The sequence below is a fragment of the Nocardia abscessus genome (assembly GCF_015477775.1).
Taxonomy (GTDB): domain Bacteria; phylum Actinomycetota; class Actinomycetes; order Mycobacteriales; family Mycobacteriaceae; genus Nocardia; species Nocardia abscessus_A.
In genome coordinates, this window is sequence record NZ_JADLQO010000008.1 from 57,672 (window position 1) to 173,014 (window position 115,343).

The 115,343-nt window shown below is 69.8% G+C and carries 100 protein-coding genes and 1 pseudogene (1 of these 101 only partly in view); 57 read left to right on the forward strand and 44 right to left on the reverse strand.

Going from position 1 to position 115,343, the window contains the following annotated elements; genetic code table 11:
• Positions 1–3 carry the beginning of a TetR/AcrR family transcriptional regulator gene (locus IU450_RS20860; protein WP_195151434.1) on the reverse strand. The gene continues 618 nt to the left of window position 1, outside the view, so only the first 3 of its 621 coding nucleotides appear in the window; its start codon is at positions 1–3; its stop codon lies beyond the left edge, outside the window.
• Between the two features lie 67 nt (positions 4–70).
• On the reverse strand, positions 71–2,539 hold the full coding sequence (locus IU450_RS20865) for a phosphoketolase (protein WP_195151435.1): 2,469 nt from the start codon (positions 2,537–2,539) through the stop codon (positions 71–73).
• Positions 2,540–2,760: 221 nt separating this feature from the next.
• On the opposite strand from IU450_RS20865, the gene IU450_RS20870 reads away from it, so the two are divergent.
• The 7 genes from IU450_RS20870 to IU450_RS20900 all read left to right on the forward strand — a co-directional run bounded on the left by IU450_RS20870 (position 2,761) and on the right by IU450_RS20900 (position 9,139).
• The gene (locus IU450_RS20870) at positions 2,761–3,342 is read left to right on the forward strand and encodes an FKBP-type peptidyl-prolyl cis-trans isomerase (protein ID WP_195151436.1); all 582 of its coding nucleotides are present in this window, start codon (positions 2,761–2,763) and stop codon (positions 3,340–3,342) included.
• A gap of 260 nt (positions 3,343–3,602) precedes the next feature.
• Entirely contained in the window at positions 3,603–4,979 is a 1,377-nt protein-coding gene (gene tig, locus IU450_RS20875; RefSeq protein ID WP_416382889.1) for a trigger factor, read from the forward strand.
• Between the two features lie 236 nt (positions 4,980–5,215).
• Complete coding sequence (locus tag IU450_RS20880) at positions 5,216–5,803, forward strand: ATP-dependent Clp protease proteolytic subunit (RefSeq protein ID WP_228819805.1); 588 nt, start codon at positions 5,216–5,218, stop codon at positions 5,801–5,803.
• Positions 5,804–5,876: 73 nt separating this feature from the next.
• Positions 5,877–6,545: an ATP-dependent Clp protease proteolytic subunit gene (locus tag IU450_RS20885; protein ID WP_043721507.1), complete on the forward strand. Its 669-nt coding sequence runs from the start codon at positions 5,877–5,879 to the stop codon at positions 6,543–6,545.
• A 460-nt stretch (positions 6,546–7,005) separates the two neighbouring features.
• A complete protein-coding gene (clpX, locus tag IU450_RS20890) occupies positions 7,006–8,286 on the forward strand; it encodes an ATP-dependent Clp protease ATP-binding subunit ClpX (RefSeq protein WP_043688668.1) in 1,281 nt (426 codons plus the stop codon).
• 147 nt (positions 8,287–8,433) lie between these two features.
• Positions 8,434–8,844, forward strand: a complete 411-nt coding sequence (locus IU450_RS20895; RefSeq protein WP_195151438.1) for an STAS domain-containing protein — start codon at positions 8,434–8,436, stop codon at positions 8,842–8,844.
• Between the two features lie 28 nt (positions 8,845–8,872).
• Positions 8,873–9,139: a ribosomal protein bL12 gene (locus IU450_RS20900; protein WP_195151439.1), complete on the forward strand. Its 267-nt coding sequence runs from the start codon at positions 8,873–8,875 to the stop codon at positions 9,137–9,139.
• Positions 9,140–9,176: 37 nt separating this feature from the next.
• Here the strand turns inward: IU450_RS20900 and IU450_RS20905 are convergent, their stop codons facing one another.
• The 5 genes from IU450_RS20905 to IU450_RS20925 all read right to left on the reverse strand — a co-directional run bounded on the left by IU450_RS20905 (position 9,177) and on the right by IU450_RS20925 (position 12,975).
• Positions 9,177–10,058 (reverse strand): hypothetical protein, encoded by an 882-nt coding sequence (locus tag IU450_RS20905; protein ID WP_228834893.1) that lies wholly within the window; start codon positions 10,056–10,058, stop codon positions 9,177–9,179.
• 226 nt (positions 10,059–10,284) lie between these two features.
• Positions 10,285–10,854 carry a carboxymuconolactone decarboxylase family protein gene (locus tag IU450_RS20910; protein WP_195151440.1) on the reverse strand — a complete coding sequence of 190 codons (570 nt, stop codon included), beginning with the start codon at positions 10,852–10,854 and terminating at the stop codon, positions 10,285–10,287.
• Positions 10,855–10,962: 108 nt separating this feature from the next.
• Entirely contained in the window at positions 10,963–11,340 is a 378-nt protein-coding gene (locus IU450_RS20915; RefSeq protein WP_181724709.1) for a nuclear transport factor 2 family protein, read from the reverse strand.
• A 38-nt stretch (positions 11,341–11,378) separates the two neighbouring features.
• Entirely contained in the window at positions 11,379–12,167 is a 789-nt protein-coding gene (locus tag IU450_RS20920) for an AraC family transcriptional regulator (protein WP_195151441.1), read from the reverse strand.
• A gap of 187 nt (positions 12,168–12,354) precedes the next feature.
• Positions 12,355–12,975: a dihydrofolate reductase family protein gene (locus IU450_RS20925; protein WP_228834894.1), complete on the reverse strand. Its 621-nt coding sequence runs from the start codon at positions 12,973–12,975 to the stop codon at positions 12,355–12,357.
• Positions 12,976–13,169: 194 nt separating this feature from the next.
• Between IU450_RS20925 and mihF the strand changes: the two genes are divergently transcribed.
• Entirely contained in the window at positions 13,170–13,484 is a 315-nt protein-coding gene (gene mihF, locus IU450_RS20930; protein WP_029895202.1) for an integration host factor, actinobacterial type, read from the forward strand.
• Positions 13,485–13,577: 93 nt separating this feature from the next.
• Here mihF and IU450_RS20935 read toward each other — a convergent pair whose 3' ends face one another.
• The 4 genes from IU450_RS20935 to IU450_RS20950 all read right to left on the reverse strand — a co-directional run bounded on the left by IU450_RS20935 (position 13,578) and on the right by IU450_RS20950 (position 18,991).
• Positions 13,578–14,117 carry a hypothetical protein gene (locus IU450_RS20935; protein WP_195151443.1) on the reverse strand — a complete coding sequence of 180 codons (540 nt, stop codon included), beginning with the start codon at positions 14,115–14,117 and terminating at the stop codon, positions 13,578–13,580.
• 80 nt (positions 14,118–14,197) lie between these two features.
• Positions 14,198–15,037 (reverse strand): formate dehydrogenase accessory sulfurtransferase FdhD, encoded by an 840-nt coding sequence (gene fdhD / locus IU450_RS20940; RefSeq protein WP_195151444.1) that lies wholly within the window; start codon positions 15,035–15,037, stop codon positions 14,198–14,200.
• Positions 15,034–17,325: an FdhF/YdeP family oxidoreductase gene (locus tag IU450_RS20945; RefSeq protein ID WP_195151445.1), complete on the reverse strand. Its 2,292-nt coding sequence runs from the start codon at positions 17,323–17,325 to the stop codon at positions 15,034–15,036. The genes fdhD and IU450_RS20945 overlap by 4 nt, the downstream gene beginning before the upstream one ends.
• A 496-nt stretch (positions 17,326–17,821) precedes the next feature.
• Entirely contained in the window at positions 17,822–18,991 is a 1,170-nt protein-coding gene (locus tag IU450_RS20950) for an FHA domain-containing protein (RefSeq protein WP_195151446.1), read from the reverse strand.
• 456 nt (positions 18,992–19,447) lie between these two features.
• Between IU450_RS20950 and IU450_RS20955 the strand changes: the two genes are divergently transcribed.
• Together IU450_RS20955 and IU450_RS20960 are read left to right on the forward strand one after the other, a co-directional pair.
• Positions 19,448–20,119, forward strand: a complete 672-nt coding sequence (locus IU450_RS20955; protein WP_195151447.1) for a TetR/AcrR family transcriptional regulator — start codon at positions 19,448–19,450, stop codon at positions 20,117–20,119.
• 43 nt (positions 20,120–20,162) lie between these two features.
• Positions 20,163–20,681, forward strand: coding sequence for a GNAT family N-acetyltransferase (locus tag IU450_RS20960; RefSeq protein ID WP_324197751.1), 519 nt, complete (start codon positions 20,163–20,165; stop codon positions 20,679–20,681).
• A 37-nt stretch (positions 20,682–20,718) separates the two neighbouring features.
• Here the strand turns inward: IU450_RS20960 and IU450_RS20965 are convergent, their stop codons facing one another.
• A complete protein-coding gene (locus IU450_RS20965; protein ID WP_195151449.1) occupies positions 20,719–22,260 on the reverse strand; it encodes a glycerol-3-phosphate dehydrogenase/oxidase in 1,542 nt (513 codons plus the stop codon).
• Between the two features lie 87 nt (positions 22,261–22,347).
• Positions 22,348–22,974 carry a TetR/AcrR family transcriptional regulator gene (locus IU450_RS20970; protein WP_195151450.1) on the reverse strand — a complete coding sequence of 209 codons (627 nt, stop codon included), beginning with the start codon at positions 22,972–22,974 and terminating at the stop codon, positions 22,348–22,350.
• A gap of 177 nt (positions 22,975–23,151) precedes the next feature.
• Between IU450_RS20970 and IU450_RS20975 the strand changes: the two genes are divergently transcribed.
• Complete coding sequence (locus IU450_RS20975; RefSeq protein WP_195151633.1) at positions 23,152–24,729, forward strand: FAD-binding oxidoreductase; 1,578 nt, start codon at positions 23,152–23,154, stop codon at positions 24,727–24,729.
• Positions 24,726–25,661, forward strand: coding sequence for a YegS/Rv2252/BmrU family lipid kinase (locus IU450_RS20980; protein WP_416382890.1), 936 nt, complete (start codon positions 24,726–24,728; stop codon positions 25,659–25,661). Before IU450_RS20975 ends, IU450_RS20980 begins: the two co-directional genes overlap by 4 nt.
• Before the next feature lie 25 nt (positions 25,662–25,686).
• On the opposite strand, the gene IU450_RS20985 is transcribed toward IU450_RS20980, so the two are convergent.
• Together IU450_RS20985 and IU450_RS20990 are read right to left on the reverse strand one after the other, a co-directional pair.
• A complete protein-coding gene (locus tag IU450_RS20985) occupies positions 25,687–26,355 on the reverse strand; it encodes an AAA family ATPase (protein ID WP_324197752.1) in 669 nt (222 codons plus the stop codon).
• Between the two features lie 157 nt (positions 26,356–26,512).
• Positions 26,513–27,106 (reverse strand): helix-turn-helix domain-containing protein, encoded by a 594-nt coding sequence (locus IU450_RS20990; RefSeq protein WP_195151451.1) that lies wholly within the window; start codon positions 27,104–27,106, stop codon positions 26,513–26,515.
• 92 nt (positions 27,107–27,198) lie between these two features.
• On the opposite strand from IU450_RS20990, the gene IU450_RS20995 reads away from it, so the two are divergent.
• The 10 genes from IU450_RS20995 (at position 27,199) to proB (ending at position 41,194) form a co-directional block, all read left to right on the forward strand.
• On the forward strand, positions 27,199–28,125 hold the full coding sequence (locus IU450_RS20995) for an NAD(P)/FAD-dependent oxidoreductase (RefSeq protein ID WP_195151452.1): 927 nt from the start codon (positions 27,199–27,201) through the stop codon (positions 28,123–28,125).
• 393 nt (positions 28,126–28,518) lie between these two features.
• Positions 28,519–31,215, forward strand: coding sequence for a valine--tRNA ligase (locus IU450_RS21000; RefSeq protein WP_195151453.1), 2,697 nt, complete (start codon positions 28,519–28,521; stop codon positions 31,213–31,215).
• Positions 31,216–31,292: 77 nt separating this feature from the next.
• Positions 31,293–32,678 carry a bifunctional tetrahydrofolate synthase/dihydrofolate synthase gene (gene folC, locus IU450_RS21005; protein ID WP_416382894.1) on the forward strand — a complete coding sequence of 462 codons (1,386 nt, stop codon included), beginning with the start codon at positions 31,293–31,295 and terminating at the stop codon, positions 32,676–32,678.
• Positions 32,679–32,814: 136 nt separating this feature from the next.
• Positions 32,815–33,231 carry a DUF4233 domain-containing protein gene (locus tag IU450_RS21010; protein ID WP_195151454.1) on the forward strand — a complete coding sequence of 139 codons (417 nt, stop codon included), beginning with the start codon at positions 32,815–32,817 and terminating at the stop codon, positions 33,229–33,231.
• Between the two features lie 153 nt (positions 33,232–33,384).
• Positions 33,385–33,801 carry a nucleoside-diphosphate kinase gene (gene ndk, locus IU450_RS21015; RefSeq protein ID WP_195151455.1) on the forward strand — a complete coding sequence of 139 codons (417 nt, stop codon included), beginning with the start codon at positions 33,385–33,387 and terminating at the stop codon, positions 33,799–33,801.
• Between the two features lie 470 nt (positions 33,802–34,271).
• Positions 34,272–37,478 carry a translation initiation factor IF-2 N-terminal domain-containing protein gene (locus tag IU450_RS21020; RefSeq protein ID WP_195151456.1) on the forward strand — a complete coding sequence of 1,069 codons (3,207 nt, stop codon included), beginning with the start codon at positions 34,272–34,274 and terminating at the stop codon, positions 37,476–37,478.
• Positions 37,479–37,820: 342 nt separating this feature from the next.
• Positions 37,821–38,132, forward strand: coding sequence for a 50S ribosomal protein L21 (rplU, locus tag IU450_RS21025; RefSeq protein ID WP_040775804.1), 312 nt, complete (start codon positions 37,821–37,823; stop codon positions 38,130–38,132).
• Positions 38,133–38,154: 22 nt separating this feature from the next.
• A complete protein-coding gene (gene rpmA / locus IU450_RS21030; protein ID WP_195151457.1) occupies positions 38,155–38,421 on the forward strand; it encodes a 50S ribosomal protein L27 in 267 nt (88 codons plus the stop codon).
• Positions 38,422–38,542: 121 nt separating this feature from the next.
• Positions 38,543–39,997 (forward strand): GTPase ObgE, encoded by a 1,455-nt coding sequence (gene obgE, locus IU450_RS21035; protein ID WP_195151458.1) that lies wholly within the window; start codon positions 38,543–38,545, stop codon positions 39,995–39,997.
• Positions 39,998–40,051: 54 nt separating this feature from the next.
• Positions 40,052–41,194 carry a glutamate 5-kinase gene (gene proB, locus IU450_RS21040; protein ID WP_228834921.1) on the forward strand — a complete coding sequence of 381 codons (1,143 nt, stop codon included), beginning with the start codon at positions 40,052–40,054 and terminating at the stop codon, positions 41,192–41,194.
• Between the two features lie 723 nt (positions 41,195–41,917).
• Here proB and IU450_RS21045 read toward each other — a convergent pair.
• The 3 genes from IU450_RS21045 to IU450_RS21055 all read right to left on the reverse strand — a co-directional run bounded on the left by IU450_RS21045 (position 41,918) and on the right by IU450_RS21055 (position 44,439).
• The gene (locus tag IU450_RS21045) at positions 41,918–43,270 is read right to left on the reverse strand and encodes a hypothetical protein (RefSeq protein WP_195151459.1); all 1,353 of its coding nucleotides are present in this window, start codon (positions 43,268–43,270) and stop codon (positions 41,918–41,920) included.
• Complete coding sequence (locus tag IU450_RS21050) at positions 43,267–43,641, reverse strand: hypothetical protein (RefSeq protein ID WP_181721350.1); 375 nt, start codon at positions 43,639–43,641, stop codon at positions 43,267–43,269. Before IU450_RS21050 ends, IU450_RS21045 begins: the two co-directional genes overlap by 4 nt.
• A 93-nt stretch (positions 43,642–43,734) precedes the next feature.
• Complete coding sequence (locus tag IU450_RS21055; RefSeq protein ID WP_195151460.1) at positions 43,735–44,439, reverse strand: ESX secretion-associated protein EspG; 705 nt, start codon at positions 44,437–44,439, stop codon at positions 43,735–43,737.
• A gap of 275 nt (positions 44,440–44,714) precedes the next feature.
• On the opposite strand from IU450_RS21055, the gene IU450_RS21060 reads away from it, so the two are divergent.
• Positions 44,715–45,071: a hypothetical protein gene (locus IU450_RS21060; RefSeq protein WP_195151461.1), complete on the forward strand. Its 357-nt coding sequence runs from the start codon at positions 44,715–44,717 to the stop codon at positions 45,069–45,071.
• A 42-nt stretch (positions 45,072–45,113) separates the two neighbouring features.
• Here IU450_RS21060 and IU450_RS21065 read toward each other — a convergent pair whose 3' ends face one another.
• The 6 genes from IU450_RS21065 to IU450_RS21090 all read right to left on the reverse strand — a co-directional run bounded on the left by IU450_RS21065 (position 45,114) and on the right by IU450_RS21090 (position 51,452).
• The gene (locus tag IU450_RS21065) at positions 45,114–46,208 is read right to left on the reverse strand and encodes a methyltransferase (RefSeq protein WP_195151462.1); all 1,095 of its coding nucleotides are present in this window, start codon (positions 46,206–46,208) and stop codon (positions 45,114–45,116) included.
• A 40-nt stretch (positions 46,209–46,248) separates the two neighbouring features.
• The gene (locus tag IU450_RS21070; RefSeq protein WP_195151463.1) at positions 46,249–47,028 is read right to left on the reverse strand and encodes a MerR family transcriptional regulator; all 780 of its coding nucleotides are present in this window, start codon (positions 47,026–47,028) and stop codon (positions 46,249–46,251) included.
• A gap of 94 nt (positions 47,029–47,122) precedes the next feature.
• A complete protein-coding gene (locus IU450_RS21075) occupies positions 47,123–48,628 on the reverse strand; it encodes a flavin-containing monooxygenase (RefSeq protein ID WP_195151464.1) in 1,506 nt (501 codons plus the stop codon).
• A gap of 11 nt (positions 48,629–48,639) precedes the next feature.
• On the reverse strand, positions 48,640–49,560 hold the full coding sequence (locus IU450_RS21080) for a ferritin-like domain-containing protein (RefSeq protein WP_195151638.1): 921 nt from the start codon (positions 49,558–49,560) through the stop codon (positions 48,640–48,642).
• A 7-nt stretch (positions 49,561–49,567) separates the two neighbouring features.
• Positions 49,568–50,464 carry an SDR family NAD(P)-dependent oxidoreductase gene (locus IU450_RS21085; RefSeq protein ID WP_195151465.1) on the reverse strand — a complete coding sequence of 299 codons (897 nt, stop codon included), beginning with the start codon at positions 50,462–50,464 and terminating at the stop codon, positions 49,568–49,570.
• A 1-nt stretch (position 50,465) separates the two neighbouring features.
• On the reverse strand, positions 50,466–51,452 hold the full coding sequence (locus tag IU450_RS21090; RefSeq protein ID WP_195151466.1) for an alpha/beta hydrolase: 987 nt from the start codon (positions 51,450–51,452) through the stop codon (positions 50,466–50,468).
• Between the two features lie 127 nt (positions 51,453–51,579).
• On the opposite strand from IU450_RS21090, the gene IU450_RS21095 reads away from it, so the two are divergent.
• Positions 51,580–52,161, forward strand: a complete 582-nt coding sequence (locus tag IU450_RS21095) for a GrpB family protein (RefSeq protein WP_195151467.1) — start codon at positions 51,580–51,582, stop codon at positions 52,159–52,161.
• Positions 52,162–52,218: 57 nt separating this feature from the next.
• Here the strand turns inward: IU450_RS21095 and IU450_RS21100 are convergent, their stop codons facing one another.
• Positions 52,219–53,169, reverse strand: coding sequence for a D-isomer specific 2-hydroxyacid dehydrogenase family protein (locus tag IU450_RS21100; RefSeq protein WP_195151468.1), 951 nt, complete (start codon positions 53,167–53,169; stop codon positions 52,219–52,221).
• A gap of 112 nt (positions 53,170–53,281) precedes the next feature.
• The gene (ligD, locus tag IU450_RS21105; RefSeq protein ID WP_195151469.1) at positions 53,282–54,259 is read right to left on the reverse strand and encodes a non-homologous end-joining DNA ligase; all 978 of its coding nucleotides are present in this window, start codon (positions 54,257–54,259) and stop codon (positions 53,282–53,284) included.
• Between the two features lie 138 nt (positions 54,260–54,397).
• On the opposite strand from ligD, the gene IU450_RS21110 reads away from it, so the two are divergent.
• The gene (locus IU450_RS21110) at positions 54,398–54,637 is read left to right on the forward strand and encodes a hypothetical protein (protein ID WP_195151470.1); all 240 of its coding nucleotides are present in this window, start codon (positions 54,398–54,400) and stop codon (positions 54,635–54,637) included.
• Complete coding sequence (locus IU450_RS21115) at positions 54,634–54,942, forward strand: hypothetical protein (protein WP_228819801.1); 309 nt, start codon at positions 54,634–54,636, stop codon at positions 54,940–54,942. The genes IU450_RS21110 and IU450_RS21115 overlap by 4 nt, the downstream gene beginning before the upstream one ends.
• A gap of 373 nt (positions 54,943–55,315) precedes the next feature.
• Here IU450_RS21115 and IU450_RS21120 read toward each other — a convergent pair whose 3' ends face one another.
• The 6 genes from IU450_RS21120 to IU450_RS21145 all read right to left on the reverse strand — a co-directional run bounded on the left by IU450_RS21120 (position 55,316) and on the right by IU450_RS21145 (position 63,489).
• Positions 55,316–57,448 (reverse strand): RecQ family ATP-dependent DNA helicase, encoded by a 2,133-nt coding sequence (locus IU450_RS21120; RefSeq protein ID WP_195151471.1) that lies wholly within the window; start codon positions 57,446–57,448, stop codon positions 55,316–55,318.
• A 268-nt stretch (positions 57,449–57,716) separates the two neighbouring features.
• A complete protein-coding gene (locus IU450_RS21125; protein WP_195151472.1) occupies positions 57,717–58,649 on the reverse strand; it encodes an alpha/beta fold hydrolase in 933 nt (310 codons plus the stop codon).
• Between the two features lie 123 nt (positions 58,650–58,772).
• Positions 58,773–59,996, reverse strand: a complete 1,224-nt coding sequence (locus tag IU450_RS21130; RefSeq protein WP_195151473.1) for an RtcB family protein — start codon at positions 59,994–59,996, stop codon at positions 58,773–58,775.
• A 93-nt stretch (positions 59,997–60,089) separates the two neighbouring features.
• Positions 60,090–61,184 (reverse strand): amidohydrolase family protein, encoded by a 1,095-nt coding sequence (locus IU450_RS21135; RefSeq protein WP_228834896.1) that lies wholly within the window; start codon positions 61,182–61,184, stop codon positions 60,090–60,092.
• The gene (locus IU450_RS21140) at positions 61,172–62,542 is read right to left on the reverse strand and encodes a glutamine synthetase family protein (protein WP_195151474.1); all 1,371 of its coding nucleotides are present in this window, start codon (positions 62,540–62,542) and stop codon (positions 61,172–61,174) included. The genes IU450_RS21135 and IU450_RS21140 overlap by 13 nt, the downstream gene beginning before the upstream one ends.
• Before the next feature lie 68 nt (positions 62,543–62,610).
• Positions 62,611–63,489, reverse strand: coding sequence for a ribokinase (locus tag IU450_RS21145; RefSeq protein WP_195151475.1), 879 nt, complete (start codon positions 63,487–63,489; stop codon positions 62,611–62,613).
• 110 nt (positions 63,490–63,599) lie between these two features.
• On the opposite strand from IU450_RS21145, the gene IU450_RS21150 reads away from it, so the two are divergent.
• The 14 genes from IU450_RS21150 (at position 63,600) to holA (ending at position 81,803) form a co-directional block, all read left to right on the forward strand.
• The gene (locus tag IU450_RS21150) at positions 63,600–64,865 is read left to right on the forward strand and encodes a glutamate-5-semialdehyde dehydrogenase (RefSeq protein WP_195151476.1); all 1,266 of its coding nucleotides are present in this window, start codon (positions 63,600–63,602) and stop codon (positions 64,863–64,865) included.
• A gap of 90 nt (positions 64,866–64,955) precedes the next feature.
• Positions 64,956–65,837 (forward strand): AAA family ATPase, encoded by an 882-nt coding sequence (locus tag IU450_RS21155; protein ID WP_195151477.1) that lies wholly within the window; start codon positions 64,956–64,958, stop codon positions 65,835–65,837.
• A 3-nt stretch (positions 65,838–65,840) separates the two neighbouring features.
• The gene (locus IU450_RS21160) at positions 65,841–67,268 is read left to right on the forward strand and encodes a vWA domain-containing protein (RefSeq protein WP_195151478.1); all 1,428 of its coding nucleotides are present in this window, start codon (positions 65,841–65,843) and stop codon (positions 67,266–67,268) included.
• Positions 67,269–67,446: 178 nt separating this feature from the next.
• On the forward strand, positions 67,447–69,297 hold the full coding sequence (locus tag IU450_RS21165; RefSeq protein ID WP_195151479.1) for an HSP90 family protein: 1,851 nt from the start codon (positions 67,447–67,449) through the stop codon (positions 69,295–69,297).
• Between the two features lie 2 nt (positions 69,298–69,299).
• Positions 69,300–71,345, forward strand: coding sequence for a hypothetical protein (locus tag IU450_RS21170; protein ID WP_195151480.1), 2,046 nt, complete (start codon positions 69,300–69,302; stop codon positions 71,343–71,345).
• A gap of 97 nt (positions 71,346–71,442) precedes the next feature.
• Positions 71,443–72,084 carry a nicotinate-nucleotide adenylyltransferase gene (nadD, locus tag IU450_RS21175; protein WP_195151481.1) on the forward strand — a complete coding sequence of 214 codons (642 nt, stop codon included), beginning with the start codon at positions 71,443–71,445 and terminating at the stop codon, positions 72,082–72,084.
• Between the two features lie 28 nt (positions 72,085–72,112).
• A complete protein-coding gene (gene rsfS, locus IU450_RS21180) occupies positions 72,113–72,526 on the forward strand; it encodes a ribosome silencing factor (RefSeq protein WP_195151482.1) in 414 nt (137 codons plus the stop codon).
• Positions 72,520–73,182 (forward strand): histidine phosphatase family protein, encoded by a 663-nt coding sequence (locus IU450_RS21185; RefSeq protein ID WP_195151640.1) that lies wholly within the window; start codon positions 72,520–72,522, stop codon positions 73,180–73,182. The genes rsfS and IU450_RS21185 overlap by 7 nt, the downstream gene beginning before the upstream one ends.
• Positions 73,183–73,921: 739 nt before the next feature.
• Positions 73,922–74,659, forward strand: coding sequence for a diglucosylglycerate octanoyltransferase (gene octT / locus IU450_RS40970; protein ID WP_195151641.1), 738 nt, complete (start codon positions 73,922–73,924; stop codon positions 74,657–74,659).
• Positions 74,660–74,662: 3 nt separating this feature from the next.
• Positions 74,663–75,505 (forward strand): DegV family protein, encoded by an 843-nt coding sequence (locus tag IU450_RS21195; protein ID WP_195151483.1) that lies wholly within the window; start codon positions 74,663–74,665, stop codon positions 75,503–75,505.
• A gap of 82 nt (positions 75,506–75,587) precedes the next feature.
• Complete coding sequence (locus IU450_RS21200) at positions 75,588–76,073, forward strand: GNAT family N-acetyltransferase (protein WP_195151484.1); 486 nt, start codon at positions 75,588–75,590, stop codon at positions 76,071–76,073.
• 842 nt (positions 76,074–76,915) lie between these two features.
• A complete protein-coding gene (locus tag IU450_RS21205; RefSeq protein WP_324197753.1) occupies positions 76,916–77,806 on the forward strand; it encodes a ComEA family DNA-binding protein in 891 nt (296 codons plus the stop codon).
• Positions 77,803–80,571 carry a ComEC/Rec2 family competence protein gene (locus IU450_RS21210; protein ID WP_195151485.1) on the forward strand — a complete coding sequence of 923 codons (2,769 nt, stop codon included), beginning with the start codon at positions 77,803–77,805 and terminating at the stop codon, positions 80,569–80,571. Before IU450_RS21205 ends, IU450_RS21210 begins: the two co-directional genes overlap by 4 nt.
• Positions 80,572–80,831: 260 nt before the next feature.
• Positions 80,832–81,803: a DNA polymerase III subunit delta gene (gene holA, locus IU450_RS21215; protein ID WP_195151486.1), complete on the forward strand. Its 972-nt coding sequence runs from the start codon at positions 80,832–80,834 to the stop codon at positions 81,801–81,803.
• A 587-nt stretch (positions 81,804–82,390) separates the two neighbouring features.
• Here holA and IU450_RS21220 read toward each other — a convergent pair.
• Positions 82,391–82,852, reverse strand: coding sequence for a VOC family protein (locus IU450_RS21220; RefSeq protein ID WP_195151487.1), 462 nt, complete (start codon positions 82,850–82,852; stop codon positions 82,391–82,393).
• On the reverse strand, positions 82,849–83,439 hold the full coding sequence (locus IU450_RS21225; RefSeq protein ID WP_195151488.1) for a DinB family protein: 591 nt from the start codon (positions 83,437–83,439) through the stop codon (positions 82,849–82,851). The genes IU450_RS21220 and IU450_RS21225 overlap by 4 nt, the downstream gene beginning before the upstream one ends.
• A 68-nt stretch (positions 83,440–83,507) precedes the next feature.
• Here IU450_RS21225 and IU450_RS21230 point away from each other — a divergent pair, with 68 nt between their 5' ends.
• Positions 83,508–84,503 carry a helix-turn-helix transcriptional regulator gene (locus tag IU450_RS21230; RefSeq protein ID WP_228834931.1) on the forward strand — a complete coding sequence of 332 codons (996 nt, stop codon included), beginning with the start codon at positions 83,508–83,510 and terminating at the stop codon, positions 84,501–84,503.
• 170 nt (positions 84,504–84,673) lie between these two features.
• Here the strand turns inward: IU450_RS21230 and IU450_RS21235 are convergent, their stop codons facing one another.
• Positions 84,674–85,306, reverse strand: a complete 633-nt coding sequence (locus IU450_RS21235; protein ID WP_195151490.1) for a maleylpyruvate isomerase family mycothiol-dependent enzyme — start codon at positions 85,304–85,306, stop codon at positions 84,674–84,676.
• A 171-nt stretch (positions 85,307–85,477) separates the two neighbouring features.
• Complete coding sequence (locus IU450_RS21240) at positions 85,478–86,548, reverse strand: aldo/keto reductase (protein ID WP_195151491.1); 1,071 nt, start codon at positions 86,546–86,548, stop codon at positions 85,478–85,480.
• A gap of 124 nt (positions 86,549–86,672) precedes the next feature.
• Between IU450_RS21240 and IU450_RS21245 the strand changes: the two genes are divergently transcribed.
• Positions 86,673–87,590 carry a helix-turn-helix transcriptional regulator gene (locus tag IU450_RS21245; protein WP_324197754.1) on the forward strand — a complete coding sequence of 306 codons (918 nt, stop codon included), beginning with the start codon at positions 86,673–86,675 and terminating at the stop codon, positions 87,588–87,590.
• 6 nt (positions 87,591–87,596) lie between these two features.
• Here IU450_RS21245 and IU450_RS21250 read toward each other — a convergent pair whose 3' ends face one another.
• Positions 87,597–87,842 carry a hypothetical protein gene (locus IU450_RS21250; RefSeq protein ID WP_043688708.1) on the reverse strand — a complete coding sequence of 82 codons (246 nt, stop codon included), beginning with the start codon at positions 87,840–87,842 and terminating at the stop codon, positions 87,597–87,599.
• A gap of 156 nt (positions 87,843–87,998) precedes the next feature.
• On the reverse strand, positions 87,999–88,259 hold the full coding sequence (gene rpsT, locus IU450_RS21255) for a 30S ribosomal protein S20 (protein WP_195151492.1): 261 nt from the start codon (positions 88,257–88,259) through the stop codon (positions 87,999–88,001).
• A gap of 293 nt (positions 88,260–88,552) precedes the next feature.
• On the opposite strand from rpsT, the gene IU450_RS21260 reads away from it, so the two are divergent.
• A complete protein-coding gene (locus IU450_RS21260; protein WP_195151493.1) occupies positions 88,553–89,341 on the forward strand; it encodes an aquaporin in 789 nt (262 codons plus the stop codon).
• Positions 89,342–89,492: 151 nt separating this feature from the next.
• Here the strand turns inward: IU450_RS21260 and IU450_RS21265 are convergent, their stop codons facing one another.
• Complete coding sequence (locus tag IU450_RS21265) at positions 89,493–90,047, reverse strand: type II toxin-antitoxin system PemK/MazF family toxin (RefSeq protein WP_195151494.1); 555 nt, start codon at positions 90,045–90,047, stop codon at positions 89,493–89,495.
• Positions 90,048–90,449: 402 nt separating this feature from the next.
• On the opposite strand from IU450_RS21265, the gene lepA reads away from it, so the two are divergent.
• A complete protein-coding gene (gene lepA / locus IU450_RS21270) occupies positions 90,450–92,351 on the forward strand; it encodes a translation elongation factor 4 (RefSeq protein ID WP_324197755.1) in 1,902 nt (633 codons plus the stop codon).
• Positions 92,352–92,355: 4 nt separating this feature from the next.
• On the opposite strand, the gene IU450_RS21275 is transcribed toward lepA, so the two are convergent.
• Together IU450_RS21275 and IU450_RS21280 are read right to left on the reverse strand one after the other, a co-directional pair.
• On the reverse strand, positions 92,356–93,621 hold the full coding sequence (locus tag IU450_RS21275; RefSeq protein WP_195151495.1) for a sensor histidine kinase: 1,266 nt from the start codon (positions 93,619–93,621) through the stop codon (positions 92,356–92,358).
• A complete protein-coding gene (locus tag IU450_RS21280; protein WP_228834899.1) occupies positions 93,618–94,310 on the reverse strand; it encodes a response regulator transcription factor in 693 nt (230 codons plus the stop codon). The genes IU450_RS21275 and IU450_RS21280 overlap by 4 nt, the downstream gene beginning before the upstream one ends.
• 491 nt (positions 94,311–94,801) lie before the next feature.
• On the opposite strand from IU450_RS21280, the gene IU450_RS21285 reads away from it, so the two are divergent.
• Together IU450_RS21285 and IU450_RS21290 are read left to right on the forward strand one after the other, a co-directional pair.
• Positions 94,802–96,994: a hypothetical protein gene (locus tag IU450_RS21285; RefSeq protein ID WP_195151496.1), complete on the forward strand. Its 2,193-nt coding sequence runs from the start codon at positions 94,802–94,804 to the stop codon at positions 96,992–96,994.
• A gap of 81 nt (positions 96,995–97,075) precedes the next feature.
• Positions 97,076–98,881, forward strand: a complete 1,806-nt coding sequence (locus tag IU450_RS21290) for a dynamin family protein (RefSeq protein WP_195151497.1) — start codon at positions 97,076–97,078, stop codon at positions 98,879–98,881.
• A gap of 13 nt (positions 98,882–98,894) precedes the next feature.
• On the opposite strand, the gene IU450_RS21295 is transcribed toward IU450_RS21290, so the two are convergent.
• On the reverse strand, positions 98,895–100,895 hold the full coding sequence (locus tag IU450_RS21295; RefSeq protein WP_195151498.1) for a glycoside hydrolase family 15 protein: 2,001 nt from the start codon (positions 100,893–100,895) through the stop codon (positions 98,895–98,897).
• 111 nt (positions 100,896–101,006) lie between these two features.
• Here IU450_RS21295 and IU450_RS21300 point away from each other — a divergent pair, with 111 nt between their 5' ends.
• Positions 101,007–101,285: a hypothetical protein gene (locus IU450_RS21300; protein ID WP_195151499.1), complete on the forward strand. Its 279-nt coding sequence runs from the start codon at positions 101,007–101,009 to the stop codon at positions 101,283–101,285.
• 71 nt (positions 101,286–101,356) lie between these two features.
• Here IU450_RS21300 and IU450_RS41330 read toward each other — a convergent pair.
• Positions 101,357–101,990 (reverse strand): annotated as a pseudogene (locus IU450_RS41330) (Zn-dependent protease); the annotation flags it as partial.
• Positions 101,991–102,060: 70 nt separating this feature from the next.
• On the opposite strand from IU450_RS41330, the gene IU450_RS40975 reads away from it, so the two are divergent.
• The 8 genes from IU450_RS40975 (at position 102,061) to IU450_RS21335 (ending at position 110,656) form a co-directional block, all read left to right on the forward strand.
• Positions 102,061–102,150 carry an Ms4533A family Cys-rich leader peptide gene (locus IU450_RS40975; RefSeq protein WP_312038717.1) on the forward strand — a complete coding sequence of 30 codons (90 nt, stop codon included), beginning with the start codon at positions 102,061–102,063 and terminating at the stop codon, positions 102,148–102,150.
• A gap of 206 nt (positions 102,151–102,356) precedes the next feature.
• Complete coding sequence (locus IU450_RS21305) at positions 102,357–103,403, forward strand: sulfate ABC transporter substrate-binding protein (protein WP_195151500.1); 1,047 nt, start codon at positions 102,357–102,359, stop codon at positions 103,401–103,403.
• A gap of 129 nt (positions 103,404–103,532) precedes the next feature.
• A complete protein-coding gene (gene cysT, locus IU450_RS21310) occupies positions 103,533–104,333 on the forward strand; it encodes a sulfate ABC transporter permease subunit CysT (RefSeq protein ID WP_195151646.1) in 801 nt (266 codons plus the stop codon).
• Between the two features lie 67 nt (positions 104,334–104,400).
• The gene (gene cysW, locus IU450_RS21315) at positions 104,401–105,207 is read left to right on the forward strand and encodes a sulfate ABC transporter permease subunit CysW (protein ID WP_195151501.1); all 807 of its coding nucleotides are present in this window, start codon (positions 104,401–104,403) and stop codon (positions 105,205–105,207) included.
• On the forward strand, positions 105,204–106,199 hold the full coding sequence (locus IU450_RS21320; RefSeq protein ID WP_195151502.1) for a sulfate/molybdate ABC transporter ATP-binding protein: 996 nt from the start codon (positions 105,204–105,206) through the stop codon (positions 106,197–106,199). The genes cysW and IU450_RS21320 overlap by 4 nt, the downstream gene beginning before the upstream one ends.
• Before the next feature lie 586 nt (positions 106,200–106,785).
• On the forward strand, positions 106,786–107,892 hold the full coding sequence (locus tag IU450_RS21325) for an Hsp70 family protein (protein WP_324197756.1): 1,107 nt from the start codon (positions 106,786–106,788) through the stop codon (positions 107,890–107,892).
• A 151-nt stretch (positions 107,893–108,043) separates the two neighbouring features.
• Positions 108,044–109,060, forward strand: coding sequence for an AurF N-oxygenase family protein (locus IU450_RS21330; protein WP_416382891.1), 1,017 nt, complete (start codon positions 108,044–108,046; stop codon positions 109,058–109,060).
• A 6-nt stretch (positions 109,061–109,066) separates the two neighbouring features.
• Positions 109,067–110,656, forward strand: a complete 1,590-nt coding sequence (locus IU450_RS21335) for an FAD-dependent oxidoreductase (protein WP_195151504.1) — start codon at positions 109,067–109,069, stop codon at positions 110,654–110,656.
• Between the two features lie 63 nt (positions 110,657–110,719).
• Here the strand turns inward: IU450_RS21335 and IU450_RS21340 are convergent, their stop codons facing one another.
• On the reverse strand, positions 110,720–111,481 hold the full coding sequence (locus tag IU450_RS21340) for an SDR family NAD(P)-dependent oxidoreductase (RefSeq protein WP_195151505.1): 762 nt from the start codon (positions 111,479–111,481) through the stop codon (positions 110,720–110,722).
• Between the two features lie 539 nt (positions 111,482–112,020).
• On the opposite strand from IU450_RS21340, the gene IU450_RS21345 reads away from it, so the two are divergent.
• Complete coding sequence (locus IU450_RS21345; RefSeq protein WP_195151506.1) at positions 112,021–114,255, forward strand: Hsp70 family protein; 2,235 nt, start codon at positions 112,021–112,023, stop codon at positions 114,253–114,255.
• Positions 114,227–115,150 carry an HAD family hydrolase gene (locus IU450_RS21350; protein ID WP_324197757.1) on the forward strand — a complete coding sequence of 308 codons (924 nt, stop codon included), beginning with the start codon at positions 114,227–114,229 and terminating at the stop codon, positions 115,148–115,150. Before IU450_RS21345 ends, IU450_RS21350 begins: the two co-directional genes overlap by 29 nt.
• Positions 115,151–115,343 lie beyond the last annotated feature (193 nt).

Consider the following 115,343-nt stretch of genomic DNA (forward strand, 5'->3'; position numbering starts at 1 on the left):
CATACGGTCGATCGTACATTCCAGCACGGTTTCGGGCCCGCCGAGGGTAGCTGTGAATTCCGGCGCGGGCTCAGGCACCCTGGTAGGGCCAGCTCCAGTCCGCGACCTCCGGGATGTCCTCGCCGTGTTCCCTGGTCCACGCGCGTGCCGTCCACCGCGCGTCGACCATCTCCTGCCGCAGCCCCGCGGCCCGCTCGCGCAGGCTCGGCACGCGATCGATCACGTCCATCACCAAGTGGTAGCGGTCCAGGTCGTTGAGCATCACCATGTCGAACGGAGTGGTCGTGGTGCCGCGCTCCTTGTAGCCGCGCACGTGGAGTCCGCCGTGGTTGGCGCGCCGATAGGTCAGCCGGTGGACCAGCCACGGGTAGCCGTGGAAAGCGAAGATCACCGGCCGGTCCCGGGTGAACAGCGTGTCGAACTCGCTGTCGGGCAGCCCGTGCGGATGCTCGCTTCGCGGCTGCAACCGCATCAGGTCGACCACGTTGATCACCCGGACGCGCAGGTCGGGCAGTCGTTCGCGGAGGATCGCGGCCGCGGCCAGGGTCTCCGACGTGGGTACGTCGCCCGCACAGGCGAGCACCACGTCCGGCGTGCTGCCCGCCTCGTCCCGGTGACAGGCCCACGGCCAGATGCCGATCCCGCGGGCGCAGTGCTCGGCGGCTTCGGTCACCGACAGCCAGTCGGCCTGCGGCTGCTTGCCCGCGACCACCACGTTCACGTAGTGCCGCGACCGCAGGCAGTGGTCGTAGGTGGACAGCAAGGTGTTGGCGTCCGGCGGCAGGTACACCCGCACGATCGAGGCCTTCTTGTTCATGACCACGTCCAGGAAGCCGGGGTCCTGATGGGTGAAGCCGTTGTGGTCCTGGCGCCAGACGTGGGAGGACAGCAGATAATTCAGACTGGGAATCGGGCGCCGCCACGGCACCGCCGCACTGGCGTCGAGCCATTTGGCGTGCTGGTTGAACATGGCGTCCACGATGTGGATGAACGCTTCGTAACAGGTGAACACGCCGTGCCTGCCGGTCAGCAGATAGCCCTCGAGCAGCCCCTGGCACATGTGTTCGGACAGCACCTCGATCACCCGGCCCGCGCGGTCGAGTTTCTCGTCTCGGGCGTCGATCTCGGCCTGCCAGTTCCGGCCGGTGACGTCGAGGATGTCCTGGAGCCGGTTGCTGGCCAGTTCGTCGGGCGCGAAGGTGAGGAAGTTTTCCGGATTGTTCCTGGTGACCTCGCGCAACCAGGTACCGAGCACTCTGGTGGCCTCGTGCCGGGTCGCGCCCGGCGCGGTCACCTCGACGCCGAAATCGCGCCAGTCCGGCAAGCGCAGGTCGCGCAGCAGCGTGCCGCCGTTGGCCACCGGATTGGCGCTCATCCGCTGATCGCCGTGGGGTACCTGATCGACCAGCTCCGGCACCGGTCCGCCGCTCTCGTCGAACAGTTCCTCCGGGCGGTAGGACCGCAGCCACTGCTCCAGCACCGCGCGGTGTTCCGCGTCGCCGCGGGCGCCGGGCAGCGGGACCTGATGTGCGCGGAAGGTGCCCTCGACCTGGTCACCGTCCACCGTCGGCGGACAAGTCCAGCCCTTGGGCGTGCGCAGCACGATCATGGGCCAGGTGGTCGGCGCCCCGTCGGCGTCGCCGCGCGCGGCGCGCTGGATCCGGGCGATGCGCTCCATGCTCGTGTCCACGGCCGCGGCCATCGCCTGGTGGACCGCCGCGGGGTCGTCGCCCGCGACGATGATCGGCTCGTAGCCGTATCCGCGCAGCAGGGCGAGCAGTTCCGTTTCCGGGATGCGCGCCAGGATGGTCGGGTTGGCGATCTTGTACTCGTTCAGCGCCAGGATCGGCAACACCGCGCCGTCGCGGGCCGGGTTGAGGAACTTGTTCGCATGCCAACTCGTAGCCAGCGGTCCGGTCTCCGCCTCGCCGTCGCCGATCACGCAGAAGACGGTGAGATCGGGGTTGTCCAAGGCGGCGCCGAACGCGTGCAGCAGCGAATAGCCGAGCTCGCCGCCCTCGTGGAAGGAGCCGGGCGTCTCCGGCGCGCAGTGACTCGGCACCCCGCCGGGGAAGGAGAACTGGTGGAACAGCGCCTCCATGCCCGCGGCGTCCCGGGGGATGTGGCTGTAGTACTCGGAGTAGGTGCCCTCCAGCCACGCGCACGCGTTCGGGCCGGGCCCGCCGTGCCCGGGACCCGCGACGAAGACGGCGTTCAGACCGCGCTGACGGATCGCACGATTGGCGTGCGCCCAGACCAGATTCAGACCGGGCACCGTGCCGAAGTGTCCGAGCAGCCGTGGCTTGATGTGCTCGGGTCGCAGCGGTTCGCGCAGCAACGCATTGGCCATCAGGTAGATCTGGCCGACGGCCAGATAGTTGGCCGCGCGCCACCACGCGTCGATCGAAGTCAACTCGTCGCGTGCCAGTGGGCCCGGCACGTCCGCCAGCCGGTAGGGACGCGGGGCGACGGTACGGCCACCGGTACTGCCGACGTTGTCGGCCGAAGTATCGCCGCCTGCACTTGCCGTATGGGTCATGCGCCGACTCTCCTCACACTCGGGGCATCGGGGACAGCGGCGCCTCGAGGGACCACTGTCCCGGGGTCGTGCACGGTCGCCGATCGGAATCGGCAACGCCGGATGGAGAATTCACCGCCAGCCTAGCGAGCTTCGCCGCGTCGGGCGCGTCACACGCGCGTCGCGGGAGGGTCCCGCGCCCGGCCGAGCCGACGGTGCGCACGTGGTCTAGGGTCCGCGGCATGCACATTCTGGGAAGGATCATCGGGATCGGCGCTCTCGCCGCGACGACCATCGCGTTGGCGGCTTGCGGCTCGGACGACGAACCGACCGCGGCGAGCGTCTCCCCGACGAACACCACCGCGGCGGTGGGGCCTTCCGCCGCGCAGCGCCCGGCCACCCCGAGCAAGGGCCGGGAGTGCACCGCCGACGACATCCGCGTCACCGGCGACTTCGGCGCCGCGCCGACCGTCACCATTCCGGACGACTGCGACCCGCCGAAGCAACTGATCGTCAAGGACCTGCTCGAGGGCGGCGGGCCCGGCGCCGCGGCAGGCCAGGCACTGACCATGAACTACGCGCTGGTGACCTGGTCGGACAAGAAGACGCTGGACAGCTCGTTCAATCGCGGCAAGCCGTTCCAGCTCACCCTCGGCGCGGGCCAGGTCATCGACGGCTGGGACCAGGGGCTCGTCGGCGTCCGGGAAGGCTCGCGCAGGCTGTTGATCGTGCCGCCCGAGCTGGGCTACGGCGCGGGCGGGCGCGGCATCGCGCCGTACGAGACGCTGGTCTTCGTCACCGACGCGGTCTCGGTGGGGAAGTAGCCCCGGCCCGCGCGGCCCGCCGAGCCACCGCCGGATGCAGGCCCGCTCGACCGGTCAACTAACCTGGTCGGGATGCGTGGCGTACGCCGCACCCCTCGTCGTCTCGGCCGAGGCCGGGACTCCGGTTCGGATCGGCGCCGGTGGGGGAGCGCGGCAGCCAGCGTAGGGCCGCCTCGTCCGCCATTCCGACCCCGGAGTGCGGGGTGGCGCGCCGCACACCGAACGTCAACCAGTACGAACAACGAACAAGGAGCATGTCCGTGAAGAGCACCGTCGAGCAGCTGAGCCCGACCCGGGTCCGGATCAATGTCGAGGTGCCCTTCGATGAGCTGAAGCCCGATTTCGACCGTGCGTACAAGGCGCTGGCCAAGCAGGTCCGCATCCCCGGTTTCCGTCCCGGCAAGGCGCCCGCGAAGCTGCTCGAGGCCCGCCTCGGCCGTGGCGCGATCCTGGAGCAGGTCGTCAACGACGCCCTGCCCGGTCGCTACAGCGAGGCCGTCACCACCTCCGAGGTGAAGGTCATCGGGCAGCCCGAGATCGAGATCACCAAGATCGAGGACGGCCAGGAGCTCGCCTTCACCGCCGAGGTCGACGTGCGTCCGGAGATCGCCCTGCCGGACTACGAGAGCATCGCGGTCACCGTCGACTCGTTCACCGTCGGCGACGAGGACATCGAGGAGCAGTTGCAGTCGCTGCGCCAGCGCTTCGGCACCCTGGCCGGCGTCGAGCGTCCGGTGCAGGACGGCGACTTCGTCTCCATCGACCTCTCCGCGACCGTGGACGGCGAGGAGGTGGCCGAGGCCGCCACCACCGGCCTGTCCCACGAGGTCGGCTCCGGTCAGCTCATCGAGGGCCTGGACGAGGCGCTGGTCGGATTGTCGGCGGGCGAGTCGAAGGAGTTCACCTCGAAGCTGGTCGCGGGCGAGCACGCGGGCAAGGAGGCGGTCATCACCGTCACCGTGCAGACCGTCAAGGAGCGTGAGCTGCCCGAGGCCGACGACGAGTTCGCCCAGCTGGCCAGCGAATTCGACACCCTCGAGGAGCTGAAGGCCGACCTGCGCAGCCGCGTCGAGCGGGTCAAGAAGGTGCAGCAGGCGGGCGAGATCCGCGACAAGGTGCTGGAGACCTTGCTCGAGCAGGTCGAGGTACCGCTGCCCGAGGCCGTGGTGCAGGCCGAGATCGACGCCGTGACCCACGACGCGGTGCACGGCTTCGATCACGACGAGGCCAAGTTCGCCGAGGCGCTCGAGTCGCAGGGCAGCACCCGCGAGGAGTTCGACGCCGACACCAAGGAGGCCGCCGAGAAGTCGGTGAAGACCCAGTTGCTGCTGGACGCGATCGCCGAGGCGGAGGGCACCCAGGTCGGCCAGGAGGAGCTCACCGAGCGGATCCTGTTCCAGTCGCAGCGCTACGGCATGTCGCCGGAACAGTTCATCCAGCAGGTGCAGCAGGCCGGCCAGCTCGGCGCGGTGTTCGCGGACGTGCGCCGCGGCAAGGCGCTGGCGGGCGTGGTCGGCAAGGTGACCGTCACCGACTCCGCGGGCAACCCGGTGGACACCGCCGAAATGTTCGGCGCGCCCACCGATTCCGCGGACGAGGACAACGCCGGCGAGACCGCCGCGGCGGACGCCGAATAATTCCATGGAATGTCGGCGTGATCGACGCCCGTGAGGTGCGCTGATTGCGCTGTGAGCGAAGAAAGGGCGGTACCGGGAGTTCGGTGCCGCCCTGCTTCGTTAATGTTTGTGACGGCAAGTTGGATACGCCCAGTCCGATCGGGTGCGGCATATCCAACCAGTGATGGCTATGTGGCAATCCGCAACGAGCCGGCGAGAGAAGGCAGGTATCCGTGACAATCAACCAGGCAGGGGTCATGACAACCGCGACTGCTGGTCTCAACCTCAGTGATTCGGTGTACGAGCGCCTGCTGCGTGAGCGCATCATCTTCCTCGGCACGCAGGTCGACGACGATATCGCGAACAAACTGTGCGCGCAGCTCCTGTTGCTCTCGGCGGAGGATCCCACCAGGGACATCTCGCTCTACATCAACTCGCCGGGCGGCTCGGTGACCGCGGGCATGGCCATCTACGACACGATGCAGTTCGCCGAGTGCGACATCGCCACCTACGGCATGGGCCTGGCCGCGTCGATGGGGCAGTTCCTGCTCACCGCGGGCACGAAGGGCAAGCGCTACGCGCTGCCGCACGCGCGCATCATGATGCACCAGCCTTCCGCGGGGATCGGCGGCTCGGCGGCCGACATCGCGATCATGGCGGAGCAGTTCGCGCACACGAAGCGGGAGCTGAACGAGCTGCAGGCGCTGCACACCGGCAAGTCGGTCGAGCAGGTCACCGCCGACGCCGACCGCGATCGCTGGTTCACCGCGTCCGAAGCCCTGGAATACGGCTTCATCGACCACGTGATCAGCCACGCGAACCAGGCCAACGGCGCCAAGAAGTAACGCCGCACCGGACCACCCACAGGCCCCCGGACACCTCGAACGTCCGGCCGCCGCACCGACTTTGGAGACGAAGATGGCCAATTCGATCGACCCGCGCGCCGGCCTGTCCGGCATCGCACCGCAGAGCCCGCAGGCGCGCTATATCCTGCCGTCGTTCATCGAGCACTCGAGCTTCGGCGTCAAGGAGTCCAACCCGTACAACAAGCTGTTCGAGGAGCGCATCATCTTCCTCGGCGTGCAGGTGGACGACGCCTCGGCGAACGACATCATGGCGCAGCTGCTGGTACTGGAGTCGCTGGACCCCGACCGCGACATCACCATGTACATCAACTCGCCGGGTGGCTCGTTCACCTCGCTGATGGCCATCTACGACACCATGCAGTACGTGCGCGCCGACGTCGCCACCGTCTGCCTGGGCCAGGCCGCCTCGGCCGCGGCCGTGCTGCTGGCCGCGGGCACCCCCGGCAAGCGGGCCTGCCTGCCCAACGCGCGCGTCCTGATCCACCAGCCGTCGCTGGAGGGTGGCATCCAGGGTCAGGTGTCGGACCTGGAGATCCAGGCCGCCGAGATCGAGCGCATGCGTCGCCTGATGGAGACCACGCTGGCGCGGCACACCGGCAAGGACGCCGACACCATCCGCAAGGACACCGATCGCGACAAGATCCTGACGGCCGAAGAGGCCAAGGAGTACGGGATCATCGACACGGTGTTCGACTATCGCAAGCTCAGCGCGCAGAAATAAGTCGCGAATAGTCGTTTCCGGCCGGGCCGGGACGACTGGGCGAATTGCCGATCCCGGCGGCGGTTCGCTCGTAAATTGCTTCGCAACAGGGAATTCCGGCCGGGAAGTATGCCAAGCGGTATGCTGCCCGGCCGGACCGCTCACGTGCCGCCGAGGTTCGAGAATTTGTTCGAACCCCGCGATGGCGCGCTGGGCGGTCGGGAGGTCTCGGTCGCCGGTCCAGCGGGCGGATCGCCTTTCGGCGTCGTGACAACACGCACAACCCGCGCGAGAAACATGCGCGAGTTGTCGACCTCCATCCCGAACACCGGGTACGGTCGACCTAGGGACCTTTGCTCCCGGTTGACAGCACTGCCCACCGGTCCGGATTCAGCCGATGCGTTTGCGGCTGCGAAAGTGGTGGACAGCTGGCAACCTGGACGGACGGTTGCACGCGGACAAGGAAGTAGGGACCCACGAGATGGCGCGCATCGGAGATGGCGGCGATCTGCTGAAGTGCTCGTTCTGCGGAAAGAGCCAGAAGCAGGTCAAGAAGCTCATTGCGGGACCAGGGGTGTACATCTGCGACGAGTGCATCGATCTCTGCAACGAGATCATCGAGGAGGAACTCGCCGAATCGAGCGAGGTCAAGCTCGATGAGCTGCCCAAGCCCGCCGAGATCCGGGACTTCCTGGAGAACTACGTCATCGGGCAGGACACCGCCAAGCGCACTCTCGCGGTGGCCGTATACAACCATTACAAGCGCATCCAGGCCGGCGACAAGGGTCGCGACAGCCGCGGCGAGACCGTCGAGCTGGCCAAGTCCAACATCCTGATGCTGGGCCCCACCGGCTGTGGCAAGACCTATCTCGCCCAGACGTTGGCGAAGATGCTGAACGTTCCGTTCGCCATCGCCGACGCCACCGCGCTCACCGAGGCCGGATATGTCGGCGAGGATGTCGAGAACATCTTGCTGAAGCTGATCCAGGCCGCCGACTACGACGTCAAGCGCGCCGAGACCGGCATCATCTACATCGACGAGGTCGACAAGATCGCCCGCAAGAGCGAGAACCCGTCGATCACCCGGGACGTCTCCGGCGAGGGTGTGCAGCAGGCGCTGCTGAAGATCCTGGAGGGCACCCAGGCGAGTGTGCCGCCGCAGGGCGGTCGTAAGCACCCGCACCAGGAGTTCATCCAGATCGACACGACCAACGTGCTGTTCATCGTGGCTGGCGCCTTCGCGGGCCTGGAGAAGATCATCTCCGACCGTACCGGTCATCGCGGCATCGGATTCGGCGCCGAGGTGCGGTCCAAGGCCGAGATCGACACCACCGATCACTTCGCGGACGTCATGCCGGAGGACCTGATCAAGTTCGGCCTGATCCCCGAGTTCATCGGCCGTCTGCCCGTGGTCGCCTCGGTAACCAACCTGGACAAGGAATCGCTGGTCAAGATCCTCTCCGAGCCGAAGAACGCGCTGGTCAAGCAGTACGTCCGGTTGTTCGAGATGGACGGGGTCGACCTCGAGTTCACCGACGACGCGCTGGAGGCCGTCGCCGACCAGGCGATCCTGCGCGGCACCGGCGCGCGCGGCCTGCGGGCGATCATGGAAGAAGTCCTGCAGCCCGCCATGTACGACATCCCCAGCCGCGACGATGTCGCCAAGGTGGTCGTCAACGCGGACACCGTCAACGACAACGTCCTGCCCACCATCGTGCCGCGCAAGGCGCAGCGGGCGGAGCGCCGGGAGAAGTCCGCGTAGTTGTTCGGGTGTGGCGGCGCTCTCGCGGGGGTATCTCTTCGTGAGGGTTGAGCAAACAGCCTAGTTCCGGCGTGGGTTTCGTCCGGGGCGCATCATTCCCGTGAGCACCTGTACGAGATTGCTGCGGGCGTCAGGACCGAGGTCCTCATGTCGACAGGCTTGGCCAATCCCACGTACGTTCTCCCCGCCGTTCGCAACGCCGATCACCCGGCCGAGCGGCTCAAGATCTCCGTTACCGCCCCGAGCGACCAGGTCACGCTGTGTGCGCTCGCGGGCGAGGTCGACCATTTCACCGTCGAGGTGTTCCGCCGCAGGCTGATCGGTTCGCTGGGCGCGGCGGCGCAGGTGGTGGTCGTCGATCTGTCCAAAGTCACGTTCTTCGGCGTCGCCGGGCTGCATGTGCTGATCGACGCACGCTCCGTACTGGAGCAGGACGGTCGTAGGCTGCGTCTGGTCACCGGTCCGCGGTGCGTGGACCGGCTGTTGCAGCTGGCGGGTGATCGCGCACGCTTCGAGGTCATGCCCAGCCTCGCCGACGCCGTGCTCGCCGCCGCCTGAACCGCGCGCCGGTCGTTACGATCGGTTCATGTTTGCCAACCGGCGCTTGGAGCGCAAGGTCGACGCGTTGCACGTCAAACTCGATCTGATCATGACCCATCTGGGCATCGAGGCGCCGGCGCAGGTCGCGCCGGTGCGCGCCGTGCCGTCGGTTCCGCGCGGCGACGGCATGGCGGAGATCGACGCACTACTGTTGCAGGGCAAGAAGATTCACGCGATCAAGCGGTATCGCGAGCTCACCGGGTGCGGGTTGAAGGAGGCCAAGGACGCGGTCGAACGGCGATACCCGTACTGAGTGTCCGGGACTTCGTCGCGTCGCTGCGCGGGACCACCTAGCTGTGCGCGCCGTGGACCAATTGGGCGTGGAAACTCACCGGGAGGTCGGCGTCCGCGCCGGACCGAGTGTCCGCCGGGGAGCGTTCCGGCAAGGGGTCGTGCCCGATCGGGTCCGGCAAGTTCCGTACCTGCTCGGTGGCGTAGCTGATCGCACGCCCGTATCGCGCGCTCGCGGCGTCGTGGATGAGCAGTGCGACGCCGATCATCACCGGAGCGACCCCGTGGACGGCGGCGTCGAACCACCGCCCCGCACTCACGTAGGGATAGGTGTTCAGAGCCACGGTGAGTGTGAGCAAGGAGACCTCGGCCGCCGCCACTTGGCTGCGGTTGTCCAGCACGCCCCACTCGGTGACCTTGTTCGTGCCGATCATGATGATGATCAGCGACACGCTGATCATCGCCTCGAGCAGGTAGCTGAACCAGTACAGCGGGTCGGTCGGCCCGCCTGGCGCGATGTTGTGCTGGACGTTGACCGCCGACCACAGCATTCCGGCGGCGACCACGCCCGCCAGCGCGCCGAGCGACCACGAACGGTGCCGGTACAGCGACGCCAGCCTGGCGTGCGGGCTGGACGCGCGGCGCTGCGCGGCAATCGCCTTGCGCGCCAACAGGAGGTCCCTGATCTCGGCCTTCTCGATGGCCTCCGAGGTGTGCCGTGCCCGGTCGGATGCCGCGGCGGACGCCTCGGCTTGCTTCCAGCGCTGGTCGCGATCCTGGGTCCGGATCCGTTCGGCCAGTTCGCGTTCGGCGAACAGTTCGTCCTCCGACAGTGCGCCGGTCAGTGCCGGGTCGAACTGGTAGGCGAGGCGGCCGCGGGCCTTCTCGACTCGTCTCGCCAGCCGTGCGACGTCGTCGTCCGTGGTCTGTTCGTCGAGCATGCGGCTCCAAACGGTCGGGCGGAGGGGAACTCGAGAAACCGAAGACGCCGGTACGGCCTACCGTTCAGCCGAGCTCGCAAACGATAGCTCGCCGACCGCGGCGCGGCCGGGCGAGGTCAACACCTCTTATTCTTAGTGCATTCCACGCCGCAGCGACAGTCCGGAGTGCCCGCGACGCCGAAGTGCCAGGCCGGGCCCGACCTTTCCCGCAGCGCCGCGGCCGTTTTCACGCCCAGGGCACCCGGCAGGAATCGGTGCTGAAACCCTGCGCGGTGATCCCGAGCGCCGAATTGAACCGGGCGCGTGAGTTTTCCAGCGCGATGTGATAGCTGAGCTCGATGACGCCCGCCCGGCCGAAGCGGCGCTCGAGGTCGGCGACCTGCTCGTCGGTCGCCGCGGTCGGCGTGGCGGTCATCGCGTCGGCGTAGGCGATGGCGGCGCGCTCGTCGTCGGAGTACAGCGGCGAGGTCGCGTAGTCCGCGATGTGCTCGAGCCGTGCGACGTCCAGTTCGCCCAGGCGCATGAGCATGGCGCCGAAGTCGACGCACCACGAACAGCCGATCGTCCACGCCGTCCGATAGACGGCGATTTCGCGGATCACGGCGGGCAGGGCCGAGCTGGCCTTGTCCACCATGGTCTCGTGGACCGCGTTCGCGGTGAGCAGCTTCGGATGGTTGGCGGTGACGGCGAAGGGCTCCGGCACTTCCCGGAAGCGGCGCTTGGCCAGCCGGTACAGCAGCTTGGTCATCGGCCCGGCCTGCTGCGGGGTGACGGCGGCGATACGGGTGACGCCCATGGCGGTCTCCTTCGATCAGCGGATGTGGTTCCTACTTCTCGGACGAGAGACCGTGCCGGAATGTGATGGGGCCGCGCTGTGACCTAGCACACCGGGCCGCCGTGCGGGTCACTCGGGCTCGACCCGCATGTCCTCCTGACTCCAGTAGGCGCGCATCCCGGTGATCCGGCCTTCCTCGTCGAACTGCATCACGTCGATCGGCGAAAGGACGAAGCGCTGCCCGCCGACCTTGGTGACGATGGTGAACGGGAACGCGGCTTGGTTGCCCGCGATCCTGATGTCCTCGGGCCGCAGTTCGGTCTCTCGATCGAGTGCGGCGATCACCTCGTAGAACTCGCGGATGGCGTCGTGGCCACGCTTGGGCGGGGTGCCGACCGGGTCCTCGACGATGGCGTCGGGCGCGTACAGGTTCACGATCTCCTCGGTCGGGCCCGAGCCGACCAGCTTGACGTACTGCTCGACCACGTCGCGGATCTGCTTGGCCATCGAGTCTCCTTCGAAGTGAAACGTGTTCTAGTTTCAGACTAGCAAGTTCGCGCGGCCGATTCGATCCCGTGCGCTCGATCCAGCACGACGATCCGGACTCCGGTGGCCAGGAGTGTGGTGGGCGAGAGCCCGAACAATGCGCGGAACGCGTCACTGAAATGAGACGGACTGGCGAATCCGGCGGCGGCCGACGCGACGGTGAGATTCGCGCCTCCGGAGATCGCGCGTCCGGCGCCGAGCATCCTGGCCCAGAGCCGGTACCTCCGGAACGAGGTGCCCGCCTGGGCCGAGAACAGGTGCAGGAATCGCGACTCCGACAGGTGCACCGCCGCGGCGAACCGGTCGGCGGTGACTTCTCGCTCGGGATGGGTCAGCAGGGTCGCCATCGCCTCGGCTACGCGGTCGTCCAGTGCGGGGACCGGTGCCGCACCGACGAGTTCCGCCAGGGAGCACGGATCGGGACGTGCGTCGCGCGCGGCCGCGGCGAGCGCGGACTCCGCTCGGTGGCCGAGTCCGAATTCGTTGTCCCACCGGGTCATCCGGTCGCGGCAGGCCCGAGCGGTGCGCGATCCGGGATCCAGGTAGCAGAACATCATGTGGTCGCCGTCCGCGACCACGCGGTGTACCCGGCGCGGCGGGATCAGCGCGCTGCGTGCGGGGCGCGCGATGTCGTCGGCCTCGAGCGTGAACGGGGCGTCGACCCCGACGGCAAGGCAGTCGACCGCGGTCGAATGCGCCGCCAGACGCAGCGAAGGTCCGCGATAGATCGCCTGCCCGGCCCACAGCCACAGCGCCGCGGACGCTCCCGGCGGAGTGCTCGGGTCCATGCCGTCATGCTGTCACGACTGGGTGAAACGCGACGGCGGTCTGTCGTGTGACGCGGGTAGCGGCGCTGTTCGGTGGGCCGATTGCGCGCCGGATTCGGGGGATCGCCGTTGATCCCCCCGGGTTCGCCGTTGAACCGTGACCCGCGCTCGGTGTTCGCTGACTCTGTCGGGAACGGCGCACCCGGTGTTACCGCGCAGCTTCGGAATAGTCGCCGTACCGAGGCGCGCCGGCGTTGCGGTAGGCGCCGATGACGATGCCGCTGCCGGTGACGCGCGAATCCGTGAGCCGCAGGCCGGTCGGCTGGACATCCGCGCTGAACAGGCGCTTGCCGGTGCCGAGAAGCACCGGGAAGGTGAGCAGATACAGGGTGTCGATCAGCCCGTGCGCCAGCAGGCTGCGCGCGAGGTTCCCGCTGCCGTGCATCTGGAGTTCTCTGCCGGGCCGCTGTTTCAGGGCGGTCACCTCGGCGACCAGGTCGCCACGCAGTAGCTCGGCGCCCGCCCAATCGGTGCGCTCCATGGTCCGGGAAGCGATGTACTTGGGCAGCGAGTTGAGCTTCGTGGCCACCGGATTGTCCGGATCGGTGATCTTCGGCCAGTAACCGGCGAAGATCTCGTAGGTCCGCCGTCCGAGCAGGAACGCGTCCACACGGTCGAAGACCGAATCGATGAACGCGCCGAAATCCTCGTCGCCGAACGGCACCGACCAGCCTCCGTGCGTGAAGCCGCCGCTGGTGTCCTCCTGCGGACCGCCGGGCGCCTGGCACACGCCGTCCAGCGTGACGAACTGGGTGAGGGACAGCTCCATGACGTGATGTTCCTTTCGTCCTTTTCGCCTGTCGGGCATCGGCCGTTCACTGATTCCGACGGCGTGGTCCGAGGAAATTCATCGCTATTTCCGCTGTTCATGCCCCGGTGTGTCGAGCTTGCGCTCCCGGTGCCGTGCTGTTTACTCGGTCCGGTCAACCAGATGTTCGAGTGACGAGTGGAAGCGGAGGAGACATGGCACTGCCTACCATGACCGCAGAGCAGCGCACCGAGGCCCTGGCCAAGGCGGCTGCGGTCCGCAAGGCACGCTCCGAACTGATCGGCAAGGTGAAGGCGGGCAAGGTTTCGGTCGCGGACCTGCTGAAGAAGGCCGACTCCGACGAGCTGGTCAAGAAGACCAAGGTGGCCGCGGTGATCAAGGCACTGCCCGGTGTCGGCCCGGTGAAGGCCGCGAAGCTGATGGACCAGGCGGAGATCCCCGAGGACCGCCGCATCGGTGGTCTCGGCGCACGGCAGCGCGCGGCGCTGCTCGACGCGCTGAAGGACTGACCGGCGGGAACTCGCCGTCGCTCACGGACGCACCGGATCACGCCCGTGGTGGTCGCCCACGGGCGTCCCGGACTCGCTGGACCGGATCGCCGGTCAACGGGATGCGCGGGGACCGCGGCGGGGGAAACGCACTGTGATCGGCTGCGGATCCGACAAGGGCAGATTCCCGCGCGGCGGAACGAAGACACACACCGCTCCGCCGACCACGAGCAGGAACGCCGCGATCAGGCTGGCGGTGAAGCTCCCCGCGCCCAGCTCGGCCGGCTTGTGCAGGACGTGGTACAGGAAGTGGGGGACACCGAAGGTCAGCCAGCCGACGCCCGCGATCCGGGCCGCCGTGGTGCCGTCGACGGCGAGCGCGGCGATCGTCACCGCGGTCAGGGCGAGGAAGAAGGACCCGACGTCGGCTGCCAGATGGTGGTTGTAGGGGCCGTCCGCCGCCACCCACCGAGCGCCGAACCCCGGGAAGCTGGTGTACCAGGAGTGCGGCGCCAAGGTGGCCCAGAGGCCGATGACGGCGCCTTGCACCGCCAGGACGGCCAGCACGATTCGCGTGAGCAGCAGGCGGCGGTACTGCGCGAAACGCATCCGTACCCGTAGGCCCTCGGAGTTCCCCTGCACCGAGATCCGCATCGGCCGCTCCGTTCCCGCCGAATCCGTTTCGGCTCCGTGCAGTCACGGTAAAACGCGTGCCCGGCGCGGGCAATAGTGAGTCAGGCCAACCGGGAGTTCGCGCCAGGAACGGCGCGGATCCGCTCGGGGGCGCTGTAGACGTTCATGGTGTCGCCGCGGAGGAAACCGACCAGGCTGAGTCCGGCCTCGGCGGCGAGGTCGACCGCGAGCGAGCTCGGCGCCGAGACCGCGCCGAGCATCGGAATCCCGGCCATGACGGCCTTCTGTACCAGCTCGAACGAGGCCCGCCCGCTCACGATGAGCACCAGATCGTGGGCGGGGACCCGGGTTTCGCGCAGTGCCCAGCCGATCACCTTGTCCACCGCGTTGTGCCTGCCGATGTCCTCGCGCACCGCCAGCGCTTCGCCCTCGGCGGTGAACAATCCGGCGGCGTGCAAACCGCCGGTGGCGTCGAACACCGATTGGCGATCGCGCAGCATGCCGGGCATGGCGGCCAGGGCAGGGGCGTCCACCACGGGGCCGCCGGGCGGAAGCGGGTATCGGGTGCGGGTGCGCACCTCGTCCAAGGCGGTCTTGCCGCACAGTCCGCAGGCTCCGGTGGTGAGGAAGGCGCGGGTCGGCACCGGGACGGGCGCGCGCAGGGTGACGTCGAGGACGTTGTAGGTGTTGCGGCCCTGGTCGTCGGTGCCCGCGCAGTATCGGGCCGCGACGATGTCCGCGCCGGAGCCGATCATGCCTTCGCTCAACAGGAACCCGTGCACGAGGTCGATGTCGTCCCCGGGGGTGCGCATGGTGACCGTCAGCGATCGCCCGTCGATGCGGATTTCGAGCGGTTCTTCGACGGCGAGGGTGTCCGGACGCAGGATCTCTCCGGCGGGCGAGATCCTGCGGGTGCGGCGGCGAGCGGTGACGCGACTCATGATGCCTCGAACCGGACGGTCACCGCCTTGGAGACCGGGGTGTTCGACCGCTTCGCGACGTGATCCAACGGCACCAGGGGATTGGTCTCGGGATAGTAGGCCGCGGCGTTGCCCCGCGGGGTGGGGTAGGGCACCAGACGGAAGCCTTCGACGCGGCGTTCGGTGCCGTCGGTCCATTCGGAGACGACGTCCACCAGATCGCCGTCGGTGAAGCCGAGCGCCGTGATGTCGTCGGGGTGCACCAGGACGACTTTGCGGCCGTTGTGGATACCGCGGTAGCGGTCGTCGAGGCCGTAGATGGTGGTGTTGTACTGGTCGTGGCTGCGCAGGGTTTGCAGGATCAGCCTGCCGTCGGGGACCGGCAGCCAGGTCAGTTCGTTGACCGCGAAGTTGGCCTTGCCGGTCGCGGTGCGGAACTCGCGGGCGTCGCGTGGCGGGTGCGGGAGCTGGAATCCGTTGCGTGCGCGAACTTTCGCGTTGTAGTCGGTACAGCCGGGCACCACGCGGGCGATGGCGTCGCGGATGGCGTCGTAGTCGCGGGCGAAGCGCGCCCACCCCACCGCGTGATCGGGCCCGAAGAGCTCTCCGGCGAGTTCGCAGACGATGGCGACTTCGCTGCGCAGATGGTCGCTGACCGGCGTCAGCCGACCGGTGGACAGATGCACCATCGACATCGAGTCCTCCACCGAAACTTGATTTTTGGCGCCGTCCGGGGCGAGGTCGAGGTCGGTGCGGCCGAGGGTGGGCAGGATGAGGGCGGTGCGGCCGTGCACGACGTGGCTGCGGTTGAGTTTGGTGGATACCTGCACGGTCAGCGCGCAGCCGCGCAGCGCGGCCTCGGTCACGGCGGTGTCGGGGGTGGCGGAGACGAAGTTGCCGCCCATGCCGAGGAAGACTTTCGCGTGTCCGTCGCGCATGGCGCGGATGGCCGCGACGGTGTCGAAGCCGTGCTCGCGCGGGCTGGTGATGCCGAACTCGCGGTCGAGGGCGTCGAGGAAGGCGGCGGGCATCTTCTCCCAGATGCCCATGGTGCGGTCGCCTTGGACGTTGGAGTGGCCGCGCACCGGGCACACGCCCGCGCCCGGCTTGCCGATCATGCCGCGCAACAGCAGCAGGTTGGTGGCCTCCTCGATGGTCGCCACGGCATCGGCCTGCTGGGTCAGCCCCATCGCCCAGCACAGGATGATGTTGCGCGACCGGGCGAACACCTCGGCGGTGTGCTCGAGCTCGGCGGTGCTGAGGCCCGTCGCTTCCAGCACGGTGGCGAGATCGACCGCGCGCACGTGCTTTTCGTATTCGGCGTAACCCGCGCAGTGGGCGTCGATGAACGCCCGGTCGACGACCGTGCCCGGCGCGCGATCCTCGGCTTCCAGCAGCAGGCGGCCGAGCGCCTGGAACAGGGCCATATCGCCGCCGAGGCGGATCTGCAGGAAGTCGTCGGCGATCGGCATGCCTGCGGTGACGCCCTTGATTGTCTGCGGGTCGCGGAAGGCGAGCAGCCCGGTCTCCGGCAGGGGATTCACCGCGATGATCCGGGCGCCCTTGGTCCTGGCGGCGGCGAGCGCACTGAGCATCCGCGGATGGTTGGTGCCCGGATTCTGGCCCGCGACGACGATCAGGTCGGCCTTCTCGAAGTCGTCGATGGAGACCGAGCCCTTGCCGATCCCGATCGAACTGGACAGCGCGGCGCCGGAGGACTCGTGGCACATGTTGGAGCAGTCCGGCAGGTTGTTGGTGCCGTAGCTGCGCACCAGCAGCTGATAGAGGAACGCGGTCTCGTTGCTGGTGCGGCCGGAGGTGTAGAACACCGCCTCGTCAGGCGAGTCCAAGCCGCGCAGGGTGTCAGCGATCAGCCGGTAGGCCTCGTCCCACGCGATGGGGGAGTAGTGGGTGTCGCCGGGCCGCAGCACCATCGGGTGGGTGAGTCTGCCCTGCTGGCCGAGCCAGTAGCCGGACCTCTCGCTCAACTCGGCGATCGAGTGCGCGGCGAAGAACTCCGGCGTGACCGTGCGCAGCGTGGCTTCCTCGGCGACCGCCTTCGCGCCGTTCTCGCAGAACTCGGCGGGCCTGCGATGGCCGGTCGGTTCGGGCCAGGCGCAGCCGGGGCAGTCGAAGCCGTGTACCTGATTGACCCGGGCCAGCGTGCGGGCGGTGCGGATGACACCCATCTTCTCGACCGAGCGTTTCAGCGCCACCCCCACGGCGGTGAGGCCCGCGGCCTGCTTCTCGGGCGGGGTCACGGTCAGCTCGGACTCGTCGATGTCCCGGCTCGGTCCGTTTCGGTGCATGCCGCCATTGTCCTCCCCACATGGCCGGGGCCGGGCGGCCGCCCGTTCGCACCACACCAGCAGTGCCGCACTGCGTCGCCCGCCGCGATCCAGCAGGGGATCCGCAGCCGCTGAGAGGCCGCGGTCTGTCGCGGTGCGGCGGCGCGGATCCGCGGGTCGCTGTGGGAGTCGGGCCGTCCCGCGGCCCTTTCGGCGCACACGTCCGACGGGTGTTCGGCGGGTGACCTGACCCGGATCCACGACCGGATGCAGTACTTGTAGCTCACCGACCGTCGTCATGCCCGCGAGCAGCGACTCGTGGATGCTCCGCGGCGGCGCCTCGGTCACGGTGGCGTTCGGATCGGCCGCAGACCCAGCCCGCTCACCGTCAACGATCGACACGCCGAACTCCGGTCCGGCGGGTCCGCGCCACGGGGCGGGACTGGCGACGCGCGGTGCGGCGGTCACTGGCGTGGACTCGTGCGTCGGGCTCCTATGGGGCCGGTGCGGGCGAGGGTCAGGAGCGGCGGCGTGCGCCTGCGATGTCGGCCATGCCGGTGCGCTGGTCGTCGCCGCGGTAGGTGAGGACTCGCTCGCTGATGCGGACGCGCCAGCCGGGCGGGAGTTCGGTGGGGGATGTGCTGATCCGAGTCCACTGGTCGGTGCCGGGTGCGGCGATGAAGGTGCCGGAGGTGGCGGCGGCGTCCCGGACGTACACCTTGCCTGCGTCGACCGACACATAGGCGTGCACGCGCGAGACATGGCGGTCACGCTGGATGACGATCGGGGTCGCGGTGGCGGCGCGGACCGAATCGTCCACCTGCGGCCCGCGCCCGATGACATAGGCGCGGTTCAACGGGTACGCGGCCCCGTCCTCGGTGACCAGGGCGCCGACGGCGGCTTCGCCGGACGGCGCGGCCGGGCGCGGGACTCGCGTCCCACCGTTCTCCGGCGCTTTGCGCAAGGCGACCGGTTCGTGTGCGGGCTGCACCTGCGACCATGCGAGCGGTCGATCCGTGGCGGGCCGGGGCGGACGCGGTTTGGCGAGGAGGCGAGCCGATTCGGTCGGCCGGGCGGGCGTCGCCGCAGGCGCGACCGCGTCGGAAGCGCCGGTCGGTTCGGGCGTCGCCGAGAAGCCCGCCGCGGCCGTCGGTTCCGGCTCGGCCTGTGCGGAAGGCTCGGGTCTCCGGGGTTCGACAGTCTTCCCGGCACTGCGCACCGCGGCGTGCAAGACGAAGCCGCCGCCGGGGACCACCCCGGCGCGCAAGTCGGTGCGGGGCAGCGCGGCCGGGGGCGCGCCGGTGCCCGCGCCGATCGTGATGCGGCGCACCGGTTCGCGCACGATCTCGTCCACCCAGGTGAACGCACGCCCGCCGTCGAGGCGGCGGGTGCCCTCCGCGCCCTGGATCTCCGCGGTCACCGGTCCGCGCAGCAGGATCAGCATGCCGTCGTCGGTCGGCGCGACGACTCCGAACGGCGGCGGTTGGACCGTGCTGCCGAAGATCACCGCGGCGAGGCGCTGAGCCAGCGCGGCGCCGGGATGATCACCCTCGGCCACGGCTTCGATGGTGCCGAGTATCCGGTCCGTGGAGGTGGTTTCGGCACCGAGATAGGCGACGACCGCACCGAATCGGGCGACCAGTCCGTCGCCCGGTGCGACACCCACGGTGGACGGTTTCTTGCGCACCCGCGCCCTCCTTCCCGGCGCACTACCGGCATTCCGAAGCCAGCATAGAGCGTCGGTGGCGACCGAACCCGGGGCTTGAACCATCACCGAGCCGAATCCTGGAACGCTCCGCTGTGCTGTCCGGTCATCGAATCACGCGCTCCCGCCCAGGTTCTCGCGGGCGGTTCCGCGCGCCTGTGCGACGGCTGTGAGCTGCGCGTTGTGGTCTTTTCCGCAGCAACAGGTAGTCATATACGAAATTTCCGACTGTGTCTTGGATCACGTGACGAGTCCTGTCGTGATCACTTCTCGCCGGCCGGGCCACGGGTAGGCAGACCGCGTCGTCGGCGCTCCCGCTTTCCGTTCGAATGGCCCATTTGCGACGACCCGGCTGGCTCATCGCTGAGTGCGCCCCGAACGCGATGCGAGCATGCGCCGAACACCCGAACGGCGTTCGTCGCTGGTTATGCTCGGCGTATGAGCGCAGCAGCCGTCAGCCGCCGGTCCCGCCCGGCCAAAGCTCCGCTGAGTCGCGAGGTGATCATCGAGACCGGCCTGCGCATCCTGGACCGGGATGGCGCGGCGGCGCTGACGATGCGCCGGGTGGCGCAGGACTTGGACACCGGCGCCGCCTCGCTGTACGTCTACGTCGCCAATCGCGACGATCTGATGGCCGCCATGCTCGACCACGTCCTCGGCGCTGTCCCGGAGCCTGCCGGAGCGGATTGGCGAGAACGGCTCACCGAGCTGGTCGATGCCATGGTCGCGGCGATGAGCAGGCACGAGGGGCTGGCGCTCGTCGCGCTCGGCGCGATCCCGGACAGCCCGAACGCGTTGCGGCTGGTGGAACTGATGCTCGGCTCGCTAACCGAGGCGGGACTGGACGACCGAACCGCCTCGTGGGCGGTGGACCTGCTCTTTCTGCACAGCACCGCGTCGGCGGCCGAACAGAGCGTGCACAACGTCGGCGGCGGTACCGAGCAGGAGTACCTCGCCGAGGTGCGGCGACGCTTCGCCGAGCTGCCCGCCGACCGCTATCCCATGGTCGTGGCCATGCGGGACGCTCTGCTGGCCGGTGACGGCGACGCACGCGCGGCGTGGGCGATGCGCGTGCTGGTCAACGGCATCCTCGCCACGCGGGCGGAGTGAAATTCGCTGGTCCGCTCGGCGGATGCGGAGGCAGAATGAGCCGGTGATCCGGCCAGCGACGACCGCAGACCTTCCCGTGCTGCAAGACATCGAAACCGCGGCGGGCAAGCCGTTCGCGGAGATCGGGATGACGGCCGTGGCCGACGACGAACCCCCTTCGCTGGCGACGCTGCGCGAGTTTCAGCAAGCCGGGCGCGCCTGGGTGTGGACCGACGACGACGTGCCGATCGGCTACCTGGTGCTGGGGGTGGTCGACGGCAACGCTCATATCGAGCAGGTGTCGGTGCGCCCCGACTACGCCGGACGCCGGATCGGCAAGCGGTTGATCGATCGGGCCGCCCGCTGGGCCGCCACCGCGGGCCTGCCCGCGATGACGTTGACCACGTTCACCGAAGTCGCCTGGAACGGGCCGTATTACCAGCGGCTCGGCTTCCGGTACCTGTCGGCGGACGAGGAGACGCCGGGGCTGGTCGCGTTGCGGGCCGCCGAACGTGCCCACGGCCTCGACCGCTGGCCGCGCGCGTGCATGCGCGCGGAGCTGACCGCGTGGTCGATGGAATGACCGCCTGCCGCGCCGGACGAAGCGACGGGCGCGTCCCCTAGCCGACTGCGGCGACCGCGGCCGGGGCGGCGGCCGCGCGGTCCTCGGCGACCAAGCCGATGCGCGTGCGCCGATCCAGCAGATCCTCGGCGTCGAGCGCACCCTCGTGGGACACCGCGAACGCGAATTCGGCGCCGAGCACGTCGATTCCGGGCGCGACCGGCTCGGCCAGCGCCGGATCACGGCGCGCCGCGGCCTGTACGGCGGCCGCCTCGCCGCCGTAGCGCTCGATCAGCACGGGCGGGGCGGCGATGTGGTCGCGCGCCGCGCCGGAGACCGCGCCGATCAGGGGAAGCTGCCGGGTGCGGCACGGCCCCGCGGTGAGACCGCCGTGCGCGACGGCGGCGTCGATCACGTCCTCGGCCATCTTCCGATAGGTGGTGAGTTTGCCCCCGACAACGGTGACGATCCCGGTGGGGGACCGCAGCACCGCGTGTTTGCGGGAGATGTCGGCGGTGCTGTCGTCGGCGGTCTGCAGCAGTGGACGCAATCCGGCGTACGACCCGCGAATATCGTCGCGGGTCAATGGTTCACGCAGGGCCGGATTGATGGTCTCGAGCAGGAACTCGATCTCACCGTCGGTGGGCTTCGGCTCGTCGGGTACCGGTCCCGGCGCGTCCTCGTCGGTCAAGCCCAGGTACACCCGGCCGTGCGCGGCGGGGAAGGCGAAGACGAAGCGGCCGATGCTGCCGGGTACCGGCACGGTGAGCGCGGCGGTGAGGCCGCCGAAGGAGGCGGCGGAGAACACCAGGTGGGTGCCGCGGCTCGGCCGCAGCCGGATGCTCGGATCCACCTGGTCGGCCCAGACACCGGTGGCATTCACCACGGCGCGCGGTCGCACCGTGAGGGTCTCGCCCGTGCGAATGTCGCGCAGGGTCGCCGAATCGCCGGACACCGCGAGCGCTTCGACCCTGGTCAGCACCCGCGCGCCGTGGGCTGCCGCGGTGCGCGCCAGCGCGACGACCAGGCGGGCGTCGTCCACCAGCTGTCCGTCCCACGCCTGTAGGCCGCCGCGCAAGTCCGCGCGGCGTACCGTCGGTGCGAGCCGCACGGCCTCCGCGGCGGTGACGTGCCGGGACCGGGGCAGGATGGCCGCCGGGGTGCCCGCCCCGCGCCGCAGCAGGTCGCCCGCCAGGAAACCGGCGCGCACCAGGGCGGCTTGCGTCGCGCCGATGCCCGGCAGCAGCGGCACGAGCTGGGGCAGTGGGCGCACCAGATGCGGTGCCGTGGTGCGCATCAGGATGCCGCGTTCCACCGCGCTCTCGTGAGCGATGCCGACCCGGCCGCCTGCCAGGTAGCGCAGGCCGCCGTGCACCAGCTTGGAACTCCAGCGGCTGGTGCCGAAAGCCAGATCGTGGCGCTCGACCAGGACGGTTCGCAGCCCGCGGGCCGCGGCGTCCAGGGCGGCCCCCGCGCCGGTGACGCCGCCGCCGATCACGAGGACGTCGATCTCGGCGCCGTCACCGAGCAGGGCCAGGTCCGCGGCGCGACGGGCGGCGTTCAACGCGGAGTCTCCGGTGCGCACCGAATTCGTGCTCATCACAATGCCTTTCCGAGCCTTTCGAGCCTTTCGAGCCTTTCGAGCCAGCGGGAAGCGTTCGCGCGCGTGCTCGTCCGCTCGTGCTCGTCACGGTCGCTTGCGGTCGCCGTCTTCGGCCGCGTGGTCGTCGAGATAGCCGTCGATCGCGCGGCGGAGTTCGGTGTCGAGGTGCTCGCCTGCCAGCAACGCCGCGACGGTGCCCGCCGACTGCACCGCGGACTGGGCGATCAGCAGCAGCATGGTGGCCATCCGCTCCGGATCGCCGTCGCGAATGGAGCCGTCCTGCTGGCCTTCCCGGATACCCGCCGCGAACAGCTCGATCAGCGCGCGCTGGTTGCGCCCGAGCCGCCCGAAGACGTAGGTGAGCATCAGATCGGTGTCGGTGCGGAAGATCTTGCCGAACAACGGGTTCGACCGGACCGTCGCCGCTCCCGAGACCACGCCCTCGACCAGCCTGGCGCGCGCGCTGCCCGCGGAGGGCATCGCCTCGGCCACGATGCCGCGCAGCTCGCGGACCAGTAGCTCGGCCACCAGCGCGCCGGTATCCGGCCAGCGGCGGTAGACGGTGGGCCTGCTGACGCCTGCTCGCCGCGCCACCTCGGTGAGCGTGGTGCGGCGTACGCCGAACTCCTGCACGCAGGCGCGCGCAGCGTCCAGGATCGCCAGGTCGATCGCCGAGAGTAGGTACTCGGCGGAGTCGTCAGGAACGCTCAAGGTGTCACCACCGGTGGTCGAGTGGTCCGCAGGGCGCCGACCAGGAAGAATGGTTCACGTGCTTGTTACTGATTGACAGTATATGTCAAACTGTAACGTATGGTGGAGACGCAGCAGCACACCGGCGGCGATCCGGCTGCCCCGGCAAAGACCGGCGTGAGCGGATCGACGGCGGGTATGGTCTGGGATGCCTGGGGAATCCCGGCTGGGCACCAGCCACTTTCGGAGCGCATCCGTGGCCTGCTGACGCAGGTATTCGGAGTGTCCGGCAGTTCGGTGGCGCGCCGCGATGAGGGCGACGTGCCACTGCGTGAATCGGCGCTGACGCAGGCGCGGCGAGCCGGGCTGATCGAGGTGGTCGGCCCCGGCAACGTGTCGGCCGACCACCGCGATCGGTTGCGGCACGCCGGGGGAAAGAGCACCCCCGATCTGCTGCGCCGCCGGGCGGACGGCCCGCAGGACGCCCCGGATGCCGTCGTCTTCCCCGCCGATCACGATCAGGTCCTCGCCGTGCTGGCCTACTGCGCGCAGCAGGCCGTGGCGGTGGTCCCGTTCGGCGGCGGCACCAGCGTGGTGGGTGGCGTCGATCCCGTGCGCGGTCGTTTCGACACCGTCATCGCGCTGGACCTGCGCAGGCTCGACGGCGTCACCGGCATCGATCCGATCAGCGGCACCGCCACGCTGGGAGCGGGACTCACCGGTCCGCGCGCGGAGGAACTGCTGGGGGCGCACGGCCTTTCGCTCGGCCACTTCCCGCAGAGTTTCGAGTTCGCCACCATCGGCGGCTTCGCGGCGACGCGGTCGTCGGGCCAGGCCTCGGCGGGTTACGGCCGGTTCGACGACATGGTGCAGCGACTGAAGATCGCCACGCCAAGCGGCACCCTCGAACTCGGCCGCGCCCCCGCTTCGGCCGCCGGCCCGGACCTGCGCGAGCTGTTCGTCGGCTCGGAGGGCACGCTCGGTGTGATCACCGAGGTCACCGTGCGGGTGCACCCGGTCCCGGAAACCGTCGCGTATCAAGCGTGGTCGTTCCCCGACTTCGCAACCGGCGCCGCCGCCTTGCGCTCGGTGGTGCAGGCGGGCGCGGCGCCGACCGTGCTCCGGCTCTCCGACGAGGCGGAGACCGGGATCAACCTCGCCCGCTCCGGCGATATCGGCGGCAACCCGGTCGCCGGATGCCTGGCCGTCACCACCTTCGAGGGCAGTGCCGCGCATGTCGCCGCGCGCAGCGCCGAAGCGGCCGCCGTGCTGGCCGCCGCGGGTGGCTCCGCCCTGGGGGAGACCCCGGCCCGGGAATGGGAGCACGGGCGTTTCGCCGCGCCGTATCTGCGCGACGCGCTGCTGGATGTCGGCGTGCTGTGCGAAACCCTGGAAACCGCCACCACCTGGTCCGATCTGAGCGCTCTGAAGGCGAAGGTGACCGCGGCGCTGACCGATTCGCTCGGCGCGCAGGGGACACCGCCCCTGGTCATGTGCCACATCTCGCACACCTATCCGACCGGCGCATCGCTGTACTTCACCGTCGTCGCCAAGCAACTGGACGACCCGCTGGCCCAGTGGCAGGTCGCCAAGCGCGCCGCGGGCGACGCCATCGTCGCGGCGGGCGGCACGATCACCCACCACCACGCGGTGGGCACCGACCACCGTCCCTGGGTGCCGGACGAGCTCGGTGACCTCGGCGTGCGCGTGCTGCGCGCGGTGAAGGCCGAGCTCGACCCGGCGGGCATCCTGAATCCCGGAAAGCTGGTGCCGTGAACGAGTATTCGCCGGTGCGCAGACTCACCGTGGTGACCAATCCGCACGGCAGAGGAAGCGATGCGGCGAGCGCCGCGATCGCCCACCTTCGCGCGGGCGGCGCCGAGATCACCGAGGTATGTGCCCGCTCGGTCGCGGAAACGGTTGGGCAGGTGCGGGACTCGGTCGCGGGCGAGGCGCCACCGGATGCCGTGGTCTGCGTCGGCGGCGACGGCCTGATCAACGTGACGCTTCCGGCCGTCGCCGAGACCGGCGTCGCGCTCGGCATGGTTCCCGCAGGGACCGGCAACGATCTGGCCAGGGAACTCGGTGTGCCGACCGACGACCCGGTCGCCGCCGCGGCTGTCGTGTTGCGCGGGCGGACCAGGACGATCGATCTCGGGCGGATCGAGTCGTCCCGGCCGCCGATGTGGTTCGCCACGGTGACCGGCACCGGATTCGACGCGCGGGTCACCCTGCGCGCCAACGCGATGCGCCGGCCGAAAGGCAGGCTGCGCTACACCGTCGCGGCGCTGGCCGAGATCTCCGGGCGCTTCACCGTGCCCTACCGGGTCGAACTGGTCGGCGCGGTGACCGAAGGGCTGACCAACCCCGGCGCGGGCTCCCTGCTGGAGACCGAGGCGGTGATGGTCGCGGTCGGCAACACCCGCACCTATGGCGGCGGCATGTTGATCTGCCCGGACGCGATCATGGACGACGGCCTGCTCGACCTGACCGTGGTCGGCGCGTTGTCGCGCAGGGAGATGCTGCGCCTGCTGCCCGCCCTGTCGGCGGGCAAACGCCAGAATCACCCGGAGGTCAAGCAGTTCCGCGCCACGGCCGTCACGCTCACCGCGGCGGGCGCGCCCGCGACCGCGGACGGCGAACCGGCGGGCACCCTGCCGATCACCATCCGCGCGGTCCCCGCGGCGCTGACCGTCCTGGTGCCCTGACCGTCACGGCGGCAACGCGTGCCGGTCAGCCGAACGTCACGCACCGCAACCGGTCGACGGCCGCGCGATCGACGATGACCACCGACCGTGACGCACCGGCCGGCGACCGATGCTCGATCACGACCGCGCGCATGAGTTGCCGCCAGCGCCGCACGTGCAGCCGGAAGGACATGTGATTGATCCGCCTGCCACGGCTGAGCTGGCCTGCGCGGGCCACCGCCGCGGGCACATCGAGCATCAGTAGGTGCAGTTCGCGGTCCGCCGCCCAGTGCGCGATCAGTGCCCGCGCCCAGCCGAACGTGGCGCAGTCGTGGATGACCACCGGGCCGGTGACCTCACGCAACGCGGTGCGGATCGCCGAGAAGTGCGCTGCGTGCACCAGCGGACGCCACAGCAGGTAGGGCAGCCACCACAGCCGAGGCCGCAAACGATTGCGCGCCTGCATGGAGTCGAGCACCAGCACCCCGGCGGCGCTGCGCGACGGTGCGTCGGCCGTCGAATCGGCGCCGAAGAACTTGCGCAGCGCGGTGCTCTTGCCCGCCCCGGGCACGCCTGCGACGATCAGCGCCGCCGAGACCGGGTACCGGATCTCCTCGATCGCGTGACCGCGGAGATCGTGCAGCGTGTCCGGGATCAGGATCGGGAGCCGGGGTTCCGGGGCGGACGCGGACACGGCTTCGAGCGGGGGGTTCACCTCTCCCAGCGTGCGCAGCGGATACGTGTTCGGCAACCGGGAAAACCCTGGTTTTCTCTGAGGATTCATCGAAGGAGGCGTGCCAGGGGTATCCACCCCCTCCAGAGTCCTGGGTTTTCCTGCATTCGGCAATAACGGACATTTCGGACAATGGCCATCACTCGCGTTTTCGCCCCGCCGATCGCGCGCGAAGATGCATTCGTTCGCCTTGGGATCCGAAAAGGCTCAAGATTTCCGCCGGACCCCGGCCCGCGCTGCCGAACCAATGCGGTTGGCGGGTGTCGAATTCCGCCGCCTCGCCGGGGCCGAGCACCAGGTCGTGCTCACCGAGCACCAGTCGAAGCCGTCCGGACAACACGTAGAGCCACTCGAAACCCTCGTGCACCTTCGGGTCGGGTTCACCGCGCTCGGGCGGAATGATGATCTTGAACGCCTGCAGCGGCCCCGGCTGCCTGGTGAGCGGGACAATGGTGAGCCCGTTCATCTTCCGTGCTGTGGTGTGCACGCGCGGATCGGCGATCTTGGGAGCGGCGACCAATTCGTCCAGCGGCACCTGATGGGCCAACGCGATCGGCAGCAGCAACTCCAGGCTGGCCTTCCGCTGACCGGACTCCAGTCGCGAGAGCGTGCTCTTGGAGATGCCGGTGCTTTCGGCCAGCGCGGTGAGCGTGACGTTGCGGCGGGTGCGCAGCGCTTTGAGCCGCGGGCCGATGTCGGCGAGAGCCTGGGCGACGCCCGGTGGTGTGGACATCTCACCAGTGCACCGCGTTTTCCCGTTTTTGGCAACATTAGTTGCCGAAGTGCCATTGTCGGCTGCACTGTGTCGGTGGAGGTGATCGCGGAATGAGCGAGACATACGACGTGGTGATCGTGGGTGGCGGGGCGGCGGGACTGTCCGGGGCGCTGGTCCTGGCCCGCGCGCGGCGGCGAGTCGCGGTGGTCGGGGGCGGTGCGCCGCGCAACGCGCCCGCCGAGCACATGCACGGATTCCTGTCCCGGGACGGGATGCCGCCCGCGGAGCTGCTGGCCCGCGGAGCGGCCGAGGCCGCGGGCTACGGCGCGGAACTGATCGATGATGTCGTGATCGACGCGGAGCGGACCGGCGAGTCGGACTACACACTGCGGCTCGGCGGCGGCGGAGCTCTGCGGGCTCGCCGCGTGCTCGTCGCCACCGGGCTGCGCGACGAACTTCCGCAGCTGCCCGGCGTGCGTGAGCGCTGGGGCCGTGACGTGCTGCACTGCCCGTACTGCCACGGCTACGAGGTCCGTGACCAGCCGATCGGCGTGCTCGGCGGGCCGGAACCCGGTGCACGGGCCCGCGCCGTGCATCTGGCGCTGCTCTTGCCGCAGTGGTCGGACGACGTCATTTTCTTCCCGAACACGATGCCGCTCTCCGACGGTGACCGCGCTCACCTGGACGCACGCGGGGTGCGGGTGCTCGAAGGCGAAGTGGCCGGATTCGCCGTGGACGATCGCTTGCGCGGCGTGGAACTGGCCGACGGGCGAGCGGTACCGAGGACGGCGATGTTCGTCGCGCCGACCTTCCGCGCCAACGATGCCGTGCTGGTCGCGCTGGGCTGCGCCTTCGATGACAACGGCTGGGTGGTGACGGACGCGACCGGGCGCACCGGCGTGCCGGGAGTCTGGGCCGCGGGGAACGTCAGCAATCCGGCCGCCCAGGTGATCTCCGCCGCGGGTGCGGGCTCGACGGCCGCGATCGCGATCAACGGCGACCTCGTGCTGGCCGACGCAGGCGCCTTCGCCCGATAAGGGGGCGGGCGTCTTCTCCCGATAAGGGGAACAGCCGGGGTACAAAATGCCGGAAGCTGAGAATTACTTATGGATTCCGAGTGCGGCCTCGGATCGCCGGTAAGCTTCTGACATAGGCGGAGTGTTCGGTGTCCCTCATCCACCGAAGACTCCGCCTTTCTTTGTCTTCGATGCGGAATACCGCGTGTACGGTTCGTATCGAGCGGCGCGACGCGGCCCTGACGGCGGGACCGTGTCCGATTTCCGGTTGGGTATCCGGTCAGGTTTCCGGTCAGTTTCCGGTCGCATTCCGGTCAGCTTTCCGATCCAGGGCCGACCGGTGAATCCGCGCGAACCGGCGCGCGGGATCGACCGACCCGAAGTGGGTCGATCGCCGCGCTCTAGAATCGCGGGGTGACCAGCGCAGCCCCTGACAACACGCGTAATCGTGCCGATGCCCTCCCCAAGAGCTGGACGCCCAGCGAGGTAGAGGCCGAGATGTACGAGCGCTGGGTAGCCGCTGGCTATTTCACCGCCGACCCGGCCAGCGGCAAGCCCGCGTACTCGATCGTGCTGCCGCCGCCGAACGTCACCGGCACGCTGCACATGGGCCACGCGCTCGACCACACCCTGATGGACACGCTCTCGCGCCGCAAGCGCATGCAGGGCTACGAGGTGCTCTGGCTGCCCGGCATGGACCACGCGGGCATCGCCACCCAGACCGTGGTGGAGAAGCAACTGGCGGTGGACGGCAAGACGAAGGAAGACTTCGGCCGCGAACTGTTCGTGCAGAAGGTCTGGGACTGGAAGCGCGAGTCCGGCGGCGCTATCCAGTGGCAGATGCGCGCGCTCGGCGACGGCGTCGACTGGAGCCGGGACCGCTTCACCATGGACGAGGGCCTGTCGCGCGCCGTGCAGACCATGTTCAAGCGGCTCTACGACGCGGGCCTGATCTACCGCGCGGAGCGGCTGGTGAACTGGTCGCCCGAACTGCGCACCGCGATCTCCGACATCGAGGTCAAGTACGAGGACGTGGAGGGCGAGCTCGTCTCGCTGCGCTACGGCTCGCTCAGCGACGACGAGCCGCACGTCGTCGTGGCCACCACCCGGGTGGAGACGATGCTGGGCGACACGGCGGTGGCCGTACACCCGGAGGACCCGCGCTACCGGGCGCTGCTCGGCACCACCCTGGAGCATCCGATCACCGGGCGGCAGATCCCGATCGTCGCCGACGACTACGTCGATCCCGAGTTCGGCTCGGGCGCGGTGAAGATCACTCCCGCGCACGACCCCAACGACTTCGAGATGGGTCTGCGGCACGGGTTGCCGATGCCGACCATCATGGACGAGCGTGGCCGGATCACCGGCACCGGGACCGAATTCGACGGCATGGACCGTTTCGAGGCGCGCGTCAAGGTGCGCGAGCGGCTCGCGCGGGAGGGCCGGGTCGTCGCGGAGAAACGGCCCTACCTGCACAGCGTCGGGCACTCCGAGCGCACCGGCGAGCCGATCGAGCCGCGCCTGTCCATGCAGTGGTGGGTGAAGGTCGAGTCGCTGGCCAAAGCCGCCGGTGACGCCGTGCGCACCGGCGACACCGTGATCCATCCGAAGAGCCAGGAGCCGCGCTGGTTCGGCTGGGTCGACGACATGCACGACTGGTGCATCTCGCGTCAGCTGTGGTGGGGCCACCGCATCCCGATCTGGTACGGCCCCGAGGGCGAAGTGGTGTGCGTCGGGCCGGACGAGGAAGCGCCCGAGGGGTGGGTGCAGGACCCGGACGTGCTCGATACCTGGTTCTCCTCCGGCCTGTGGCCGTTCTCCACGATGGGCTGGCCGCACGCCACCGCGGAACTCGAGAAGTTCTATCCCACGAGCGTTCTGGTCACCGGCTACGACATCCTCTTCTTCTGGGTGGCGCGGATGATGATGTTCGGCACCTACGTCGCCGAGGACGCCGCGCTGACCGCGGGCAAGGGCGGCGAGCGGCAGGTGCCGTTCAAGGACGTGTTCCTGCACGGCCTGATCCGCGACCAGTTCGGCAAGAAGATGTCCAAGTCGCGCGGCAACGGGATCGACCCGCTGGACTGGATCAACGGCTTCGGCGCCGACGCCACGCGGTTCACCCTCGCGCGCGGCGCGCAGCCCGGCGGCGACCTGTCGGTCGGCGAGCCGCACGTGCTCGCCTCGCGCAGCTTCGTGACCAAGCTGTTCAACGCGACCAAGTTCGCCCTGATGAACGGCGCGCGGGTCGGTGAGCTGCCCGACCGCGCGCAGCTCACCGACGCCGACCGCTGGATCCTGGACCGGCTGGACGCGGTGCGCGCCGACACCGACGCCGCGTTCGACGCCTACGAGTTCGGCAAGGCGTGCGAGGCGCTCTACCACTTCGCCTGGGACGAGCTGTGCGACTGGTATCTGGAGCTGGCCAAGGTGCAGTTCGCCGCCGACGGCGCGCGCGCCGACGCGACCCAGCTGGTGCTCGGTTCGGTGCTCGACGCGGTGCTGCGCCTGCTGCACCCGGTCATCCCGTTCGTCACCGAGTCGTTGTGGCAGGCGCTGACCGGCGGCGAGTCGGTGGTGATCGCATCGTGGCCGCAGCCCTCCGGTATTCCCGTGGATCAGGAGGCGGCGCAGCGGATCTCCGACACCCAACGGTTGATCACCGAGATCCGGCGGTTCCGCAGCGACCAGGGTCTCGCGGACAAGCAGAAGGTGGCGGCCAAGCTGATCGGGGTGGACGAGGCGGGCCTCGGCGAGCAGGCGGCGTCGGTGGCGAATCTGGCCCGGCTCACCGAACCCGGCGCCGACTTCGCCGCGACCGCGTCGGTCGAGGTCCGCCTGAGCGCCGGGACGGTCACCGTGGAGCTGGACACCTCCGGCGCGGTCGACCTGGACGCCGAACGCCGCAGGCTGGAGAAGGATCTCGCCGCCGCGCAGAAGGAACTCCAGGGCACCGCGGCCAAGCTCGGCAACGAGGCGTTCCTGGCCAAGGCCCCCGACCACGTGGTCGACAAGATCCGCGGCAGGCAGCAGATCGCGTCCGACGAGGTGGCGCGTATCGGGGCGCGACTGGCGGAGTTGACGCGACTTGCGGAGTTGAGCGGGAAGTGAACCACGAGCCGGAACCGCAATACGGCGACGACGAGCGCCGTGGCGGCGGGGCGCGGCTCGGGTCCGGGCCCTCGCCGGTGGAACTGGCCGAGATGGCGCTGGTCGAGGCGGAACTCGACCGGCGCTGGCCGGAGACCAAGATCGAGCCGTCGCTCACCAGGATCGCCACGCTGATGGACCTGCTCGGCTCGCCGCAGCAGAACTACCCGGCGATCCACATCGCGGGCACCAACGGCAAGACCTCGGTGACCAGGATGATCGACGCGCTGCTCACCGCGCTGCACCGGCGCACCGGCCGGATCACCAGTCCGCACCTGCAATTGGCCACCGAGCGGATCAGCATCGACAACGCGCCGATCACGCCCGCGCGGTATGTGGAGATCTACCGGGAGTTGCTGCCGTACGTCGAGATGATCGACAAGCAGTCGGCGGCGGCCGGCGGACCTGCCATGAGCAAGTTCGAGGTGCTCACCGGCATGGCCTTCGCCGCTTTCGCCGAGGCGCCGGTCGATGTCGCGGTCGTGGAGACGGGCATGGGCGGCACCTGGGACGCCACCAACGTCGTCGACGGGCAGGTCGCGGTGATCACGCCGATCGGCCTGGACCACACCGACTACCTGGGCCCGGACCTGGCCTCGATCGCGGGGGAGAAGGCCGGGATCATCAAGCGGGCCCCGGACAGCCTGGTGCCGCGCGACAACGTCGCGGTGATCGCGGAGCAGGACCCGGAGGCGATGGAGGTGCTGCTGCGCCGCGCCGTCGAGGTGGACGCCGCGGTCGCGCGGGAGGGTTCCGAGTTCCGCGTGCTGGCCCGCCAGATCGCGGTCGGCGGGCAGCAGCTCGAGCTGCAGGGACTCGGCGGGGTGTACGACGACATATTCCTGCCGCTGCACGGCGAGCATCAGGCGCGCAACGCGGTGCTCGCGCTCGCGGCGGTGGAGGCGTTCTTCGGCGCGGGCCCGCAACGGCGGCTCGACATCGACGCCGTGCGCGCCGGTTTCGCGAGCGTCACCAGCCCCGGGCGGCTGGAGCGGATGCGCAGCGCGCCGACCATCTTCATCGACGCCGCGCACAACCCGGCGGGCGCGCGAGCGCTGGCCGCGACGCTCACCGAGGAGTTCGACTTCCGCAAGCTGGTCGGGGTGGTCGCGGTGCTCGGCGACAAGGACGTCGACGGCATCCTCACCGCGCTGGAGCCGGTGTTCGACGAGATCGTCGTCACCAGCAACGGTTCGCCCCGCGCGCTGGACGTGGAGACCCTGGCCGACCGCGCGGTGCAGCGCTTCGGCGACGAGCGCGTGGTCACCGCCGTGACGCTGCCCGACGCACTGGAGACCGCCATCGCGATCGCCGAAGAGGTCGGCGAGCCGGGCGAGATGGTGTCCGGTGCCGGTGTGGTGGTCACGGGGTCGGTGGTCACGGCGGGCGCGGCGCGCGCGCTGTTCGGAAAGGACCCGGCATGAGCGTCCGGCCGGGACGTGGCGGTGTGCGTGACCGCGTAGGGCTCGCTCATGTCGAGGACGGATGCGGCACGAGCGTCGGGCCCGGCGGCGGCCTGCGCGACCGCGTAGGGCTCGCGACTGTCGAGGAGGGCACAGCATGAGCGAATCGGCCGGTAAGGACGAGCAGCCGGTACCACCGCCCGCGACCGACCCGTGGAAGGGTTTTCGCGGAGTGATGGCGGGGACTTTGGTGCTCGAGGCGATCGTGGTGCTGCTGGCCTTGCCGGTGGTCGCCGACGTCGGTGGCGGGGTGACCTGGTTGTCCGGCACCTATCTCGTGGCGCTGGCGGTGGTGATGTTCCTCGGGGCCGGGTTGCAGCGCCGGTCCTGGGCGCTGCCGTTCAACCTCGCGTTGCAGGTGTTCGTCCTGCTGGGCGCGTTCATCCATCTGTCCATCGGCGTCATCGGCGTGGTGTTCGGCGTGGTGTGGGGCTTCATCCTGGTGCTGCGCGCCGACGTGCGCGGCCGGATGGAGAAGGGCCTGCTGCCCAGCCAGCGTATCCAGCGGCAGTAGCCGCCTGCCTGCGATGGTTCCACGCGGGGCCCGGCGATGATCGCGCTGGTCGGGGGCCGGTTCGGCCCGGCGTCGCGCTGCCGGCCGCACCGCGGGATCGATCAGTCCGACCGCTGGTGCGGCGCCCGCAACCGTGCCGGATAGGCTTGCGCCGTGACTGAGCAGACGTTGGTACTCATCAAGCCGGACGGTGTGGCCCGTGGCCTTGTCGGCGAGGTGCTGGCACGCATCGAGCGCAAGGGCCTGAAGATCGTCGCCCTCGAGCTGAAGCACGTGTCCGAGGAACTGGCCGAGGGCCACTACGCCGAGCACGCCGAGAAGCCGTTCTTCGGATCCCTGATCGAGTTCATCACCTCGGGTCCCGTCGTCGCGGCCATCCTGGAGGGCCCGCGCGCCATCGCCGCGTTCCGCCAGATCGCCGGCGGCACCGACCCGGTCGAGAAAGCCGTGCCCGGCAGCATTCGCGGAGACTTCGCTCTCCAGACGCAGGAGAACCTGGTCCACGGGTCCGATTCACCCGAATCGGCCAAGCGTGAGATCGCGCTCTGGTTCCCCGAGCGGCCTGCCTGACCGGGTCTCGAGCGCCGTGCCCGCGCCGCGGCGACACCTACTTTCGCGCCGCGGGCCGGACCGAGTCGAGCGCCGATGGCGAACGCCCGGCGCGCGGTGTGGGATACTGGCATCGGCTGCTTTCGACGCCGACTGTTCGTGCAGGTGCGCGAACGAGAGGTGACGAGCGCAGCCGGATGACACCACGGTTCGATGCCGATCATCGCTGCCATGGACAAACGGCCTGGTTATGGGGCCCGCTGTTCGCGTAGGCCTGCTGGATGAGCGCTCGATCCGCGGAGTTCAGCCATACAGCCAGGCGCCGCGTGACCAGTTAGCCCGAACGACGAACAACCGAGGAAATAACCGGGCACGCGGGGCGAGACCACTTGACCTCGCGCCCACCGGGTGTGAGTCGAACGGACAGCGCCCCCGCGTCGGCCGCGTCACTCCCGCCGGGAGGGACGCGCCCGGGGGCCCGAGGAGACTTCGTGGCCGATCAAGAGCCGCTGGAAACAACATCACAGGATGCCGAACAATTGCCGGAGCGAATCCGAGTTCATGCACTCGCCAAGCTGCTGGGGGTAACGAGCAAGCGCATCCTGGCCAAGCTGACCGAGCTGGGGGCCGACGCGCGCAGCGCGCAGTCGAACGTCGACCGGGCCGTCGCGGAGTCGGTGCGCGACGCCTTGGTGACCGTCGAGGCGGACGCCGAGCAGCCCGCCGCGCAGGCGGAGGCGCCCGCCCCGGCGCAGCCACCCGAGCCCGCCGACGAAGCCCCCGCCCCGGCGGCGGCCGAGCAGGCAAAACCCGCTCCGGAAGCGCGGACCGAGACCCCGTTCACCGGTGTGGGCGTCATCTTCTCCGCACCGGATGTGGTGAGCGCCACACAGCCGTCGCCCGGCGCGGCGGCGGCCCCGCCCACCCAGCTCTTCACGCACTCGGTGCGCCCGGAGCCGGAGCCGGTCGCCCCGGCGGTGTTCGAGTCCGCCGCCGTCGTGCAGGCCCCGCTGTTCCTGCCGCCGGATGCCGCGGCCGCCGAGGCGGCGCGCAGACAGCGCCGCGCCGAGCGTGAAGCCCGGCGCACCGAAGAGACCACGCATGAGCCCGCCGTGGCCGCGCCCGAGCCCGTCGAGGACGAGACCGAGATAGTCGAGGACGAGACCGAGTCGGCCGACCAGCAGAGTGACGCCGACGGCCAGCCGCGCCGCAGGCGCCGTGGCCGCCGTGGCCGTGGCCGTGGCCGGGGCGAGCAGCAGTCCGACGGCGACGGCGACGAGGAAAGCGAGTCGGAGGCCGAGACCGAGGACGAGTCGGCTCCCGACACCACCGAGGCCGCCGAGGCGCCGGAATCCGGCGAGACCGCCGAGGGCGAGGACGAGGACGGCGTGCCGGAAGGCTCCAGCCGCCGTCGCCGTCGCCGTCGTCGGCGCAAGGTGGCCGGTGAGTCCGGCGAGAACGAGCCCTCCGACGACGATCCGCCCAACACGGTCGTGCACGAGCGCGAACCGCGTAACAAGAGCCGCAGCCGAGTCGCGGTCGACGAGGTCCAGGGCATTACCGGCTCCACCCGGTTGGAAGCCAAGCGTCAGCGCCGTCGCGACGGGCGCGAGGCAGGCCGCCGCCGTCCGCCGATCCTGACCGAGTCGGAATTCCTGGCCCGGCGCGAAGCGGTGGACCGGGTCATGGTCGTGCGCGAGAAGTCCTTCCCGGACCACCCCACCGCCACCCAGGTGGCCGTGCTCGAGGACAACGTCCTGGTCGAGCACTTCGTCACGAGCACCGGCTCCGCGTCCATGGTCGGCAACGTCTACCTGGGCAGGGTGCAGAACGTGCTGCCCAGCATGGAGGCGGCGTTCGTCGACATCGGCCGCGGCCGCAACGGCGTGCTGTACGCCGGGGAGGTCAACTGGGAGGCCGCCGGGCTCGGCGGCAAGGAGCGCAAGATCGAGCAGGCGCTCAAGCCGGGCGACCAGGTGCTGGTCCAGGTGAGCAAGGACCCGGTCGGCCACAAGGGCGCCCGCCTGACCACGCAGATCAGCCTGGCCGGACGGTTCTTGGTGTACGTGCCGGGTGGCACCTCCACCGGGATCAGCCGCAAGCTGCCGGACACCGAGCGCAAGCGGTTGAAGGAGATCCTGCGCGACATCGTGCCTGCCGACGCCGGTGTGATCATCCGCACCGCTTCCGAAGGCGTCAGCGAGACCGAGCTGGCCCGCGACGTGGAGCGGCTGCAGGCGACCTGGCGCACGATCCGGGAGCAGACGGGCAAGGACAACAACGCGCCCAAGACGCTCTACGAGGAGCCCGACCTTCTGGTCAAGGTCATCCGCGACCTGTTCAACGAGGACTTCTCCAAGCTGGTCATCGAGGGCGACCGGGCCTGGAGCACGGTCGAGAAGTACATCGGCACCGTCGCGCCGGACCTGCTCGCCCGGGTCTCCCGGCACGACAACAACGGCGTCGACGTGTTCGAGACCTACCGGATCGATGAGCAGCTGGCCAAGGCGCTGGATCGCAAGGTGTGGCTGCCCTCCGGCGGCACCCTGGTGATCGACCGCACCGAGGCCATGACAGTGATCGACGTGAACACCGGCAAGTTCACCGGTTCCGGCGGCAGCAACCTGGAGGAGACGGTCACCAGGAACAACCTGGAGGCGGCCGAGGAGATCGTGCGCCAGATGCGGCTGCGCGACATCGGCGGCATGATCGTGGTCGACTTCATCGACATGGTGCTGGAGTCCAACCGCGACTTGGTGCTGCGCCGCCTGACCGAGGCGCTGGGCCGGGACCGCACCCGCCACCAGGTCTCCGAGGTCACCTCACTCGGCTTGGTCCAGATGACCCGCAAGAAGCTGGGCACCGGCCTGGTCGAGGCGTTCTCCACCACCTGCGAGCACTGCCACGGTCGCGGCATCCTCGTGCACACCTACCCGGTGGAGCCCGGTTCCGGCGAAGAGGCCGCCGGGCGCACCCGGGAGAGCGGTTCGCGCAGGCGCCGTGGCCGGGACAAGGGTGCGGCCGCGCCCGCGCAGGCCCAACCCGCGAACGGGTCCGGTCCCGCGGCCGAACACACCGAGGAGGAGGCGGCCGTCAAACGGGCGCATCCGGTGGCGTTGGCGATGGCCGCGCACCACTCCGACGACGAGCCCGAGCACGAGCAGGCACCGGCCGAGGCCGCGACGCGATCGTCGGTCGCCGAGCAGACGGTCGAGGCCGCGAGCGCCGAAGGCACCGGCGCCGGGGAGCGGGTGGTCGCGGAAGCGGTCGCGGTGCCCGCGGAGGAGCCGGAGACCGAGCCCGCGGAAGTCGTCGAGGTCGTCGAGCAGGTCGAGAAGATCGAACCGGTGCGGGCGGAGAAGGCCCCCATCGTCGGCCGAGCCGCTGACGAGCCCGAGCCGGTTGCCGAGCCCGCCCCTGCTACCGAGGCGGCTCCGGCCGCCGAGGTCGGTGCGCAGGCGTCCACCAATGGTGTCGCCGAACCCGAACCGGCCCGTCCGGCCCGTCGCCGGCGGGTTGCCCGTTCGGCTGCCGCGCCTGCCGCGGACAGCTCGGGGGCGGTGTTCGTGCTGCCCACCGGAGAGCAGGCGCCAACGCCCGCGGTCGACTACTCACAGCCGCAACCGGCCGAGTTGCCGCAGCGCAACAGGCCACGCAGGCGGGCGGTCGGCCGTCCGGCAGGTGCGCCGGACGCGTAGGACAGAGTCGTCACTCACCTCGCGTGGCCCCCGCCGGTCTCTCCGGCGGGGGCCACGTGCGTCCCGCCGGCGAACCGGTGGCATGCCGGTAGGGCACGCTCGGACGCCGGTTTGGTCGTGGCGGTGGCCGTCCTGTAATCTTGGACAGTCGCTGCCCGGTGACAACATATTTTGTCTTCGTGGCCCGGTTCTCGACAGTTCGATACCGAGAGCCACCAGGCGCCGAGGCGGTGGCGATTACCAGACCAGTCGTGTGGCGGTTTCTTTCCGGTGGCATCAAACCGGAGGAATCGCCGCGTGAACAAGTGCAGAGCACTATAGAGGAAGAAGGGCAGCCGACCGATGGCAACGTACGCGATCGTCAAGACCGGCGGAAAGCAGTACAAGGTCGCGGTCGGTGACCTGGTGAAGGTCGAGAAGATCGAGGGTGCGCCGGGCACCGCCGTGGCGCTGGATCCGGTTCTCGTCGTCGACGGCGCCGAGCTGACCACCGACGCCGCGAAGCTGGCCAAGGTCTCCGTGGCCGCCGAGGTGGTCGAGCAGACCAAGGGCCCGAAGATCCGCATCCACAAGTTCAAGAACAAGACCGGCTACCACAAGCGCCAGGGTCACCGTCAGCCGCTGACGGTCCTGAAGGTCACCGGCATCAAGTAAGACATCCCGAGGAGAACCAGCTATGGCACACAAGAAGGGCGCGTCCAGCTCCCGGAACGGACGCGATTCCAACGCCCAGCGACTCGGCGTCAAGCGCTTCGGCGGCCAGACGGTCAAGGCGGGCGAGATCCTGGTGCGTCAGCGTGGCACCCACTTCCACCCCGGCGTGAACGTCGGCCGTGGCGGTGACGACACCCTGTTCGCCCTGGCGGCGGGCGCGGTCGAGTTCGGTACCAAGCGTGGACGCAAGACCGTCAACATCGTGGCCCCGGAGCCGGTTCAGGCCTGACCGCCGAACCACTTCCGGATATACAGCGAGCGGGTCAGGGTCTCGAAACCCTGGCCCGTTTTTCGTGTTCCCGAACGACCAGCCCGAGTACGACCAGTCCCGAAGGAGGATGATTCGGCGTATGTCCAAGTTCATCGACCGTGTCGTACTACATGTGCGTGCGGGTAACGGCGGCCACGGCTGCGCCTCGGTGCACCGCGAGAAGTTCAAGCCGCTCGGCGGGCCCGACGGCGGCAACGGCGGCAACGGCGGGGACGTGATCCTCGAGGTCGACTCCAACGTGCACACTCTGCTGGACTTCCATTTCCACCCGCACGCGAAGGCGGGCAACGGCAAACCGGGTGAGGGCGGCAACCGCGACGGCAAGCAGGGCGCGGACCTGGTGCTGAAGGTGCCCGACGGCACCGTGGTGCTCGACGACGACGGCAAGGTACTCGTCGACCTGGTAGGTGCGGGCAACCGGTTCATCGTCGCCCGCGGCGGCCGCGGCGGGCTCGGCAATGCGTCGCTGGCCTCGAAGGCCCGCAAGGCGCCGGGATTCGCGCTGCTCGGCGAGGACGGCGAAGAGCTCGATCTGGTTCTGGAGCTGAAGTCGGTGGCCGATGTCGGGCTGGTCGGCTTTCCCTCCGCGGGCAAGTCCTCGCTGGTCTCGGTGCTGTCGGCGGCCAAGCCGAAGATCGCCGACTACCCGTTCACCACGCTGGTTCCCAACCTCGGCGTCGTCGCCAGTGGCGACACCACCTTCACCGTCGCCGATGTACCCGGTTTGATCCCGGGCGCCAGCGAGGGCCGCGGCCTGGGCCTGGACTTCCTGCGCCACCTCGAGCGCTGTGCGGTGCTCGCCCATGTGGTGGACTGCGCGACGCTGGAGCCGGGCCGCGACCCCGTGTCCGACGTCGACGCGCTCGAAGCCGAACTCGCCGCCTACAAGCCCGCGCTGAGCGCGGACGCCGTGCTCGGCGACCTGGCCGACCGGCCGCGCGTGGTGATCCTGAACAAGATCGATGTGCCCGACGCGGCCGAACTGGCCGAAATGGTGACCCCGGAGTTCACCGAGCGGGGCTGGCCGGTGTTCGAGATCTCCGCGGTGAGCCGGGCGGGCCTGCGCCCCTTGACCTTCGCCCTCGCCGACCTGGTGCGCACGTACCGCGAGGAACATCCGCAGGCGGCGCCCAAGCGTCCGGTCATCCGTCCGATCGCGGTGGACGAGGCAGGCTTCAGCGTGATCGCCGATCCGGAGGAGCCGGGCGGTTTCATCGTGCGCGGCACCCGGCCCGAGCGCTGGGTGCGACAGACCCAATTCGACAACGACGAGGCCGTCGGTTACCTGGCCGACCGTCTGGCCCGCTTGGGTGTCGAGGACGAGCTGGTGAAGCTGGGCGCCGAGCCGGGCGCGCCGGTGACCATCGGCGCCGTGACGTTCGAGTGGGAGCCGCAGATCTCGGCGGGTATCGATATGGTGCCCACCGGGCGCGGCACCGACATCCGGCTGGAGCAGTCCGACCGGGTGAGCGCGGCCGAGCGCAAGCACGCGTCGCGGGTGCGACGCGGACTGGTCCGGGACGACGAGGAGTAGGGCAACCGCCCTGACTACCGTGGATTCGATTGTGGTGCAGGGAGTTCGGTGGCGATGCAGGTAAGGTCTATTTCCGCCGAGGCGGAGTCGCCGGGCCTGAGCGACGCCCGGCTGGCGATCGCGGCGGCGCGACGGGTCGTGGTGAAGATCGGTTCGTCGGCGCTGACCAGTCTGAAAGGCGGCCTGGACACCGCGCGGCTGGATCGGCTCGCCGACGCGGTCGAGGCACGGATGCGCGCCGGATCCGATGTGGTCGTGGTGTCCTCCGGCGCGATCGGCGCGGGTATCGCGCCGCTCGGCCTGTCCAGCCGTCCGCGTGATCTGGCGACCAAACAGGCGGCCGCGAGCGTTGGACAGCTGGCGCTCGCGCACGCCTGGGGCACCTCGTTCGCCCGCTACGGCCGCACGGTCGGCCAGGTGCTCTTGAGCGCCGACGACTTCGCGCGCCGCGAGCACCACCGCAACGCGCAGCGCACCCTCGATCGCCTGCGCTCGCTCGGCGCGGTGGCCGTGGTGAACGAGAACGACACGGTCGCGACGGAAGAGATCCGCTTCGGCGACAACGACCGGCTCGCCGCGCTGGTCGCCCACCTGGTGGGCGCCGACGCGCTCGTGCTGCTGTCGGATGTGGACGGACTGTACGACGGCGACCCGCGCAAGGGCGCGGCGACGCTGATTCCCGAGGTGCGCAGCAGCGCCGACTTGGACGGCGTCATCGCGGGCAGCGGGGGCGCGCTCGGTACCGGTGGCATGGCGTCCAAGTTGTCGGCGGCGCGGTTGGCCGCCGACGCGGGCGTGCCGGTGCTGCTGGCCGCCGCCACCTCGGCCGCCACCGCGCTGACCACCGGCACCGTCGGCACCGCTTTCGCGGCGCGCCCGGTGCGGTTGTCCGCCCGCAAGTTCTGGGTCCGGCACGCCGCGGACAGCCGCGGCGCACTGCTGATCGACGACGGTGCCGTCCAAGCGGTGGCGCACCGGCGCCGGTCGCTGCTCGCGGCCGGGATCGTTGGCGTCCGGGGCCGCTTCTACGGCGGCGACGTGGTGGATCTGGTGGCCCCCGACAACCGGATCGTCGCCCGGGGCGTCGTCGAATACGACAGCACCGAACTGGCGGGCATGCTCGGCCGCTCCACCGCCGAACTCCCCGACACGATGCAACGCCCCGTCATCCACGCCGACGACCTGGTCAAGGTCTGATCGCACAGCGAATGCTCGACCGTGTGGGACCACGCAGATCCCCGCGTTCGGTCGGTCGCGGCACCACCCCGTGACCCAGAATCCATTCGGTCGTGTAAGCGCAAGCGTGTTTCGCGTGTGACGGATCTCCGGCGAGCGTTTCTCGTCGGCGTGGAATCCGCTGGGCGGTGGCGATCGCTTCGGCTTTGACCGCAGGGGCGACCTGCATGAGGGGTGCGCCGAGCCCGGTCACGGATTGGTCCAGCCGCGGCTGGACTGTCATGGCGACGCGAGCAGGACCAGGCCGGGCCGTTCGCGAAACCGGCTGACACCACGGTGTTGGGCGCTCTGGTCTGTCGAGATGGCGTGGTGAGGATATCCGTACGCGGTTTCGTGCCGGGTGGGTCTCGGCTGGAGCGGCATGGCCGTCGACGGGATCGAACGGTCGGCCATCCGATAACTGCGGTGCTTCGTAGCGAATGGGGCCGTCGACCGGCACGGCGCTGTGCCTGTCGCCCACCGAATGCGCTGAGGTGGAGTGTCTTCGGAGCATGTCACGGATCGCATGATCGTGCGTTCGGGTCGGCCCGCGTTGCCGGGTCGGCCGTGTTGCCGGTGGAGTGCCGTGGGTGTCAGCCGGAGCGGACGCGACAGTTCGTGGCAGCCGTCGGCCGGAACCGTGCTGCCGTGATGACCGGAAACTGCCGACCCATCGCCGTGGCGACGAGGTTCGCGGATCGTCCGTCAGGACGGGACCACGCCGGGTTGATTGGTCGTGGGTATCTGCTGTTGGTTGCCTTCCACCGGGCCGGTGACGCCGGGTTGGCCACCGGGGTCGGGCAGCGGGACCTCGGGCCTGGCAGGGCCGGGAGCCGGGGGCTGCGCGGGTGGAGCGGGGGGTGGGCTCGGTGGCTGGATCTGCGTTTGGGGCGGGCTCGGCGGTTCCGGGCTCGGCGCGGGTGGAGGCGGAGGTGGCGCCGATGAGCTCGGTGGTGGGGCCGGTTCCGGGCTCGGCGGCGCGGGCGGAGGCGGTGGCGGTGCCGATGAGTTCGGTGGGACTGGTCCCGGGCTCGGCGGTGCGGGTGGTGGAGGAGGTGGCGCCGATGAGCTCGGTGGTGGGACTGGTTCCGGGCTCGGCGGCGCAGGAGGAGGCGGTGGCGGTGCCGATGAACTCGGCGGTTGAACTGGCTCCGGGATATTCGGTGCAGGAGAAGGGCTCGGTGGCGTCGGAGTGGTGGGCGGCGCCTGCTGCGTCGGCGGAGCCGGTTGGGGGGACGGTGTCGGCTCTTGGGACGGTGTGGGCTGTGGCGTCGGCGTCTGGGTAGACGGCGCTTGCTGCGGCGGGGGAGCCTGCTGGGTGGGTGGCGCCGAAGGTGGCTGCTGGGTCTCCGGCTTCGCCTGGGCGGGCGGTGCCGGATTGTGCGACGGCTCGGACGATTCCGGCGCGGCAGGTGCGGGTTGCGGTGTCCGCGGCGACCATTGGCCGTTCGGCGGCGTTTGCTCGGGCGTGGCGTATCTCGGCGCGCCAGGGGGCACCGAGCGCGGCGCGGACGGCGCCGTTATCGCGGGCGGCGGGGGCAGCGCGGGCACGGCGGTTCCCGCCGCGGAATAGGCGGGCTTGTAGACCATGTTCATCGCGAGCACGGCCTCCTGACGCATCGCCTCCTGCGCCATCTGCGCGTTGATGACGTGCGCGGCTTCCAGCAGTTGCGCGATCGCGCCGACGGGTCCGGAGGCGCCGGGCGGCACCACCGCGAGTTTCACCGCTTCGGCGGCCGCGGCGACCCCGCCGAGCCGGGCGCCCACCTGGCCGAGCACGGCGGCCAGCTCGTCGGCCGACGCCGCGAAACTGCGGGCGGATGCCTGGGCCGCGTCGGCCGCGGCGCCTTTCCATTCGGCCGAGTCCATCACGCGGTCCACACCGCCGCGAGTGAGCGGGAACGAAGTGGTGAGCGCCCCGGCCACCTCGATCCAGGCCGTCGACGCGCGCAGTACCTGCGCCGCGTCGATCTGCTGTGCCTTCGCGTAGATCTCCTCGTGCCGCATCGACTCGAAGTGCTCCATCGAGTTGATGTAGGTGGGATCGGAGCCGGTCATCGGGGCAACCTCGTCTGGACCGCGCGCAGGGCGGCGGCGCCTGCGGCGTCGGCCTCTTCGAACAGTCCTCCGCTGATCAAGAACGCTTCCTTCATGCGGTAGGCCGCCTCGATGTAGTGGTCGAGCAGAGCCGCCGCGTCGCGCGCCTTGTGGCTGAAGCCCGCCTGCAACTGCTGCGCGGAGACGAAACCACCGAAACCTCCTAGGTCCGCGGCGGATTCGAGGCGCTGCTGTAGGTGGATCAGCCGATCGGCCTGCCGTTCGTACATGTCGGCGCATTGCCGAGCTGCCGCCGGATCGAACTGGACGGTCCCGGCCTGCGCGGCCTCCTTGAATCGCGCGATATCGGCTCGGCTGGTCTCGATCGTCATCGCTCACCCCTGAGATCGGTCGGTCCGCCCCAGACTAACCGGAAGCCGAGTGCCGGGTCAGCAATAGTCGGCGCCCACGGCGGCGAAAACAAGTTATACCGGTATGCGCTTTTGCAATTGGATGGCGATCTGCTCGGAGGAGGCGGGAGCGATGCGCACTTCGTCGCCCGCTTTGATCAGGTATCTTCCGTCGTTCCGCACGTCGATCCAGGTGTAGTGGATCGGCGGTGGCGGCGTCGGACGATCGAGCCGCGGTTCGATTCTGATGTGACCTTCGGCGGTATGCGGCTCGAGCAGCAGCTTGCGAATCCTTGGCGCGGCCTGCTGGCGCGCGCGCACCGTCTCCTGGTCGCGGACCGCGTCGCCGGACGCTGCCCGGGCGGGTTCGCGGCCCGCGGGGGTGTTCGGCAGCAGCGCCGCGATCCGGCGGCCGAGTTTCGCGCTGTGCCCGATCGAAATACGTACGCGCCCACCGAAATCCGGGCTCGCACCGGGTTCCTGCACCGCGAGCACGGCGCGGTCGTAGATGGCGGCGGCCAGCAGCCGCAGTTCGCTGCCCGGCTGATGCGCGCCGCCGATCGCCACGATCCTGGTGTGCGGCTTGGCCAGAATGCGCAGGCAGGCCGAGAGGTCGGGGTCGGAGCCGACCGGCAGCCGTTCTACGAGGGTGATGCGCAACTTCTCCGCCTCGTCCTCGGTGCGGGGCGTCTCCAGGATGCGCAGCGGGTACGGGTGGCGATCCAGGTCGGTTTCGCGCCAGATATGGGCGAACTCGTCCGGAGTGAAGGTCCATTCCACGGCCGCATCACATCCTCACGAACCCGCCGATGCTGCTCGTAGCCTAGCGGTTCCGACGCCGGGACCGCAGATCTCCCACGCGGCACGCCACGACCCCGGCGGGCGTGACCGGTATCCAGCCTGAAAAACCGTGCTTTCGTGACGGTGTCGCGCTCGATTGTGCCCTCCGATTCTGCTGGAATATCCGTAGAGGTTCGGGGACGCACAGGGGGCGAAGTAGAAGCCCCCGCACGGCAACAACCGGGTACGGCCGAGATCTGCCGAGGAGGATTGCGGTGCACACCATGATGCGGCGCGTGGGCGCGGGAACCGGTCTGCTGTTTCTTGTCGGCGGTGTCGCCGCCCTGGCCGGAGCTGGGCCCGCCGCCGCCGAGCCGACCGGCTGCTACGTCGACCGCGGCGTCACCGACGCGGCCGCCCTGTGCCACAGCGGCGAGGGCGCGTCGGTGCTGGACGCCGAGTGTTTCGGTCTCTTCCTGCCGTCGGTGCGGTCCGGGCCGATGTTCGGCTACTACAGCGGCTTCGAGTCGAAGGAGACGCCGGTCGGCAAGCCGATGCGCGTCACCTGTGTGGCCGACGGCGCCGTAGGGATCGCCACCCTGGCGTTCGTCGTTCCCGCCGCGGCGTCGTAGCGGCGAACTCGTTCACAGGACCGGGTTTCGCCGCCCGAGTGGTCAACTCGGCCGGGCCTCCAGCACGTTGTCCGGAGAAGCCGTCGGCACGCACCGGGTCAGCGTGAAGCCGTGCCGGGCCAGGAACTCCCGGTACTCGGCCTCGGTGCGTTCCCGGCCGCCCGCATTGACCAGCATCTCCAGGTCGATGAATTTGCTCGGGTGCGGCGCGGTGTGCTCGGGGACGACCAGTTCGACGATCAGCAACCGGGCGTCGGGAGCCATCGCCGCTCGCAGCGTGCGCAGAATTCGCGACGCGTCCGGTTCGGCCCAGTCGTGCAGGATGTGCTTGAGGATGTAGGCGTCGCCGCCTTCGGGAACCCTGTCGAAGAACGATCCGCTCTCCACCGCGCAGCGTTCGGCGAGACCCAGTTCGGCGAGCCGGGCGGGCGCCGAGGCGACCACCTCGGGCAGGTCGAAGAGGACGCCACGCGATCGTGGCGCACGGCGCAGGATTTCGGTGATCAGCGTTCCTTCGCCGCCGCCGACGTCGACCAGGGTCTGGTAGCGGCCGAAATCGTAGGCGGCGAACAGCGGTTCCATCGCCAGGGTGCCGATGCTGGTCATCGCGCGGTCGAACAGTTCGCCCAGTTCGCGGTCGTGCTGGACGTATTCGAAGAACGGCATCCCGTCCAGCTTCTCGCCGACCGGCTCGCCGGTGCGGACGGCCTCGACCAGGTGCGACCAGTGGTTGCGGTGACCGGGCGAACCGAAGAACAGCACCGCGTCGCGCAACGAGACGTCCGCGTCACGGCGCAGGGCCCGCGCCATCGGCGTCAGCGCGTATCGTCCGTCGCGCCGCTGGGTGAAGATGCCGTGACTGATCAGCAGCCGCAGCAACCGTCGCAACGCGTCCTCGTCGGCGCCGACCGCCGCAGCGAGTTCCGCGCCCGACCGCGGTCCCGCCGCGAGCTCGTCGGCCACGCCGAGCGCCGCGGCGGCATGGATGGCCTGGGTGATCCATCCGGCCGCGATCAGCTCCATCAGCGCGACGTGGCCCGGCACCAGTTTGCGGAACGCGACGGCCAGCGCGCCGCGCACCGATTCGACGGCCCGTACCAGCGGCAGCGGAGGGATTCTCGGTCGGTCGGACGCCACAGCGACTCCATCCGTCGAAGGTCGGCACTCTGCGCTTTGTCTAGGAGGGTACGTCGCGACCGGATTCGCTGCGCTGTTTCTCTCCGGCCGCCGTGGCGAGGTAGTCGCCGAGTTCGCGTCGCAGCGTGACGTCCAGCGAGCGGGCGAGCGTGGCGTGGACCGAGGCCACGGCGAGTTCGCGCATCTTGTTGAGCATCGTTGTGGTGTCGGCGATTTCGCTGCTGGTGTCGGGCATCCAGCCGGGGCCGTGTTCGTCGATGATGTGCTGTTTGGCGGCGGTGATCATGATGTGGGTGATGTCATCGATCCGGTCGGCCACCTTGGCGTAGATCTCGACGAGCGTGCGCAGTTCGAGGCCGTACTCGTGCAGTTCGGCGAACGAGGTGAGCAGCTGGGTCTCGGTGAACACCACCGTGTCGCCCTCCAGCCGGACCAGCTTCATCTCGCGCAGCCGGTCGACCAGCTCGTCGGCCTCGGCGCCGAGGATGGTGCCGATCAGCTCGCGAGGCACCTCGAAGGTCTCGTCCTTGGCCCAGGACGCCGTGACGGCGTGTTGCAGGCCGAGCACCTCGGTGAGGTCCTTGCCGGTCTCCCAGCTGGTGATGAAGTCGGCGATGTGCGCGGTGGTGAAGCCGCGCTGCAGCAGCGCGTCGATCAAGCGCAGCCGCTCCAGGTGCGCGTCGTCGTAGATGCTGGCCCGGCCGTCCTTGCCGACCGGTGGCGGCAGCAGACCGCGCTCCTGGTAAGCGCGCACGTTGCGGGTGGTGGTGCCCGCGGCGCGCGCGAGGTCATCGATCCGGTACTCCGGCGTCGACCTCACCTCCCTCGCTGACCACGGCGCCGATGGACCGGCGGCGCGCTGCTGAACTCCCTGCGGACCGAGTCTATCGTCCGCGCCGCCGGTCCCTCGGCACCTAGGAAACCGGTGCGACCCGTGGTTGCCGCTGGTCGGCGCCGGATTCGACCACGAGGTAGTCGTCGAGATCCACCGCGCGCAGCTGGTGGACGTACTCGGTGGCGAACCCCGGATACATCGTGGCGTTGAAGCCGTCCTCGGTGAGATACCAGCTGCGGCATCCCGAGTTCCAGGTGGTGGCCGACAGCCTGCGCTGGATGGCGGCGTTGTAGCGGTCCTGCCGATCCCGCCGCACGTCCAGCATCCGCAGATCCCGGTCCAGGATGAGGCCGATCGCGCCGACCAGGTAGTCGATCTGGGCTTCCATGTAGACCAGCGCCGAGTTGTGGCCCGGCCCGGAATTGGGTCCGAACGTGAGATACAGATTGGGGTATCCGGACACCGCGACGCTCTTGTAGGCGTAGGCGCCACGCGACCATTCGTCCGCGAGGACCCGGCCGTCGCGCCCGACCACCGGCACGGGCGTCCCGGTCTTGGAGACGTCGAATCCGGTCGCGAAGACGATGCAATCCGCTTGGTGCTCGATGCCTTCCGCGGTGCGGATGCCGTGCTCGGAGATTCGGGCGATCGGCCAGGTGATCAGCTTGCAGTTGTCCCGTTGCAGGGCGGGGTAGTAGTCGTCGGTCATCAGCAGGCGTTTGCAGCCGGCCCGGAAGTCCGGGGTGAGCTGGCGGCGCAACCACGGGTCCTTGACCTGCCTGCGCAGCTGCGCTTTGCCGACCAGCTCGACCACCCTGGTCAGCGGCGTGTTCCAGACCACGCCCAGCGCCACCGACTCGTGTCCGTAGAACCAGGCGCGCCGGGCCAGTTGTTCGGCGGCGGGCACCCGGCGGTAGAGCTCCTTGGTCAGGCCGTTGGTCTGCCGGTTGATCCGTGGCAGCACCCACCCGGGCGTGCGCTGGAACACCTTCACCGAGGCGGCCTTCTCGACCAGTTCCGGAATGATCTGGACCGCGCTGGCCCCTGTGCCCACGACCGCGACGCGCTTACCGGTGAAGTCGTAGTCGTGATCCCAGCGGGCACTGTGGATCTTGTGACCCTGATAGGTCTCGATGCCGCGGATATTCGGGAGACTGGCGTTGGCCAGCGGCCCCGACGCCAGCACCACGGTGCGGGCGAGGATCGGATGCGCGTGGCCCTCGACAGCGACTTCCCAGACTCCGGCCTGCTCGTCGAACACGATGCCGGTGACGTTGTGCCCGAACCGCAGGTGCGAGCCGAGCCCGAATTCCGCGGCCATCGCCTCGATGTAGCCGAGGATCTCGTTGCTCCCGGAGTAGGTGCGCGACCAGTCCGGGTTGGGCGCGAAACTGTAGGAGTACAGCCGAGACGGAATGTCGCACGCCGCACCGGGATAGGTGTTGTCGCGCCAGGTGCCGCCGATCGCCGTGCCGCGCTCGAAGATCGCGAAATCGTGGATTCCGCGCTGCTTCAACCGGATGGCCGTGCCGATTCCGGCGAACCCGCCGCCGATGACGGCGACATCCAAGGTGTGCGTGCTCATCGAGTTCCCTGTCATGCCGCGGGCTCGTAGGTCAGTTCCTTCGACCAGGTCGGGTTGTTGCGCAGCAGCGCCTTCGGCATCAGCCCGGTGATCTTCACCAGCGCGTCGGCCACCACGTGGTAGGGGTGGCCGCGATCGATCACCCAGCTGCCGTGCATCTTCACGATCTGGTACATCGGAAGTCGGCGGGCGAATTCACTGCGCTCGCCGACGTTCGCGTAGCGCTTGAGCGCGCCGTAGAGCCGCTCCTCGTCGACGCCCATCGCGACGATGTTGTCGCGCATCTTGTTCAGCAGCGGTACGTAGCTCAGCACGCCGATGATCAGCGAGGGCTTCGCCCAGCCGCCGACCAGGTCGATGAACAGCTTGCGCGCCTGCGCGTGGCCCAGCAGGTCCATCACGGCGAAATCGACCGCGAGATGGCGGGATTCGTCGGAGTTGATCTTCTTGAACGCCTCCTGGCAGACCGGGTCCTCGATCTCGTCCATGATGAACTTGATCAGCGCGCCGTCCAGGGCGACCTCCAGCATCGGGATCACGGTGCCGAGGAACGACAGCGACATGTCGTCGGAGTACTTGTCCAGGAAGTCGATCACCAGCTTCACGTTCACGTTCGGCTGCGGGATCTCGTCACCGTCGAGCATGCCCCACCGGCGCATCAGCGCCAGCTCGGCGTTGGCGTGCTTCTGCTCCTCGGCGTGGAAGTAGCGGTAGATCTCGCGCAGCGTCTCGGTCGGCGCCTTCTTGGCCATCGCCGCGAAGCCGCGCGCGCCGACGTTCTCGATCCACATCAGGTCGGCCATGAACGGCTTGAGCTTGGCGTGCAGTTCGGGCGTGATCGTCTCGGCGCCCGGCGCGTCCCAGTCGATGTCGGCCAGCGCCCACTGGCGGTCCTTGATCTTGCGGAGCATGTCGTCGAAGTCCATCGCGATGGCCATGTCAGACTCCTGTCTTGTCGGTGACCGACGTGCGGTCGGTGGTGGTCGAGTCCTCCTGTGGCAGCAACCGCTCCAGGAGCCCGAGGGCGAAGGTGTACTGTGCGGGGAAGTACCGCTTGAGCAGCCAGACGACGTGCGCGTCCAGCTGGGGGAGCACGTAGAGCTGCCCGCGGTCGTGTGCGTCCAGGGCCGTGCGCGCGACGCGCTCGGGCGAGAAGCCGGTCCAGCGCATGAGGAAATCGGCCAGCTGCGCCGACTCCTTGGTGATCCGGCCGTCACGGGCGACGTTCGTGCGCACGAACGTCGGGCACAGCACCGTGACCGCGACGCCGGAGCCGCTCAGCTCGGCGGCCATGGTCTCCGACAGCGACAGGACGCCCGCCTTGGACACGTTGTAGGCGGCCATCGAGGGGGCGGCGGCGAATCCGGCGGCCGAGGCGACGTTGATGATGCCGCCGTGCCCGGCGGCGCGCAGGCGTGGAGCGAAGACCTCGCAGCCGTGCACCACGCCCCACAGGTTGATGCCGAGCGCCCACTGCCAGTCGTCGAAGCCGATGCGGCCCACCGGTTTTCCGCCGATGCCGACGCCCGCGTTATTGACGACGAGGCTGACCGGGCGCTCGAACAGCGTTTCGGCGAAGCGGGCCAGCAGCTCCACGTCTTCGCGCTGTGCCACGTCGCAGCGGAAGGCGTGGGCGGCGCCGGGGTGGGTGCGTTCGATCAGGGCGACGGTCTCGTCGGCGCGCGCCTCGTCGATGTCGGCGCAGATCACCCGCCCGCCACGGGCCGCGATCTCCAACGCGAACGCCCGGCCGATGCCGCTGCCCGCGCCGGTGACCACGGCTCGCGCGCCGTGCGTGCGCCGAGTCCGGCCCACCAGCTTGTCCAATCCGAACATCTCAACTCACCTTTTCCGTGCCGGAGGTAGCGACCAGCGCCGCGCGCAGGAAGTCGGCGGCGCGGGCGAGGGCCTGATCGGCCTCGGGCACCACCAGGGGAAGGGCCTGGAAGACGTGCAGTTGCCCCGGCCAGACCTCGAGTTCGCAGCTGCCGCCCGCGCGCCGGACCATTTCGCACAGCGCTCGCGCGTCGGCGCCGAGCATCTCGGTGCCGCCCACCTGCACCAGGATCGGCGGCAGGGGCAGGCCGTGCGGTACGGACAGTCGCAGGCGCGGTGCGTCGGCCGGGTGCCCCGTGGTGTAGGACGCGGGCAGCCTGCTCGCCGCGGCGGCGGAGATCAGCGGATCGGTCCGGACGCGTTCCTGCTCGGCGGCCAGGCTGAGGGTCAGGTCCAGCAGCGGGGAGAACATCGCGACCGCCGCGGGCTGGGGCCGCCGCTGTCGTCCGTTCTCCACGAGCAGGTCGAGTGCGAGGTGCCCGCCTGCGGAATCGCAGGCGATCACCAGGTCTTCCGCGGCGATGCCACGGCCGAGCAGCCACCGGTAGCCTGCCTCGACGTCGTCGGCCGCGGCGGGGAACCGGTGTTCGGGCGCGAGGCGGTAGTCGGTGAGGAAGATCGGAAGCCCGGTCTTCGCCGAAAGCCGAGCGGCGAGAGCGCGATGCGTACGAGCCGAGCAGATCACATAGCCGCTGCCGTGGATGTAGTAGACCGCTCGCGTCCCGAACGGCACGCCGGCCGCCCGCACCCATTCGCCGCGTACCGCTCCGGACCGGACCTGCGTCACGGACGTCCCGGGTGGAACCGGACCGCCGACGGTCATCAAGGTGGCGATCAGCTTGCGTGCGAACCAGACGCCCGGCGTGTTCATCGGAACCGCGCAGTTCAGCGGACGCAGGGCGAGTCGAGTGGCCGCCGCGGCCACAGTGGCGCGTGCCGAGGGCGCGGCGGGGACACCGGGTACTGAGGTCCGCGTTGACCTTGTCATGCGTTCAGAATCAGTCAACAATGTGCCAGTTGTCAATGGCACATTTCTAAGAGGCTGATTGGGTGCGCCTGTGTCCGCACACCATCAAGCCGCCTGAACGGGGGAAACTCCGGTCGTACAGTGACGTGTGGCGACTTTGGACGACGACGGGATCGCTGCCGCGACCGTGGGCGATTTGCGGCCGTACGCGGTCAAGGTGGTTCTCGAGGAATACAACCCTGCGTGGCCGAACTGGTACGCCGAAGAGGAAGCCGTCATTCGCGCGGCGCTAGGGGCAGCGGTTCTGCGGATCGAGCACACCGGCTCCACGTCGGTGCCCGGTCTCGCGGCCAAGCCGTTGATCGACATTCTGCTGCTGGTTGCGGACACCGCCGACGAGGCGGCCTACGTTCCGGCTCTCGAGGCTGCCGGGTACGCGTTGCGGATCCGGCAGCCCGACTGGTATCAGCATCGCTGTCTCGTCCGCCGGGTGGACACCGGTGCCACGCGGGACGTGAACCTGCACGTGCTCTCGCCGGAGTCGGGCGCGCCGGAGATCGAGCGGATTCTGGCCTTCCGCGACCGGCTGCGCACCGACGACAGCGACCGCGAGTACTACGAGCGGATCAAACGTCAGCTCGCGCAACGTGACTGGAAGTTCGTCCAGCATTACGCCAACGCCAAGAGCGCGGTCATCGAGGAAATCCTCGGCCGGGCGCAGTCCGGCTGACGGTCACGACGCGCGCCCCGCGCGGGCGCGGATGTTGCTGTCGCCGAGGTGTTTTCGTCAGTACCCGCGCGCGGGATCGATCGGCGCCAGCAGCTCCGCTCCGTCGAGGAATCGTTTCACGTTCGCCTCGACGTGATCGGCGAAGGCCGCGAGCCGCAGCTGCGGCGGGTTCGAATCATGCGGTGTGACAATGGCGTTCGGCAGCTTCCAGAGCGGGTGCCCCGCCGGGAGCGGCTCGGGGTCGGTGACGTCGAGCGCGGCGCCGCCTATCGCGCCGGAGGACAGCGCCGCCACCAGCGCGTCGGTGTCGACGAGGCTGCCGCGCGCGACGTTGACGATCCACGAGGACGGCTTGAGTCGCGCGAGTTCGTCCGCACCGACGAGTTTCCTGGTGGCTGGCGTGGCGGGCGCGGCGATGACCACGTGATCGGTGTGCGGCCAGATCCGGCCGAGACGATCGGCGGAAATCGTCTCGACCGACGACGGAATGCCCGGGCCGGTGACCGGTCGCCCGCTGCGGTTGACCGCGATGATGTGCGCGCCGAGCGGGATCAGCATCGGGATCAGCGCTCGGCCGATGCCGCCCGCGCCGACGATCGTCACCGTCTTGCCGCGCAGCGTGCCGACGTGTGGGAAGAAGTCCTGTTGCCGCCAGTCCGTCGCGCGCAGGTGCTCGGGCAGGTATCGGACGCCCGCGAGCAGCAGCATGAGCGCGTGCTCGGCCACGCTCGCCGCGAAAGCGCCTGCGGCCGAGGTGAACCGGACACGGGGATGCCGGGCGATGATGCCCGCGGTGAACCAGTCCTCGACGCCCGCGGCCGGCAGCTGCACCCACTCCACGCGGGCGGGCAAGTCGTCCGGGAACTCGTCGGTGCCACCGACCCAGATCAGCCCCTGCGCCTCGTCGAGGCCGGAGACCACGGCGCCCGCCTCCAGCACGGCCTTCTCCACCAGGGTGGGAGGAGGGTCGGTGGGGCCGATCGCGATGGATGCTGCCGGTCGGTTCATGGACGGACCTCCTTCGGAGCAGTAGGACGTGGTCGCGAGCGGGACGGACGTTGCGACCGTAGCACCGCCGGGCGTGCGACAACCGGTCGCGGGACACCGGTCCGGCGCGGTGCTAGGCCTCGCGCCGATCGGTCTGCTCCTCGTCGAGCTCCACGTCCACTTTGTCCCGCTCGGCCCACTCCAGGAGAGGATCCAGGTGGAACACCGCGTCGTCCATGCCCGCGTGCAGATCGCCGAGTTCGGCGAAGCGAGCGGGAACGGTGGACATGGTGAAATCGCGCGGATCGATGTCGGGAATTTCGTCCCAGCGTACCGGGGTGGAGACCGTGGCGGACGGGACGCCGCGCACGGAGTAGGCGGCGGCGATGGTGTGGTCGCGGGCGTTCTGGTTGTAGTCGACGAACAGCAGCTTCGGATCGCGGTCGCGGCGCCACCAGGTGGTGGTCACGTCCTCGGGGGCGCGGCGCTCGACTTCACGGGCGAAGGCGAGCGCCGCGCGGCGCACATCCTGGAAACCTCGGTCCGGCGCGATCCGCACGTACACGTGCAGGCCCTTGCCGCCGGAGGTCTTCGGCCATCCGACGGCGCCGATCTCGTCGAGCACCTCGTGCACCACTCCGGCGACGCGCTGCACCCGCGACCACGGGCAATCCGGCATCGGGTCGAGGTCGATGCGCCACTCGTCGGGGCGCTCGGTGTCGGCGGCGCGGGAATTCCACGGATGGAACTCGACCGTCGACATCTGCACCGCCCAGACGACGTCGGCGAGCTTCTCGACGCACAGCTCGTCGGCGTGCCTGCCGTAGCGCGGAAAGTACACCCGCACAGTGGGAATCCAGTCCGGCGCGCCCGCGGGAAGCCGCTTCTGGTGCACCTTGTCGCCCGCGAGTCCTTTGGGGAACCGGTGCAGCATGCAGGGCCGGTTGCGCAGCGCGTTGACGATGCCGTCGCCGACGCTCAGGTAGTACTGCACCAAGTCGAGCTTGGTCGCGCCGGTCTCCGGGAAGTAGACCCGGTCCGGATTGGAGATACGGATCGTGTGGTCGTCGACCTCGAGTTCGATCGCCGACCCCGCGGATTTGCTTGCCACGAATCGACCTTAATAGGCGGAGCCGGACGGGGGCGGCCCGAAGCGCCAGGAGGCGCAGCGCGGCGATGGCGAGGCATTCCCACAGCGGGCGCCTCGGGCCGGTTCCGGTCGTCGCACCGCTCTGGTATGCATACCAATATGAGCAAGGCGACGCGCGTGACCGTCACGCTGGATCCGCAGGTGGCCGAGTGGGCCAGGGAGGTCGCCGACCGCCAGAACCGCAGTCTGTCGGCGGTGATCAACGCCGCGCTGCGCACCACGCTCGTGCACGACAGCCTGACGGCGCTGGCCATCGACGACGCGGCCGAGCTGGCCGCCGCCTACGACGACGTCACGCTCACCCAGGCCGCCGAAGACGACGCCAGCGGCGCCGCATGAGACGCGGTGAGATCTGGCGCTACGCCCCCACGCTCAGCGACGGCACCCCTTTCCCGCGACGCATGACGGTCGTGCTGGTGTCCGACTCGGCGGTGATCACCTCGCGCTATCGCTGGCTGCAAGTCGTCCCGCTGCGCGACGCCGACCCCGGCCACGTGCTGGCCACCCACACCGAGCACGGCTGGGCTGACACCCTGAAACTGCACCGCGCCTACCGACCCTGGCTCACCGAACACCTCGGTGTGCTCACCCAGGCCGAGACGGAATCCCTCGACGCGCGCTTGCGGGCGACGCTGAGTCTTTGATTGCAGCGCTGCTTGTATCGCCGGCGCCTGCGGCGCTGGGCCGCGAACGGCGCATGCTCGGTCTCGCTTCGCTCGAAACCAGCGGCTGAGCTGGTGTGGTGCGTAGGCGGTGAGCCTCGCGGCCTGTTTTTTGCCATCGTCAGGGCGGGGTGGGGTCGGCACTTGTGCTTCGTCACGGAATTTCGATTACTTGGACGTCCATGGTGGGCGAAGCGCGCGCAAACCTCGCTTGTCGCTTCGTTCGAGACTTGCGGCTGGGAGGAGGTGGGGGACTCGTCGCAGGCACACCCGATGGACGCCGGTGAGCGTGTTCGACGGTGCGGTGCAACATGTCTGGGGCAGGAGACCGGCCCGCGTCTGCCGAGGGTCGTCGTTATGTCGGGGTGGCCAGGGCGAACGGCAGGATGGCGTCGGCTCCGGCCGCGCGGAGCGCGTGGGCGGCTACGGTGAAGGTCCAGCCGGTGTCGGTGACGGTGTCCACGAGCAGGATCGGACCGGACACCTGGGTGAGGTCGGGGATCTCCCACGAGTCGAACAGTCCGGCGACGCGATGCGCGGAATTGGCCGCGGAGACCGGCGGCCTGCCCGGGCGAGTGCGCAGCGTGCCGAGGTCGTGCAGACGGCCGACCTCGGCGAGCCGGGCGGCGAGGGTGGCGGTGAGCACGGGGTAGCGCGGGGATTCCATCGCGAGCACCGAGGTCGGGCGCGCGGCCCAGTCCCATTCCCGCAGAACGGCGATGCAGGCGTCGAAGACGGCGTCGGGCACCGGGTCGTCCGGCCCGTCGAGCAGCACTCGCAGCCGCTGCCCCCAGCCGAGGTCGGTCAGCCTGCCGAGCACGCGACCGGTCTCGGCGCCGCTGGTGATCTTGCCGGACAGCGGGATTCCGAGCTTGGCCATGCCGGTGGGCCACTGCTTGCGCGGTGCGAGATCGATGCCGGGGCGGTCGAGCCGGGCTTTGGTCGCGGCGACCGCTTCGGCGGCCACGGTGCGGTCGGGGCGGCTGCCGGTGCAGTTGTCGCAGCGGCCGCACCCGGGTGAATCGGCGGATCCCGCGGAAAGGCCAGGGTCGTCGAGCTGGCGGCGCAGGAACTCCATGCGGCAGTCGGCGGTCGACTGGTAGTCGATCATGGCCTGCTGCTCGGCCTCGCGCGCGATGGACAGCCGCTCGTAGCGCTCGGTGTCGTAGGTCCACGGCTCGCCGGTGGCGATCCAGCCGCCGCGCACGCGGCGTACCGCGCCGTCCACGTCGAGCACCTTCAGCACCATTTCCAGCCGGGAGCGGTTCAGTTCCACCAGCGGCTCCAAGGCCGCGGTGGACAGCGCGCGGTCGGAGTCCAGCGCATCGAGCACGGCACGCACGATGTGCTCACGCGGGAAGGCGACGGAGGCGAAGTAGCTCCAGATCCGGGCGTCCTCGGGGCCGGGCAGCAGGACCACCTCGGCCCGGTCCGTGCCGCGCCCGGCGCGCCCCACCTGCTGGTAGTAGGCGATGGGCGAGGAGGGCGCGCCGACGTGCACCACGAACCCGAGATCGGGTTTGTCGAATCCCATGCCGAGCGCGGAGGTGGCGATGAGCGCCTTCACCTCGTTGTTCAGCAGCGCCGCCTCCAGCGCCTCGCGTTCGGTGGGGTCGGTCTGGCCCGTGTAGGCGGCGACGGTGTGGCCGTGGGAGTTCAGCACGTCGGCCAGATCGTGCGCGGCGGCGACGGTGAGGGTGTAGACGATGCCCGAGCCGGGCAGCCGGCGCAGGTGGCCGCTGAGCCAGGCGGTGCGTTCCACGGCGTCGTCGAAGCGGACGACCGACAGGTGCAGCGACTCGCGGTCCAGCGTGCCGCGCAGTACCAAGGTGTCGGTGCCGATCTGGGTGGCGACGTCGGTGACCACCCGGTCGTTGGCGGTCGCGGTGGTGGCCAGCACCGGGACGTCGGAGCCGAGGTCGGCGATCAGCGTCCGGATGCGCCGGTAGTCCGGCCGGAAGTCGTGTCCCCAGTCCGACACGCAGTGCGCTTCATCGATCACCACCAGTCCGGCGTCGGCCGCGAGCCGGGGCAGCACCTGGTCCCGGAAGTCCGGGTTGTTCAGCCGTTCCGGGCTGACCAGCAGGACGTCGACCGCGCCCGCCGCGACCTGTGCGTGGATCTCGTCCCACTCGGTGACGTTGCCCGAGTTGATGGTGGCGGCCACCACCCCCGCACGCTGCGCCGCCGCCACCTGGTTGCGCATCAGCGCGAGCAGCGGCGACACGATCACCGTCGGCCCGCGCCCGGCCCCGCGCAGCAGCTTGGCGGCGATGAAGTACACCGCCGACTTGCCCCAGCCGGTGCGCTGCACGACCAGCGCCCTGCGCCGCCGGACGACGAGCGCCTCGATGGCGGTCCACTGGTCCTCGCGCAGCGCGGCGCCGGCCCCGGCCAGTTCGCGCAACAGCTGTTCGGCGTGCTCGCGCAGATCGGGGGCCGTGAGGTCGATCGAGGACGCGCCGGTGGCCGTGGTCATGCGCTCCATCGTGCCCGACGGCGCCGACAGGTGAGCCCGCGCCCGACCGTTGCTGTGCGGCCGGACGTACCTGCCAGTGGTCCGGTGAGGGCGGCGCCCGTTCCGACTGCCGCCGGCCGAGCGAACATCGAGTCGGCGCTAGGGGCGAGGCAGTCACGCCGACCGGGAACGGGGCGTATGCGCGAGCAACCCCGATTGCGGCGCTCGATAAGCGGCCAATGTGACGTTCGGGCGGCGCGCATGCGGGCCAATCGCGCGGCCAGGACGACGGTCGTGCTCAGGCAGGTCGCGCGGTCTCCGCCGCCAGTTCGACCAGCCGGGCGCGGACCAGGTCCGGACGCTCCTCGGCGATGAAGTGTCCGCAGTTCTCGACCAGTTCCAGGCGGTAGTCGTCGGCGCGGGCGGTCTCCTCGGCCGCGAGCGACGGATGGATCGCCGCGTCCTGGACACCGAACAGGGCGCGGATCGGGACCGTCGCCCGGCGTCGTTCGCCGCGTCCGGCCGACCGGGGTACTTCGCGCAGCAGGAAGGTGCGATAGGTGTCGGTCGCCGTGCGGGCACAGACGGGGTCGCGGAAACGATCCGCGTACGCCCGGGTCACCTCGGGTCCGAATTCCTCGCGATTACGGACGGCGCCGGCGAAGACGAACTGCTCCAGGAAGCGGGTACGCCGGTGCAGGTAGTCGCCGAACGCCGCGACGGCCGGTTGGTAGACCAGGAACCGCCACGCGTGCGGGAGGAAACTGCGCGGCGTCTGCCATGGGTGCGCGATGTTGAGCGCGAGCAGGGCGTCGAATCGTTCCGGCGCGCGCAGCACGAGCAGGTGTGCGATATAGCCGCCCCAGTCGTGGCCGACCAGCAGGACGCGGTCCAGACCGAGCGCGTCCAGCAGCGCGAGCAGGTCGGAGGCGACGTCGTCCTTGGCCCACCGGTGCGGTGCGGGACCCGACCAGCCGTAGCCGGGCAGGTCGGGCGCGATGATCCGCAGTCCGTCGGGCGGGGCTGCGAGCAGGTGGCGGTAGGCGTAGTGGTGCTCGGGCCAGCCGTGCAGCGCCAGCACCGGACGTCCGTTCACCGGGCCCGCTTCGGTGACATGGAAACGCACACCGCGGGCGGTCACCACCGACCGCCGCACGCCGGAAATCTCCGGCGGGCCTGCCGCCGGGTCGGAATCCGCAGCGGGTGCGAAGAACGAGGGCCGCAAGGGCATATCCGATGGTATCGAGGAACCCGCCTGGAGGACCAGACCGGGTTCGGCCACCTCCCGGCGACGCTGAACCGCGACGTCGCGCCGGGCGAGCGCGATTCGCCCGGCGCGACGTCTTCGCGACGTTCAGCCCTTGACGCAGAGCACCTGGCGCAACGTCGCGACCACGTCGACCAGGTCCCGCTGTGCCGCGATGACCTCGTCGATGTCCTTGTACGCGGCCGGGATCTCGTCCACCACGCCCGCGTCCTTGCGCGACTCGACGCCCTCGGTCTGCGCGATGAGATCGGCCACGGTGAACTGCTTCTTGGCCGCGTTGCGGCTCATCCGCCGCCCCGCGCCGTGCGAGGCGGACTGGAACGAAGCGGGATTCCCCTTACCGCGCACCACGTACGAGCGGGTTCCCATCGAGCCGGGAATCAGCGCGAGATCGCCCGCTCCCGCCCGCACGGCGCCCTTGCGGGTGACCAGCATCGGCACGCCGTCGATGATCTCCTCCGCCACGTAATTGTGGTGGCAGCTGATCGGCTGCTCGAAACGCAAGCCGCGCGCGGCGAACTCGGCGCTCACCGCACGGCAGACCAGGGCGAGCATCACCGCGCGGTTGCGCGCCGCGTACTCCTGGGCCCAGGTGAGGTCACGCCGGTAGGCGTCCATCTCCGGCGTGCCGGAGACGAAGACCGCCAGGTCGCGGTCGGGCAGGTCGACGTTGTGCGGCAGCGTCCTCGCGATCGCCATGTGCCGCTCGGCGAGTTCCTTGCCGATGTTGCGGCTGCCGGAGTGCAGCAGGATCCACACCCGGTCGTCCTGGTCCAGGCAGACCTCGATGAAGTGGTTGCCGCCACCGAGCGTGCCCATCTGCTTGTGCGCCTTGGACTCTCGTGCCTGCACCCGGTCGTCCAGCGCGCCGAACGATCCCCAGAAGCGGTCCCACCCCGCGCGCAGTGTCGCGGTGCTCGCGCCGAGCCCGGCCACCTGGGCGCCGAGCCGGGTGACGTCGACGGCGTCGTGGTGGGCCTGGAAGCCGACCGGCACCGCCGCCTCGATCCGCGACCGCAGCGAGCGCAAGTTGTCGGGGAGATCGGCGGCGGTGAGGTCGGTGCGCACGCTCTCCATGCCGCAGCCGATGTCCACGCCCACCGCGGCAGGCGACACCGCGTCCTTCATCGCGATCACCGAGCCGACCGTGGCCCCCTTGCCGAGGTGCACGTCCGGCATCACGCGGACGCCGTGGACCCATTTCAGCGCGGCGATGTTGCGCAGCTGCTGGAGCGCGGTCTGCTCGACCTCGTGCTCGTGGGCCCACATGAGCGTCTGCGCCTTGGTGCCGCGCAGCTCGACGGGAAACATGGTCTCGATCCTTTCGTCGGTCTTCGTCTCCAACGGTAGGGACCGAGCGCACCCGGCGCACGTGAATATCGAACCGGTCGGAATGCCCGGATGTCAGCGGGTGGCCGGGGCGAGCCGAGCGCGGTAGACGCGCTCGGCATTGCCGTGGGCGATGGCGCCGACCAGGCCTTCGGCGTCGGCGGTGGTGATCGCGTCGTCGGCGATCCACTCGTCGATCAGCTTGCCGAGCCCGCGCCGCCAGAGCAGAGCGCCGAGATAGTGCAGTTCCGGAAGCCCGTAACCGTCCGAGGCGTAGAGCAGCGACCGGAACGGGGCGAGTTCCAGCGTCTCGGCGAGCACGGCGCCCGCGCGCTGTCCCACATACGGGATGGTGAGCCCGAGATCCAGATGGACGTGGTCGAAGACGTGCGCGAGGTAGGCGGCGTGGCGATGGAAGGGCCAGCAGTGCAGCAGCGATACCGAGAGGCCGGTGCCCGCGGTCCGGCGAAGGAAGTCGGTGAGCAGCGCCGGGTCGCCGCGCCGCAGACGCAGATCGGGGTCGCCGAACCCGGTGTGGAACTGCAAGGGGATGCCGAACTCGGCGCCGATCCGCGCGCCGAGGCCCACCAGCCAGCCGAGTACCTGCGGATCGGTGAGCCGGTACTCGGGCGCGAAACTGGTCGGCGGATGATCGCGCAGCGGGAAATCCAGCCCGCACCGATAGGCGACGATCGTCTTCAGCCCCACGGCATGGGCGGCCCGCGCCCGCAGCTCCGCCTCGATCCGCTCGTAGACCCCGGACACCGCGCCGACCTGCGCCACGACTCGCTCGGCCACTTCCTCCAGCCGGACGATCTCGCGCACCTCGCCGTCCACCAGGCCGGCGAACTCGGCTGTGCCACCGCCGACCCCGGTGTCCAGGAACCACCTGGTCACGCCGGTCGCGCGCAGCAGCCGCGCGGCGACCTCGCGCCCGCCGAGCCGGGCGCGATGACGGAGGTAGACGTCCGGGCTCACATGGGCGGGCAGGTCGAGCGCCGGGGCGCACCACCGGCGCACCGCGAGCCCGAGCGCGGAATCGAAACTTCCGTGGGCGCCTTCGCCGAGCAAGCGCTCGAAGCCGGGACGGTCGAGCCCCTCGATGGTGACGCCGTGACAGTGGTGGTCGGTGAGCGGAACACCGTCGGTGAGCACGTTCAGAACCGCCAACGCGTGAGCGCGACGAGCTCTTCGGCGCTCGCCTCGGCATATCGCTCGGCTTCCGCGCGCCGCACGGTGAGTAGCGCGTCGTGCAACTCGGCGCCCATCGCGGCGGCGAGCACCCGGGACGCGGCGAGCTGATCGGCGGCTTCGGTCGGTGTGGTCGGCAGTCGGCGCACACCCGACATCATGAGCGCTTCGGCGTCGAAAGTCACCGGGTCCCCGGTGATTTCGGTGGGCAGGCGCAGCTGTTCGGCCACACCGGCGAGTCCGGCCGCGATCACCGAGCCGACGATCAGGTACGGATTTCCGGTCGCGTCGAAGCATTTGATCTCGGCGTTGGCCGCCCAGCCCTCGGTGCCGCGCACCCCGGTGATGAAGCGCAATGCGGCCTCTCTGGTCTCGCGGCCCCAGCACTGCCACACACCGGCCCAGCGCGAGGGCGCCAGCCGCAGGAAGCTCACCGGGTTGCCCGCGCCGACCGCGACCAGCGCGGGGAGCTCCCGCAGTATCCCGGCGAGGAACGCCTCGCCGGTCCGCCGCATCCCATGCGGACCGTCACCGTGTGCGAACAGCGGCCCCTGCTCGTCGTGCACCGACAGGTGCAGATGCGCGCCGGAGCCGGTGCCGCCGGGTTCGATGCACGGCGCCAGCAGCGCCCGCCAGCCGTGCCGCGCGCTCACCTGACGGATCGTGTGCCGGACCAGCACGGCCTCGTCCGCGGCGGTGACCGGTTCGGACGGCTCGACCGACAATTCCAGTTGGCCGAGCGCGTATTCCGGATGGAACTGGTTGACGCTGATGCCCTGCCGTTCCAGCACCGCGACCAGGTCCGCGGCGTACTCGGCGACCTGGCCGAGCCGCACCATGCCGTAGGCGGGGCCGTGGATCGCGGGGGTGAAGCCGTCGGTGTCGTCGGCCCGGCCCACGGACCACTCGGTCTCGAATGCCATGGATATTCCCAACCTCGCCGCCTGCGCCGCGTCCGCCTGGCGCGCCGCGAAATGGCGCTGGCAGGCGGCGAAGCGGATGCCGTCCTGGGTGTACTTGTCGGTGGGCGCCCACGCCCAGCCGGGCTGGCAGGCCAGTTCGGTCAGCATGGTCAGATCGGGGATCAGCCGCAGATCCCCGTCGGGGCCACCGAGATAGCGTCCGACCGCCATCAGATCGTCGAAGGCGAAGGTCTCGAAGCACGGGGACACGCCGACGCCGTACCAGGACGCGAGGTCCAGCCGTTGCTTGGGCACCGCCTTCACCCGTGTGATGCCCGCGTTGTCGACGAAGCTCAGCGCGACCATGGCCGCGTCCAGCTTGTCGATCAGGGCGGTGTCGCCGTCGGCGGGAATGCGATCCGGCGTGGTGGCCATGCCCCCACGATATCGGCGGCCCCACGATCTCGGCTCGGACGCACCGGCAGCCGGGTCGGCGCGCGGCGCTATTCGGCGGCCAGCGCGGCGGTGATCTCTTCGCGGGTAGGGATCGAACTGCTCGCCCCCAGCCTGGTGGTCGCCAGCGCTCCGGCAGCGCAGGCCCAGGTCAGAGCCCATTCCGGACCGCGATGCCAGGCGGCGGCCAGCGCGCCGGTGAAAGCGTCGCCCGCCCCGGTGGTGTCCACGACGTCCACTCGTGGGCTGGGCCGGGACAGGCGCGCACCGGCGGGTCCGCGGTAGTCCGCGCCGGCCGCGCCACGGGTGACGACCAGGTGCGCGACCGGATCGAGGTCGGGGCCCAATCGCTCGGCCTCGCCCGAATTCACCACGGCCACATCGACATCGGCCCACAGCTCGGCGGGCAGGCGGCGAACGGGCGAGGGGTTCAGCAGGACCGTCGTGCCGTTGGCCCTGGCGTGGCGCGCCGCGGCGGCCACCGTGTCGATCGGAATCTCCAACTGGCACAACAGGATGTCGGCCGCCGCGATGGCCGCGAGGTCGTTCTCGGTCAGGCCGGTCATTCGCGCGTTGGCGCCGCCGACGACGATGATGCTGTTCTCGCCGTCACCGTCGACCACGATCGTGGCGACCCCGCTCGGCCCGGTGACGGTGCGCAGCCGGTCGGTGGACACCGCGGCCTCGGTGAGCGTCCTGCGCAGTTCGGCGGCGAAGACGTCGGTGCCGATCGCTCCGAGAAAACGCACCTCGCCACCAGCGCGCTGCGCCGCGACGGCTTGATTGGCTCCTTTCCCGCCCGGCACCATGGCGAAGCCGGTGCCCAGCACCGTTTCCCCGGGATCGGGCCTGCGTCCGGTCGTGGTCACCAAGTCCATGTTGATGCTGCCGAGCACCACGATCGCGGGAGCGTCCGATTCGGCCGTCATACCGCCGGACGGTAGTCGCCGGACCTGCCTCGCGCACGCATCCGCACCGCCGTCGCCGGGCCGCCCAGCGGGTGGATTCGGCGCCGGACCGGGTGCGTAGGCTGTAGCGCATGACGGTAGGAACGACCGCCCAGCCGGATGTTCGCGAGGTGGTGCACGAGGCCGCGCGCAAGGCAAGGATCGCGTCGCGGGTGCTGGCCCAGCTGACGACCGCGCAGAAGAACGACGCCTTGCACGCCGCCGCCGACGCTCTGCTGGCCGCCGCCGACCGGATCCTCGCCGCCAACGCCGAGGACATCGCCGCGGCGCAGGCGGCGGGCACCGAGGAGTCGTTGCTGGATCGCCTGCGGCTGACCAAGGCCCGCATCGACGGCATCGCGTCCGGATTGCGTCAGGTGGCCGGGCTGCCCGACCCGGTCGGTGTGGTGGTCCGCGGCTCGACCCTGCCGAACGGCCTGGAGATCAAGCAGGTGCGCGTTCCGCTCGGCGTGGTCGGCATGGTGTACGAGGCCCGGCCCAACGTCACCGTCGACGCGTTCGGTCTCGCGCTCAAGTCCGGTAACGCCGCCCTGCTGCGCGGCTCGTCCTCGGCTGCCCGTTCCAATGCCGCGCTGGTCGCCGTGCTGCGCGAATCGCTTGCCGCGCAGGGCATCCCGGCCGATGCCGTGCAATTGCTGCCCAGCGAGGACCGCTCCAGCGTCACCCATCTGATCCAGGCTCGCGGCCTGGTCGACGTGGTCATTCCGCGCGGTGGCGCCGGGTTGATCAACGCGGTGGTCCGCGACGCCCAGGTGCCCACCATCGAGACCGGCACCGGCAACTGCCACGTCTACGTGCACGCCGCCGCGGATCTGGACATGGCCGAGCAGATCCTGATCAACGCCAAGACCCGCCGTCCCAGCGTGTGCAACGCGGCCGAGACCGTCCTGATCGACGCCGCGCTCGCCGACACCGCGCTGCCGCGGCTGACCGAGGCGCTGGAGAAGCACGGCGTGACCATCCACGGTGACCTGCCCGGCCAGGTCCCGGCCACCGACGCGGACTGGGGCGAGGAGTACCTCACCCTGGACATCGCGCTCAAAGTGGTCGACGACCTGGATGCGGCGGTGGAGCACATCAACACCTGGGGCACCGGCCACACCGAGGCCATCGTCACCGCCGACCTCGCCGCGGCGCGCGAGTTCACCAGCCGCGTCGACGCGGCTGCCGTGATGGTGAACGCCTCCACCGCGTTCACCGACGGCGAGCAGTTCGGCTTCGGCGCCGAGATCGGCATCTCCACCCAGAAGCTGCACGCACGCGGCCCGATGGCCCTGCCGGAACTGACCTCTACCAAGTGGATCGTCTGGGGCGAAGGCCAGGTTCGGCCGGTCTGACCCACACGCGCCGCGGTCGCCACCGACGCCGAGTCGGCGCGGGCGCCGCGCTGCCGTAGCGTGGGGAGTGGTTTGGAAGGAAGGTGCTCCGTGGTGTCGGACGGTACGGGTCAGGAACCGGTCTTCTCGTCGGTGGAAGACGTGATCGAGCGATTGGCGAGCACGGGCTACTTGGCGGACAAGGCCACCGCCACTTCGGTGTTCCTCGCCGACCGGTTGGGCAAGCCGCTGCTCATCGAGGGCCCGGCCGGGGTGGGCAAGACCGAACTCGCGCGCGCCGTCGCGCAGACCTCGGGCGCCGAGCTGGTGCGATTGCAATGCTACGAGGGGGTCGACGAGGCCCGCGCGCTGTACGAGTGGAACCACGCCAAGCAGATCCTGCGCATCCAGGCTTCCAGTGAGAACGACTGGGAGGAGACGAAGGCCGACGTCTTCACCGAAGAGTTCCTGCTGTCGCGCCCGCTGCTGACCGCGATCCGGCGCACCGATCCCACGGTGTTGCTGATCGACGAGACCGACAAGGCCGACGTCGAGATCGAGGGGCTGCTGCTCGAGGTGCTCAGTGATTTCGCGGTGACCGTGCCGGAACTGGGCACCATCACCGCCAGCCGCAAGCCGTTCGTCGTGCTCACCTCGAACGCCACCCGCGAGCTGTCCGAGGCGCTCAAGCGCCGCTGCCTCTACCTGCACCTGGACTTCCCGGACGAGGAACTGGAGCGGCGCATCCTGGCCAGCCGGGTGCCCGAGCTGTCCGCCGCGGTCGCCGCGCAGCTGGTGCGGATCGTGCACGTGCTGCGCGGGATGCAGTTGAAGAAGCTGCCCTCGGTCGCGGAATCGATCGACTGGGGCCGCACACTGCTCGCCCTCGGCCTGCGCGACCTGGACGACACCACGGTGCGCGCCACCCTCGGCGTGGTGCTCAAACACCAGAGCGACCATCAGCGCGCGCTGGCCGAACTGAAGCTGGCCTGAGCCATGGCGGCGGGATCGGTCCCCGCGGATGCCGCACCGCTGAGCGCGCCGCACGGGCTGCCCGGACATCTGGTCGGCTTCGTGGAGGCGCTGCGAGCGCGCGGGATACCGGTCGGGCCTTCGGAGACGGTGGACGCCGGCCGCGTGATGACCGTGCTCGACCTGATGGACCGCGAGGTCCTGCGTGAGGGTTTGGCCTGCGCCCTGCTGCGGCGCACCACCCACCGCGCGATCTTCGACGGGATGTTCGACCTGTGGTTCCCGGTCGCGCTCGGAGAACGCACGGCGGCCGAGGACGAGATCGAGATCCCCCGCACGCCCACCGGTGATGTCGACATCCCGGCGCTGCGCGAGCTGCTTGCCGAGTTGCTCACGCAGGAGGCCGAGACCCAGCAGCTGGAGGCGCTGGCCGCGCAACTGGTCGAGCGGCTCGGCCGCTATCAATCCGCGGGCGGCTCGTCGTTCTCGGCGTACAAAGCGCTGAAGGAGGTGCAGCCGCAAACCCTGCTGGCGAAGATTCTGGCCGGGTTGTCCCTCGGGCCCGATACCAGCGATTTCGACATGGAGATCGCCCGCCGCGCCGCGCGGCAGCGGATCGCAGGTTTCACGGCCTCCGTCGAGGCGGAGACCAAGCGCCGGGCCGCCGAACGGTTCGGCCGTGAGCGGGTGGCGAGCTACAGCGTCCCCCGTCAGGCCGAAGAGGTCGACTTCCTGCGCGCGTCCCAGGCCGAACTCGCCGAGCTCAAACGCAGTGTCCAGCGGCTGGCCCGCATCTTGGCCTCGCGCTTGGCCGCGCGACGCAGGCACGCCCGCCGCGGCGAGATCGACTTGCGCCGCACCCTGCGCAAGTCCATGTCGACCGGCGGGGTGCCGATCGATCTGGTGAACCGTAAGCCGCGGCCCGGCCGTCCGGATCTGGTGCTGCTGTGCGACGTCTCCGGCTCGGTGGCCGGTTTCAGCAACTTCACGCTGCTGCTGGTGAGCGCGCTGCGCGAGCAGTTCTCCCGGGTGCGGATCTTCGCATTCGTCGATCAGATCGACGAGGTGACCCGGTTCTTCGATCCGCACACCCAGCTCGAAGAGGCGATGACCAGGATCTTCACCGAGGCCGACGTCGCGGGCCCGGACGGGCACTCCGACTACGGCCACGCGCTGGCCGGGTTCGCCAGGGACTACTCGGATGTCGTCACCAGCCGCACTTCGCTGTTGATCCTCGGCGACGCTCGCACGAACTACCGAGACCCGCAACTGGCCACCCTCCGGTCGCTGGTCGGGGTCGCCAAGCACGCGCACTGGCTCAATCCGGAACGGCGCGACCAGTGGGGCTCCGGCGATTCCGCCGCGGACAAGTACCGCGATGTCATCGAAATGCACGAATGCCGCTCGGCGAAACAGCTCACCGCGGTGGTGTCCCGGCTGTTGCCGGTGTAGGACCGAGCATGGACGACGCCGCGCTGCTGAGCTACCGCCTGGCCAAGCCGGGCGCCTGGCAGGACGAGCCGTAAGAGGGCGACGCCGTCGTGCGCAAACTGCCGAAGTCCAAACGCCCCACCTGACCGAAAGCCTTCGTTAAGGGAACCTTTGGCACGTGCCGACAAGATCGGCAGCCATGGTGAACAGAACGCCGCGCGATCCGGCGGCGGCGCACAACAACTATTCGTTCCAGGTCGACCTGCGCGGGATAGTCGATCTGCTCTCGCACCACCTCTACTCGAGCCCGCGGGTCTACCTGCGCGAGCTGTTGCAGAATGCCGTCGACGCGGTCACCGCGCGCACCCTGTCGGAACCGGGGGCGCCCACCGCGATCCGGCTCACCGTAGACGGGTCCGGCCTGCGGCTCAGCGATCCCGGTGTCGGCTTGACCGAGGCCGACGTGCACCGGTTCCTCGCCACCATCGGCCGTTCCGCCAAGCGCGACGACATCGAAGGCGCACGACGCGAGTTCCTCGGGCAGTTCGGGATCGGCCTGCTGGCTTGTTTCACCGTCGCCGAGACCATCCGGGTGGTCACCCGATCGGCCACCGACCCGACCGCACCGCCCGTCGAGTGGCTGGCCGCCGCCGACGGCACGTACTCGGTGCGCTCGCTCGACCCGAGTGAACATCCCGAGCCGGGCACCACGGTGTGGCTCGCTCCGCGCGGGGGAGCGCAGGCATGGTTCCGGCCGCAGCGGGTGATCGATCTGGCGCGTGAGTTCGGGTCGCTGCTGCCCTACGAGGTGACGGTGGAGGCGGACGGCGTCGTGACGACGGTCACCGACGGCGTTCCGGTCTGGCGCCGGGCATATCCGACGCAGGCCGAGCGCCGGATCGCCCTGCTCGACTACGGCCACCACACGCTGGGCTTCCCTCCACTCGATGTGATCGACCTGGACGCCGGTCCGGCCGGAGTAAGCGGCGTGGCGTATGTGCTGTCCCAACCGGGGAACCCGTCGGAGAGCAGTGCGCATCGGGTGTACCTGAAGGGGATGCTGCTGGGTGACGCGGTGCGCGGCGTGCTGCCGGAGTGGGCGTTCTTCGTGCGCTGTGTCATCGACACCGACACGCTGCGTCCCACCGCGTCGCGGGAGGGGCTCTACGAGGACGAGCGGCTCGCCGTGGTCCGGGAGGTGCTCGGCGACCGAATTCGCGACTGGCTCACGGAGATCGCCGCCGAACAGCCGCAGCGGCTGGCCGCGTTCCTGTCCGTGCACGCGCTCGGGGTGAAGGCGATGGCCAGGCACTCCCTCGACCTGCTGCGGATCATGTTGCCGCACCTGCACTTCGAGACAACCGACGGACGGGTGCCGCTCACCGAATTCGCTCGTAGTCATCGCATCGTGCGGCTGACCGCGACGGTCGAGGAGTTCCGTCAGGTGGCCGCGACCGCCGCCGCCCAGGGGATCGGCGTCGTGAACGGCGGCTACGCCTACGACCGCGAGCTGGTCGCGCAACTGCCCAGGCTGCTGCCGGGCGTCGAGGTGGTGGAACTGGACGCCGACGCGATCACCGCGGCGCTCGACCCGGTCGACCCGGGCGAGGAATTGGCGCTGGCCCCGGTGCTCGGGGTGGCGCGCACCGCGCTCGACCCGCTGTCCTGCGATGTGATCCTGCGCGCCTTCCACCCGGTCTCGGTGCCAGCGCTCTACCTCGACGGCCGCGCCACACGCAACGAACGCGCCAGGGCGCAGACCGCCGAGGGCGCCGACGAGCTGTGGACCGAGATCCTCGGCGCGTTGGCGGTCGCCACGCCGCGCGCCCAGCTGGTGCTCAACCACCACAGCCCGATCGTGCGCAGACTGGCCCGCATCGGCGATCCGGGCTTGCTGAAGACGGCCGTGGAATCGCTGTACGGGCAAGCCCTGCTGATGACGCATCGGCCGCTGAGCGCGGCCGACACGGCACTGCTCAACCGTGCCTTCGGCGAATTCCTCGGCTGGGCCACGCAACGCGCCGCGGGCCGCGGCGAAGAGACGGAGTGAACGTGGACGCCACCGCGATCGGCGCGACGCTGACGCAGGTCTGCGCGCTGCCGCACGGCCGGACCCGGACCGAGCGATTGGAGAGCCTGGCCGCCGCGGCGAAGGCGGGGTCGGATCGCGCGCTCGAAGGCAGGGTGCTGCTGGAACTGGCACGGTCCTACACCAGCGCGGGCGAACGCGACCTGGTCCCCGTCGCCTACGGCAGGTTGCTGCGCATCTACGACGATCACCCCGCCGAACTGGGCGCGATGACGTATTTGGTGCACTGGTACCTGAAATGGATGACCTGGGGGATGATCGACAACCCGTCGATCCCACTGTCCACGATCGACCGCTGGTTCGGCGAGCTGGAGAGCCGGTATCGGCAGCGCGGCTACAGTCCGCGCCCGGTGCTGGCGCTGCGCTCCGAACTCGCCCGCAAGACCGGTGACACCGCGGCCGCCGCCACCTGGCTGGAGGCGGCGATGGCCGCCGCGCGCGACCGCATGTCCGACTGCGAGGCCTGTGAGCGCAGCGAGTGGGGCGTGACGAGCGTCTACCTGGGCGACGACGAAGCCGGGCTGGCGCACTGGCGACCCGTACTCGACGGCGAGCGCACCTGCGCCGAAGAACCACACCGCGTGCTGGCCGAGGCGTTGCTTCCGCTGGTGCGCACCGGTCGCGTCGCGGCCGCTCGCGGTGCGCACCTGACCGGGTACCCCTTGGTCCGGCACACCGAGGACCTGCGTCCGTCGGTGGCGCTGCACGTGGAATTCTGCGCGCTGACCGGTAACGAGGCGCGCGGGCTGGAGATCCTCGCCGAACACGCGAGCTGGCTGGCCGATTCCGCCGCCGACGCGGGCGCGCGGCTCGCGTTCGTGACCGGCGTGTGCGTGCTGCTGCGCAGGTTGGTCACCCTGCGGCTGGGCGACCTCCCCTTGGCGGACGGGACGGTGGAATCGGTGCGTGCGCAGCTGGAGATCGAGATCGGCGCGCTGTGCGCGCGCTACGACGCCCGCAACGGCAACAACGCGGTGAGCCTGCGCACCGCCGCCCGGCTCGCGGCCGCGCCGCTGCTGGACCGATTGCCGCTCGGCGTCCGCAGCGCGTTGCCCCGCGCCGGGGGCGGGCCGGTGGCGGACGAAAGCACGCTGTCTCGGTCGGGCAGCGATCCGGTGGCTGACGACAGGACGCTACTCCGCGTCGGCAGGGACCCGGATGCCGGTTCAGCGGTCGACGACTTCTCCGGCGACCGGGCCGCGGAGGTGCGCAGGTTGTCCGAACTCGGCGCCGCCCGACTCGCCGATACACCCGAGGAGGCGGAAGCGTATCTGCGCGAAGCGCTGGCGCTCGGCAGGCCGGTGCTGACCGGCGAGGAGGCAGCCCGGCTGGGCGCGCAGCTGGTCATCGCCGTGGCCGGTCAGCCGGACCGCGAGCTCGATCTGGCCGACGCCGCGGTGCGCGCCGCCGCACGCTGGGAAGGACTGTCCGAGCCGGACGCGCTGCACCACACCGTCGTCGCCGCGCGCGCGTTCCACCGCGCCGAGCGGCACGGCGAGGCGGTCGCCCTGTTCGAACAGGCGCTGGTCAGCGGGGCTCTCCCGTATCCGTCCGGCGAACTGGCGGCTGTGCGTGCGCAGTTCGGCCGATCGCTGCTCGCGCTGGACCGCCACCACGAGGCCGCGCACCAGTTCCTCGAAGGGGCGCGGCTGGTCGAGCACGTCCCGGAGCGGACCGATCTGCACGCCGACCTCGCGTGGTCGGCCGCCACCGCGCTCGAGTACTGCGGGCAGGACCAGGAGGCGGTGGCGGCCTATCACCGGGCGGCCGAGCTGTCGGCCCGGCTGGGCGAGGTGGCGGCGCGGGCGCGCTGCCTGCGGTCGGCTGCCTGGCTCCAGGTGTCCGGTGGAGCCGATCCGGGGCGCTGGCTCCCGTCGATGCGGGCGCTGACCGCGGAACTGGCCGCGCTGGCCGACCGGTCGGCCGAGGCGGCCGAGGAACTCACGCACACCCGCGATCAGCTGGCCCGAATGCTGGAGATCGGCGGCGTCACGGAGACCAGCGCCTGAACGGGGCTGCTGGAGTGCGGGCGGGCGTCACCAGTTCGGCGCCCGCCTCGCTTACCGGCCCGTGCGGGCCGCACGCCACCCGTTAAGCTCGGCAGTCATGCACGAGAGAGGTCGGCGCGGCCGCAAGCTCGGGGTGATGGGCGGCACGTTCGACCCCATCCACCATGGGCACCTGGTCGCCGCCAGCGAGGTCGCCCACCGGTTCGACCTGGACGAAGTGATCTTCGTCCCTACCGGACAGCCGTGGCAGAAATCGCACGAGCAGGTCAGCCCGGCCGAGGATCGGTACCTGATGACCGTCATCGCGACCGCGTCCAACCCCCGGTTCTCGGTGAGCCGCGCGGACATCGACCGCGGCAAGGTCACCTACACCGTCGACACCCTGCGGGAGATGCGATCGCAGTATCCCGGCGCCGAGCTGTACTTCATCACCGGTGCGGACGCATTGGCCAACATCCTGACATGGCAGGATTGGGCGGAACTGTTCGAACTGGCGAAGTTCGTCGGGGTGAGCCGTCCGGGGTACGAGCTGAACACCGATCATCTCGAGGAGCATCTGCGGGATCTTCCGTCCGATGCGGTGACCATGATCGAGATCCCGGCACTGGCGATCTCGTCGAGCGAATGCCGTCGCCGCGCCGCCGAGAACCGGCCGGTGTGGTACCTCGTCCCCGACGGCGTGGTGCAGTACATATCGAAGCGGCACCTGTATGTGCCCGGAGCAGCGGAAGGTAGCTGAGCGTGAGCGAGCGCAGCGAGGTGCGGGTATGACCGCGTCGGTCGAGTCGGTGGAGATCGCGCAGGTGGCCGCGCTGGCCGCCGACGAGAAGCTGGCATCCGACGTGGTTGTGCTCGACGTGTCCGAGCAGCTGGTGATCACCGACTGCTTCGTGATCGCGTCCGCGCCCAACGAACGTCAGGTCAACGCCATAGTCGACAACGTCGAGGAGAAGCTGCGCGCTGCCGGGCACAAGCCGGTCCGGCGCGAGGGCACCCGCGAAGGCCGCTGGGCGCTGCTGGACTACGTCGACGTGGTCGTGCACATCCAGCACAACGACGAGCGCAATTTCTATGCGCTGGAACGGTTGTGGAAGGACTGTCCCGTCGTGCCGGTCGAAGGCATCACCGGGGCCGCGCCACAAACGCGCGCCGCCGCGACGGAGGACGAGGCGCGATCGTGAGCAGACACGCCGGCGTGCGCACCCTGATCTTGTTGCGCCACGGGCAAACCGAGTGGAACGCAACCGACCGTATGCAAGGCCAGATCGACACCGATCTCACCGAACTCGGTCGCAGACAGGCCAAAGAGGCCGCCCGCGAGCTGGTTTCGCGCAACGCCATCGCCATCCACTCCTCGGACCTGCGCCGGGCCTTCGACACCGCGACGGCTCTGGCCGAGCACACCGGGCTCGCCGTCGTCCCCGACGTCAGGTTGCGGGAGACCAACCTCGGCGACTGGGAGGGACTGACGCATCTGGAGGTCGACGCCGACTACCCGGGTGCGCGGATGGCGTGGCGGCTGGACGCGAACTACACCCCGCCCAACGGCGAGAGCAAACTCGAGGTCGGTGCGCGGTCGCTGCCGGTGGTGCAGGAGTTGCTGGTCGGGCGGCAGGACTGGCCCGGCCGGACTATCATCCTGGTGGCGCACGGCGGGCTGATCGCCGCCCTCACGGCCGCGCTGCTCGACCTGCCGCCGCAGAACTGGCCCATCCTCGGAGGACTGGCCAACACCAGCTGGGTGCAGCTCAGCAGTCACGGCCCGAGCATCGAACAGCCCGGCTGGCGTCTGGATGTGTGGAACGCAGCGGCGAAGGTAGCACCGGATGTCCTCTGAAGAGCCGATCAGATCGGTCCCGGACGAACTGTTCCGTAAGGTGTCGGCGAAAGCCGAGCGGCAGTTGCCGGACGCGTTGTTCGGCGGCCCGCCACCGGCTCCCCGCGAACCCGAGGCCGAGCCCGAGGCATCCTCGAGAGCGGTCGCGGAATCCGGCGGGTCGTCCGACCCGGCCGAGGAATCCGACGCGGAGGACGACGGATCCGCCGAGGTCGCCGCGGACATCGCCACCGAGGCGGAGCCGCAGGTCCACGTCGGCGGCGACACCCCGTCGGTCGACACCGCGAACGACGCCCCGGAACCGATCGCCGAGTCGGCAGCAGCGCTCGACGAATCGGTTGCTACGGCGGCGGACGGGTCCGCGGTAGTGCTCGATGAATCGGCTGTGTCGGACGGGTCCGCGGTGGATGAATCGTTCGCTACGGCGGACGAGTTCGCAGCAGCGCTCGACGAATCGGTTGCCACGGTGGCGGACGGGTCCGCGGTAGTGCTCGATGAATCGGCTGTGGCCCACGGGTCCGCGGTGGATGAATCGTTCGCTACGGCGGACGAGTTCGCAGCAGCGCCTGACGTATCGGTTGCTTCGGCGGCGGACGGGCCTTCGGCCGACGCGATCGGCGCATCGCCCGTGCTGACCGACGCGGTAGTAGAGCCCGCCACAGTGACGACTGGCCCCCTCGAGTCCGGAGAAGCCGAACTCGCCGGAGCCGAGTCGGCCCCTGCCGCTGCGGAATCCGTGGTGGGCGACGAACCCGTCGAAAGGGGGGAAGCCGTGCGCCCGGTGCTGCTGGTGATCGCCGACTCCCTCTCGTATTTCGGGCCCAAGGGCGGACTGCCCGCCGACCATCCGCGAATCTGGCCGAATCTGGTGGCCGCCGAACTGGATTGGGATGTCGAGCTGGTCGCACGGATCGGCTGGACCTGCCGCGACGCCTACTGGGCGCTGATCGGCGATCCCCGGGTGTGGGCGGCGGTGCCGCGCGCGGGTGCGGTGGTCTTCGCCGTCGGCGGCATGGACACGCTGCCCTCGCCGCTGCCGACCGCGCTGCGCGAACTGATCCGCTATGTCCGCCCGCCCGTCCTGCGCCGCGCTGTCCGCGGCACCTACAACTGGCTGCAGCCGAAGCTGTCCAAACTCGGCAGGCCCGTGGCCCTTCCGCCCAAGGTGAGCGTCGACTACCTGGAACAGTCCCGCACCGCGCTGGCGCAGCTGCGCCCCGAGCTGCCCGTTGTCGCGGTGCTGCCGTCGGTGCACAACTGCGATGCCTACGGTCGGGTGCACTCCGGGCGTCCGCGGGCGGTCGAGGCATTGCGCGCCTGGTCGGGGCGGACCTCGGTGCCGCTGGTCGACCTGGGTGAAGCGGTGCGCGACAACATCTTCTCCGGCGAGGCGAACCCGGACGGCATCCACTGGGGCTGGGACGGCCACACGGCGGTGGCCAACGCGATGGTCAAGACCCTGCAGGAGGTTCGGTAGTCCGTGGCAGTCGTGGTCGTCACCGATTCGTCCGCCGGTCTCCCTGCCGAACACCTCGACGAACTGGATATCGCCGTCGTCCCGCTGCACGTTCTGGTCGGCGACCGGGCGATGCGTGAAGGCGTGGATCCCGTCGACATCGACTATGCCTCCGATACCGTGACCACCTCGGCCCCCTCGCCCGGCGAGCTGCGCGAGGCCTACGAGAGGGCGTGGGAACGCAGCGGCGGCGACGGCGTGGTCGCGGTGCATCTTTCCCGCAGGCTGTCCGGGACATGGGAGGCCGGTCACCAAGCCGTGCGGGACATGGACGCCGCCGACCGGGTCCGTCTGGTCGACTCGCTGGGGGCCGGGCTGGCCACCGGGCTGCCCGCGCTGGCGGCCGCGAGGCGGGCCAGGGCCGGAGCGCCGCTGGAGGTCGTCTACGACGCGGCGGTCGCCGCCGCGGCACGCGCCCGCACGTTCATCCTGGTCAATCGCACCGAGCAGTTGCGCCGCGGTGGCAGGCTGTCGTCGGCGGCCACGTTCTTCGGCAGCGAGCTGGTCACCAAGCCGCTGCTGCACCTCGTCGAAGGGCGGCTGGAACTGCGCGAGAAGGTGCGCACGCGGTCCAAGGCGTACGCGAAACTCGTTGCCGCGGCGGTCGACGCGGCCGGTGAAGACGGCGCCGCGGTGGCCGTGCAACACCTCGGCGCCGAGGACGCCGCCCATACCATCGCGGCGCAGCTGCGTGAACTCGTTCCCGGCATCAGAGAACTCATCGTCGCCGAATTCGGGCCCGCGCTCGCGGTGCACCTCGGATTGGGCGCGCTCGGCGTGCTCGTCGTCCCTGGTGGCTGCCACTGAGCGCTGCCGAACCGGCGCTGGGACAACAATCTCGGTGATTCGAATGCGAGCGTGCCGCCGGACCCGCGGTTAGCGTCGGGGCATGAGTGTGTCGGGGCCGCCGGTTCGTCCGCCGTTGACCGTGACCTCGGTCGACTGGGAGCATCCGGACGCGGTGATGTTGCGCGCGGAGATGGCTGCCGAGGTCGGTCCGCGCTACGCCCACCTGGCGCGGCAGCTCTCCACCGATCCGAACGCCATCGATCCGGCCACCGTGCACAGCACCTTCGTGGCGTACTCGGACGGGCCGGTGGGCCATGCCGCGCTGCGGTGGAACGCGGAGGACCTCGAGGTGAAGCGAATGTTCGTCCGCCCCGCGCACCGCGGGTCGGGCGCCGCGGCATCGCTGCTCGCCGCCGCCGAGGATGCCGCCCGCACGGCCGGACGTCCCCGGTTGATCCTGCAAACCGGGCACCTGCAACCGGAAGCCGTACGGTTCTACGAACGCAGCGGCTACCACCGGATTCCGATCTTCTCGCCGTATGAGGTTCTGCCGTTGTCGAACTGCTTCGCGAAATATCTGGGCTGAGGCGCCGGATCGCCTGATCGCCGCCGAGCGGCAGTTCCGTCGGTTGGCTACCTGCTGAACCCAGTGGTGCGCGCGGGCCGCGGCGCTCGCGGCCGGCGTGAAAGATTCACTTTCCAGAGGGTTTGCTCCCGATCTGGAGTCGGCCCGGCGTCGTCGGTTGTGTTCTGGGCAGGCCCGGACGCTCCGGTAAGCCTTCGACACGCCTTGTCCGGCAGGTTCGTATGCGAAGTCGGCGGTGTGTCGGGCCGAGTCGCAGACTGGTCGAGCAAGAGTTGTGCACAGCGTCGCGGTTGTCAACAGGTTCGTCGAATCGGCTGGTCGGTCCGGATTCTTCGCCGTGTGGCGGCACTACCGTCGCCGCCATGTCACGACAGGACGAACGCGAGCGGGTACGACGGCGATTGGGTGAGTTGACCGCCCGGGTCGGCGCGAGCAGGACGGCCGGTGTGGGCACCGGGGCGGCCGAGCCGGGGGCGGCCGAGCACGGACTGTCCGAGTGGGATACGGCGCGATCTCCGAAGGGAGAACTCGGGCGACAGACCGGGCAACCGGATAGGTCGCGACTCGTGGATCCCGCCCGATCCGCCATATCGCGTGCGGGGCAGCCGGCCTCGGGTGCACGACCATCGGTATCCGACGAAAGTCCGTCGCGGTCGGCGGAATCCGGATCGAAGGTGAGCAGCACGCCGCATGTCCTCCGACGCGCTACCGGGACCGGAGGAGCATGGCCCGCATCACGGAACGCCGAGACGGGGGTGGACATCCGTGCACCCGAATCCGGGGAGGACGAAGATGGCCGCCGATCGGCACGCGAGAGCGGCTTCGCCGATGGCGCCGCGCGGGTGGGTGAACCACGGTCCGAGGACGATTCGGGCGAAGCGGGAAAGTGGGAGCTCTTGCGGCTGCCCGGCGCCCCGGCTCCCGGCCGGGAGGATGATGACGATGTCGGTCGTGTGCGGTCTCCCGGCTGGCTGGAGGAGCCGGGTCGGCGGCAACGCCTTGTGCCCGAACGGTTCCGGGGCATGCGGATCGATCCGGGCCGTCGTGGGGTGCGCACGCTGGCGTTCGTCGGGTTCGCCGCGATGGTGATCGCCGGGGTGATCGTGTTCCGCGAGCGCCCGATCGCTGACTCCGTGCCGCCGTTGCCGGTCCGGCAAACCGTTGCGCTGGAAACCTCCGGTGCGGCTGTGTCGGCGAGCGCGGTCGGCGGTCCTGCGGCTCCGCGGGAGCGTGTCGCCCCCGGCACGCCGGTGACCGAACTGGTCGTCAGTGTGGTCGGCCTGGTCCAGCGCACCGGTCTGGTCCGGCTTCCGGAGGGCTCGCGCGTCGCCGACGCCCTCGCCGCGGCGGGCGGGCCGAGCGAAGGCGCGGACACCAGCGGCCTGAATCTGGCCCAGCGATTGGCGGACGGCGACCAAGTGCTGGTCGGTCCAGCCGTGCCGAGCGCCGGTGCGCCGCAGCAGGGCAGCAGCACGATCGGTGCGGGCGGGCGTCCGCCGTCCGGGTCGGCTGCCACACCGGGTCGTCCGTCGACCCTGGCTGGCCGGGTCGACCTCAATCAGGCCTCCGAGGCCGAACTCGATGCCCTTCCCGGTGTCGGGCCGGTCACCGCCCGCGCCATCGTCAGCTGGCGAACGAGCAACGGGCGCTTCACCTCCGTCGAGCAGCTCAGCGAGGTAGACGGCATCGGCCCGGCCCGCCTGGCCCGGTTGCGCGATCTGGTGCGGGTATGACCACGGGCGGCCTGGTCGATTCGGTTCGCCGGACGCTGAGCTCCTCGGTGAGCGGCGGCGGAACTGTCCGAGGCCCGAAAGAGGGCGGTGCCGAGCCCTCCCGGAGTCCGCGGGAGGGCGTTGCGGCGGAGGAACCCGGCCTCGCACAGGTGCTGGACGCTCGCCTGCTCCCCGCCGCGTTGTGCTGCTGGGGCGCGACGATTCTGGCGCTGACGGCGGGGTGGCGGGCCGGGTTGCTGTTGGCCGCCCTGTCGATGATCTCGGCTATCGGGTTGTGGGTCCTGCTGTTGTGCGCAATCGCGCACCGCCGAGAACGCAGGCGAGCGGTAGCGGTGGTGGCGCTCGCGGCCGTGGTGCTCGGTGCGGGGTTCGCGGCCGCGGCGGCATGGCGGGAACATCGTGTGGCGACGCATCCGCTCCGCGCGGTGACGGGACAGTCACTCCGGGTGGTCGTCACCCCGACAGACGATCCGAAGCCAGTGCGCGCCAGAGCGTTCGGGGCCGAGCGGTTATGGGTGGTCCGGGCGGATCTGCGAGAGTACCGGCGCGGCGGCGTGACGGTACGGGCCGGTGGCGCGGTGGTCGTCCTGGCTACCGGGCCGGAGTGGGGCGACCTGTCGCCGGGGAGGCCGGTCGAGTTCCGGGCCCGGGTGGATCAGCCGCGCCGATCCGATCTCACCGTCGTGACGCTGCACGCCCAGGGAGCGCCCGGCGTCGCCGGGGCGCTGCCCTGGTGGCAGCGCGTCGCGAATTCGGTGCGCGCCGATTTCGCGGCGTCGGCCGCGCGGGCACTACCGCCCGGCTCCGCAGGTCTGTTGCCCGCGCTCGTCGTCGGTGACACCTCCGCGCTGTCCGACGAAGTGCGCGACGACTTCGAGGTCGCCGGGCTGCAACATCTGACCGTTGTCAGCGGGGCGAATTTCACCATCCTGCTGTCGGTCGTGCTGTTTCTCGTGCGGCTGCTGACGCTCGGTCCGCGCGCCGCCGCGGCCGTCGCCGCCGCGGCGCTGCTCATGTTCGTCGTCGTCGCTCGGCCGGACCCGAGTGTGCTGCGCGCCGGTGCGATGGGCGCGATCACCCTGCTGGCCGTACTCACCGGTCGCCGGAAACAGGCGCTACCCGCGCTGTGCGCGGCGATCATCGCGCTGCTGGCCCTGTGGCCCGGACTCGCCGTCGACGCGGGATTCGCGCTGTCGGTCGTCGCGACGGGTGGCCTGATCCTGCTCGCGCCGAGCTGGGCCGACTGGTTGCGCGCCAGGGGATGGTGGCGCATGCCAGCGGAGATAGTCGCGGTGTCCGCGGGGGCGTTCGTGGTCACCACCCCGATCGTGATCGCGCTCACCGGGCGGCTCAGTCTGGTCGCGGTGCTCGCGAATGTGCTCGTAGCCCCGGTCATCGCCCCGATCACCGTCATCGGAGCAAGCGGTGCGGTGCTGGCGTGCCTGTGGTCACCGCTGGCCGACTTGGTTCTGCGCTGCGCGGCACCACTGCTGTGGTGGTTGCTCTGGGTGGCCGGATACGCGGCCGCGGTGCCTGGCGCGTCGGTCGCGGTCCCGGGTGGTCTGGCGGGCGGCCTGGTCGCCGGCCTCCTGGTAGTGATCGCGATCGCGGCGTTGCGTATACGAGCCGTGCGACGCATCGCCGCGGCGGTGGCGCTCGGTGTCGCGGCGGTACTGGTCCCGGTGCGGCTCTGGCACCCGGGATGGCCGCCGGACGGCTGGGTCCTCGCCGCGTGTGACGTGGGCCAAGGCGACGGCCTCGCTTTGGCAGTCGGCCCCGGCGCAGCCGTCGTCATCGATGTGGGGCCTGACCCGCGCCCGATGCGCACCTGTTTGGACCGGCTGCGTATCTCGCGCGTCCCGCTGCTGATCCTCACCCATCCGCACGCCGACCACATCGGCGGACTCACCGGCGCACTGCACGGCCGCGCGGTCGACGCGATCGCCGTCGGCATCCACGAACTCGACGGGCTCGCGGGGCCCGAACAGGCGCGGCCGTCTCCCGCGGCAGGCGGCGGCTGCGGTTCCGTGCCGGCTGCGGATGGCCACGGGCACGCCGATGCCGGGAAGGGGCACGCGCTGATCGCGCGAGCCGATCCTCTGATCGATTCGGCAGGATTACCGGGGGTGTCGGCAAACAGCCGTATTCGCCTTGTTCGCCCACCCGGCCGGGTCCGAACGAGCTGCGGCGCAGCCGAACAGGAGAGCGGACAGGCCGCAGGATCCTTCGACGACCCGCGCGTCCCGGTCTCCGGTATGGCGCAGATAGTGGCCGTCGCCAAGAGGGCGCGAGTGCCGCTGCTGGAGTTGTCGGCCGGACACGTCCTGAGTTTCGGCTCGGTCGAACTCGAGGTGCTCGCGCCGTCCAGGAACGGGCCGCGGCCGGTCCGAGGAGCCGAAACCGAAGACGCCAACGACCGCTCGATCGTCGTCACCGCTCGCACGCCCGCCGGCCGAATTCTGCTCACCGGTGACATCGAAGCCGACGGTCAGCGAGCGCTCATGCGCGCCGGAATTCTCATCCAGGCCGACGTCCTCAAACTGCCGCACCACGGATCACGCACCACCACCAGCGAATTCCTCGACGCGGTGCGCCCCCGCCTGGTGCTGGTCAGTGTGGGCGTCGGCAATACCTTCGGACACCCCCACCCCGCCGTTCTCGCAGACCTGTCCGCTCTCGGTGCGACGGTGGCCCGGACGGATCGGCGAGGCGATATCGCGGTCGTCGGTGGCGGGGCACACCTGCGCGTGACGGGTTCACGGTGACCGCGCGGTTCAGGACTGTTCCGCGGATCCGGTCGCCATGCCGATCAATTCACTTGCCGCGCTGGATCTTCGCCGGAGCAGCCGGCAGGTGCTCGTGGTCGGCCGGTCTCATGTCTCGGTCCGCGCGTGTGCTCGGTGGTCGTGGTCGGCGTCGGTGTCGGTCGGGGACCGTAGGATCGGACTGTGGACGAGCGCGATGAGTGGAGCAATGCGGCAGAGCCTTCGGGCGCGACGCCCTCCGGCATCGAGGAGACGCTGTCGTGAGCGAGCGTCCCGCGCCGGTGCACTTGGTGCTGGGGGAAGAAGAACTGCTGATCGAGCGGGCGCTGGCGGCGCTGACCGCGCAGGTGCGGGCGTTGGCGCCGGATCCGGACGCGGTGCCGGTCGATCGCTTGCGCGCGGGTGACGCGAGTACCGCCGAGCTGGCGGAGTTGCTGAGCCCGTCGCTGTTCGCCGAGGACCGGGTGATCATCCTCGATTCGGCGGCCGAGGCGGGTAAAGGCGCGGTCGCGGTGATCACCGATGCGGCGCAGAGCCCGCCCGAGGGCGTGGTGCTGGTCGTTCTGCACTCCGGCGGCGGGCGGGCCAAGGCGCTGGCCCCCGCCTTGCAGAAAGCCGGGGCGGTCACCCACGAGTGCGCCAAACTGACCAAGGCCGCCGAGCGCGTCGAGTTCGTGCGCGGTGAGTTCCGCACCGCCGGAGTGCGGGTGTCCGGCGAGGTCGTCCAGGTGGTGCTGGAGGCGGTGGGCTCGGATCTGCGTGAGCTGGCCGCGGCGTGCGGGCAGCTCGCCGCTGACACCGGCGGGAAGATCGACGTGGCGGCCGTGCGCCGCTACTACTCGGGCAAGGCCGAGGTCTCCGGGTTCGACGTGGCCGAACTCGCGGTGGCGGGGGATCGCCCCGGTGCGATGGAGGCGCTGCGCTGGGCGAACGACCGCGGCGTTCCACACGTCTTGCTCGCCGACGCGCTCGCCGACTCGGTGCACACCATCGCGCGCGTCGGCTCGGCCGGGCGCGGCGATCCGTTCAAGCTGGCCCAGCAGCTCGGCATGCCGCCGTGGAAGGTGAAGAAGGCGCAGGCACAGGCTCGCAGCTGGACCCCGGCGACCATCGGCTCCGCCCTCCAGGTGGTCGCGACCCTCAACGCCGACGTGAAGGGCGGCGCCGCCGACGCCGGTTACGCGCTGGAACACGCCCTCACCCAGATCCTGGACCTGCACGGCGCGGGCTGAGCGCCGATCCGTCGGTCCGCGCCGACCGGCCCGCCTCTCGAACGGGTTGTCGAGTCACCGGGCACCCACGTGCGAAGGTTTGTTCGTCGAGTGGGGGAATGCTGAACCCGGCGACACCCCGCACTCGGTTGACCGCGATCGCCGACCATCTCGGCATCGCCGCCGCACGAGCCCGGTGAAGTCTGACTACGCGATCACCTCGACAACCGTCCCGACCGGCCCCTGCTGGTTCCCCACAACGCTGCCGAGCCGGACCATGTGTCTGGTGCTCACGAATCGGTCGGTCGACTCACCGAAGCCATCCGGCTGTTCGAGCAAACCCTCATCGACAGGTTCCTCGGACTCGGCCATTCCGACGCGGGAACCGGACAGTCGCCGGGCCGCGGGGTCAGTCCAGGCAGAACTCATTGCCTTGGGGGTCGGTCATCACGATATTGCCTGAGTCCAGCGGGCGCTGGGGCTCATGTGGCGACGTACCCGCTCACCGAAGCCCATCCGGCCGTTCGAGCACACCCTCGTCGACAGCGAGCGGTTCCTCGGACTCGGCCATTCCGACGCGGGAACCGGACAGTCGCCGGGCCGCGGGGTCAGTCCAGGCAGAACTCATTGCCCTCGGGGTCGGTCATCACGATATGGCCTGCGTCCAGAGGGGGCTGGGGCTCATGGCGACGTACCCGTGTGGCTCCCAGCTCGACGAGCCGATCGCACTCGGCCTCCAGGGCCGCCATCCGTTCTTCTCCCCGTAGCCCGGGCGCGGCCCTGACGTCGAGGTGGACGCGGTTCTTGGCGACTTTGTCCTCCGGTACCTGCTGGAAGAACAGTCGTGGGCCGTGCCCGTCCGGGTCTTCGATGGCCGATCTGGTGTTGCGCTGCTCGGGCGGTACGCCGACACGGGCGAGGAACTCCTCCCATGCGGCCAGTGGGTCGGCGTCGGCGGGCAGATCGACTCCAGGGGGGCCTGGATGGACGTAGCCCAATGCGTCGCGCCAGAAGGTCGACAGTGCTCGCGGGTCATGGGCGTCGAAGGTGATCTGGAAGTGACGGCTCATCGGGTTGCTCTTCCGTTCGTGGCGAGGTGAGTGTGCAGGTAGAGGTCGCGCAGCAAGCAGACCTCAGACAGGTGGTGGATCAGCTCGCGGTGAATGTGTAGTACCAGGTCGGCCATGGGCGATTCGGGGAAGGGTTCCTTCGCGCCGATCGGCGCCCGCAGCCCGGCGTCGCCGAGGCTGCGCACGCCGGCCAGCCAGATGTCGAGCTGGTTGTCGAGCTGGTCGAGTGCGGTGGCCGCGCTGCCGGCGTATTCCCACGTCTCGTAGGACGCGGCGGGCGCCCCGAAATGCGCGGCATTGCGCGCGGCGAGCACGCCGACGATGACGTGACCGAGTCGCCAGGCGATCGTGGTGAACGCCGCGGGGACCGGCTGCGGGAAGACGTAGTCGATCGTGAAGTCTCCGGAGCCGATCGGCACGGGTGTGGTCGAGTTGCCGCGCGGCCGGACGCTCCAGGCGTCCGGCACCGGTGACCAGAAGTACTCGTCGTCGGTGAGACCGTCGAGCCGCGAGCGGAGCTGATGGTTCCAGTGGTGCTCCCACTGCTCGCGCAGTGTCCGGTTCCAGTCGATTTCGTCTGTGCCCATGGCGCTAGCCTGACACCCCTAGCGGACAGAATCGGTCCGCTATTTCCGGCATGCTGGGCGAGGTGAACATGGCAGGCGGTGACGAACGGGGTACGACCGAGCGGGTGCTCACTCTGCTCGGGCTGTTACAGCAGCGCCAGGTCTGGACCGGCCCCGAACTCGCCGACCGGCTCGGGGTCACGCCGCGCACGATACGGCGCGATGTCGAGCGGCTGCGCACGCTCGGCTATCCGGTGCAGGCCAGCAACGGTGTCGGCGGCGGCTACCAGCTCGGGCCGGGACAAGACCTACCACCGCTGCTGCTCGACGACGAGGAAGCGATCGCCACCGCGGTCGCACTGCTCGTCGGCGCGGGCGGCGCGATCACCGGTGCCGGCGACGCCGCGCTGCGGGCGCTGACCAAACTCGACCGGGTGCTGCCCACCCGCCTGCGGCACGAGGTGCGCGCGCTGGCCGGCTCGGTGGAGTCTTTCGGCACCGGACACGCGCCGGTCGACCCTGAGGCGCTCATGACGCTGGCCAGGGCTTGCCGCGACGAGGTCGAGGCCGGCTTCGACTATCCGTCCGGAAGCCGGACACGACGGCGGCGGGTCGAGCCCTATCGCCTGGTCGCCTCCGAGCGGCGCTGGTACCTGCTCGCCTACGACCTCGATCGCGCCGACTGGCGCACCTTCCGTGTCGACCGAATGACCGATGTGGCCGCTCGGACCTGGCATTTCCGCCCGCGTGCCGCGCCCGACGCGGCGACGTACGTCCAAGAGGGTGTGGCGAGCCGGGTCTATCCGCACCACGCGCGCTTTCTCGTGCACGCGTCGGCCGACACCGTGCGCGGGCAGATTCCGGCGTCCGCTGCCGTCGTACGTCCGCGAGACGACGAGCGCTGCGAGGTACTCAGCGGCGCCGACAGCAGCCTCGACGCCGTGCTCATGCACGTGCTGCTGCTCGGGCACAACTTCGAGGTACTCGACCCGCCGGAGCTTGCTGCACGCTGTCACATATTGGCGGGGCGTCTGTTGACGGCCGGCGCGACGCTCTCACCGATCCCGCAGGCGGAGGGTTCGTGAGCCCCGGCATCGGCCAACGCAGGATGGACCTATCGCCGGAACTTCCCGGACAGACCCTCAGCGTGGATCCGTAAAGATCGGCGGAGCGTGCCCGTGGGCAGATGCCGCCCGGGCGGAGCCGAAGATGCTGTGGCGACATCGCGTGCGGCCACGGCTCGGCGCGCGCTGGATTACAGCGCCTTCGCGAGGCGTTGGACACCTGCCCCGGTAACCCCCGCGAGCCCGGCCGCTCGACCGGTCGCCAGAAGCAACAGATCGTTCAGGGGTCCGTGGATCTCCTCCGGCCCGGTACCGGCCGACCACTCCGCGTCGGTGACCACCACACGCACGCCGCGCAGGCGCTTCTTGCTGCCGTAGAACGGGCTCCGCAGCACGTGCTCCAGCGCGACGACAGCCTGTTCGGCGGGCATATCGCGCCGCCTGCCGAGCGGACGGGCGATGTCCTGCCCGTGGATCATGGTGTCCACCAGGGGATCCGGCGGCCCGGCGCCCGGTGCTCGCCGAGTCCATCCGGCGCCTTCTCGCAGCTGCGCGATCAACTCGGCGGGTGCGTAGCGGCTCGCTCGATCGCGTGCCATCCGCTCGGTCATCCGGTTCCAGTCGCCTCGCGCCCGGACGACTCCGGTGATGGTCGCTCCGAGAGTGACCCGATTGGACAGGGTGAGGTGGGCCGCGACGTCGTGCACGGTCCAGCCGGAACACAGTGAGTCGGCCGCCCACTCCTGGTCGTCCAGGTCGTCGAGGAAGTCGGCGACCCCGAGACGTTCGGCGCGCGTCCACATCATGATCTTGTCCAAGTCCATCGTCACCCTCCGTGTTCGGTGCTGTCACCGATACGGACGAGGCGACGAGCCGGAATTCATCGGATCGTGGTTCTCGCCAGGACGTTCGAACCACTGCCGCGGTGCTACCCGGCGCCGGCAGCGCCGTGCGGCGGTACGAGATCGACTCGTACCGCCGCACGGAGCCGACGATCAGACGCGCCCTTCGATCTTCAGGTCGCCGAAGGTGACGCTCCGGGGCATCGGGCGGGCCAGGAACTCGTGCGGGAAGCCGAGATCTACCGCACTGGCCCGTTCGAGCCGGGCGAGCTGGTCCGCGTCGAACTCCACGTCCAGCGCGCCGAGGTTGTCCTCCAGTTGCGCCGCGGTGCGCGCGCCGATGATCGGCGAGGTGACCGCGGGGTCGCGCAGTGTCCAGGCCAGCGCGACTTGCGATGGGGTCCGGTCGATTTCGGTGGCGACCCGCTTGACCACCTCGGCGATGGCGAGACCGCGTTCGGTGAGCGAGCCGTTCGCGGCGGCTACGTTCTTGCGGCTGCCCTCTGGCGAGCCTTCCGCCTCGTGGGCGAGATCGGCGGGGCCGTACTTGCCGGTGAGCACACCGCTGGCCAGCGGAGACCACGGGATCACGCCCAGGCCCAGTTCGCGCGCCATCGGAATGAGATCGCGTTCGACGGTCCGCTCGATCAGGCTGTACTCGATCTGCAGCGCGATCAGCGGTGACCAGCCGCGCAGGTCGGCGATGGTCTGCATGCGGGCGACCTGCCAGGCCGGGGCGTCGGAGATGCCGACGTAGAGCACCTTGCCCGAGCGCACCAAATCGTCCATCCCGCGCAGGATTTCCTCGACCGGGGTCAGGAAATCCCAGGCGTGCAGGTAGAGCAGGTCGATGTAGTCGGTGTTCAGCCTGCGCAAACTGGCTTCGACCGAGCCGATCATGCTCTTGCGGTGGTTGCCACCGGAGTTCGGGTCGTTCGGGCGGCGCAGCATGGTGTATTTGGTGGCCAGCACCAGGCTTTCGCGGTTGTCCGCGGTGAATTCGCCCAGCAGTTGCTCGGAGGTGCCGTTGGTGTACTGATTGGCCGTGTCGATGAAGTTGCCACCCCGCTCGACGTAGGTGTCGAAGATCTTGCGGGCTTCGTCCCGGTCCGCGCCCCAGCCCCAATCGGCGCCGAAGGTCATGGTTCCCAGGGACAGTGGAGACACCCGAAGGCCCGAGCGGCCGAGCAGCCGATAGGTGTCGAGGGTGCGGGCTCCGGACATGTCCAGCTCCTTGTGTTTCGCGATGCCGTGCTGTCGATACACAGTCTTCAGCGGCGTGCGAGCCCCAGTAAGGGAAGCTTCTTCCTGGGAAAGCCAGTCCTAGGCAGCCGTAGGATCGACGGTGATGACTGGCACGGTGAATTCGACCCCGCGGCGCGAGCTCAGGCCCGGAGGCGGTAGCGCGCGTGACCACGCGGGGCCTGCCGGCGGCGCGGATCGAGTGCAGGAGATGGGCGCGTTCCTGCGGGCTCGCCGGGAGCGGCTGACGCCGGACGATCTGGGATTGCCGCAGCGCAGGCAGACGCGCCGGACACCAGGGCTGCGGCGGGAAGAGGTCGCCGAGCTGGCGGGCGTGAGCACCGATTACATCGTGCGGTTGGAGCAGGGCCGGGGGCTGCGGCCCTCGGTGGAGGTGTTGCACGCGCTGTCGCGGGCGTTGCGCCTGAACGACGACGAGCGCGCCTACCTGTTCGATCTGGCGCGTCAGCGGCAGCCGGACAACGGCAAGCCGAGCACGGTGCCCGCGGCCGCGCTGGCGATGCTGGTGTGCGATCTTTCGCCGCTGCCCGCGATGCTGGTGAACCACCGCTACGACATCCTGGCCTGGAATCGGGAGATGGCGGCGTTGATCACCGATTTCGGCGCGCTACCCCACCGGCAGCGCAACTCCATGTGGTTGTGCCTGCTGGACCCGGACATGTGGGATTTCTACGTCGAGCGCGAGCGCATCATCCGGGAGGGCATCGCGGATCTGCGCGCGGCGTGGGCCGCGCACCCGGACGACCGGGCGCTGGCCGATCTGATCGCGGAGTTCACCGCCGCCAGCGCCGAGTTCGAGCAGGCCTGGGCCCGCCACGACGTGCGGGTACAGGGACGGGGCAACAAACCGTTGCGGCACCCGGTGGTGGGTCCGCTGGTCGTCAGCTACGAGGTACTGATGCCCGTGCAGGACCCCGACCAGCGGATCATCATCTACCGCGCCGCGGACGCGGATTCCCAGGCGGCGCTCGACCGGCTGGTCGCCGGTCTGGATGCGCCGTGACCAGGTCTATTCCGCGGAACTCAGGACCAGTTCCCCGTCGTCGTCCGCGTCCTCGTAGCGGCCTTCCCACTCCTCGTAGGGGGGCACGTCCTCGTCCCGCGTGACGATCCACTCCAACGAGTAACCGCCGTCGTCGTCGGGAACCAGCACATTCTCGATCTTCAGTCCGAATCCGAGCACCTCGGCCGCGCGGATCACGTCCGGCAGATCCTCGGCGCGAACGACCGTCTGATTGGCATACACGGTTACCATGCGCCGAATGGTAGCTGGAACCTCTGACACGGCGCGGGCCGAATCCGAAACCCTGTGGCGAAGGCGCGTCGGACACGACAAAAACCGCCGTGGTCATCGGGGCCACGGCGGCTGCGTCACAGCGGGGGGCGGTACCGGCGTGCGGTACCGGGTGGATCAGAGCTTGTTGAAGGCCAGCGACAGAGCCGACTTCTTGTTGGCGGCCTGGTTGGCGTGGATGACGCCCTTCGAGGCGGCCTTGTCCAGCTTGCGGCTGGCGAACTGCAGGCGCTCGGCAGCGGCGTCCTTGTCGCCGGTGGCCGCGGCCTCGCGGAAGCTGCGGATCGCGGTGCGCAGAGCGGACTTGACCGACTGGTTGCGCTTGCGCGCTGCCTCGTTGGTGCGGATCCGCTTCAGCTGGGACTTGATGTTGGCCACGCCGGTTCCTCGTGTTCCTGTCTGGTTGGTCTGTCCTGGGAAAAGTTTGTCGAGCGCGCGACACACCCGGAGTGAACGGGTAACGCAGCGCCGAAGATCGAGGGTACCAGCCGCGGTCCGGCGCACGAAATCGACACCGGACCGGCGGCGGCGCGACCCACCTCGAAGTCGTTGTAGAGATCACCCGACTCGCGTAGCGTCCTGTCCAGCAACCGTTGCTGTCGAGCGGCTCTGTTGTCGAAGCGGTACCACGACTCGTCCGAGTACATGTCTGGAACGCGGAAGGTGGACAGATGTCTCCTACGGCCCAGGAAGTTGTCGAAGAGGCTGTCGAGAACAAACCGATTCCCGAGAGCAAGAAATGGGGCGCCGAGGCGCTCGGGACGTTCGTTCTGGTGATCGGTGGCGTCGGCACCGCGGTGCTGGCGGGGGAGAAGGTCGGTCCGCTGGGCGTCGCGCTCGGCTTCGGCCTGTCGCTGATGTTTCTCGTGTACTCGATCGGGCCGATCTCGGGCTGCCACGTCAACCCGGCGGTGACCGTGGGGCATCTGCTGCTCGGCCGGCTCAGTGGCGTGTCCGCGGCGGGCTACGTGATCGCGCAGCTGATCGGCGGGCTTCTCGCCGGTCTGGTCCTGTTCGCGCTGGCCAAGAACTTGCCGTCGTACGACCGGTCGGTCGATGGGCTCGGCGCGAACGGGTGGGGCAAGCACAGCCCGGCGGCGATCCGAGGGCCGCTCGGCGAGGTGGTCGTGCAGAACGGGTTCGGGATGGCCGCGATGATCATCATCGAGGTGATGCTGACCGCGCTGCTGGTCTTCGTGGTGCTGTCCTCGACCGACCAGATCTCCGACGTGCCGCTGGCCGGTCTGTCCATCGGCGTGACGCTGGCGGTGATCCACCTGGTGTCGATTCCGGTGGACAACACCTCGGTCAATCCCGCCCGCAGTCTCGCCGTGGCGCCCTACCAGGACGGGGCGATGGGGCAGGTCTGGGCGTTCATCGTGTTCCCGCTGATCGGCGGCGCGCTCGGCGCGTTGCTGTACGGCCTGCTGTACGGCCGTTCCCGCGAAATGATCTCCTGACGCGCAGCGCGTCGTTCCGGCCCCGGTCGCCCGGCCGGGGCCGGAACGCTCTGCCCCGTCAGCTCGCCGTCTTTTCCCGCGGCCCGGCGCACACCAGGGTGACCGGCGCCGGGATGGGGAACAGCAGCAGAAAATCGTGCCAGGGCGGACCTCAGTGCCAGGAGTATTCGGCGCAGAGCCGGTGGGCGACCAGGTCGAACGTCTTGCGCGCCAGGATCGCGCCTTCGCGGCGGATCCCCGCCTCCGGCACGTCGAGCACCCGATCGAGCCGCACCCAGCTCGGGCGGCCGTCGTGATCCCACGACCCACTGCCGATGCCGATCCAATTGCGGTCGTAGGCGCGTTCCGGATTCGACGACAGCATCAGGCCCAGCAGTGTGCGGCGGTCGCGTCCGACCACCAGCACGGGCCGGTCCTTGCCGTTGCTCGGGTCCTCTTCGAACGGCACCCAGGTCCAGACGATCTCACCGGGATCGGCGCGGCCGTCCAGTTGCGGCGAGTAGACGATCTGCCGCGCCCGCTCGGCGGTGGGGACCGGAATCGACGCGGTGGGCCGCACCGAGACCGCGCCGGGCGCGCGCCGCTGCGCCAGCGACCCCACCAGCCGGTCGACCAGCCTCGGGCCCTGCTGCTTGACGATCTTGGGGCCCTGCTGCTTCGCGATGAGACCGATCTGCTTGCCGAGGGAGTTCCAACTTCGGGCCATCCCTGGAGAATAACGGCGCTCCCGCCGCTTCTCACCTGCCCGGGATCCCTTGTGTCGCCGAGGGCATGCACGATCCGAGCAGGCCGTGGAATCGGACGCACGCGCCCACCCGGACCGAGCCGACGAATCCTGCCCCGCTGTCCCGCTGGGGAAGATGAACAGTGCGCCGGGGCCGAACCGAGCGTGTCGAGTGCCGTTCGCCGAGAAGCCTGCCGCTCGATCGCACTCTCAACCCGCCGGGTGCGAGTTCTACGAGCGCCGTTCCCGGCCCGGCTCGCGTCCGAGTGGGCGAAGTGCATGCGACGAAGTCGCGAGTCTCGCCGGCTCGGACGCGAGCCATGAAGGGGCCGCGAACACGCAGCGCCGCAGGCGCTGCAAAAACCGATACAGCATCATGGGACGATGGACGGCAGTTTGCCGATACCCATGAGGAGTGGAGTGCCCGCCAGCTTCGCCGACACGACGTTCACCGATCCCGCGCGGATCCGGAACTTCTGCATCATCGCGCACATCGACCACGGCAAGTCGACGCTGGCCGACCGGATGCTGCAACTGACCGGTGTGGTCGAGGAGCGGCAGATGCGTGCGCAGTATTTGGACCGGATGGATATCGAGCGCGAACGCGGCATCACCATCAAGGCCCAGAACGTGCGGCTGCCCTGGACGCCGCGAACGGGGGAGCACGCGGGCACCGATTTCGTGCTGCACCTCATCGATACGCCCGGCCACGTGGACTTCACCTACGAGGTGTCCCGCGCGCTGGAGGCGTGTGAGGGCGCGATCCTCCTGGTCGACGCCGCGCAGGGCATCGAGGCGCAGACGCTGGCCAACCTGTACCTGGCGCTGGACAAGGATCTGACGATCATCCCGGTGCTGAACAAGATCGATTTGCCCGCCGCGGACCCGGACCGTTACGCCGCCGAACTGGCGCACATCGTCGGCTGCGAGCCGTCGGACGTGCTGCGCGTCTCCGGCAAGACCGGCGAGGGCGTGACGGATCTGCTCGACCAGGTGATCGCACAGGTGCCGCCGCCGGTCGGGGACGCCGACGCGCCCGCCCGCGCGATGATCTTCGACTCGGTCTACGACACCTACCGCGGCGTGGTCACCTATGTCCGTGTGGTGGACGGCAAGCTGACCCCGCGCGAGAAGATCAAGATGATGTCCACCGGCGCGACGCACGAGCTGCTGGAGATCGGCATCGTCTCACCGGAACCCAAGCCGACCCGTGGTCTCGGCGTCGGCGAGGTCGGCTACCTGATCACCGGCGTGAAGGACGTGCGCCAGTCCAAGGTCGGCGACACGGTGACCGGCGCCCGCGGCGGCGCCTCCGAACCGCTCACCGGATATCGCGAGCCCCGTCCGATGGTGTACTCCGGCCTGTACCCCGTGGACGGCTCCGACTACCCGGACCTGCGCGACGCGTTGGAGAAATTGCAGCTCAACGATGCCGCCCTGACCTACGAGCCGGAGACCTCGGTGGCGCTCGGCTTCGGCTTCCGCTGCGGGTTCCTCGGCCTGCTGCACATGGAGATCACCCGCGAGCGCCTGCAGCGCGAGTTCGACCTCGACCTGATCTCGACCGCGCCGAACGTGGTGTACCGGGTGGAGATGGAGGACGGCGCCGAGCACGTGGTCACCAACCCCTCGTACTGGCCGGAAGGCAAGGTCCGCAAGGTCTACGAGCCGGTGGTGAAGTGCACCATCATCTCGCCGAGCGAGTTCATCGGCTCGATCATGGAGCTGTGCCAGTCCCGCCGCGGTGAGCTCGGCGGCATGGACTACCTGTCGGAGACCCGCGTCGAGCTGCGGTACACGATGCCGATGGCGGAGATCATCTTCGACTTCTTCGACTCGCTGAAGTCGCGCACCCGCGGCTACGCGAGCCTCGACTACGAGGAGTCGGGCGAGCAGGAGTCGCAGCTGGTGAAGGTGGACATCCTGTTGCAGGGCGAGGCGGTGGACGCGTTCAGCGCGATCGTGCACCGCGACGCCGCTCAGGCCTACGGCCACAAGATGACCACCAAGCTGCGCGAGCTGATCCCGCGCCAGCAGTTCGAGGTCCCGATCCAGGCGGCGATCGGCTCGAAGATCATCGCGCGCGAGAACATCCGCGCCATCCGCAAGGACGTGCTGGCCAAGTGCTACGGCGGTGACATCAGCCGCAAGCGCAAGCTGCTGGAGAAGCAGAAGGAAGGCAAGAAGCGGATGAAGACGATCGGCCGCGTCGACGTCCCGCAGGAAGCCTTCGTCGCGGCGCTGTCCTCGGACGCCGCTTCGGACAAGCCGAAGGAAAAGAAGTAGGCGGCTAGCCCGTCGCGCGCAGTCGCACGCGCAGGCGGGCGCCCCCGAGCGGGCTTTCGTCGAGTTCGGCCGTGCCGGAGTGCAATTCGGCCTGCTGGCGGACCAAAGCCAGGCCGAGGCCGGAACCGGGGGAGCCGGGCCCCTTCACGAAGCGGGCGAAGGCGTCCCCGCGCAGCGCCTCGGGGATGCCGCGGCCGTCGTCGTCGACGACGATTTCCACGCGGTCCTGCGGGCCGGATCGGGCGCTGACGACCACGGTTGCGGCATGACCGTGCTGCACCGCGTTGGCGACGGCATTCGTGACGATGAGCATGACGCCGCCGGGCAGACCGGTCACGGTGACGGGGGCGCACTCGGCCAGTTCAACCCGGACGCCGGGGTGCCTGCGGCGCGCGTCGTGCACCGCCCGGTCCAGGGTGTCGCAGAGATCGAAGGGCTCGAAGACGTCCGGACCGGTGAGTTCGCCGACCGCCAGGCGTTCCAGGTCGGTCAGCGTGTTCTCGATCTGCTGCTCGGCGAAGAGCACCTCGGCCAGGATCGCGCCGCGCTGCTGCGCCGCAATTTCCTTGGTGGCCAGCACCTGTAGATCGGTGCGCAGGGCGGTCAACGGCGTGCGCAGCTCGTGCGCGCAGACAGTGGCGAAGTCGCGAGCGCTGGTCAGCGCGCGGTTGGTGGCGCGGTGGGCGGCCTCCAGCCGGGCCAGCATGCGGGTGATCGCGTCGGAGAGTTCCTCGGCTTCCCGCGCGCCGCGGCCGGACAGCGGCGGCAATCGCTCCAACGTGTCGATGCTGTGCGTGGCGTTGGCCAGCCTGCGCAGCGGGCGTGCGGCGAATCCGGCCAGGAACCAGCCGAGCAACGCGGCCAGCAGCGCGCCCGCGATGCCGATGCCGAGGCCGATGCGCTGGCTGCGATGGATGGCCGCCTCCACGACGTCGCGGTCGGGATCGAGCGCGACCAGCACGCCGGGCAGCCCGTCGACCCGGGCGATCGCCGCGTCGCCCGGCACACCCGGTCGCCGCGTGTCCGCCGCGTCCGCAGGGGCCTGCTCGGGGGACAGAGTGGTCGCGGACGGTGGAACAGGTTGCGCGGGACCGGCTTTCAGAGGCGGTGCGACGCGCACCGCCATCGAGGAGACGGTCTCGTCCAATTGGCGTTCGCCGGTGGCCCCGAGCAGGGCCGTGAAGGTGACCGTCAGGGTGAGCGCGACGAGCGCCGCGACCACCCCCGACACCACGGCCACCCGGGTGCGCAGCGACGGTGACCCGCTCATGGTTCCTCCCGGAGTACGAAGCCGACGCCGCGCACGGTGTGGATCACCCGGGGCGCGCCGTCCGCCTCCAGCTTGCGCCGCAGATAGGAGACGAACACGTCGACCACATTGGTGTCGGTGGGGAAGTCGTATCCCCAGACAGCGGACAGGATCTGCTCGCGGCCGAGCACGACCCCGGTGTGCTCGGCGAGCAGGGCGAGCACCTCGAATTCGCGTTTCGTCAGCTCCACCGGTCTGCCCGCGGCCAGCACCCGGTGCCCGGCCGGGTCGATGCGCATCTGCCCGACCGTGCGCACCTCCTCCGGCCGCCGCACCGGCTTCTGGCTGCGCCGCAGCAGCGCGTTCAGCCGCGCGACCAGTTCGCCGAGATCGAACGGCTTGGTCAGGTAGTCGTCGGCGCCGCGCTCCAGGCAGGCGATCCGGTCGCTGACCGCGGTGCGCGCGCTGAGCACACAGATCGGGATGTCGTTGCCCATCGCGCGCAGCGCGGTGACCACGCCGACGCCGTCGAGTTCGGGCAGGTTGACGTCGAGCACCATCGCGTCGGGCGTGGCGGCGCGGACCATCCTCAGCGCCGCCGCGCCGTCGGCGGCGGTGACGACCTCGAAATCGGAGAGTTCCAGTCCGCGCCGCAGCGACGCGAGGAGGCGAACCTCGTCGTCCACGACCAAGATTCGTTGTCCGGCCATGGTGTCAATCTAATCCCACAGTCTGGGACGGCAGGCGGTGCGGTGGACTCGGGCAGGGCCGGTGCGGCCTGCGCCGAGACCCCTCCGGTTAATGCGCCCATGACGTGGTCTCCTGCGCGTCGGTGCTGCCGAACGGGTGGTTCGCCGAATTCGACAGTAGGGCGCGGAACTTCAGCACTCCTCTGGCAACTCTTAGAGTTCTATTAGTTTTTCCCCGGCGCGTTCGCCGCCGCCCGCCGTCACGGTCACCACGTTTTCGATCCGGCCTGGTAGTGGCGCGTATTCCAGGCGGCGCGCGTTCGGGAAGGCCACCGGAAATAGGGCTTCCGATCCGATAATTCGGATGGCAGGGTTGTGTTGCTCACCACAGTCGTATTCTCTACAGTCCTGGAGAATGTGACAGGCGAGTATTCCCGAAATACTGTTGGGTGATCTTCACTTGGTCGGACCGGCGCGGTGAGGATGCTGGAGAACCGAGAGTGGAGCCTTTTATGACGCGTGATCTGCCCTTCGACGAGGACAACGAAGGGGCCGAGCGCGCAGGCGACACCGCCTACCGTGTGGCCACCGGCGTCGCGCGGGTCGCGCGGGCGGGCGCCTATGTCACCGGCGGCGCCCTGGTGGCCGCCAACGGCGGCGGTGTTCCCGCGCAGCCCGGCGAGTCCCGCCTCGACAGCTGGCAAACCGGCTGGGCGCACAACACCGATCCCGATCCCGACCAGCCGAGCCCGGTCGTCACCTTCCCGGACCCGGTCGTCGAGCCGGCGCCGTTCTCGTCGCACGGCTCGAATGTCCCGGTGGCGCACCCGAACCCGGCGCCCGGCTCCCTCCCCGCGCCCGAGTTCACCATTCCGGGCACCGGTGTCGGACCCGCCGGATCGCTGCCCGCATTCGGCGACGACTACAGCGGCACCGACGCCGGGTTCCCGCTGCCGACCTTGCCCGGCGGCGACGCGGGCGGCCACGGGATGCAATTGCCCGGATACTCCGGAGGCGGTGTCCCCGGACTGGGCGGCATCCCCGGCACGGAAGGCAGTTCCGGGACCGGACTGACCATTCCGGGTACCGACGGCAACGTGTCCAGCGGATTGCCGCTGCCCGGCACCCGGTCCGACTCCGCGAACGAGCTCGACGCGCCCGGCGGCCACGGGTTCGGCCTGCCGGGCCACGGGCTCGGCCAAGCCGGACACGGGTTCGGCCTGGCCGGGGCGAACGGCTTCGTCGCGCCCGGCTCCACCGTCTTCGACCTGCCCGGCAACAGTGGACTCGGCGCCGCGCCCACCGCGGGCGACCCGTTCGACGGCGTCGGCCAGGACGGCGATCTCGGGATGTTCGTCGGCACCCAGTGGTCGGTCGACTTCGGGATCGGTCCGAACGGGATCTACTTCACCTCCGAGATGAAGGTCGACGCCGCGGCCGGGCACGTCGGCGACCAGCTCGACGAGTACACCGACTGGCTGGCCGACGGCATACACGTGCCGGACGGCACCGCGGTCACCGAGCCGCACGCGCCGGGCCACGGCCATTCCGGTCTGCTCGGCGGGCTCACGTCCCCGGGCACGTCCGGGACGCAGGCCTCCGGTGTCGCGCAGTCCTCGTCGGCGGGCGTCGCGCAGCCGCAGGCGGCGTCCGGCGTCGCGCAGCCGCTGGCCGCCTCGGCGCCGGTCGCGCCCGCGCAGGCTGCCCCGGTCGCGCCCGGCGCGTCGGTGACCCCCGCCGCCCCGGCTCCTGCCGCCGCACCCGCTCCGGTCGCGGCCGCTCCGGTCGTCGCGGCCACCCCGCTGCAGACCACGATCCAGCCCGATGCCGCCTCGACCCCGATCGCGAATGTGCTCGCCGCGCCGGAGGGTGCGTCCGTGCTGACCGCTCCGGCGGCGGCCGTCCCCGCGCTGTTCGACGCGGTTCGGCCGACGCCCGCGGTGAAGCCCGCGCCGGTGACCGACCCGCAACCGTCCCACCCCACCCAGCCGTCCACGCCGACGGGGACCGCGCCGACGACGATCGTGAAAACCACCCCGACGCCGAGCGTTCCGGGCGACGTGATCACCCCGTCCGTGCCGAAGACGCCGGATCACGACGTCACGAAGCTCCCGGGCGCCACCACGCTGCCGCACGGCGGCGTCACCACCCCGGACGTGCCGACCACCAAGACACCGGGCGCGACGGTCACCAAGCCCCCGGCGCCCGGCTCGACCACCCCGGACGACGACGTGACGACCCCCGGTGGCGTCACCGGCCGCCCCAGTACCGGCGGCACCTCGAACAGCACCTACCCGACCAACGACACCTACCCGACCGCCGACGTCCCGACGCACGACCTGCCGACCGACGACATGCCGACCGTGAGCAGGCCGTCGCAGCCGACGTACACCGCGCCGGACCAGCCGACCTACAGCGCTCCGGCGCACGCGCCCACCGTCGAGCCGCACACTCCGATGGCGCCGACCCCGGTCGCTCCCGCGCCCACTCAGGCGCCGATCAAGCCGCAGATCATCGACCCGAAGCCGCAAGGGATCTCCGCGCCGCTGGCGGCCGACACCTCGGTGGTCGCCGAGCACACCTACGACCACTCCGCACTCACGCTGGCGTCCTATGGCGGTCTCTCGGGTGGGTTGCTGCCGGACTCGGCCATAGCGGATATGCACCACCAGGCGTCCGGTGTGTCGGACGTCTCGCTGATGTAGCAGGGCTACAAGAGTCGGCGAGGACTGCGGAGCATCCGCAGGGGGTACCAGAACAAGAGTCACCGAGAGTAAGGAGGAGGGTTGTCTGCCGCTGCCGGGCTGAAGGCTGCGACGGTGAAACATCCGGACGCGATGGCCCCGCTCATCCGAATACTCGACGAGCTGCGGGAGACGGCCCGATCCGCGGGACGCGACGACCTCGGCAGCCGACTGAGCATGGTCCGCGCCAGGGTGAGCGATCCCCGGGTTCGGCTCGTGGTCGTCGGTCATCCGAAGAACGGCATGAGCACGCTGGTCAACAGCTTGGTCGGCGCCTCGGTCAGCGCGACGAACAGCGATCTGAGCGTCCCGGTGATCGTCGAGTACGGCCCCGAGCCGACCGCGACGCTGGTGCGGCAGACCGAGTTCGGCCGCACCGAGCGTCAGTCGGTCGACCCGCTCGATCCCGGTCCGGCGCTGGCCACCCAAGGGGTCGTCCGCGCCGAGTTCACCCAGCCGAGTTCGCTGCTCGCCGACGGTGTCGTCGTGATGGACGCCCCCGGTGCGCTGGGTGACAATCGCACCACCTGGTCGATGATCGCCGCGGCCGACGCCGTGCTCTACGTCGGTGACGCGAGTGCCGAGCTGACCGTGGAGCAGATCGCCGAATTGCAGCGCATCCAGCAGATCTGTCCGACGGTGGTCTGCGTGCTGAACAAGATCGATGTCTATCCGCATTGGTCGCACACCCAGCAGCGCAATCGGGAACTGCTCGACTCGGCGGGGCTCGGTTTCGCGGTGGCGCCGGTGTCCGCGGAGTTGCACCGGCAGGCCGGGATGACCGGTGATTACCAGCGCGACATCGAGTCGGGCGTGCCGCAGCTGATCGATCACCTGCGTGACTACGTGGTCGCCCGCGCCGACGCGGTGGCGCTGGAAGCCGCCGTCCAGGACATCCGCCTGGTCTGCGATCACCTGGCGCTCACGCTACGCACCGAGGCCGAGACGCTGCGCGATCCGCGGCGCAGGGCCGAGATCACCGACCAGCTCGTGCGCGCCCGCGACGAGGCCGACCAGCTGCGCCAGCGCACCGCGAACTGGCAGGTCACCCTGGTCGACGGCGCGACGGAGCTGATGGCGGACATCGAGCACGATCTGCGCCACCGCCTGCGCAGCCTGATCCGCGACGCCGAGGCCGAGATCGCCCAGACCGATCCGGCGCGCCGGTGGAAGGAATTCGGCTCCGACCTGGACGCGCGCATCTGCGAGGCGGTCGAGGAGAACTTCGCCGTGGCGCACTACCGCTCGATGGAGCTGTGCGAGCAGGTCGCCGCCAAGTTCCCGGCCGACAATCGGACCACGCCGATGCCGGACCTGCGCCTGACCAACCCCAGTGAGGTGCTCGAAGCGGTACAGCCCCTCGAGCCGTTGGAGAGCGCGAAGGCGGGGGTGACCCAGCAGTTCCTCACCGGTCTGCGCGGCTCCTACGGCGGCATCCTGATGGTCGGTCTGGCCACCAGCCTGCTGGGCATGTCGCTGGTGAACTGGTACTCGGCGGGCGCGGGCGTGCTGCTGGGCGTCAACGCGCTGTGGGACGACCGCAAGAACCGCAAGCTGCGCCGCCGCGCCGAGGCCAAGGTGGCGGTCGCCCGCCTGATGGACGACGTGATCTTCCAGGTCGGCAAGGAGTCGCGCAACCGCTTGCGCGCCACGCAGCGGGTCCTGCGCGACCACTTCACCGACATCGCGACCGAGGTTTCGCGCGGCGTGGACGACGCGCTGCGCGCGGCCGAGGAGAACTACGGGAAGTACGGCGACCGCGGTCCGGAGCGGATCGCCGACCTCGAGGCGCGGCTGGGCAAACTGCGGGTGCTGCGCGACGAGGCCGACGGGCTGGTTCCCGCGTAGGCCGATCGCCCGGTCAGACCGGATGGCCCTGCGGGGTGTGCGCGGGTTGGAACCGGCCCGCGTGCCGGGAATCCTCGGCGCGGATCACGTGGGTCACGGCGTTGATCAGCGCGAGGTGGGTGAACGCCTGGGGGAAGTTGCCCAGGTGGCGGCCGCTGCGCGGATCGATCTCCTCGGCGTACAACCGCAGCGGGCTCGCGAAGCCGAGCAGCCGTTCGCACAGGTGCCGGGCGCGCTGGATCTCACCGATCTCGACCAGCGCGGAGACCAGCCAGAACGAGCAGATGGTGAACGCGCCTTCCTCGCCGCTCAAACCGTCGTCGGTGGTTTCGGTCCGGTACCGCAGCACCAAGCCGTTCTCGGTGAGCCGGTCGGCGATGGCGAGCACGGTGGCGCGCACGCGGTTGTCCTCGGGCGGCAGGAAGCGGGTGAGCACCACCAGCAGCAGGGAGGCGTCCAGGGTGTCGCCGCCGTAGACCTGGGTGAAGACGCCTTCGGAGTTGACGCCGTTGGCCAGGACGTCGGCCTTGATCTCCTCCGCGATCGCGTACCACTCTCCGGCGTGCTCGTACTGGCCGTGCAGCTCGGCGAGTTTCGCGCCGCGGTCCAGCGCCACCCAGCACATCACCTTGGACGAGGTGAAATGCTGCGGCTCGCCGCGCACCTCCCAGATGCCCCGGTCGGGCTCCTGCCAGTGCTCGATGGCGGCGTGCACTTGGCGGACCAGCAGCGGCCACAGGGTCTCCGGCACCTGCTGGCGCGACTTCACGTGCAGGTACACCGCGTCGAGCATGGTGCCCCAGATGTCGTGCTGGGCCTGGTTGTAGGCGTTGTTGCCGATGCGCACCGGCCGGGAATGGTCGTAGCCGCTGAGGTGGTCGAGGATGAGCTCGTCGAGCTGCCGTTCACCGCCGATGCCATAGAGCACCTGCAGCGGAACCGGGTCGCCGTTCTCGCCGGTGGTCGCGTCGTTGAGGAACGCGAAGAAGTCGTCGGCCTCCCGGTCCAGGCCCAGCGTGTACAGGCCCCACAGCGCGAAACTGGAATCCCGCACCCAGGTGTAGCGGTAGTCCCAGTTGCGTTCCCCGCCAGGGGTTTCCGGCAGCGAGCTGGTCGCGGCCGCCATCAGCGCGCCGGTCGGCGCGTAGGTGAGGCCTTTGAGGGTGAGCGCGCTGCGCTGCAGGTAGTTGCGCCACGGGTGATCGGGGAACTTGCCGAGCGTGATCCATTGGCGCCAGCATTCGGTGGTCTGCCACATCTTGTTCGCGGCCTCGTCGAAGGTGCGCGGCGGGGGCAGCTCCGACCAGGTGAGCGCGACGAAGACCTCGTCGCCCTCCGTCATCCTGGTGCGGGCGCGGGCCTCCCTGCCCTCCAGACCGAGGCGCAGATCCGTGGTGAGCACCAGCGTCGGGCCTGCGCTCGGATCGTCGCTGCGCACGGCGGTCGCTTCCTCGTACACCTTGCCGGTGTACTCCCAGCGGGCGGTGGCGCGGTGGAAGTCGAACGCGGGCTCACAGCTCACCTCGAGTTCCACGGTGCCGTTCACGCATTTCACCGTGCGCAGCAGCAGGTGCTCGGCATCCCAGTCCATCGGGGTGCGGCGGTGGGTCTTGCTGCGCTGGTCGTTGTTGTGCCAACGCCCGAGCACCAGCGCGTCGCGCACGATCAGCCAGCCGGTGCCGGTCTGCCAGGTGGTCTCCAGGATCATCCCGCCGGGCAGGTAGCGGCGGGCGGCGGGCACGTTGACGCCGTACGGTCCGACCCGGAAGTGCCCCGCGCTGCGGTCGAGGACGGCTCCGAAGATGCTCGGCGAATCCGGCCGCGGCACACACATCCACTCCACCGCGCCGTTGCTGGCGACCAGGCAGTTGGTCTCGCAGTCGGACAGGAAGGCGTAGTCGTCGATCGGCGGGTAGGCGCCGTGACGGTGCGGTTCGGACAGGCTCGTCGGCTCGGACAAGCTCGTCGGCAGGCCGTCGGAGTCGTTCAGGGTGAGGTCATCGGAGGACGCCATACCCCATCTTCGGGCCGATGCGCGCCCGGCGTCCACCGCTCGGTTCCTCGGGTCGGCCGCCGCGGCCGACGGGCCGGTGGAAACGGCCGCCGGACCCACTAGGCTGGAACCGTGCATCGCATCGCAGGATGGTGGGACGGCTTCGAGTTGTGGGTGGCGGGACTGCCGTTCATCCCGCAGTTCCTCGTCGTCCTCGTGGGCATGGTCCCGATCAGCTTCGCCATCGCCTACGGGCTCGATCGCGTGCTGCGTGCCGTGCTGCGCGCGGTGGACCGCAGGTACGGCGCCGATCCGGCGCCTGCGCGGCCCGTCCCGGCCGGCGCGGCGGCGCTGCTCGAGCCCGAACAGGTCGCCGAGGCCCGCACCCCGGTGCGGAGCGGGGCGCACTGATGCCTCGTTCGCGGGTTCAGCTCGCTCTCGTCGCCCTGCTCGTGCTCATCGTCGTCGCCTGGTTGATCACCCGCTGACGGTCGGCTCGCGCCGGTTCGCCAGTCGCCGAACCGCTTGCCGAGCTTCGCGACGGTGTCGCCGACCTCGTGCGCGACGGTGCTCGCCGCCGTGCCGACATCCCGGCCCAGCGTGCGTACGGTCCGGATGAGCGGGTCCTCGGACTGGTCGAAGTTCGCGCGGTAGGTGCGGGCTGCCGCTCTCATCTCGTCGGTGATCCTGGTGGCGCGATCCTGGTCACGTCGCAGGTAGTCGCCCGCCAGCACGCGGTCGTACTCGCCGCTCTGGATCCACCGGCGCAGCTCGGCGCGCAGCACGGAGAACGGGTGGCTCTGCAATTCCAGGTTGAGCAGTTCGAGCACCCATCGCGCAGGTCGCCGAACCGCGGACGCGTCCAGGATCCCGCCCACAGTCCTGGCGCAGCTGGTGCAGTGTGCGGAACTGCTGCTCGTCCACCCGAACCGCGGTGGCCAGATAGAGCAGCCGATGCTGGCGTTCCTGGAGCAAACCCGACATCGTGCGCAGCACCACATCGAACCCCGCCAGTGACCGCAAGGTAACCAGAGCGGTGCGGTCGGCCGAATGCTCCCAGGCGCGGGTGCTGATGCCGGGGAACTCGGCGCGTATGCGGTCCGGACTACTGGTCATGGGATGAAACCCCCCTCTTCCTGCGACTCTTCGATTCGAACTCCGTCGTCCGCTCTGATAAAGTCTGCCCGTGTCTTCGAGCGCCGTCCCGCAGGTCCGCCATGAATTGGCGTTGATTGCTGTCGGTGATCTCGCGGTCGCGGACATCTACTGTCGCTGATCGGCAACCGAGCACGTCCGCGTCTCGTTTCCCAGCAGACTGGCGCGCTTCTCGCAGATGTGCTCTCCCTTCCCGGCGGCCCCGTTGGGGCCGTAGTCGCGCCGCTGCCGTATCACTCGACCGGCAGGTCTGCTGAACCAAACAGATGGTCGCCGCCACCGATGTATTACCGGACAACTGGCGGTCCGTACGAAAGGTCCACCCCGATGGCTCGCAAATCTTGGCTCTCGCCGCGCCGACGCTACAGCGCCGTTGCCCTCGCCGCACTCGCGGCGGTCGCGCTAACCGCGTGCGGCGGCGGAGCCAGCGACACGGTCGGGGGAGACAATTCCGACGGTAGCGGCGGCACCCTCAATCTTTACGCCTACGCCGTGCCGAAGCCCGGCTTCGACAAGGTGATCCCCGAGTTCAACAAGACCGAGCAGGGCAAGGGCGTCCAGATCCAGCAGTCCTACGGCGCCTCCGGCGACCAGTCCCGCAAGGTGAAGGACGGCGCCGAGGCCGACGTCGTGAACTTCTCGGTCGAGCCGGACATCACCCGCCTCGTGGACGCGGGCCTGGTGGACGCGAGCTGGAACGCCGACGCGGGCAAGGGAATCCCGTTCGGCTCGGTGGTCGCGATCGTCGTGCGCAAGGGCAACCCCAAGGGCATCAAGGACTGGGACGACCTGCTGAAGCCGGGCATCGAGGTGGTCACCCCGAACCCGTTCAGCTCCGGTTCGGCCAAGTGGAACCTGCTCGCGCCGTACGCGGCCAAGAGCGAGGGCGGCAAGAACCCGCAGGCGGGCCTGGACTACCTGAGCAAGCTGGTCTCCAAGGAGCACGTGAAGGTGCAGCCGAAGTCCGGTCGCGAGGCGACCGAGACCTTCCTGCAGGGCACCGGTGACGTCCTGCTGAGCTACGAGAACGAGGCGATCTTCGCCGAGCGCAACGGCGATCCGATCGAGCACATCGTCCCGCCGGTCACGTTCAAGATCGAGAACCCGGTCGCGGTGCTGAAGAACAGCAAGAACCAGCAGAAGGCCGTCGCCTTCCGCGACTTCCTGTTCACCCCCGAAGGCCAGAAGGCCTGGGCCGACGCGGGCTTCCGTCCGGTGGACCCGAAGGTCGCCGCTGACTACGCCAAGGACTTCCCGACCCCGCAGAAGCTGTGGACGATCGCCGACCTCGGCGGCTGGAAGACCGTGGACAAGGAGCTGTTCACCCCGAACACCGGCTCGGTAGCGGTGATCTATGACAACGCGACCAAGTGACCGGGTGACCCCCGTTACACGGGATACTGGACGACTGTGACGAACAGCAGTAGCGCCGGGACCGCGCAGGCGGACGGTCCCGGCGTCTCCGAGGCCGCGCGCCAGGACCGCCGCTGGAACTGGTCATGGCTGCGCGTGACCGGCTCGGTGGGCCCGCTGGGCATCGCCACCGCGGTGCTGTGGCTGAGCATCATCGTGTTGCTGCCGCTGGCGGCGCTCACCGTGACGAGCTTCGAGGACGGCTGGTCCGGCTTCGCCGACGCCGTCACCGCCCCTGCCGCACTGGACTCGCTGCGCATCACCGTGCTGGTCTCGGTGGTGGTGGCGGCGATCAACGTGGTGATGGGCACGCTGATCGCCTGGGTTCTGGTCCGCGACCAGTTCCCCGGCAAAGGCATCGTCAACGCGCTGATCGACCTGCCGTTCGCGCTGCCGACGATCGTGGCCAGCATCGTGCTGCTCTCGCTGTACGGGCCGCAGAGCCCGATCGACATCCACCTCAACGCGACCCAGCCGGGTCTGGTGGTGGCGCTGGCGTTCGTCACGCTGCCGTTCGTGGTGCGTTCGGTGCAGCCGGTGCTGATCGAGGCCGATCGCGAGGTCGAGCAGGCGGCGCTGTCGCTGGGCGCGAACAACTGGACCACCTTCCGCCGGATCGTGCTGCCCGCGCTGACGCCGGCGATCATCAGCGGCGGCGGCCTGGCCTTCGCCCGCGCGATCGGTGAATACGGTTCGGTGGTGCTGATCGGCGGCGCGATTCCGCGCAAGACCGAGATGGCCTCCCAGTACATCCAGAAGCAGATCGAGATCGACCGGCCGGTGAACGCGGCGGCCGTGTCGGTCGCGCTGCTGGCCATCTCGTTCGCGACGCTGCTCGTGCTGCGGCTGCTCGCCGAACGCAGTGCGCGCAAGGAGCAGGCGACTCGATGAGACAACTTCGCGCAGCGCTCCCCGCGTCGCCGGGGTGCGGGCATTCCCGCGGGACGGAGCGGGCTCGATGAGACTGAATCCGTCGACCCGCATCTCGTTGCGGGTGGTGGCGCTCGGCTACCTGTTCGTGCTGCTGGTCCTGCCGCTGATCATCATCCTGTGGCGCACACTCGAGCGGGGCGCGGGCGCGTTCGTCGACTCGATCACCACGCCCGCGGCGATCTCGGCCTTCCAGCTGTCCATCCTTATCGTCGCGATCACCGTTCCGGTGAACGTCGTCTTCGGTATCGTGACGGCCCTCGCGCTGGTCCGTGGAAAATTCCCGGGCCGCAACCTGGTTCAGGGCATCGTCGACCTGCCGTTCGCGGTCTCGCCGGTGGTGGTCGGCGTCTCGCTGATCCTGCTCTGGGGCGCGGGCGGGTGGTTCGGCGGCTTGGAGGAGTTGGGCTTCAAGGTCATCTTCAACCTGCCGGGCATGGTGATCGCCACCATCTTCGTCACGCTGCCGTTCGTGGTGCGTGAGGTCGAGCCGGTGCTGCACGAGATCGGCGACGACCAGGAGCAGGCCGCCGCCACCCTCGGCGCGTCCAAGTGGCAGACGTTCTGGCGGATCACGCTTCCCGCGATCCGGTGGGGCCTGACCTACGGCGTGGTGCTCACCGTGGCCCGCGCGCTCGGCGAGTTCGGCGCCGTGATCATGGTGTCCTCGGCGCTGCCCGGCAAGTCGCAGACGCTGACGTTGCTCGTGCACGGCCGCTACATCAACGACCACAACACCTTCGGCGCCTACTCCGCCGCGACCTTGCTGATGGGCATCGCCCTCGTCACCCTTCTGCTGATGACCCTCCTCGAACGTAAGCGGGGCGCAAAGTGATCACCGTGATTAACGCGAACAAGAACTACGGGACGTTCGCGGCCCTCGATGACGTCACCATCGACATTCCCTCCGGGGAGCTCACCGCGTTGCTCGGCCCCTCGGGCTCGGGCAAGTCGACGCTGCTGCGCTCGATCGCCGGGCTGGAGTCGCTGGACTCCGGTGTGGTGAGCATCGCAGGACGTGATGTCACCCGGGTGCCGCCGCAGAAGCGCGACATCGGTTTCGTGTTCCAGCACTATGCGGCGTTCAAGCACATGACCGTGCGCGACAACGTGGCCTTCGGCCTGAAGATCCGCAAGCGCCCGAAGAACGAGATCAGCAAGCGGGTCGACGAATTGCTCGGCATCGTGGGACTCGACGGCTTCCAGCACCGCTACCCGGCGCAGCTGTCGGGCGGCCAGCGCCAGCGCATGGCACTGGCCCGCGCGCTCGCCGTCGACCCGCAGGTGCTGCTGCTGGACGAACCGTTCGGCGCGCTGGACGCGAAGGTCCGCGCCGACCTGCGCACTTGGCTGCGCCGCCTGCACGAGGAGGTCCACGTGACCACCGTGCTTGTCACCCACGACCAGGAGGAGGCGCTCGACGTCGCCGACCGGATCGCGGTGATGAACAAGGGCCGCATCGAGCAGATCGGCACCCCGGAGGACGTGTACGACCGGCCCGCCAACGAGTTCGTCATGTCGTTCCTCGGCGCGGTGGCCCGGCTGAACGGACACCTGGTGCGGCCGCACGACATTCGCGTCGGCCGTGACCCCGGCATGGCGCTCGCCGAGCACGAGGGCACCGCGGAGTCCGCGGGGGTCACCAGGGCGACGGTCGAGCGCGTCGTCCATCTCGGTTTCGAGGTGCGCGTGGAGTTGCGCAACGCCGCGACCGGCGACCTGTTCGCCGCGCAGGTGACCCGTGGCGACGCGGAAGCGCTGCGGCTTTCGGACGGGGAGACGGTCTACGTCCGTGCCACCCGGATTCCGGAACTGCCCACGCACTGACGGTTTCCGTAGCCGGGTGCATCCCCGCCCCGGAATGCGATGTGGCGCTGAAAAGTTGCTGAGAACTCGGACATTCCGGTGCGGGGCAGTCTTTCCTCGCGCTGCGTGGCGGTTGTCTGCCGGGAAGGCGAGGGGCGGACGATGCGCCTGTCGTAGCGGTGCTCGATCCGGACCGAGCGGGGGCGGGGCGGCCGTTGCCGCCGCCCTCCCGGCGGTCTTCCGCCTCGGCTAATTTCTCGCACCGTTCCGAGTGGACTCGTCAAGGGGAGTCTCCGCATGTGGGGCGAGTAGCTAGTCGAGGTTCTGAGCGGAGAGCGGAAATCCGGCAAACTTCTACCGGGCGTGACCTATCCCTGCGTGTCGCAAGCAAATCCGACTGGACGGCATGTGTAGTGCTGGCGGACCAGGTGAGGGCGTCGAAGATCGCGAAAGCGGTCCGATCCCGTACAGGCGGCTTGCGGACAATCGGTTGTCCGGACTTGGCACGAAGATCGCGGAGTGGTTGCCTGGACGGCGTTCGAAGCAAATCGGCACGGCGATCGGGTGGATTGCGATGGCGGTTGGTCTCGGGTTGAGCATCGGTACGGTGAACACGGTTTCGGTTCTCGCGGAGGAAGGTTCGGCCAAGGCTCCGCCGGGGCGACGCAAAACGCAGCGCCCGCAGACCATCACGCGGCGCACGACGCTGACCTTCGACAGCACCGGCGTGGCCAAGGTCGGCATGATTCCACGGCACGGTCGAGCGGTCACCGAATTCGCCGACCTCACGCAGCGTTCCAGCACGTGGGCGCGGGTGGGCAATCGCGCGCTCGCACCGGCCGACCTCGTCGCCACGGTGGCCAAATGCCTGGTCGGCGAGGCGGTGCAAGATCATCCGGCGGGCGCCGCCGGGCTCGGCATCGCGCTGACCTATCCGGCCCGCTATGCCGACGAGCAGGTGGACGCGCTGCGTGCGGCACTGGACGGGGTCGAACTCGGGCAGGTCGCGCTGGTCGCCGAACCCGTCGCCGCGGCGGCCTGGCTGGAAGCCGACCGCGGTCCGCTGATGCCGGGGCTCGCGCTGGTCTACGATCTCGGCGGCGCCGGGCTGGACGTCACCTTGGTCCGCGTGGGCGCCGGGTGCCCGCACAACCCGATCGTCGGCGTATCGCTGCGGTCGACCGAATTCGGCGGACGCGCGTTCGGCGCGTTGATCGCCGAGCATGCCGGACCGGGCCTGACCTCTACCTCGGTCTCGGAGTCGGTCGCCGACTCGATCGCCGGTGAGCTGCGCGCCCGCCACGTCCGCGAGTCCATCGAACTCGTCTACCGCTGTCTGCGGGTCGCGGACGTGACCATGGCCGACGTCGACTGCGTCCTGGTGGTCGGCGGTGCGGCGCGACCGGCGGAGGTGGCCGAGGTGCTCGCCGCGGAACTGGCCAGGCCGGTGATCACCGCGCCGGACCCGGAGCGGACCACCGCCGACGGCGCGGCGATCATCGGCCGGCGGGCGGCGGTCGCGGCCGAGGTCGCGGCCGAGCAGCGCCAGGCCAGGCGCCGCCGTGCTCGTCGGCGCGCCGCCACGCGTGCCCTGATGCTGTCGCGCCGGACCCGGCGCAGGCTGGGCCGGGTGATGGTCGTCACGAGCACGTCGGCGGTCTTCGGGTTCGGGACCTCGATCTTGGCGGCCGGGGACGGGGTGCTGGTGAGTTAGGCACAGCAGGGCCGCGATGAAACAGGGCCGTCCGGCGGTGCGCGTGATGAGGGCGCGCATCGCCGGGCGGCCCTAGCAACTGTTGGGTTGACGTGACTCTCCGTTGGTGTAACTATGGGATACAGTTAAACGGTTCCATCGAGGAGAGGCAGTGACGACGATGTCCGCAGCCGTGACACCCGCAGTCGATCCCGATCTGGAGAAGGCGCAGGAGTACGCCGCGAAGCTGCTGCTGCTCTCCGAGGGATCGGTCAACAAGCACTTCGACCCGTTCGACGACATCGACTGGGATAATCCCGACTTCGCCGCCGACGCGGGCGAAGAGCGCTGGATCCTGCCGGTGTCCGCCGACACCGTGGCCCGCCACCCCTGGTACCAGGCGCTGTCGCACGAACAGAAGATCGCGGTAGGCAAGTACCGGCAGGCGAACATCGCGAAGGTCGGCCTGCAGTTCGAGTCGATCCTGATCAGTGGCATGGTCATCCACAACTTCGGCCTGCCGAACGGTTCGCCGGAGTTCCGGTACTGCTCCCACGAGATGATCGAGGAGCACAACCACACCCTGATGTTCCAGGAGATGGTCAACCGGATCGGGCTGGACGTGCCCGGCATGGGTCCGCTGGTCAGCAAGTTCAAGTACCTGGGCGCGCCCGTGGCGGCCTGGTTCCCGAACCTGTTCTTCATGGCCGTGCTGGCCGGCGAGGAACCGATCGACCACATCCAGAAGCAGATCCTGCGCTCGGGCGATGACGTGCACCCGATCATGCGCGGGGTGATGGCCATCCATGTCGCCGAAGAGGCCAGGCACATCTCGTTCGCGCACGAGTTCCTGAAGAACCATGTGCCGCATGCGAAGCCCGCGCAGAAGTTCATCCTCTCGCTGGCCATGCCGATCGTCATGTGGATCCTCGGTCGCGCCATCGTCACCCCGCCGCGCTCGTTCTTCACCGAGTTCGACATCCCGGAGAAGGTCCGCAAGGAGCTGTTCTACGGCTCGAAGGAGGCCAAGCAGGTCTTCAGCGACTACTTCTGCGACGTGCGCGCCCTGGCCAAGGACATCGGGCTGATGAACCCGGTCGCCAAGGCGGTCTGGAAGGCGCTCGGGATCGACGGTCCCAGCACCCGGTACCGGTCGGAGCCGCTGCGCGCCGCGAGCAAGGTCGCCTGAGCCGGTATGCCGTACGTCGTCACCCAGTCCTGTTGCAGCGACGCGTCGTGCGTGTACGCCTGCCCGGTCAACTGCATCCATCCCACGCCCGACGAACCGGACTTCCGGACGGCGGAGATGCTGTACGTCGACCCGAAGGCGTGCGTGGACTGCGGCGCATGCGCCACCGCGTGCCCGGTCGACGCCATCGTGTCATCGAAGAAGCTGACCGCTGAGCAGAAGCCGTTCATCGAGATCAACGCCGATTTCTACCGGCAGGCCCGGCCGCGCCCGCTGCTGGCGCGCCCGGTGCCCGCGGCGCGGATCGATACCGACGGCGCGCCGCTGCGGGTGGCGATCGTGGGGTCGGGGCCGTCGGCGATGTACGCCGCCGACGAACTGCTGACCCAGCCCGAGGTGTCGGTGACCGTGTTCGACCGGCTGCCGGTGCCCTACGGGCTGGCCAGGCACGGCGTCGCGCCGGACCACGACAAGACCCGCAAGGTCGGCGAGCTGTTCGACGTCATCTCGGCGCAGCCGGGCTTCGGTTCGTACCTGAACGTCGACATCGGCGCGCACATCTCGCACGCCGAACTGCTCGATCACTTCCACGCGGTGATCTACGCGGTCGGCGCGTCCTCCGATCGCAAGCTGGGCATCCCGGGCGAGGATCTGGCGGGCACCGTGTCGGCCACCGACTTCGTCGCCTGGTACAACGGGCATCCCGATTACGCCGACCGTGCCTTCGATCTGTCCGCCCGCCGCGCCGTGATCGTCGGCAACGGCAATGTCGCGCTCGACGTCGCGCGCGTGCTGACCAGCGACCCGGAGACGCTGGCGGGCACCGACATCGCGCCGTACGCGCTGCGCGCGCTGCGGGAGAGCAAAATCGAGGAAGTGGTCGTGCTCGGCCGGCGCGGCCCGCTCGAATCCGCCTTCACGGTGCCGGAATTCGTCGGCCTGCTGGGCTGCGATGTGGACATCGTGGTCGAGGGCGAGCTGCCCGAACGCGGCCCGGAACTGCCTTTCCACGTGGAACAGAAGCTGGGGCTGCTGCACAGCGTGCGCACGCGGCCGGTCGGTGAGCGCAAGCGCATCGTCTTCCGCTATCTGTCCGCGCCCACCGAGATCCTCGGGACCGATCGGGTGAGCGGCATCGAGGTCGGCCGCAACGAGCTGGTCACCGATCCGGACGGTCGCGTTCGTGCGGTCCCTACCGGGGAGACCGAGCGGCTGGAGGCGGGCCTGGTGCTCACTTCGGTCGGCTATCGCGGCGTCGCGCTGCCGGGTCTGCCGTTCGACGAGCAGGCCGCGGTGATCCCGAACGTGGACGGCCGGGTGGTCCTGGAACGCGCGGGCGGGCCGGTGGTCACCGGCACCTACGTGACCGGTTGGATCAAGCGCGGGCCGACCGGTTTCATCGGCACCAACAAGTCCTGTGCGCAGGAGACCGTGCGGCAGCTGGCCGCGGACTTCAACGCGGGCCGCCTGCCCGAACCCGCCGGTACCGCCGCGGAGTTCGATCGGCTGGTGCGTCTGCGGCAGCCCGCGGTCCGTGCCGGTGGAGCAGCCGCGGCGCGCCCCGGCCGCGTTCGCCGCTTGCTGGCCCGCGCCTGACGAACCCCGCCTCGGGATACCCCGGTCACACCGGTATCCCGAGGCGGTCCCACGTTCCGGAGTTCAGCGCGCGGTGAAACCGCCGTCGACGGCCAGCGCGGCGCCGGTGACGAAACTCGCTTCGCCGCTGAGCAGGTAGGCGCAGAACGAGGCGATTTCCTCCGGTGCGGCGATGCGGCCCAGCGGGTGCAGCGCCGCGATGGCGGCCACCCCTTCGGGCGTCGCGCCCATCGAATTGCGGAACGCGGGCGTGTCGACGGCTCCCGACACCAGCGCGTTGACCCGTACGCCCTGGTCGGCGGCCTCGAGCGCCACGGCGCGGGTCAAGCCGACGACTCCGTGTTTGGCGGCCACGTACGGCGCCACTGAACCCATGCCGACCACACCGAGATTCGACGCGTTGTTCAGGATCGCGCCGCCGCCGAAGGCCGCCAGCGCCGGAACCTGATGACGGAGGCCGTAGAACACGCTGGTGAGATTGAGCTCCAGGTCGGCGCGCCAGCCCGTCTCATCGATCTGCGCGACCGGGCCGAAGGCCTGCACGGCGCCCGCGTTGTTGAATGCCGCGTCCAGGCGACCGAATTCGGACACCGCGGCGTCGGTCAGCCGGGCGACATCCTGTTCCACCGTGACATCGGTCGGTACGAACAGCGCACGGCCACCGGCCGCGCGGATGTCCGCGACCACCTGCTCGCCCGCGTCCTTGCCCCGCGCGCCGAGCACGACCGCGGCGCCCTCGCTCGCGACCCGCATCGCCACCGCTTTGCCCACACCCGAGGTCGCACCGGTGATCAGTACGACCTGCTCGGCGAATCGTGTTGCCATCGTTCGCATTCCCTCTCCGCTAGCGCGATCTCACCTCCGTGGTGGGATCCGCTGTCGAGTCAAGCCGGGCGCGAGCGGCGATGCTGGCGTGAATCGGACTTCTAGTTGATGCGTCATTGATTAGTGACAGGTTCGCCTTCTGCGCCAGAACGCCACTCTGGCAAATGTATGGTTACCGACCGGTGGGTATCTGTCGCGAGGTGTGTTTACCTGGGCAAAAACCGCCTGCGGGTTGGATTGCCGAGGAGTTAACGTGATCGCTGCAAGGTAGCGGAATGGGTGGATGCTCAGTATTTTTGGCGATGTCGAGCGTACTGGACAGTTGATTCGACATGGATCTACCTGGCAATTCGGGTGATTGTGGCGTCCGGTCGAACTTTTCGTATCAATTGAGCATCCGTGTGGACGCGAAACAGCTAACCTGTGGTGGCTGTTTGGAAGACGACCGCGGCCACAGGGGAGATCCGTGTGATGGACGTGGTCACGGTGCGTTGACGGGATAGCGAATGACTACAGGTCTGGGTTTCAGCATCGGTGCAGTGAACTCCGTGACGGCTTCGGTCAGTGCGGAACGACCACGCCCGGCGGTGCGGTCTCGGCGCACCGCGGTGACCTTCGACAGCGCGGGTGGCCTACGCCTCGGCGGAATCGCGCAATTCAGCATGGCGGTCACGGATTTCGCGGACCTGGGTCGGGATCCGGACACGGTGACCGTTGGCGGCCGCATCTGGTCGCCTGCCAATCTCGTCGCGGCGGTGGTCAACGAGATGCGGGCGGTCGAGCCGGATGCTTCCCACGCGGGCGTCGTGACCACCTATCCGGCAATGTATTCCGACAAGCAGGTCGCGTTGCTGCGCCAGGCGCTCGACCTATCCGGGGGCGGCGACGTGCTCCTGGTACCCGAACCCGTCGCCGCCGCGGAATGGCTGGAGCACGAGCACGGCCCGCTGCGGACCGGCTTCGTGCTGATCTACGACCTCGGCGGCACCAGCCTCGACGTGACCATCGTGCGCGTCGGTCCCGACTGGGACAACCATCCGATGATCGGGAAGCCGGTGCGCTCCTACGACTTCGGCGGCAGGCCGCTGGGGTCGATGATCGCGCGGTACGCCCCCGACGTGTCGGCCCGGTCCGCGGGACTGTCGATGACGTCGATCGTCGACATCGACGGGTTGCGCGTCACCCATGTACAGGACTCGCTGCAACTGGTCCGCGACTGCGTGCGCGCGGCGGACATCACCCTGTCCGATATCGGCTGCATCCTGCTGGTGGGCGGCGCGTCGCGCCCCGCCGAAGTGGCGCGCACGCTCGCCGAACTCGGCCGACCCGTGGTGATCTCGTCGGACCCCGGCCAGACCGTCGCCGCCGGCGCCGCTCTCATGGCGGCGCGCACCATGGCGCTCGGCGCGTCGGGCGAACACGCCGTGGCGCCCCGCGTCGCGGTGTTCTCCAGCGCGGCGGTCGTCTCCGCGGTCGCGATGTCGGCGGTGACCGTGTTCGGCGGCCCCACCGTGCCGGAGCTGTCGCCGATGCTCGAGCGCCTCCCGGACCTCGCGGCGCCGAGCGACAGCCTGCTGGTCGACGTCGGAAGCGAGCGTCTCGCCGACGCGTGGTCCTGGATGTCCGCGCCGACCACACGGAACTCGGGCCGGGCATTGCCCGCGTTCCTCTCGCAACGGACCTCCGCCTACACCCGATTCATCACACCGGCTCCGCGCAGCGCCGGTTACGGTCCTTCGATGGCCGAGTCGCAGCTCGGCTCGCACCGGGACCCGCGAAACTGCTGCGCCCCGAGCGGATCGCGCTTCCGGGGATACGGCGATCCCGCCTACTTCGTGAACCCACTGCCGTTCGGCCCGGTCGTCCGCCCCGCTCCCGGAGACATCGCGCAGCCGCCCGGTCCAGGCGGGCCACCGACCCCCGGTCAGCCGGGTCTGCCGCTGCCCGAGCAGCCAGGGACCGGATTGCCCGGGCAGCCGCCCGTACCGGGCCAGATACCCGCTCCCGGCGCCGGGACGCCGCCGGTGGGGACGCCGGGCTCACCTGTCCCCGCACCGCAGAATGGTTCGACGCCCGCGCAGACCGGCCCGGGTTCCGGTGGGACTGCGCCGGGGAATTCGGCGGGCGGTCCGTCGACCGGTACGCCCGGTGCGTCATCGGGCGAGCATGGTGACTCCTCCGGCACGAGTTCGTCAGGCGATTCCTCTTCCGGCGGTACCGGCGGATCGTCGTCCGGAGGCGGCGAGGGAACCTCCTCCACCGGAACGTCGTCCGGTGGGAGCTCCAGCGGTGGGACCGCATCGACCGGTGGTTCTCCGAATGATTCCTCCGCGAACGGATCGTCCGATGACTCGGCCGGCGGGTCCACCGGCGGGTCGTCGCCGGGTGGTAACTCTTCGACGCATGGTTCGTCCCCGGGTGGTTCGGCTGGCAGCTCTTCGACGCAAGGTTCGTCGTCCGGTGGTTCGGCTGGTAACTCTTCGACGCATGGTTCGTCCCCGGGTGGTTCGGCTGGTAACTCTTCGACGCATGGTTCGCCCTCGGGTGGTTCGGCCGGTAATTCGTCGTCGGGTGGCTCGTCCTCGACCGGTGGCTCCGCATCGAGCGGGCGCGCGGGCGGCGCGTCGGCGTCGGGTGGAAACTCCTCGGGCGCTTCGTCGTCCAGCGGCTCGCGGGGCCGTTCCGGCTCGGTCGGGGGCTCGGCCGCGGGCGGGTCGTCCGCGGGTGGCGCCGGAGGTGCGGGCGGTGCCGGAGGCGGAGCCCGCGGTCGGTAGCGGCGGCGGTGGTGACGACGGTGAATCGTTCGGCGCGCGTGCGGGTCTCGCCGCCCCGGATTCGCTGACGGGTGCCGCGCCATCGATGCACAATGGGCTGATGGCCTCCGGGGGTCCCCAGCTGATCGCGCTGGACGTGGACGGGACGCTGCTGGATACGGGAACACCGGTCAGTACGCGGGTGGTCGCGGCGGTGCGCGCGGCCGTGGCAGCGGGTGCGCATGTCGTGGTGACGACGGGGCGCACGCTGCTCACCACCCGCCCCGTGCTCACCGAACTCGGTCTGTGCGAGGGACATGCCCTGTGTTCGAACGGCGCCGTGCAGATCGACGTGGCCCGAGGGGAGCCGGTCGCGATCCAGTCCTTCGATCCCGCACCGGCGATCACCGCGTTACGCGCGCTGTTTCCTGCGATGATCTTCGCGGTCGAGAAGGTCGGCGTCGGCACCTGGGCCACCGGAGCCGGTCCCGGCGAATACTCCCTCGGCGAGTACCTGCTCGTCGACCACCATGTGTTGAGCAGCGAACCGACCCCGCGACTGAACGGCTGGTGGCCGGACGGTTCGCTGGAGGATATGTTGCGAGCGCTGCGCTCCCTGCGCGTGCCGGGGGCGAGCTGGGTGCACGGCGAATTCGGGCCGTGGGTCACCGTTTCCCGGCAGGGCGTGTCCAAGGGGTGGGCCCTGGAACAGCTGCGCATCGCACTCGGTGTGCCGGACGAAGCGACGCTGGCCATCGGCGACGGATACAACGATCGTGAGATGCTGCGCTGGGCAGCGCATTCGGTCGCCATGGCCAACGCACCCGCCGATATCCGCGATCTCGCCGACGAAGTGACCGGCCACGTCCTCGAGGACGGCGTCGCCACAGTTCTGGAGCGCTGGTTCCGTCCCTGAAGAATCGCGATCCCGGAGGCCCGCGCCGGATTTCGCGCGTTCTGCGCCGATGGTGATCGCGAACGGCGCTGACGAGCGCAGCGCGCGGACACCGGTCCCCCGTGGCGCCGACCGTATTCGGCCGAATGGCGCTCGACGCCGTGATGATGCGGTGTCCGCAGCCGCTCCGCGCCGTCGCGCTCGACGTCGAGTT

Excerpts from the sequence above, each read along its gene's own strand:
- IU450_RS20865 (WP_195151435.1), bottom strand. The coding sequence starts at position 2,539 with ATGACCCATACGGCAAGTGCAGGCGGCGATACTTCGGCCGACAACGTC.
- IU450_RS20870 (WP_195151436.1), top strand. The coding sequence starts at position 2,761 with ATGCACATTCTGGGAAGGATCATCGGGATCGGCGCTCTCGCCGCGACG.
- IU450_RS20880 (WP_228819805.1), top strand. The coding sequence starts at position 5,216 with ATGACAACCGCGACTGCTGGTCTCAACCTCAGTGATTCGGTGTACGAG.
- IU450_RS20885 (WP_043721507.1), top strand. The coding sequence starts at position 5,877 with ATGGCCAATTCGATCGACCCGCGCGCCGGCCTGTCCGGCATCGCACCG.
- clpX (WP_043688668.1), top strand. The coding sequence starts at position 7,006 with ATGGCGCGCATCGGAGATGGCGGCGATCTGCTGAAGTGCTCGTTCTGC.
- IU450_RS20895 (WP_195151438.1), top strand. The coding sequence starts at position 8,434 with ATGTCGACAGGCTTGGCCAATCCCACGTACGTTCTCCCCGCCGTTCGC.
- IU450_RS20900 (WP_195151439.1), top strand. The coding sequence starts at position 8,873 with ATGTTTGCCAACCGGCGCTTGGAGCGCAAGGTCGACGCGTTGCACGTC.
- IU450_RS20905 (WP_228834893.1), bottom strand. The coding sequence starts at position 10,058 with ATGCTCGACGAACAGACCACGGACGACGACGTCGCACGGCTGGCGAGA.
- IU450_RS20910 (WP_195151440.1), bottom strand. The coding sequence starts at position 10,854 with ATGGGCGTCACCCGTATCGCCGCCGTCACCCCGCAGCAGGCCGGGCCG.
- IU450_RS20915 (WP_181724709.1), bottom strand. The coding sequence starts at position 11,340 with ATGGCCAAGCAGATCCGCGACGTGGTCGAGCAGTACGTCAAGCTGGTC.
- IU450_RS20920 (WP_195151441.1), bottom strand. The coding sequence starts at position 12,167 with ATGGACCCGAGCACTCCGCCGGGAGCGTCCGCGGCGCTGTGGCTGTGG.
- IU450_RS20925 (WP_228834894.1), bottom strand. The coding sequence starts at position 12,975 with ATGGAGCTGTCCCTCACCCAGTTCGTCACGCTGGACGGCGTGTGCCAG.
- mihF (WP_029895202.1), top strand. The coding sequence starts at position 13,170 with ATGGCACTGCCTACCATGACCGCAGAGCAGCGCACCGAGGCCCTGGCC.
- IU450_RS20935 (WP_195151443.1), bottom strand. The coding sequence starts at position 14,117 with ATGCGGATCTCGGTGCAGGGGAACTCCGAGGGCCTACGGGTACGGATG.
- fdhD (WP_195151444.1), bottom strand. The coding sequence starts at position 15,037 with ATGAGTCGCGTCACCGCTCGCCGCCGCACCCGCAGGATCTCGCCCGCC.
- IU450_RS20945 (WP_195151445.1), bottom strand. The coding sequence starts at position 17,325 with ATGCACCGAAACGGACCGAGCCGGGACATCGACGAGTCCGAGCTGACC.
- IU450_RS20955 (WP_195151447.1), top strand. The coding sequence starts at position 19,448 with ATGAGCGCAGCAGCCGTCAGCCGCCGGTCCCGCCCGGCCAAAGCTCCG.
- IU450_RS20965 (WP_195151449.1), bottom strand. The coding sequence starts at position 22,260 with ATGAGCACGAATTCGGTGCGCACCGGAGACTCCGCGTTGAACGCCGCC.
- IU450_RS20975 (WP_195151633.1), top strand. The coding sequence starts at position 23,152 with ATGGTCTGGGATGCCTGGGGAATCCCGGCTGGGCACCAGCCACTTTCG.
- IU450_RS20990 (WP_195151451.1), bottom strand. The coding sequence starts at position 27,106 with ATGTCCACACCACCGGGCGTCGCCCAGGCTCTCGCCGACATCGGCCCG.
- IU450_RS20995 (WP_195151452.1), top strand. The coding sequence starts at position 27,199 with ATGAGCGAGACATACGACGTGGTGATCGTGGGTGGCGGGGCGGCGGGA.
- IU450_RS21010 (WP_195151454.1), top strand. The coding sequence starts at position 32,815 with ATGAGCGAATCGGCCGGTAAGGACGAGCAGCCGGTACCACCGCCCGCG.
- rplU (WP_040775804.1), top strand. The coding sequence starts at position 37,821 with ATGGCAACGTACGCGATCGTCAAGACCGGCGGAAAGCAGTACAAGGTC.
- rpmA (WP_195151457.1), top strand. The coding sequence starts at position 38,155 with ATGGCACACAAGAAGGGCGCGTCCAGCTCCCGGAACGGACGCGATTCC.
- obgE (WP_195151458.1), top strand. The coding sequence starts at position 38,543 with ATGTCCAAGTTCATCGACCGTGTCGTACTACATGTGCGTGCGGGTAAC.
- proB (WP_228834921.1), top strand. The coding sequence starts at position 40,052 with ATGCAGGTAAGGTCTATTTCCGCCGAGGCGGAGTCGCCGGGCCTGAGC.
- IU450_RS21045 (WP_195151459.1), bottom strand. The coding sequence starts at position 43,270 with ATGACCGGCTCCGATCCCACCTACATCAACTCGATGGAGCACTTCGAG.
- IU450_RS21050 (WP_181721350.1), bottom strand. The coding sequence starts at position 43,641 with ATGACGATCGAGACCAGCCGAGCCGATATCGCGCGATTCAAGGAGGCC.
- IU450_RS21075 (WP_195151464.1), bottom strand. The coding sequence starts at position 48,628 with ATGAGCACGCACACCTTGGATGTCGCCGTCATCGGCGGCGGGTTCGCC.
- IU450_RS21085 (WP_195151465.1), bottom strand. The coding sequence starts at position 50,464 with ATGTTCGGATTGGACAAGCTGGTGGGCCGGACTCGGCGCACGCACGGC.
- IU450_RS21090 (WP_195151466.1), bottom strand. The coding sequence starts at position 51,452 with ATGACAAGGTCAACGCGGACCTCAGTACCCGGTGTCCCCGCCGCGCCC.
- IU450_RS21100 (WP_195151468.1), bottom strand. The coding sequence starts at position 53,169 with ATGAACCGACCGGCAGCATCCATCGCGATCGGCCCCACCGACCCTCCT.
- IU450_RS21110 (WP_195151470.1), top strand. The coding sequence starts at position 54,398 with ATGAGCAAGGCGACGCGCGTGACCGTCACGCTGGATCCGCAGGTGGCC.
- IU450_RS21115 (WP_228819801.1), top strand. The coding sequence starts at position 54,634 with ATGAGACGCGGTGAGATCTGGCGCTACGCCCCCACGCTCAGCGACGGC.
- IU450_RS21120 (WP_195151471.1), bottom strand. The coding sequence starts at position 57,448 with ATGGAGCGCATGACCACGGCCACCGGCGCGTCCTCGATCGACCTCACG.
- IU450_RS21125 (WP_195151472.1), bottom strand. The coding sequence starts at position 58,649 with ATGCCCTTGCGGCCCTCGTTCTTCGCACCCGCTGCGGATTCCGACCCG.
- IU450_RS21130 (WP_195151473.1), bottom strand. The coding sequence starts at position 59,996 with ATGTTTCCCGTCGAGCTGCGCGGCACCAAGGCGCAGACGCTCATGTGG.
- IU450_RS21140 (WP_195151474.1), bottom strand. The coding sequence starts at position 62,542 with ATGGCCACCACGCCGGATCGCATTCCCGCCGACGGCGACACCGCCCTG.
- IU450_RS21145 (WP_195151475.1), bottom strand. The coding sequence starts at position 63,489 with ATGACGGCCGAATCGGACGCTCCCGCGATCGTGGTGCTCGGCAGCATC.
- IU450_RS21150 (WP_195151476.1), top strand. The coding sequence starts at position 63,600 with ATGACGGTAGGAACGACCGCCCAGCCGGATGTTCGCGAGGTGGTGCAC.
- IU450_RS21160 (WP_195151478.1), top strand. The coding sequence starts at position 65,841 with ATGGCGGCGGGATCGGTCCCCGCGGATGCCGCACCGCTGAGCGCGCCG.
- IU450_RS21165 (WP_195151479.1), top strand. The coding sequence starts at position 67,447 with ATGGTGAACAGAACGCCGCGCGATCCGGCGGCGGCGCACAACAACTAT.
- nadD (WP_195151481.1), top strand. The coding sequence starts at position 71,443 with ATGCACGAGAGAGGTCGGCGCGGCCGCAAGCTCGGGGTGATGGGCGGC.
- rsfS (WP_195151482.1), top strand. The coding sequence starts at position 72,113 with ATGACCGCGTCGGTCGAGTCGGTGGAGATCGCGCAGGTGGCCGCGCTG.
- IU450_RS21200 (WP_195151484.1), top strand. The coding sequence starts at position 75,588 with ATGAGTGTGTCGGGGCCGCCGGTTCGTCCGCCGTTGACCGTGACCTCG.
- IU450_RS21210 (WP_195151485.1), top strand. The coding sequence starts at position 77,803 with ATGACCACGGGCGGCCTGGTCGATTCGGTTCGCCGGACGCTGAGCTCC.
- IU450_RS21220 (WP_195151487.1), bottom strand. The coding sequence starts at position 82,852 with ATGAGCCGTCACTTCCAGATCACCTTCGACGCCCATGACCCGCGAGCA.
- IU450_RS21225 (WP_195151488.1), bottom strand. The coding sequence starts at position 83,439 with ATGGGCACAGACGAAATCGACTGGAACCGGACACTGCGCGAGCAGTGG.
- IU450_RS21230 (WP_228834931.1), top strand. The coding sequence starts at position 83,508 with ATGGCAGGCGGTGACGAACGGGGTACGACCGAGCGGGTGCTCACTCTG.
- IU450_RS21235 (WP_195151490.1), bottom strand. The coding sequence starts at position 85,306 with ATGGACTTGGACAAGATCATGATGTGGACGCGCGCCGAACGTCTCGGG.
- IU450_RS21240 (WP_195151491.1), bottom strand. The coding sequence starts at position 86,548 with ATGTCCGGAGCCCGCACCCTCGACACCTATCGGCTGCTCGGCCGCTCG.
- IU450_RS21245 (WP_324197754.1), top strand. The coding sequence starts at position 86,673 with ATGACTGGCACGGTGAATTCGACCCCGCGGCGCGAGCTCAGGCCCGGA.
- IU450_RS21250 (WP_043688708.1), bottom strand. The coding sequence starts at position 87,842 with ATGGTAACCGTGTATGCCAATCAGACGGTCGTTCGCGCCGAGGATCTG.
- IU450_RS21260 (WP_195151493.1), top strand. The coding sequence starts at position 88,553 with ATGTCTCCTACGGCCCAGGAAGTTGTCGAAGAGGCTGTCGAGAACAAA.
- IU450_RS21265 (WP_195151494.1), bottom strand. The coding sequence starts at position 90,047 with ATGGCCCGAAGTTGGAACTCCCTCGGCAAGCAGATCGGTCTCATCGCG.
- lepA (WP_324197755.1), top strand. The coding sequence starts at position 90,450 with ATGGACGGCAGTTTGCCGATACCCATGAGGAGTGGAGTGCCCGCCAGC.
- IU450_RS21275 (WP_195151495.1), bottom strand. The coding sequence starts at position 93,621 with ATGAGCGGGTCACCGTCGCTGCGCACCCGGGTGGCCGTGGTGTCGGGG.
- IU450_RS21280 (WP_228834899.1), bottom strand. The coding sequence starts at position 94,310 with ATGGCCGGACAACGAATCTTGGTCGTGGACGACGAGGTTCGCCTCCTC.
- IU450_RS21285 (WP_195151496.1), top strand. The coding sequence starts at position 94,802 with ATGACGCGTGATCTGCCCTTCGACGAGGACAACGAAGGGGCCGAGCGC.
- IU450_RS21295 (WP_195151498.1), bottom strand. The coding sequence starts at position 100,895 with ATGGCGTCCTCCGATGACCTCACCCTGAACGACTCCGACGGCCTGCCG.
- IU450_RS21305 (WP_195151500.1), top strand. The coding sequence starts at position 102,357 with ATGGCTCGCAAATCTTGGCTCTCGCCGCGCCGACGCTACAGCGCCGTT.
- cysW (WP_195151501.1), top strand. The coding sequence starts at position 104,401 with ATGAGACTGAATCCGTCGACCCGCATCTCGTTGCGGGTGGTGGCGCTC.
- IU450_RS21335 (WP_195151504.1), top strand. The coding sequence starts at position 109,067 with ATGCCGTACGTCGTCACCCAGTCCTGTTGCAGCGACGCGTCGTGCGTG.
- IU450_RS21340 (WP_195151505.1), bottom strand. The coding sequence starts at position 111,481 with ATGGCAACACGATTCGCCGAGCAGGTCGTACTGATCACCGGTGCGACC.